Origin of the sequence: Xanthomonas arboricola pv. populi (assembly GCF_002939945.1) — a bacterium.
Classification (GTDB): Bacteria; Pseudomonadota; Gammaproteobacteria; order Xanthomonadales; family Xanthomonadaceae; genus Xanthomonas; species Xanthomonas arboricola_A.
Genome location: NZ_MDEB01000006.1, coordinates 171,544 through 284,968, shown reverse-complemented (window position 1 = coordinate 284,968; position 113,425 = coordinate 171,544). Strand labels below are relative to the sequence as shown.

The following is a 113,425-nucleotide window of genomic DNA, read 5'->3' as shown; positions in this document are numbered from 1 at the left end:
CAGGGTGCGCAGTTGCTGTGCTGGGTGCTGCTGCCCGACTGCTGGTGTGCGCTGCTGCAGGCACCGGGCAAGGCTGCACTGCTGCACATGGCTGCCGTTGCGCGGCAGGTCGCCGCCGGGGCGGTCAATCGCGCACGTGGCCGGGGCGGGACGGTGTGGCAGCCGCAGATGCAGGCGTCGGCGCTTGCGCCGCATGACGACCATCGACAGTTCGCGCGCGCGCTGGTGGCGTTGCCGTTACGCGCAGGGCTGGCCGCGCAGATCGGGGGATATCCGTACTGGGACGCGATCTGGCTGTTGCACGACAACGCCGGAGACGGCGCCGTGATTCCAGCGCCAGATGATCGCGCACGACAGGCAAGTCTGGGAGGCAGGTGACCGTGATCGCATGCGATCGTCCGGCTAGAGCAAGACGTACAGATGCGCGTCTTTGCCTGTCGGCTTTGACGGATATCTGTTCGGGCGAGGTCTGTTCGACCAAGGTCTGTCGTCGGTCGCCTATGCGTGTCACAGCGGCTGCGTACTACGGCAATCGCCTGCATCTGCCAGCGCCGAGCACGGTGTGATCGGCAACCGCGGTGTCACGACCTGCCCTGCCGTCATGCTGGCAGGGCAGGCGTCCCCGCATTTACCGGCCGCTCAAAATTCCAGCGGATGCTCCGGCAGCAGGGCCTGCAACTGGTTGCGGAACACCCCGCGGATCCGCTGCAATGCGGCTTCGGTGTCGGCCTCGAAGCGCAGCACCAGGACCGGGGTAGTGTTGGAGGCGCGCACCAGACCCCAGCCGTCGGCGAAGTCCGCACGCAGTCCGTCGATCGTCGACAGCCGCGCCGATTCGAACGGCGATTCCTCGCCGGCCTGCGCACGTTCGACAAAGCGCGCGACCAGTGCGTGCGCATCGCCGTCCACCGGCACCTTGATTTCCGGGGTGGACACACTTTCGGGCAAGGCATCCAACACCTCGGACGGGGTTTGCTCGCGCTGGGCCAGGATTTCCAGCAGGCGTGCGGCCGCATAGATGCCGTCGTCGAAGCCGTACCAGCGCTCCTTGAAGAAGAAGTGCCCGCTCATCTCGCCGGCCAGTTCGGCGTCGGTCTCGCGCATCTTGGCCTTGATCAGCGAGTGCCCGGTCTTCCACATCAACGGGCTGCCGCCATTGCGCAGCACGTAGTCGGACAGCTTGCCGGTGCACTTGACGTCGTAGATCACCAACGCGCCGGGATTGCGCTGCAGCACATCGGCGGCGAACAGCATCAGCAGACGGTCCGGGAACACCATGGCGCCTTGCTTGGTGACCACGCCCAGACGATCGGCATCGCCATCGAAGGCCACACCGATATCGGCATCGAAGCGCTGCACCATCTTCACCAGATCGTCGAGGTTGTGCGGCTCGCTCGGGTCGGGGTGATGGTTGGGGAAGGTGCCGTCGATCTCGCAGTACAGCGGGATGACCTCAGCGCCGATGGCTTCCAGCAGGCGCGGCGCGATATCGCCGGCCACGCCGTTGCCCGCATCCACCACGACCTTGATCGGGCGGTCCAGCTGCACGTCGTCGGCGATGCGCTGGATGTAGGCGTCGCTGATGTCGCGCTGTTCCACATCGCCAGGCGTTGCCGCGATGTGCAGGCGGCCTTCGTTGATGCGCTGGTGCAGTTCGACGATCGCCGCCCCGGACAGGGTTTCGCCACCGATCACGATCTTGAAACCGTTGTAGTCGGGCGGATTGTGGCTGCCGGTGACCGCCACGCAACTGCCGGCGCGCAGTTCGTAGGCGCCGAAGTACACCACCGGGGTGGGCGCCAGGCCGATGTCGATCACCTGGCAGCCGGCGCGGCGCAGGCCGTCGATCAGGCCGTTGGCCAGCTCCGGGCCCGACAGCCGCCCATCGCGGCCGACCACCACCTCGCGCAGGCCCTGCGCCTGCATCACGCTGCCGATGGCCTGGCCGATCAACGCGGCGACGCCGGGATTGAGGTCCTTGCCGACCACGCCACGGATGTCGTAGGCGCGGAACATCTCGGTGGCGACCTGCACGGCCGGCACCAGCGCCGGCGGCGCGGACGGCGCATCTGCGTCCAGCGCGCGCGCTTGGCTGGCGAGGCTGGCGTCGTGCTGCAGGCTCTGGCTGAAGGTGGGTTCGTCGGCGCTCGGCTCGCCGGCCACACGGCGACGCGGCAGGGCGACGCGGCCACGGCTGGCCAGCACCAGCAGCACGGCGATGACGAGCAGCAGCGCGGCCACGATCGCGCAGCCGACGGTGCCCAGACCCAGCGGGCCGTCATCGCGTTGCGGCACCGCAGCGGCCACGCGCAGGCCGCTGTTACCCAATGGCCTGGCCAGGGTCTCGGCGGCATCGGCCAGCGCCACATCGCCCTGCTGGGCGACGTTGTAGCTGCCCTGACGCAAGGCCAGATAGGCGCTGCCGGGCGCTGCGATCGCATCCAGCGGGCCGGTCAGACGCAACAACGGCAGGCGCGCGTACGCCACCGCCGGCTGCGCGCCCAGTCGCACCGCTGCCGCCACACCCAGACGGACCTGCTTGGCGTCGCGCACCACGTGCACCTGGGCACGCTCGGCCACTAATGCCGACTCGAGCAGGCTCATCCGCGCGTAACCGAAGTCCTTGGGATTGTCGTAGGCGGCGGTCAGGTCGCCAGGCAGGACCTGCACGTCCTCGGCGCCCTTGAAGCGCTCGCGGATGCTCGAGGCCGCCGCCAGCGCGTCGCCATTGGCCAACGCGGCGATGACCTGCGGCTGCTTGAGCACGGCGTCGAGCTGGCTGGCCTGCTGCGCCATGGCCTGGCTGACGTCATGCACGGCGCGGTCGCGCGCCTGTTCCAGGTCCTGCGCAATCGCATCCTGGCGCCATTGCGTGTAGCTGCTCCAGCCGAACCAGGCAGCCAGCAGCACTAACACCCCCCCCAACACCGGACCACTCGTACGCACGCTGGACATCGACTGCCTGCGCTCGTTCGCCTTGCTCATGTGACGTCCCCCGTCAGCGCACGCCGGTGTGGCCGAATCCACCCGCTCCCCGCGCGCTGTCGACGAAAGTATCCACCACTTGCAAGCCCACGCGCACGATCGGCAGGATCACCAGCTGTGCGATGCGGTCGCCCGGCTCGATGGTGAAGGCGGCGCGGCCGCGATTCCAGGTGCTGATCAGCAACGGCCCCTGGTAATCGGCGTCGATCAGCCCGGTGCCGTTGCCAAGCACGATGCCGTGGCGATGCCCCAGGCCCGAGCGCGGCAGGATCACCGCGCACAGCTGCGGGTCGGCCAGATGGATCGCGATGCCGCTGGGAATCAGCGCCGCATCGCCGGGTTCCAGCGTCATCGGCGCTTCCAGCGCGGCGCGCAGGTCCATGCCTGCGCTGGCGTCGGTGGCGTAGGCCGGCAGCGGCCACAGATCGCCGAAGCGCGGGTCGAGCAGCTTCACCTGCAAGGACTGGGTCGGGGTGCTCATGCCTGCAATCTCTCCGCGATCAGGGCCAACAGTTGGTCGGCCAATTCGGTCTTGCTGCTGCTGGGGAAGGCACGCTCGCCGCCCTGCCAGTAGGCGGTAGCGGCGTTGTTGTCGCTTTCGAAGCCGCCGCCTTCGATCCCCACCTGGTTGGCGATGATCAGGTCCAGCCGCTTGGCGGCCAGCTTGCCACGCGCGTAATGCTCCACGTCGTGCGTCTCGGCGGCAAAACCGACCACCAGCTTCAGCGCACCGGTCTGCGCGGCGACCTCGGCCAGGATGTCCGGGGTGCGCACCAGTTCCAGGGTCAGCGTCTCGCCGGTTTTCTTGATCTTCTGCGCAACCACCCGCTTGGGGGTGTAGTCGGCCACCGCGGCGGCGCCGATGTAGATGTCGGCCGGGAATGCGCCCAGCACCGCATCGCGCATCTGCGCAGCCGAGCGCACGTCGATCCGCCGCACGCCGGCCGGGGTGGCCTGGTGCACCGGGCCGCTGACCAATACCACGTCGGCGCCCTGGCTTGCGGCGGCGGCGGCCAGGGCATAGCCCATCTTGCCGCTGCTGCGGTTGCCGACGTAGCGCACCGGGTCCAGGTCCTCGAAGGTGGGGCCGGCGCTGATCACGATGCGCAGGCCGTCCAGTTGCGCGCTGCTGGGCACGAATGCCGGGGCGGCAGCGCCTTTGGAGCCGAGCGGCGCAGCGCGGCCGGCACCGCCGGCGAGGGCGGCAATGATCGCCGCCGGCTCGGCCAGCCGGCCGGGGCCGGACTCGCCTTCGGCCAGCGGGCCGTCATCGGGACCGACCACGCGTACGCCGCGTGCGGACAGGGTCGCCACATTCGCCTGCGTGGCCGGGTGCAGCCACATGCGGTGGTTCATCGCCGGGGCCACGGTCAGCGGCGCGGTGGTGGCCAGGCACAGCGTGCTGACCAGATCGTCGGCCAGGCCATGCGCCAGCCGCGCCAGCAGGTCGGCGGTGGCCGGGGCGACGACCACCTGATCGGCCCAGCGCGCCAGTTCGATATGTCCCATCGCCTGCTCGGCGGCGCTATCCCACAGCGTGGTGCGGGTGGGCTGCCCGGACAGGGCCTGGAAGCTGAGCGGGGTGACGAACTGCTGCGCGCCGCTGGTCATGGCGACCTGTACAAGTGCGCCGGCGTCGCGCAGGCGACGGACCAGTTCGAGCGATTTGTAAGCGGCAATGCCTCCGCCGACGCACAGCAGCAAGCGCTGTCCGTCCAGGGGGCGGGCCTGAGTGGAGCCGATCACGTCGGAGTCGTCCTACGGTTACAAGGACAACTAGATTAGCCGATGCCCTCGTCCGGCCTGATAGGCGTGAGCGATGAGCACCGGCAATCTCGCCATATGCACATTCACGACTGGCCCACTCACGAACGCCCGCGCGAGAAACTTCTGGCGCGCGGGGCGCCTGCCCTGTCCGATGCCGAGCTGCTGGCGATCTTTGTCGGCTCCGGCCTGCGCGGCCAGGACGCCGTCCAGACCGGGCGCGACCTGCTGCTTCGCCACGGCCCGCTGCGGGTGCTGCTGGACCTCACGGCGCCCGCGCTGGCGCGCCTGCCCGGCCTGGGTCCGGCCTCGGCCTGCAAGCTCAGTGCGGCGCTGGAACTGGCGCATCGCCACCTGCTGAGCGCACTGGAACGCGGCGATGCGCTAAGCGACCCGCCCAGCGTCGGTCGCTACTTTTCACAACGGCTGCGTCCGCGCCCCTACGAGGTGTTCGCGGTGCTGTACCTGGACACCCGCCATCACGCCATCGCCTTCGAGGAAGTGTTCACCGGCACCATCGACGGTGCCGACATCCATGCGCGCGAAGTAGTGCGGCGGGCGCTACTGCACAACGCCGCAGCGGTGATCGTCGGGCACAACCATCCGTCCGGCAACCCGGAACCGTCCGAGGCCGACCGCGCGGTCACCCGGCGTCTGCTGGATGCATTGGAGCTGGTGGATATCCGCCTGCTGGACCACTTCGTGATCGGCGACGGGCGACCGGTGTCGCTGGCCGAGCGCGGCTGGCTGGGATGAGCGCGCGGCGGCGACCTGAACCATCGGCCCGACCCCGGGGGGCGCGGTCGGGTAAAATCGCTGGTTTCGTTCCAAGCAGATCCCACGTGAAAGCCCAACTCCGCGCACTGATCGGCCAAGGCATCGAAGCCTTGCGCGCCAACGGCACCCTGCCTGCCGACACCCTGCCGCCGGATTTTGTGGTCGAGCGACCCAAGACGCGCGAGCACGGCGACTTCGCCACCAATGCCGCGATGCTGCTGGCCAAGCCTGCGCGCAGCAACCCGCGCGCGCTGGCCCAGGCGCTGGTCGCCGCATTGCCGGCCAGCGACGACGTGGCCAAGGTGGAGATCGCCGGCCCGGGCTTCATCAATTTCCACCTCGCCCCCACCGCCTACCAGCGCGAAGTGGCGCATGTGCTCAAGCAGGGCCACGACTACGGGCGCGGGCTGGCCGGCAACGGCCGCTCGGTGGGCGTGGAATACGTCTCGGCCAACCCGACCGGCCCGCTGCACGTCGGCCACGGCCGCGCCGCGGCGATCGGCGACAGCCTGGCGCGCGTGCTCGATGCCAACGGCTGGAACGTCAAGCGCGAGTTCTACTACAACGATGCCGGCGTGCAGATCGAGAACCTGGCCCTGTCGGTGCAGGCGCGCGCGCAAGGGCTCACCCCCGACAGCGACGGCTGGCCGGAGAACGGCTACCGCGGCGACTACATCGCCGATGTGGCCAACGCCTACCTGGCCGGCGACACTGTCGACCTGGAAGGCCATCTGGTCACCGGCGGCAAGGATCCTGCCGACTTCGACGCGATCCGCCGCTTCGCCGTGGCCTACCTGCGCAACGAGCAGAACCACGACCTGGCCGCGTTCCGCGTCGATTTCGATATCTATTTCCTCGAAAGCTCGCTGTACAAGGACGGCAAGGTCGAAGAGGCCGTGCAGAAGCTGATCGCCTCCGGCCATACCTACGAGGAAGGCGGCGCGTTGTGGTTGAAGTCCACCGACTTCGGCGACGACAAGGACCGGGTGATGCGCAAGTCCGACGGCACCTACACCTACTTCGTGCCGGACGTGGCCTACCACCTGACCAAGTGGCAGCGCGGCTACGAGCGTGCGATCACCGAGCTGGGGGCGGACCACCACGGCTCGCTGACGCGCGTGCGCGCCGGCCTGCAGGCGCTGGAACTGGGCATCCCGCAAGGCTGGCCAGAGTACGTGCTGCACCAGATGGTCACGGTGATGCGCGGCGGCGAGGAAGTGAAACTGTCCAAGCGTGCCGGCAGCTACGTCACCCTGCGCGACCTGATCGAAGAAACCAGCGCCGATGCGGTGCGCTGGTTCCTGATCGCGCGCAAGCCCGACTCGCAGCTCACCTTCGACATCGACCTGGCCCGTCAGCAGAGCAACGACAACCCGGTGTTCTATGTGCAGTACGCGCATGCGCGCGTGTGCAGCGTGCTGCGGCAGGCGCAGGAAAAAGGCTACAAGTACGAGCAGGCGCATGGATTGGCCGAGCTGGCGCGCCTGGACGACGAGCATTCGCTCAACGTCATGGTCGAGCTGTCGCGCTATGCGGAGGTGGTGGAAATCGCCGGCCAGACGCTGGAGCCGTACCAGATCGCGCAATACCTGCGTGAATTGGCGCACGCCTTCCACACGTGGTATCACAACACCAAACTGCTGGTGGACGATGCCGCAGAGCGCGACGCCAAGCTCACCCTCGCCGTCGCCACGCAACAGGTGCTCGCCAACGGCCTGGAACTGCTTGGCGTCAGCGCCCCAGAAAAGATGTAAGCCGGGCCGCATGGCCCGCAACGACGTGATTCGGAGAAGTGGTAGATGGCAGCACGACGCGGTAAGAGTCAGGCGCGACGCAACACCAGCAATGGCACCCCCGGTTGGGTGTGGTTGGTGGCGGGCGCTGCGATTGCGGCAGTGATCTTTCTGGCCGCGCCCAACCTGTTCAAGAAGGACGGCGACGGCTTCCTGCGTGTGGGCCCACGGGCGAACCCCGACGCGCAGCCCGAGCCGGTGGCCGATGCCGACGTGGATACGCCGGCCGAGCTTCCCAAGCCCAGTGCGCAAGCGCCCAAACCGCAAGCCAAGCCGGGCGATGCGCAAACCCAGTACGACTTCTATACCTTGCTGCCCGGCAAGGAAGTGCAGATGTCCGATGCCGAACTGGCAGCCAGTGCGCGCGCGGAAGAAGCCGCACGTGCGCGTGCGGCCCTGGAAGGCAAGCCGGTCGCGCCTGCACCCGGTGCGAGCGTGGCGGCAGCCACACCGGCCACCAGCGTGCCGGTGCCGTTGAACGAAACAGCTGCCAGCGCGCCGAAGCCATTGGCGGAGACCGCCCCGGCGCGTCCGGCCGCCACGCCGGCGCCGGCCAGCACTGCGGCGCTCACCACGCCAGCTGCAACTGCTGCGCCGAAGCCGGCTGCGGCAGCGGCAGCTACCACTCCGGTAGCCCCAGCTGCAGTGACAGACAACACCCGCTACATCCTGCAGGCCGGCTCGTTCGGCGCCTCCGGCGATGCCGAATCGACCAAGGCCAAGCTGGCGATGATGGGCCTGGCCGCACGCGTGGAATCTGCCGACATCAGCGGCAAAACCGTCTACCGCGTGCGCATGGGGCCGTACGGCAGCGCCAGCGAACTGGCCGAAGCCAAGCAGAAACTGACCGGCAGCGGCCTGCCCGCCATTGCGATCAAGGCGCAGTAGCCGCGTGCTGCAGCGCGCCGCCGCCCTGTGGTTGTGGTGGGGACTGATCGGCGCGGCGCACGCCACCGAGCAGATTCCCGACCGCATCCTGATCGACGGACAGGACGCGGCGCTGCTGGCAGAGCCGTTGTCGCCGGTGCTGGACAACCAGGCCATCTGGCAACGTTTCGTGACGCATGCGCGGCAGGCGCTGGGCAGTTGCAGTGCAAACTGGCGCGGCTATCGGGCCGATTGGCGCGTGGAGAAGGCACAAGTGCTGCTGGATCGCATCGTCATCGGCGCCTGCAACACCGCACCGCCGGCATTGCCCCTCGATGTGCTGTTTCCTGGACGGACCGCCCCGGTCGCCGCGGACTGGATCGATGGCGAGTTGGTGCTCGCTCTGCCAACCGCTGCGAGCGCCGGCGACACTGCACCCACCGCCGCAGAAGCACCGTATCTGCTCCTGCAGGTGCAACACGGCCGCGTGATGACGCGCGAGCCGCTCAGTGAGGCCAGGCTGCGCGCGCGCCGTGCCCAGGACAGCGCGCCCGGCCCCGCCACTGCACCCTGATCCCCTCGCCTGATCCCCCTCGTTCGCAGGAGTTATCCCCCATGTCCAAGACTGTTCTGATCACCGGTGCCACCTCCGGATTCGGCAGCGCCGCCGTGCGCCGTTTTGCCGCCGCCGGTTGGAAGATCATCGCCACCGGTCGGCGCGCCGAGCGCCTGGATGCCCTGGCTGCCGAGCTGCCCGCGGGCCAGGTGCATACCGCCGCGTTCGACATGCGCGATACGCAGGCCTTGTCGGCAGCGATCGACGCATTGCCGGCTGATTTCGCCGACATCGATGTGCTGGTCAACAACGCCGGGCTGGCGCTGGGCACCGCGCCCGCGCAGCAGGCCGACCTGACGCAGTGGCAGCAGATGATCGACACCAATGTCACCGCTCTGGTCACCCTCACCCATCGCCTGCTGCCGGCGTTGATCGCACGCCGTGGCGCCATCATCAACATCGCCTCGGTCGCGGCGACCTACCCCTACACCGGCGGCAACGTCTATGGCGGCACCAAGGCGTTCGTGCAGCAGTTTTCGCTGGGCCTGCGCGCGGACCTGCACGGCACCGGCGTGCGCGTGACCTCGATCGAACCGGGCATGGCCGAAACCGAATTCACCCTGGTGCGCACCGGCGGCAACCAGGCCGCCTCCGACACGCTGTACCGCGGCGCCACCCCGATGACCGCCGAGGACATCGCCGAGCAGATCTTCTACGTCGCCAGCCTGCCGGCGCATCTGAACATCAATCGGCTGGAAATCATGCCGGTCACGCAGTCGTTCGCCGGTTTCCAGGTGGCGCGCGACGCGCAGTGACGATGGCCTGCAGCGCCAGTGCATCTATCGCGCCGCGATCCGATGGTGTGTTGATTGGCGCGTGAGCAGATCGCGCCGCATCCAAGTTCGGTGCGGCGCTGGAACTGGCGCATCGCGAGAGAGGACGACAACGCCGCGCATTGCGCGGCGTTTTGCGATGCCCGGTCAGCCGCGATCGGCGGCAACCAACGTCCGCGCGCCTGGCCGCAGCATCTTGTCGCGCAGCTGCAGGAACGGGCGCTCCACCGCGTAGTGCAACAGCGCACCGCACAGCACTGCCATCAGGCCATACATCGCAAATGCCAGCACGCCACGCCCCTCCAGCGCCGGGCCGAGCCAGCCCTGGGTGAGATGGAACACGGCCTTGTGGGTCAGATACAGGCTGTAGGAGATGGCCGCCAGCCATGCCGCGCCCGGCACACGCAAACCGCCAAGCACACCGCTGCTGGCAGTGCCGGCGAGCACCAGCAAGGCCAGCCCCAGCGACAGCACCGGCCAGCCCACCGCATTGCCGAGCAGGCCGGTGCGCTCGCGGAACAGCCACAGTGCCAGCGCCAGAATCGCCACGCCTGCACACAGCGCGGCGTTGCCGCGCTGCTGCAGCCGTTGCCATAGCGTGGGGCGGAAGACCTTCAGCACCGCCAGGACGACACCGTCCAGCAGCCCGTCCAGACGGTTCCAGGTCGGGTAATAGATATCTTCGATGAACCAGTTGCGCTGCAGGCCGGCGCCGGCACTGTCCAGGGCGGTGTTGTGCCACCAGATGCCGGCACGCAGCGCGATGCCTGCAACCACCACCAGCACGCAGAGCGCGACAAAGCGCGTGGCCGAGGGCCGCCGCAGCAACAGCGTCGCCAGCAACGGAAACACCAGATAGAAATGTTCTTCCACGCACAGCGACCAGGCGTGCGAGAACGCGGCGTCACGGCCGTAGTCGACCAACAGGTTCAGGGTGAAGCTGACGAACATCCACCACGGCGCCAGCCCGGGCGACTCGCGAAAATCCGGCCACGCCATGTAGATCGCCAGCACCAGCAAAAACGCCGGCAGGATGCGAAACGCGCGACGCAGATAGAAATCCTTGAAGTCCACGCCTTGCCCGCGCGCCAGCGGCCTCAGCACCTGCGTACCGATCAGAAAACCGCTCAAGACGAAGAACAGGTCCACGCCCATCCAGCCGTAGCGCGACAACCACGCCCAGTCCGGCCCCAGACCACCGACCACGAAGGAATGGAACAGCATCACCCAGACGATGGCGATGCCACGCAGCAGATCGAGAGCGGGATAGCGCATGCGGGCGATGCAAGGCCGAGGGAGCCCGATTGTGCCGCATCCCGCCGATGCGGGCACCGGCGTTGGCCGCGCTCGCCGACGCGTGTCGGCAACGCAGACGTTTCTCCAAGTCACTCAGTCGTGCAGGCCTTCTCCTGTCGACCATGCATCGGCCGCAGCGATGCGCCCAGCACCTCAACCGTGCCGCACAGAGGCCTTCGGTCACGCACGCGACCGCATTGCCGCCGCCACTCCGATGTCGACGCCGTGGCTCCCCCACGGCGTCATCCATCACGCGACGGCTTGCTGCTCGATGCGCGCCGTCTGCGCCAGCTTCACCGCCGGTTCCAGCAATCCCCACGCTTCCAGCTGATCCACCGCCCGGCCGATTCCGTCTTCCTCGCGGATGCGCTGCCCCAGCGCGCGTGCCGCTGCGCGCATGCTCGGCGCGCCGGCTTGGCCGATGGCATCGGCCAAGGCCTGCGGCTGCAACCCGACCCGTGCGAGCGCCGGCGGGGCGACGCCGCGTTGGGCCAGGCAGTGCGCCCAAAACGGCTGGTCGTAGCCGAACGGCAGCACCACCGAGGGGATCCCCGCTGCCAGCGCCGCACCGGTGGTGCCGGCACCGCCGTGATGCACCGCCACCGACACCCGCGGGAACAGCCAATCGTGCGGTGCCTGCTCCAGCTGGAAGAAGCGCTCGGCATCGTCGGATACGTCTTCCCCGGCCGCCAGCCCGCCCCAGCCGCTGGCCAGCAGCGCACGTTGACCGGTCAGACGCACCGCCGCCTTGACCGTGGCGGTGAGCCGGGCCGCATCGGTGCTGATCATGCTGCCGAAGCCGATATACAGCGGCGGCGGACCGGCCTGGAGGAACGCCTGCAACGCAGCCGGCGGTTGCCACTGCGGTTGCGGCAACTGCCAGAAACCGCACACCTGCGCACTCTGCGGCCAGTCCGGCGGACGCGGGCACAGCTGCGCGCTATAGCCGTACAGCACACGCAGCGCGCTGCGATCCGGGCCGCTCCACGGATAGGCCGGTAACCCCAAGGCCGGGCGCACGATCTCGTTGAGGGCAGGACGCATCAGCTGCCAGCCGGCAAAGCGCAGAACATGATGCAGCGCCACGCTCACCAGCCCCGGCAGACGCACGCTGGGCATCACCATCAGTGGCAGATGGCGCGAGGCGGTCAGCGGCTGCAATTGCGCAAACACCACCGGCACGTCGTATGCCTGGCCCAGGCTATGGGCCAGAAAACTCGCGCTGCCGACGCCGAGAATCAGCCCGGCATCGGCACAGGCCGCGCGGCCCTGCACGGCCCAGTCGCGCGCCCAGTCCAGCAATTGCGCGCGCAAGGTGCCCCAGATGCCGCGCCAGCCACCGCGCATCTCGGCGATATCCGGATGGCCCTGCAGCAGTTTCTGGTGGTCGCCGCTGAGCGGGAAGAACTCCAGCCCATTGGCGCGGATCAGCGATTCGAAGTTGGCGCTGGTCAGCACCCGCACCGGGTAACCGCGCTGTTGCAGGCCACGGCCCAGCGCGATGATCGGGCGCACATCGCCATGCGTGCCCAGGGTGGCGATCACCACCGGGCGCTGGCGTGCCGCGCTGGAAGGGGACTCAGGCATATTCGGCCACCCCGTCGCTGGCGGTGGCGATGCTGCCGTCGCGTTGTGGGACGTTGGCAGTGGCCGCATGCAGCAATGCGCTGAGCGTGGCCGAATGCGTGGACGACAGCATCGAGTGGTGGTCGCTGTCCAGGGCATGCAGGTGCAGATTGCGCACGTAAGGGCGCCAGGCCTGCGGCCGGTAATCCACCCACACCGTATCGTCGCCGCCGGAGGTCATGCGCACGCTGGCTTCGACGAACAACACATCCTGGTCCAGCGGTTTGGGACGATGACGCCGCGCCAGATGCAGGTGGTGCTGGGTCATGCCGCCCATGTCGTCCAGCAACGTGGGGCGTTGTTCGAGCAGCTGGCGCACCGCGGGCAAGTCGTTCAACCCATAGTGATCGCACAGCAGGCTGGCCAGTTCGGCCACCGTGGTCGGCATCGACTGGCCGTGTGCAAGATGCACACCCAGCGCATGCACCGATGCACGCACAGTTTCCGATTCCGGCAGCGACGCGGCCTGCTCCAGGTGCGGGTAGCTGTCGAGCATCGCCAGCAATTCGACTTCTTCGCCCAGTGCATGCAGTTCGGCAGTGATGGCATGGGCGATCAAGCCGCCCAGCGACCAGCCAATCAATCGATACGGCCCCTGCGGCTGCACCGTGCGCAGCCGCGCCAGGTAATCGCGCGCGATCGCCTCGATGCTTTCCGGGCGATGCTGCGGGTCGCTCAAGCCTGGCGACTGCAAGGCATACACCGGCCAGTGCGGATCGAGCCGACCGAGCAAGGTGAGATACGACCAGCCCAGACCGACCACCGGGTGGATGCAGAACAGCGGGGTCGTGCCCGGCGTGCCCGCACGCAGCGGCAACAGCACGCCGAGTGGGTCGTTCGGGATCTGCGCGTTGCGCGTGATCACCTCGGCCAGGCCGGCGATGGTTGGCGCATGGAACAGGGTGCCCAGCGGCAGTTCGACACCGAACGTCTGCGGGAAGCGTGCGGCCATTTCCGCCGCGCGCAGCGAGTCGCCGCCGAGCTCGAAGAAGTTGTCTTCCACACCCACCACTTCGATGCCCAGCACGTCCTGCAGCATTGCTGCCAGCTGGCGTTCGAGCGCATCGCGCGGCGCCACGTGCGTGCGCTGCGGCAACGCGCCCGGCGAGGGCAAGGCGCGGCGATCCAGCTTGCCATTGGGTGTCAGCGGCAGCGCCTGCAACGGCACCCACAAGACGGGGATCATCGACGCCGGCAGGCGCTGCTGCAGATGCGCGCGTAAGACCTCGGCCGTTGGCGTCGCGCCATGCTTGCCCACCACATACGCCAGCAACTGCAGCGCGTCGTGGTCGCCATCGCTATGACCGACCACCACCGCCTGCGCCACCTGCGAATGCAGCAGCAAGGCGTTTTCGATTTCGGCCGGCTCCACGCGATGGCCGCGGATCTTCAGTTGCGCGTCGGTGCGGCCGATGAATTCCAGCATGCCGTCGCGGCGCTGACGCACGCGGTCGCCGGTGCGGTACATGTTGCTGCCGTCGTCGGCGAACGGGTCGCGTACAAACCGCTCGCTGGTCAGCTGGCGCTTGCCGCGATAGCCCTTGGCCACCCCCGCACCGCCGATGTACAACTCGCCGATCGCGCCGGTCGGCAGCGGTTGCCGCTGCGCATCGAGCACATAGACGCGCGTATTGAGCAGCGGCCTGCCGATCGGCGGGGCAGCAGCGTCGGTCAGCTGCAACGACATGATGGTCGACCAGATCGTGGTTTCGGTCGGCCCGTACAGCTGGGTCAGGCGCCCGACCCGGCTCAGCAACTGGGTCGCCAGTTCCGGCACCAGGGCTTCGCCACCGACCAGAGCGTGGAGACGGTCCAACGCCAGATCCTGATTGGCCAGCAGGATGCGCCATAGCGACGGGGTCGCCTGCACCACGCTGACCTGCTCCTGCGCGATCAGCCGCGACAGGCTGCGTGGATCATGGGTGATGCCGGCCGGTGCGATGACCACGCGCGCGCCCACCAGCAATGGCAGATACAGCTCCAGCCCGGCGATATCGAAGGTGATGGTGGTGACCGCCAGCACGCGGTCGCGCGGGCGCAATGCCAGTTCATGCTCCATCGCATGCAGGAAATTGAACAGGTTGCGATGGCTGATTTCCACGCCCTTGGGCGCGCCGGTCGAACCGGAGGTGTACAGCACGTAGGCGGTGCCGTCCGGCGTGGCCATCGGCGCGATCGCCGTCGGCAATACGGCCGGGCGCGGATCCAGCCAGACCATGCCACCGAGCAGATAGCGCTCGCACAACGCCGGCTCGCAGACCAGCGCGATGGCACCGGAATCGTTGAGCATCTGCCGGTTGCGCGCGGCCGGGCTTTCCGGGTCCAGCGGCAGATACGCCGCCCCGCTCCACATCACCGCCAGCAGGGCCACCAGCAATTGCTCGCTGCGCGGCAACGCGATGGCGACCACATCGCCGGGGCGGACGCCATCGGCCACCCATTGCGCGGCGATGCGCGAGGCCAGTTCGCACAGCGTGGCGTAATCCAGGGTGCGGTTGTCGTACTGCACCACCACCGCTGCCGGCATCAGCTCGGCACGCTGCAGCATGCCGTGCAGCAGCGTGGCCGGTTCCGGCAGCGCTGCGGCGGTGGCGTTCCAGGTCTGCAACAGGCGTCGGCGTTCCGCATCGCCGAGCACATCGATCCGGCCCAGCGCGCATTCCGGATCGGCCAACACCGCATCGGCCAGATGGGTCAGGCGGCGGCAGTGTTCGGCCAGCTCGTCGCTGTCGTACAACGCCGGATTGGCATCCAGATCGAAGCGCAACGCGGCTCCGTCGCCGCGCTCGTAGCAGAAGATGGTCAGATCGTCGGCCGGGCCGTTGGAGAGGTTATGCGGCATCGCATAGGCCTGGCCAAAACGCAGCACGTAATCGAAGGCTTCGATGTTCACTGCCAGGCGTGCGAACTTCTGATCGACCCCGAACATGCCAAGATCGCGGCGCACGTCCTCGAAGCGGTACTGCTGGTGGCGCAGGGCATGCCTGACCACCGAGGACACCTGCGCGAACAGGGCATGCACCGGCTGCTGCGGATCCATTTTCAGGCGTAGCGAAATCACATTGGCAACCAGGCCTGCGGTCTGCCGGTAACGCGCGTTGATGCGGCCGGTCACCGGCATGGCCAGCACCAGATCCTCGGCGCCGGTGCAGCGGTAGTAATACGCGGCGATCAGCGAAATCAGCATCTGCGGCAGGCTGGCGCCGTAGTCCTTGCCGAGCGCACGCAGACGTATCACCTGTTGCGGCGAGAACTGTCCGGTCCCACGCAACAATCCGGTCGACAGGTAATTGCCCGGACGCGCCAGGGTCGCCGGCGGCGGCAGATCGGCCAGCTGCTGCATCCAGTAGCTGCGGTCGCGCTGAAAACGATCGGACTGGCGATACTGCTGTTCGAGCTCGATCAGCGACAGCGCGCTGCCGTATTGCGCAGGCGCAGGCTCGCTGCTTTCCGCGTAGGCGTTATACAGCACCGCCATGCGCTGCATCATGATCGAGGCGCAATAGCCATCCATCACCAGATGGCTGACGCATTGCACCCACATGTGGTGATCTTCGCCAAGGCGGAATACCGCGCAATGCCATAACGGCCCGTTCTGCAGATCTTCCGGCTTGCGGATTTCTTCGTCCACCCAATGCTCGGCGGCATTACGCGGGGAAGGATCTTCGCTGACGTTGAAATACGGAATCGCGGCGGTGTATTCGGGCAGGACCACCTGATGCGGTACGCCGTCGTGCTCGACGATGCATAGCCGCAGTGTGTCGAATTCGCGCGTCAGCTGCATGCTGGCGCGGATCAGCACCTGTGGATCCAGCGGGCCGAATATTTCCAGGGCTTCGGACAACATCAAGGTGTTGTCGGTATGCAACTTGCTTGCGACCCAGAGGCCGCGTTGCGCTTTGGTCAGGGGAAACACGGGAGAGGCGTCAGCGTGCATGGCGTGCATCCTTCTTGTATGGCGCGCAGCCGACCGGTGCGCCATGTCCGCAACGCGGTCACTGGGACGCCGGATCAGCACCTGGCCTTGAAAACGTGAGGTAAGAGACACCGACGACCGCCAGCGCATGCCGGCGATACACGATGGAAACGCACAATGGAAACGCACCACGAAGCGACGTGCATCGTCCATACAAAGACATGCACTGACTTTTTCTAAAGCACTTGCTTCCCGACAAGTTAAACAAACACTAACAACTAGCCAATGCGATAAACCGTGCAAAAATCACGAAATCCACGTCGCCTGCAAAAATTTATTTCCGAAGTGTGATTTCAATTAGTTGTTCTGGGTGCATACGTCCGCAGATGGCGTTTTCACGCGCTGTGCTCCGGAACAGACTGGCGTGCATCCTGCAGCAACCTGCGAAGACTTTTTTACCCGGGATTTTGTCTATTCCGCGGCACATCCGGGACCACGTGCGCCAAGACCAGCGTATGCAGCGGTATTGACATTAGCGCGTTGCCGGGACGACCGCTGCGCAAAACACAGCGTTTTTTTTGAATGCCGCCTGCAACCGCACGGTCATGCGACGGTTATTGAACCGTCATTTCCGCGCGGCGTCGGTTATGCATGCAGCAGTGTTGGCGGTGATTGATTGGCCCTGGCTTGAGCGAGGGAGTTGGTTGTCGCACGCCGCCGCTGGGACAACAGGACAACACGTTACCGGCCTCGGCCAAGGCGCGCAGAAGCCATGGCGTCCGGCAATGGCGCCGGGTTCGACCCCTGAGGCACGCCGCATTACGGCCGCAGCGCTGCTGCGGGCGATCTCGTCAATGCATTGCGCGCGGATGTGAAACGGAACGGCGCGCCACGGCATCGGCCGCAGCGCGCATTGCATCAGCCCAACGGTTCGTCGGACAGATAGGTGTAACCGGTCAACCCCGCTTCCAGTGCATCGCTCAGTTCCTGTGCGCGCTCGGGCGACAGCTGCGCGGCGTTGATGCGCTCGGCGTAGGTCGCACGCAGCGTGTCCAGCTGATAGCCCACGTAGTCCAGCATCACATCGGTGGTGTCGCCGCGGCGCTGCTGCGCGATGCGATAGCCGTCGCCATCCACGGCCACTTCCACCGCATCGGTATCGCCGAACAGGTTATGGATATCGCCCAGGATTTCCTGGTAGGCACCGACCAGGAAAAAGCCGATGCGATAGCTCTCGCCTGGATTCAACGTGTGCAGCGGCATCGAGCTGTCCAGGCTTTCGTTCTCGACGTAGGTCTTGACCATGCCGTCGGAATCGCAGGTCATGTCGGCGATGATGCCGCGCCGCTGCGGCGCTTCGTTCAAGCGCTCGATCGGCACGATCGGGAACACCTGATCGATCGCCCACACATCCGGAATCGACTCGAACACGCTGAAGTTGACGAAGTACTTGTCGACCAGCCGCTCGTTGAGTTCGTCCAGCACCGGGCGATGGCTCTTCTCGTCGAAGCTCAGGCGTGCACGCACACCGTGCGCGATCGCATAGAACAGGTCGTCGATACGTGCGCGGTGGGTCAGGTCGATCTGGCCTAATGCGTACGCACTCAAGCCTTCGGCATGGAAGTGCTGCGCCTCCTGGAACAGTTCCACCGCCGGGCGCACATCGAGCTCGTCATGGATCTCGCGCAGGTGGCGGATCGCCGCCGGTTCGTCGTCGTGCGCATCCGGCACGCGGCCTTCCGGCGCCTGCTCCACTTCGGACACGTTGGCGATCAGCACCGCATGGTGCGCGGTCATCGCGCGGCCGCATTCGGTGACGATGCGCGGCGGGGTCAAGCCGTGCTCTTCGCAGGCGCTGGCCAGGGGCTGCACGATGTTGCTGGCATAGGAATGCAGGCCGTAATTGATCGAGCAGTAGCTACGCGAGCGCGTGCCTTCGTAATCGATGCCCAGCCCGCCGCCGACGTCCACATGGCTGATCTTCGCGCCCAGCCGCGACAGCTCCACGAAATAGCGCGTAGCCTCGCGCATGCCGTTGGCGATGTCGCGCACGTTGGAGATCTGCGAGCCCATATGGAAATGCAGCAACTGCAGGCTGTCCGCGTACTCGGTGTCGCGCAGCGTCTTCCACAGGTCCAGCACCTGACGCGGCGACAGCCCGAACTTGGCCTTGTCGCCACCGCTGTTCTGCCACTTGCCCGCGCCAAGCGAGGCCAGCCGCATGCGCACGCCCAGACCGGGCTTGACGTCCAGCGCGCGCGCCTCTTCCAGCACCAGCTTCAGCTCGGAGGGCTTTTCGATGACGATGAAGGTCTGCAGGCCGAGCTTGCGGCCGATCAGCGCCAGGCGGATGTATTCGCGGTCTTTATACCCGTTGCAGACGATCAGCCCGCCCGGACGCGACAGCGCCAGCACCGCCATCAGCTCCGGCTTGCTGCCCGCTTCCAGGCCGAAGCCGTCGCCGTGGTGGCTGGCCAGCGTGCCGGCCACGCCGCGATGCTGGTTGACCTTGATCGGGTACACCGCCGTGTAGCCGCCGGCGTAATCCCACTCGGACTGCGCCTGCGCGAACGCCGCCTGCAGCTTGCCCAGCCGCTGGCCCAGGATGTCCGGGAAGCGCACCAGCAGCGGCAGCTTGGCGCCAGCGGCGCGCGCGGCGTCCACCACCTCCGGCAACGACACCGACGGACCGTCGCTGGTCGGCGTGACCACCACATGTCCGGCGTCGTTCACGTCGAAATACCCGTCGGCCCAATGTGGGATCGAATAGGTCTTGCGGGCTTGGTCGAGGGACCAATCGCTCATTTCGCTGACTCGGCTGGGGCAAAAAGGGCGTGAAGTGTAACGCCTGGCACGCGCAGGGTCCGTTACAATCCGCGCCGACTTCACGCCCTGCTCCTGGTCGGAGCGGGGTTGGCGGGGGTTCGGGATGGCCGCCAGCAGCTTGCTTGCACGCGGCTGCGCCCGACCCTCATCCGGCGCTTTGCGCCACCTTCTCCCGGTGGGAGAAGGAACAGCCCCCATCCTTAGGACTTTGCATGAGCGCCAACGACAACTGGTACATCGAACACTTCCAGCCGACCGGCTCGGCGATCGGCTTCCGCATCAGCGGCAAGCTGGACGAGGTGCAGTCCCCGTTCCAGAAGATCGAGATCTACCAGACCACCGACTGGGGCAAGCTGATGCTGATCGACGGCGCGGTGATGCTGACCAGCCGCGACAACTTCTTCTATCACGAGATGATCAGCCACCCGGCGCTGTTCACCCACGCCGCGCCCAAGCGCGTGGTGATCATCGGCGGCGGCGACTGCGGCACCCTGCGCGAGGTGCTCAAGCACCCGGGCGTGGAAAGCGCCACCCAGTGCGACATCGACGAGCAGGTCACGCGCATGTCGGAGAAGTATTTCCCCGAGCTGTGCGACTCCAACCACGATGCGCGCGCCGAGCTGCTGTTCGACGACGGCGTGGCCTACATGGCCAACTGCCCGGCCGGCAGCGTGGACATCGTGATCGTCGACTCCACCGACCCGGTCGGCCCGGCCGAAGGACTGTTCAACAAGGCCTTCTACGAGAGCTGCTTCAAGGCATTGAAGGACGACGGCATCCTGGTGCAGCAGTCCGAGTCGCCGCTGGCGCTGCTGGCGCTGATCAAGGAAATGCGCACCGAAATGGGCAAGGCCGGCTTCCAGTCGTTCAAGACGCTGCCGTTCCCGCAGCCGTGCTACCCCACCGGCTGGTGGAGCGTGACCATGGCCAGCAAGCAGGCCAACGCCGATTTCGCGTTCCGCCACGACGCCGCGCAGGCCAAGGGCTTCGACACGCTGTACTACACCGCGCACCTGCATACCGGCGTGCTGGTCGCACCGCCATTCGTGGCCAAGGCGCTGGGCGAGTAAGCACGGCTGACGCACCGTAGCGCGTGCCGCCAGCAGGTGCGGGCGGCGCGCCTGGAACCACGGTACGCGTGGTTCCTGCCGATTCCGGGCAGTGGCCGCGCCCGTCTGGCAGTGAGCGCGGGTATCTTGAAAGCTGCTGTTGCTCGCAACTGCGCTGGGGGGAGATGCCGGCGCGCCCGTAACGCGTCCTACAACCGCGCCAGCACCTCTGCTTTCTTGGCGTCGAACTCTTCCTGGGTGACCAGTCCCGCATCCAGCAGTTGCCTGAGCTTGCTCAGCACCTGTATCGGATCGTCCGGGGCCGTTGCCGTGCTCGGCGGTGCAGAGGGCATGCCGCCCTGCGCGGTGGGTGCGTGCACCACCACGCCACCTGCCGATGCGCGCAACTTGTCGAACTCCAGCTGCTGGCGCTTCTCGTAGGCCGATTCCTCCACCTGCTGGGCATAGGCGTAGACCCGCCGTGCCTGCTTCTTGGGCAAGCTGTCGATGGACAGGTAACCGCCCTGCGTGGTGCGGCACATGATCGTCGCTCCCAGCATCTGCTCGCTCATATGCACGTCGAGCACCTCGCGCCAGGGGACGTCGCGAAACGTCATCCCGAACAGCGTAGGATGCACCACGATGAATCTGCGATTGGTCAGCACCACCGCGGCCGGCGACAGATTCATCACCATTTTCTTCTGCACCGCGATGTACTCGACCTGCTCGTCCCGCGTCAGCAACTCGTTCACCTTGGGCAGGATCTTGCCCACGGCCACCGGATCCTGCTCATCGGTCAGGAATTGCGTAAAGACCTCCATACCTTCCTCATCGTGATCACTTGCGCCGCAGCGTTGCCTTGTATGACACCACATCCGTGCCTTCGTGGTGCCGATCAGAGACCCGACGAAAGAGTACGCAGCGTCGGATCGCTGAGCGCTTCATACAGCCCCGACGGCAACAAGGGGGATGTCGCCATCCGCCTTGCTGTGTGCACACCGTTGGTCTTTTTATCGCCGACTCAAAAGCGGACTTCGGCGCCGAAGCTCAGCACCTCGGCACGATTGATGGTGATGTCTTCGTCGTCGTAGTAGTAGTCGTCGGCGTACAGGTAGTTCGTGTAGAGCGCGCTCAGACTGACATGCTTGCCGATATCCACACCGAGGCCCGCACCCAGATATGCACCGTAGACACGCTCGGTGTAGTCCTCGCCTTTTGCCTCGCCGCCCCAATACCCCATACGCACCAGAGCGAACACCGGGGTGTCGCCGAAATTGAAGCGCGCCGTTCCACCGATGCTGCCGAAGTCCACCGTCGGAATGACGACAAAGCCATCCGCATCCTTCGAACCGTCGACCTTGCCGGTGGCCACTTCAATGCCGATCAGCGTGACCGGACCAGCACGCCAGCGGTAACCGACGTTGAAGCCCACCATGTCCTGCTTGTTGCCCTCGAACACTTCGGCGTCACCGCCCTGCACACCCAAGAACATGCCGCTCTTGAGGCGCTGCTCTTCTTCGCGCGGCGCAGGCGCGACATAGGCAGGCACCGGTGTGGGCGCTGCCGCCGCTGCGGGCGTCTGCGCCGTCACCGTGGTGAATCCGCCGGTCTCGCCGGCTGCACTGTCTTGCACGGCTGTCGGCGCGACGGCAGTGCCGCCTTGCGACGGACTGGACGGTGGCGCTGCCGGCGCGGTGGTGCCCTGGGCACCAGTCTGCTGTCTTTGCTGTTGCCGATAGTTGTCCCAGCCGCGCGACAACGACTGCGCAGCCGCGTCGGAAACGCAGCCCAGCGCGGTGCAGGCCAACAGCCATGTTGCGGTCCTTTTCATCGCATCCCCCAATGAGTCGTACTCCATCGTCCCCGCATCCATGCGCACGCAGGCATGACCTGGCGGCGTCCGGAAGTGGCGCAGTTGCTGTCCAATTCGGGGGCTTTCCCAGCATCACCGGATCGTGCGCGTACTCGGCTTCAGGCATCGTCCGCGTGGACGTGCCGGTAGTGACGCGTGATGCAGCCCCCTGACCGCAGCCGGCACAGTGAATCGAGTCTCAGCAGCTGTCAAGAAGAGCCGTGATCGCTGACTCGGCGCGCTGGTCGGCCGACCAGCCTTCTGGTGAACGTTCCTGCCGATGGGTAAGGCACGCCATGCGCTCCATGCAGGCTCGCTGCAAGCAGCGCGTTCCGCAGGCCCAGGACGAAATTGGTCGCAGCTGACGCGGCAAGTTGTTGATTCTTCGAGCCGTTCCATCCCCGGAACATTTCATTTTTTAAACAAGTGTAATTTCAATACTCGCAAGTTCTAAAATTCACCGGATCGATCCCTCGCGATCATCGTGAACCTGCCAGACGCGTGATTCCTCCGCGCCGCCAAGGTCCGGAGACTTGCCATGCACTACCAGCCGCTGGACACCTCCAGCCTGCAAATCGTCACGCCCGTGCTGCTCAAGCAGGGCACCCGGCTGCTCGAGCCAAACGTCTATCGCACGCATCTGGATGGGCAACTGGCGGTGGTCAAGGACTACGGCCGCTACCGCCGTACGCTGCTGGCGCCGATCGCGCGGCTGATGGTGCGGCACGAGGCGAAGATGCTAGCCCGCCTGCACGGCTGGCGGCATGCGCCGGCCCTGCTCGGCACGCTGGGAGGGCTGGCGCTGGGCATGGAGTTCATTCCGGGCGACACCCTCAGCGCCAGTGCGGTGGTGGGCCAGGAAGTCTTTCAACAATTGCAGCAGGCACTGCGTCGCCTGCATGCCTTCGGCATCACCCATAATGATCTGCACGGCACCAATGTGGTGATCAGCGCCGGCGTGCCGGTGTTGATCGATTTCACCTCGGCCTGGCGCTTCCCGCGCTGGTTGCGGCGCGGCACGCTGGCACGTCAGCTGCAGCGCAGCGACGTGGCCAATTTCCAGAAGATGCGCCAGCGCCTGGCCGGGATCGCGCCGACCGCCGACGAGGCCGCACGCAGCGCCGAACCGCGCTGGGTAGGCACCATTCGCGGTGGCTGGAAGCGGCTCTATCGGCACCTGAAGCGCGATGCGCAGCCAGGCAGTATCGACTGAAGCGCGCTGACCGGCAAGCCGCAGACCCGCCGCCAGTGCGGCGCGCGCCGGGTGTGGTGCCCGGCCGATGCCGCGCAATCGCGTCATGCATCCAGCACCAGCGCCGGAGCAACAACGCGCATCGATCTGCATGCCGCGTGCTGATCCGGCGACGCGGGCCACGCTTACCGGGCTTGCAAGCCTGACCATCTCGATGACACGCCAACGGGACGCCGATCACCCTGGCGAGCAGTCGGCAGGTGGTGCGCAACGGCGCCGAGAAACCGCAATGAACAGGGGTACGCGCCGATGCCGCGCACCGGCGACTATGCCGTCGTCCGGTCGCCGCTCCAGGTCGTCACTGCGCGCTTGCCGCTTCGGCTGCCGACGGCACGCGGGAGACGATCAGGCGCGGCGCGTCAGCGACGAAGCGGTCCAGCACGCCATCGGCAATCTTGACCGGGCCACCGAAGCGCGTGGCGCCGGGAATCGACGGGATCGCGGCGGCTTCGCCGGCGATCCGCTTGGCATCGGCAAACGCAACTGCCGCCTGCGCGTCACCGCGATTGGCCGCATCCAACCCGGCCGCGGTCTGCTGCAGCGCGCGCCCCCAGCCTTCCATCGCCGCCAGCCATGGGCGCGACTGCTCCGCAAAGCCCTTGTCGGCCACGCCCGTACGGATGATCTGCGGCGCGGCCGCGAACGCCTCCGCCGTGCGCGCCAGCTCGGCAATGGCCTGGCTGCGCGCCGCCGCATCGCCGAGCGCAATCGCTTCGCGCACATGGTCGAGCACGGCCTTCAGGCGCGGCGCCTGTTCCTGCCACGGCTGGCTGCCGAAGGTCGGCGCCAGATGCTGGGTATCGAAGAAGGTCAGCAGCGCCGCGGTCACCTGCGCGTCGCCACCGGCCAGGTCGCGCGCGGCCGCGTGCCAGGTGCGCTCTGCGTCGTAGCCGGTGTCGTTCCATGCGAACGCGGTCAGCCCCATCACCGCGACCCGGCTGGGCACTTCCTGATTCATCGGGTTGGAGACGATGCCGGACAATTCCGCCGACAGGCCGGCCTCGCGCCGCGCATACGGCGCCATCAGCAGGCGCCCGGCCGAGGTTTCGAAATCGTTGACCGGGTAGTTGTCCCACAGCAGCGTCTTGCGGCCGAACGCCTTGGTCGCCGCGCGTGCATCGGGGATGGAAATGGCCGGCGGCACCACGTCGGTGCCGGTCCACTGCACCACGATCTTCGGGTCCAGATGCTTGCGCAGCGCTTCCTTGTACGGACTTTCCTTGGCGTCGTAATACTCGGTCGGCACCATGATCAGTTCCGACGCTGCATCGTGGCGGGCGACCAGATCGGCCTGCACCAGGTTGAGCAGATGCGACTGTGCGATACCGGCCGCTTGCGCGCCAGATTCGCCGAAAGTGGTCTTGTCGCGCTCGCAATTCCACTTGGTGTATTCGATATCGTCCAGCGCCACATAGAAGCTGCGCACGCCCAGCGCGCGGAAGGCATCGAACTTGCGCAGCAGCGCCTTGGCATCGGCCGGATCGGAAAAGCACACCGTCGGCCCCGGCGAGATCGCATAGACGAAGTCGACGTGATTGCGCCTGGCGGTGGCCGCCAGCTTGCCGAGCGCCTTCAGCGTCGCCGCCGGATACGCGTCGCGCCAGCGGTCGCGCGCGTACGGGTCGTCCTTGGGGCTGTAGATGAAGGTATTGGCCTTGCTGCGGGCGAGAAACGCGATGTGCCTGCTGCGGTCGGCCATCGACCATGGCGCGCCGTAGAAGCCTTCGATGGTGCCGCGGATCGGCATCGCCGGATGGTCCTGGATCGCCAGGGCCGGAATGGCCGGGCGCTCGACCAGCTGGCGCAGCGTCTGCGCCGCGTGGAACAGGCCATCGTTGTCGTGGCCGGCCAGCGTGATCAGGCTGCCGGTGCCCAGCGCCACGCTGGCAAGCGTATAGCCCTCCGTGTGGGTGTCCTGCACCGCCTTGCTGCGGGTCAGCGCATCGCGCACCACTGCCGCCTCGCCGGTGCCGATCACGATATGCGGGCGGTCGAGCGTGGCCGGCAGACGCGCTGCGGTGGCGATCTTGGTGACGCCGGCCGTACCGAGGATGCCGCGTACCAACGCGACGGACTCCGGATCTGCGCCCGGCGCCACCACCAGCACCACCGACCGACCCAGCGTGACCGTGCCGCCCTCCAGCGCGATCGAAACCGGCGTGGGGAAGATCGCCGGCTGGCTGACAGGCTGTGCCAACGCGGGGACCGCGGCAGCCGCCAGGCCTGCTGCCAGCCAGACCGAGAGCGGGCGCAAGCCCGACTTCCTATCGCGTCGCTTCATCCCCGAACTCCGGTATTGAAATGGTATTAGGCCCTAGAGTAGGCAAGTCATCGCGTGGCGACAAGCGGGGCCGGTCTCGGGACAGTCCGAAAGGGGTAAACTGGCTGCAGTCAAGAGGCTGATACCGATACTGGCCGCGGATGCCGGATCCAATCTGCGGTATTGAAATGGTATGAGCCCGCTGCGTGCATGGCACCGCTCGGGTCATGTAGCGGACCAGCTACTCGGGTGAGCTTGAGCCGGCTCACCGTTTCGCAGACGCGTCGGCCGTCGTCAGCCAGATGCCGCTCGCGTCGGCCGCAATCGCTGACCGCTGACGCCTTACAGCGCGTCGCTGTCCAGCTCGCCGGTGCGGATCCGCACCACGCTGCCCAGGTCGTAGACGAACACCTTGCCGTCGCCGATCTTGCCGGTCCCGGCCGCGGTGACGATGGCCTCGACCACACGTTCGGCCTGGTCGTCGGTCACCGCCACTTCGATCTTCACCTTGGGCAGGAAATCGACCACGTATTCGGCACCGCGATACAGCTCGGTGTGCCCCTTCTGGCGCCCGAAGCCCTTGACCTCGGTCACCGTGATGCCAGCCACCCCGCAGCCGGCGAGCGCTTCGCGCACATCGTCGAGCTTGAACGGTTTGACGATGGCCATGATCATTTTCATCGGTGCAGATCCAGCGGCATGACGGGGGGCGCAGCATACCGTGGACGGCCGTAACACTCACCCCGTGGCATGCGGCCGTCACCGCGGCCGACAGCCGAATGGGACTATCCTTACCGCCTGCCGACTGCCTTGCCGATGTCCCGCGTGTCCCGGCCTGCACTAGGCTTCCTACGGACCTGCGGAGAACACCCATGATCGATTTCAACCAGCTCGACGACCTCGCCCGCCGCCTCAGCGACCTGGTGCCGCCGGGCCTGCGCCAATCGCGCGAAGAACTGCAGAGCACCTTCAAGGGCGCGCTGCAGGCCGGCCTAGGCAAGCTGGACCTGGTCACCCGCGAAGAGTTCGACGTGCAGCGCGCAGTGCTGCTGCGCACGCGCGAAAAAGTCGACGCGCTGGAACAGGCCGTGGCCGCGCTGGAAGCCCGCGCGCCCGCAGCACCACCTGCCACTCCCTGATCGGGGCCTTCCACCATGAGTCTGGCACTGGTGCACAGTCGTGCCCGCGTGGGGGTGCATGCGCCCGAGGTTCGGGTGGAAGTACATCTCTCCGGCGGGCTTCCCTCCACCCAGATCGTGGGCCTGCCCGAGGCCGCGGTGCGCGAATCGCGCGAACGCGTCCGTGCGGCGCTGCTGTGCGCACAATTCGAATTTCCCGCCCGGCGCATCACCATCAACCTGGCCCCGGCCGACTTGCCGAAGGAAGGCGGCCGCTTCGACCTGCCGATCGCCCTCGGCATCCTGGCCGCCAGCGGGCAGATCGATCGGCACACCCTGGCCGACTACGAATTTCTCGGCGAGCTGGCGCTGACCGGCGAGTTGCGTGGCGTCGATGGCGTGCTGCCGGCCGCCCTGGCTGCCGCGCAGGCCGGGCGACGGCTGATCGTGCCGCTGGCCAACGGCGCCGAAGCGGCCATCGCCGGGCACGTCGAAGCCTTCACCGCGCGCACGCTGCTGGAAGTATGCGCCGCGCTCAACGGCAGCCAACGAGCGCCTGCTGCCGAAGTGGCGATCCCGGCGCTCGGCGCGCGTGCCTTGCCCGACATGGCCGATGTACGCGGCCAGCCGCACGCGCGTCGCGCGCTGGAGATCGCCGCCGCCGGTGGTCACCATTTGTTGTTGGTCGGCAGTCCTGGCTGCGGCAAGACCTTGCTCGCCTCGCGCCTGCCCGGCCTGCTGCCGGAATCCAGCGAAACCGAGGCACTGGAAACTGCTGCCATTACCTCGGTCAGCGGCCGCGGGCTGGATCTTGCGCGCTGGCGGCAGCGACCCTATCGAGCCCCGCATCACACCGCCAGCGCGGTCGCATTGGTCGGCGGTGGCACCCATCCGCGCCCCGGCGAGATCTCGCTGGCCCACCACGGCGTGCTGTTTCTGGACGAATTGCCCGAGTGGCAGCGGCAGACGCTGGAAGTGTTGCGCGAGCCCCTGGAATCCGGTCTGGTGACGATCTCGCGCGCAGCGCGCAGCGTGGATTTCCCGGCACGGTTCCAGCTGGTTGCTGCAATGAACCCGTGCCCATGCGGATGGGCCGGCGATGGCAGCGGGCGTTGCCGCTGCAGCAGCGACAGCATCCGCCGCTATCGCAGCCGCATCTCCGGCCCGTTGCTGGACCGGATCGATCTGCATGTCGAAGTGCCGCGACTGCCACCACAGGCCTTGCGCTGCGGCAACGTCGGCGAAGACAGCGCCAGCGTGCGTGCACGCGTGGTCGCCGCACGCGAACGGCAACTCGCGCGCGCCGGCGCACCCAACGCACAACTGGATCAGGCACAGACCGATCATCACTGCCGCCTGCATGGCGACGATCAGGTGCTGCTGGAACGCGCCATCGAACACCTGCAGCTCTCCGCACGCTCGATGCATCGCATCCTGCGCGTGGCCCGCACCATCGCCGATCTCGACGACACTGCAGCCATTGCCACCCGGCATCTGACCGAGGCCATCGGCTACCGCAAACTGGATCGTGCGGTGGACACGGCGAGCGCGGCGTAGTGCACCGACCGAGCGCTTCGAGGCGACCGCACGCCCGCCGCACCACCATTCCACGCTGTTCGTTAGGACGCTAAGCAATCCAGCAGCACAGTACGGTCGACCGCTTCATCGCACCGTCGCTTGCTGCCTGTGTGGCTGCAGTGAGCGTGCGCGCGCCTTTCTCTGGCGGCACGGCATTCGCCCCGTACGTCCACCCGCTCTCTCCAGCGTCGCAACATCCATTTCATGGCGATGCACGTACAACGTCCGCCACACCACTGCGCAGAGGCCGTCATGAGCCGACTTCCCGACCTAGTCACCGTCCCGTCCCTGGATCTGAATCGCTATCTGGGCACCTGGTACGAAATCGCACGGCTGCCGATTCGCTTCGAGGACGCCGATTGCACCGATGTGTCGGCCCATTATTCGCTACAGGACGACGGCACGGTGCGGGTGCAGAACCGCTGCCTGACCGCCGAAGGCGAGTTGGAAGAAGCAATCGGCGAGGCGCGCGCCATCGACGACAGCAACGCGCGACTGGACGTCACCTTCCTGCCCGAAGGCCTGCGCTGGATTCCGTTCACCAAAGGCGATTACTGGGTGATGCGCATCGATGCGGATTACACCGCCGCGCTGGTCGGCGGTCCCGACCGCAAGTACCTGTGGCTGCTGGCAAGGCTGCCGCAGCTGGACGAAAACATCACCCAGGCCTATCTGGCGCATGCACGCGAGCAGGGCTTCGATCTGGCCCCGCTGATCCACACCCCGCACACCGGGCGACTGACCGAGCAGCCACTTCCCTGACTGCTGCGCACAGCTGACATAGCAGTCAGCCCCAACGCGAGGACACGCGCCCTTGACCAGCGAATGTCATGTGTCTTTGGGGGATTTTGGTTGCGTGGATAGATCAACAATAGAGCTAGAGCAACTCTAGAGCGGCTCATCTACGGCTTGGCTGCAGGGCACTTGCCCGCCCACCATCGCGGGACACGCCGTGAATCCGTCCCTGGAGGCTCTTATGCGGCATCCATGCCGCATAAGGTCTCGCGACGGTAGGCGAGCAATGACCAGTCAAGATGGTCAGTGCGCATGGGGCAAGCAAGGCAAGACATGGGTTGTTCGGATTGCTGCGTGCCACCGGCTTCCCATCGCAAGCCGCGCAGCAGACGAGCTTTCAAGAAAGCAGCCGAACAACTGTCTGTTGCGGCGCCCTTATCGCTTGCGGGACCCTGGCAGCATGAATGCCGCCAAGGAGCCTCCAGGGACGGATTCACGGCGTGTCCCGCGAGCGGTGAGGGCATCGCGCCCTCGACCTGCCAACCCTCGCCTATCTGGTATTGGACGTTTGGCGACCGGAATTGCAGCCCGACTCAACCGTTGAGCGTGCCCAGATCCTTGGCTGCAGCCTGCGCGCCTTCCAGGCTGTCGAAGGCAACGCCGGTGTCGCCGACCACGTACTTGGTCAGCTCGCCATCGCGGGTGGTTTCCTGCATCTTGAAGATCGGCACTGCATCGGTGCCGCCGACACGTTCTTTCTGCGTTGTCATGGTGATTCCTCCAGGAGAGTGCATTGCACGGGGCCGGATGGCGCCGCGGCTCCCGCTTGGGAGCACAGGCAACCCGACCCTAGCGCGCCGCCTGCTGCAGGCGCGTGAATCCATTGACGAGGCCGATTGCCATGCCGCCCGACATCGGCATCTGCACAAAATCGCATCTGCTTCGCCCAGCAGACGCGCGCAACCCACGCGTCTGTCGTACATTCGCGACGTGCAGCCTCATCATTCCACCGCCACTGTCTCCACCGTCTTCGCGCGATACGTCCGTGCGCGGCGCAAATACGCCGCACCGTTTGTGGGGCAATGCATGCCAGCACCACTCCGCACGGGCTGTTGTGCGTGAACACGCCTCCACGCAGATGTGGGTGGTGAGGTGAAGCGTCAACGCATCATCAGTGTGACCGTGTTGCTGGTGCTGCTGTGCGCAACGCTTCCGGTCAGCCTGTCCTACTACCTGGCATGGCGACTGGCGCTGACCCGCGAAGAAAGCAAACTCGCTCAGCTCGCGGCATTGTCGATCCGGCGCACCGACACCGCCTTCGACGAGGCGCATGGCGCGCTTTTGAGCATGGGCGCGTCGCAGCTGCAGCCCTGCTCCCAATCGCATCTGGCGCAGATGCGCGCACTGGTGCTGGCCAGTCACTACATCGTGGAACTGGGGTATATCCAGCAGGGCCGGTTGCGCTGCACCTCGTGGGGGCCATCGCCGGAGGTCGTTGCGCACACCGCTGCCGACTTCGTGGTCAAGCGCGGCATCGCGGTCACCACGCGGCTGCGTCCGCTGGCCAATCCGCAACACCCGCTGATGGCCTTGCAGCTGCGGGACTACAACGTCCTGATCAATCCGGACACGCTGACCGACATCAATCTGCCGCCCGGCCTGCAGTTGGCGATCGGCACGCCGGACAGACGGATACTGAGCAGTACCGGCACCGCCGCCGAGCAGTTGCTGATCGCACCGCCCACCGATGCATCCGGCACCGGCGCAGATGCCCAGGTGTTGTCCGGCCGCGACCGCCGTGGCGACTGGGCCGCGATCGTCACCGAGCCGGTGGCCTATCTGCGCGGGCCGCTGGCGGCCGCACGGCTGCAGGTAGTACCGGTCGGCATTGCGCTGGCATTGCTGTTGGTCGGCTTGGTGATCTGGGTATCGCGGCGGCGGTTGTCGCCCCTGGCACGGCTGGAAATCGCCGTCCAGCGCAACGAGTTCGTCGTGTATTACCAGCCGATCATCGCGCTCGACACCGGCGCCTGCGTCGGTGCCGAGGCGCTGGTGCGCTGGCAGCAACCCGATGGCGTGCTGATCCCGCCCGATGCCTTCATCCCGCTGGCCGAAGAAAGCGGCTTGATCCTGCCGATCACCGATCTGGTGGTGGCTGAAGTCATCCGCGACCTCGGCCCCACCCTGGCGACCGACCCCTCCCTGCACGTGGCCATCAATGTCTCCGCAGAAGACATCAAGAGCGGCCGTGTGGAGACCGTGCTGGCCCAGGCGCTGCATGGCACCAGCGTGGACAGCGGGCAGTTGTGGGTGGAAGCGACCGAACGCAGCCTGATGGACATCGAAGCGGCACGCACCACCATCACCCACCTGCGCGGTGCCGGCCATACGGTGTCGATCGACGACTTCGGCACCGGCTATTCGAGCCTGCAGTACCTGCAAGGGTTGCCGCTGGATGCGCTGAAGATCGACAAGTCCTTCGTCGACACCATCGGCACCCACTCGGCCACCAGCGCGGTGACCTCGCACATCATCGACATGGCCAAGACGCTGCAGCTGCGCACCATCGCCGAAGGCGTGGAACGGCAGGAGCAGCTGGACTATCTGCGCGCGCACGGCGTGGACCTGGCGCAGGGCTGGCTGTTCTCGCGCGCGCTGCCGGCCACCGGCTTCATCGCCTACCACGCGCTGATGCGCGGCGCCGCGCACTGACCAGCGCCGCTACGGCGTCAAGCACTGACGTGAGCCGGCACGACGAGTCGTCGACCAACCAGACACGCCGATCCAGGCACGGCAGTAAGCGATGCACACACACGGCCTGCTCGAATCGCAGCGAAGGTCTTCACCGCTGCCGAAAGCAACAAGGAGGTTGCACAGCCACGAGGCGCAACCTCGTGTGGCGGCCAGGCCGGATTGGCTGGGCCAATAAAAAGGGCCGCCAATGGCGGCCCTTTCGATCAGGCGCGTTGCAAGGCGCCTTCGCGTTGGCGACGTACCGGCTTGGGCCGGCTCGGGAACGCGTGCCGCACGATCCGCCACATTACCTGGCCGAACTGACGCGGCAGCGAGCCGGTGTTGTAGTGCTGGCCGTAGCGCGCACAGATCTTCCTCACTTCCACCGCAATCTGCGCGTAACGATTGGCCGGCAGGTCCGGGTAGAAGTGATGCTCGATCTGGTGGCTCAGATTGCCCGACAGCACGTTCATCAGCTTGCCGCCGGTGAGGTTCGAGGAACCCCGCAGCTGACGCAGATACCAGTGACCGCGCGACTCGTTGCGGATCGACTCCTTCGGGAACACTTCCGCATCGGCGGTGAAGTGGCCGCAGAAGATGATCACGAAGGTCCAGATGCTGCGCAGCACGTTGGCGGCGAGATTGCCCAGCAGCACGGTCAGGAAGAACGGGCCGGCCAGCAGCGGGAACACGACGTAGTCCTTGAGCATCTGGCGGCCCATCTTGCGGCCGACCGGCAGGAACGAGGCGCGCAACTCGGCCGCCTTCATCTTGCCGGCGAACCAGCGGCCCAGGCGCAGGTCCTGGATCGCCACGCCCCATTCGAACAGCAGCGCAAAAAACACCGCCACGAACGGCTGCAGCAGATAGAACGGGCGCCAGCGCTGCTCGGGGAAGATGCGCAGCAGGCCGTAGCCGATGTCGTCGTCCATGCCGCGCACATTGGTGTAGGTGTGGTGCTTGAAGTTGTGCGTCTTGCGCCAGTTGTCGCCGGTGGCGACGATGTCCCACTCGTAGGTGTTGCCGTTGAGCTGCGGGTCGCCCATCCAGTCGTACTGGCCGTGCATGACGTTGTGGCCCAGCTCCATGTTCTCCAGGATCTTGGACAGGGTCAGCAGCACCACGCCGGCGATCCACGCCGGAATCAGCACGCTGTGCACGAACGCGCCCAGGAACAGCAACGCGCGACCAGCCACGCCGGTCCAGCGCACTGCCGCCACGATGCGGCGGATGTAACGCGCATCGGCGGCGCCGACCTGGCTCTGCACGCGGGCGCGGATGGCATCGAGCTCGTCGCCGAAGGACTGCAGTTCGGCAGCGGACAGGGCGCGGTTGTGGACTCGGCTCATGAAGATTCCTTACAGATCCAGGATCAGGTCAGTGCTCGGGGCACTGATGCACAGGCGGACCTGTGCGGTGGGTTCGTTGCTGCGCTCGCCGGTCAACAGGTGACGCGTGGTGCCGGCCTGGCGCGCGCAGGCGCAGCTGTTGCAGATGCCCATGCGGCAGCCGTGCTTCGGCCGCAGGCCTTGCGCTTCCAGCCCTTCCAGCAGCGACTGGCCGCGCGGCAGGGTCAGCGTACGGCCGCTGCGTGACAGCTGGACCTGCACGTCACCGGCTTCGCCGTCTTCCAGCGTCGGCACGCTGAAGGCTTCGGCCTGGAACGCGGCCACGCGGCCCTGCAGGCGCGCGCGCGCCGCCTGCACGAAACCGCCTGGGCCGCAGACCATCACATGACGCCGGTCCAGATCGGCGATCTGCTCCAGCGGATAGGTAGCGATACGCGCAGCCGGCATTTCGCCTTCGCGAGTGGTCAGCAGCCGTACGCGCAGATGCGGATGTGCGGCGGCCATCGCCTCGAATTCGTCGACGAAGCAAGCTTCGTCACGCTGGCGCACCCAGTACAGCAGGTCCACCTCCATCGGCATGCCGGCCTGCACGGCGGCCTGCAGTAGCGCGCGCATCGGGGTGATGCCCGAGCCGGCAGCCAGCAGCAACAGCGGCGTCGGGGTGGTCGGCAGCAGCATGTCGCCGAAGGCCGGATCCAGGGACACCACCGTACCGATCGGCGCATTGCCGGCCAGGTAGCGGCTAACCAGCCCGCCCTCGATCGCCTTGACGGTGATCGCCAGGCGGCCATCGGCCAGCACGGTCGGGCTGTAGCTGCGCAGCAGGCGGCGGCCGTCGATCTCCACGCCCAGGCTCACGTGCTGGCCGGCCTGCATGCCCCGCCAGTGACCGTTGGGCCGCAGCAGCAGGGTCACCGCATCGCGGCTGGCCGCCGTGCGCGCGACCAGGCGGGCCATCGGCCGTTCCAGCGTCCACAGGGGGTTGAGCCGGGTCGCCCAGAAGTCGAACAACTGCGGCGACACCAGCCGGCGCGCCAGACGCGTCGGCAAAGGGGACTTGGACTTGGGATCGGATGCCAGGTTCATGAAGTGCACTATACGCATGCATGCACAGCCGTGTATACAGTTGTATATCGATCAGAGGAGCTATGATTCAGGCCCACGCCCGGCTACCGCCTCATGACCTCCATCGCCCTGCCTTCCCACGACGCGCCGCCGTCACGCAAGCCGGCGATTTCACGCGAGGACCTGATCGCTGCGGCGCTGTCGCTGATCGGACCGCACCGCAGCCTGTCCACCTTGAGCCTGCGTGAAGTGGCACGCGAAGCCGGCATCGCGCCGAACAGCTTCTATCGCCAGTTCCGCGACATGGACGAGCTGGCGGTGGCCTTGATCGATCTGGCCGGGCGTTCGTTGCGCACCATCATCGGCCAGGCCCGCCAGCGCGCCACCTCCACCGACCGCAGCGTCATCCGCGTGTCGGTCGAAGCCTTCATGGAACAGTTGCGTGCCGACGACAAGTTGCTGCACGTGCTGCTGCGCGAAGGTGCGGTGGGCTCGGATGCGTTCAAGCAGGCAGTGGAGCGCGAACTCAGCTATTTCGAAGACGAGCTGCGGGTGGACCTGATCCGCCTGGCCGCCGCCGACAACGCCAAGCTGCATGCACCGGCGCTGGTCTCCAAGGCGATCACGCGGCTGGTGTTCGCGATGGGCGCAGTGGCGATGGACTCGCCGCCGGAAAAAGACCCCGAGCTGATCGAGCAGATCTCGCAGATGCTGCGCATGATATTGACCGGCGCACGCACGCTCGGCACGCACGGCGGGTGAGCGTGGTTTGACGCTGGAAAGCGACCGGTCTGTCTCGCGTTGACCGGTGACGCATGATCGCTTCGAGCGATACGCCCGGCTGGTTGCGTACGCGCCAAATCGCACGCATGCGCTGTCAGTGCGTCAATGACCTGCGCGCATTATGGTGGTGCAGTCCACGTGCATAGCCACGCCAAGTGCGTGCAAGCGCCTGTGCATGGATATCGGCACATGCCGCGTTTTGCGCAGACAACCGAACATGGCGATCGCTGAAACATCTGCAGTGCCTGCTTGCCTGCAAAGGCATCCAAACACCTGCAGGGCGATACGGTCGTACGTCTACCGACCAACCTCATCCATGGCGGCGAATGCACAGTTCAGTCTTGTCGCGGCGGTGCTCACATCCAAGCACATGCGTTTCACTCCTGTGTGGCCAAGGTGGCGCCACGTTCGCGATCTGCTCGACAGACGCACCTATAGGCACCCCGGAGACGACATGAGCAACCACGACACCCCTCTCGACAAGCAGGAACGCAAGGCCGAAGCGCAGGATCTGAACCGCGATCCGATCTCTGGTGCACCCGGTTCGCATCCGGTGGGCGTGGGTGTGGGCGGCATCGCAGGCGGCGCTGCCGCCGGCGCGCTGGCCGGCACGGTGTTCGGTCCGCTCGGCACCTTGATCGGCGCCGCAGTGGGCGTAGTGGCCGGCGCTGCGGCCGGCAAGGGCGTCGCCGAGCGACTGGACCCGACGGTGGAAACCGAATACTGGCGTCAGGAACATCAGAACCGTCCTTACTACAAGGAAGGGACCGACTACGATCGCGATTACGCCACCGTCTACGGCTTTGGCCTGCAGGCGCGCGAAACGCGCCCGACCAGCACCTGGGAAGAAACCGAAGCCACCCTGGCCGGCGAATGGCCGCGCAATCGCGGCGAGTCGCGGCTGGAATGGGAAGAGGCGCGACTCGCCGCGCGCGATGCCTGGGAGCGCGCCGATCGCACGCACAGCGTCTATCGCGAGGGCGATACGCATTACGAAGGCCGCTTCGACAGCGCGAGCTATCGCGATGCCGAGTATTCCTACGACGACTATCGCCCTGCCTATCGTTATGGCATGCAGGCGCGTCAACAACACGCCGGCCGCCAGTGGGACGACCATCTGGAACGCGACCTGGGCGATGGCTGGGACCGTGCCAGGTCCAACTCGCGCCTGAGCTGGGAAAAGGCCAAGCATGCGGTGCGCGAAGCCTTCGATTCAGAGCATCACGATGAAGCGGCACGTCGCAACCCGACCGACCCGCGCGTCTAACGGGTTAAGGCTTGGCGCCAAGCCACACTGAAGTTTGGAAAAAAGAACGGGCCCGTCGGGCCCGTTCTTTTTTTCGAAAACATCACCAGGCACGATGCGCCTCATCGAGCGCACCGCTCAACTCGAGCTCTTCTCCACTGCACGGATGTCGCCGCGGAATTCGTGCGCACCTTGCCCTGATGAGGACACCGCATCGCTCTGCTGCTTGAGCATCTGCTTGCGTGCGGCCACCACTTCCTTGGCCAGGGCGATGCGCCGACCGACCACCATTTCGGTCAGCCAGTCGATCAGGGTGCGCGTGTATTCCTGCTGGTGTTCCTTGACGCTCAATGCGTGATCGGCACCGGCAATCACGCGTGCGCTCAGCGAGCGCGCATTGACGAAGGCATCGGCGTAATTGCGCAACACCGGATGCGGCACGATCACATCGTGTTGCGCCTCCACCAACAGCACATCGCCCTTGTAATCGGCGCAGGCCGCCAAGGCGATATTGTCGTCGGGGGTCAGTACGCGTTGCCGGTAGTCCATCAACTCCGGATCGGCGTTGAGACTGACCTTGGGGCGATCCCAGTGCTCGTCCTTGTAGAGCGCGGGCGAGCGTAACGCCAGCCATTCCACCGGGCGTTCGCGCGTCAGCAATGCGGACAGGTAGCCGCCGTAGCTGAGCCCGACCACGGCGATCGACTGCGGATCGACATACGGCAGGCCGGCAAGCTGATCGTAGGCGGCCTTGATGTCGTCCAGGTTCTGCGCGCGTGTCACGCTCTGGCGCATCGACGCATAGCCTTCGTGACCGCGCAGATCGAAGGTCATGCAGATACAGCCCAGGCCGACCGCTTCGCGCGCACGCACCAGGCTGTGGTGCTGACTACCGCCCCAGCCGTGTACGAACAACACTGCGGGAATGCCGGTGGGCGTCAGCAGGGTGCCGCTGAGTTCGTCCTGGTCGACCGGGATCTGGATGCTGGAAAGTTTGGCTTCCATTATGTGGTGGATACCCTCCTGTATTTGAAGCGCGGACCCGGCCCGGCGCGCTCGGCGCGGTAGTAGATCTGCGCATCTGCGGGCGGTTCGCCCTGATAGATCTCATGCGTGGAGGCGCGTACCCACTGCAGGCCGGCATCATCCTGAAAACTGGAGATTGCAGCGAGCTCGGCCGGTGTGGCGCCACCGACGCGCCAGGATTGCTCCAGCACACCGCAGACCGGACCGGCCTGCCCATCGTCGCCGCTGACCACGTCGTAGTTGCGCCGCGTGATGTGCAACCCAGGATAGGCGGCGGTGATGAATCGATCGTATCTGCAGGCCTGCTCGACCACACGCTGTTGCAGGGACGGTAGCGCGGTCATGGCCAGCGCCTCGAGCGTTCCACGATACACGTGCAGCGATGAGCCGCCGTAGACCTCTTCATCCTGCGCATTGCGCACGCTGCATTGCGTCCCGTAATAGGCGATCTGGACACCGGCAACGCAGAGCTCGCCCACGCTGTGCGTCACGGGCTGCAGGATATTGCGCTCCAGCACCGCGCCATGCGTGCCCAGATAGTCCTCCGGCAGGCTGTCGAGCACCTGCGCAAGTTGCGCTGCACCGGCAATACGCCATTGGCCGTTGCCACCCACGCCGGTCGGCAACTTGAGCCGCACCCCGCCATGCGGTAGCAGGATCTCCAGGGCACGCAGGGCATCAATGCGCGAAAACACCGTATAGCCTGCCAAGGTGGCCGGAATCAGTGCGGTGGCCAGCGCCTGGTTCCATCCAGCGATGCTCGCTGCGTGGTCGGCGATCAACGGATGGCCGATCACCTTGGTCGCCAGGAAGGCATGCGGCACGATGCCGCCCAGCAAGTCCGCGGCGTCATCGATACCGAGCCCATGCGCCTGTTCCGACGTCAAGGTCTCATCGGGCACATGGAACACGATCTCCGGAACAGCATGCTTAGAGTCACCGGCGTGCGCTGCACCGCGCACGCCCAGCAGCCGTGCAATTTCGCCGCAGACCCAGGCGTGCGTGGCACGCTCATGACCGCATTCGGGCACCGGGCGGGTGACATGCCCCACGACCCGGCAGTACTGCTTGTGCGCCATCACGTCTCCCCTCGCAGCGTCGAGCCGCGTGCCGTTGCTGGCTTGTTCAAACAGTTGAGACGCGTGCAGGCGTTGATGCAGCGCTACGCTGGTGCCGGAAAAACCGGCTTACTTCAGCGTCAGATAGAACGCAGACACAATCACAAGGACGACGATCAAGCTGATGGCGACACGTCCCCCGCGTAGTTCTACCAATGCATGCCACCACACGCGTGCTTCCGGGGGACCGCTGGCGGGTTGCGGCTTACGACTGCTCTTGCTGTCCTGCATCCTGAGTACTCTCATCTCCCTAATGTCATCCGACATCATAAGCATCAGACGTTACACAAGTGTGGAACGATTCAGAATCTTCCGTAAATTGCGGCACTGCGTGGGTGTTTTTCTCGAGCATCAGCGCAGCATTAGCCGACGCGCGGTGGCAACCGACATACTTTCACCGCCAACGTTTCGGGCAATGCAATCGATTGCTGACTATTGTGTGTCGTAACGGCATGGCTTGATCGCAACTACACGCTGCGCGCGGCACGGTCTGCATACGCAGCGTGTAGAGGCGCGAATGGGAGCTGACCAGTTAAGCACGCACTGCTGCTATGCGTTGAATAGTCGGGCTCGATGATCATTCGTTGACACAGCCACAGTTACCCTGCATGTCAAGTTTGTTTAACCCGGACCACGCGAAGTCATGAGCAGAGACCCATCCGTCATCGATGTACAAGCCGAAATCGCGCATTGGCAGGCGCGGCACGCGCAGGGCAACCTGGGTGCAGGCAAGTTCAGCGAACTGTCCCCGGTGGTGAAAATGGCCTGCGATATCTATCTGCAGGCGCCGCGTTCGAGCGATCAGGAACGTCTGCGTCTGTTTCGCGACCGCCTGGAGCATCACTTCATTTCATCCAGCACCCAGTCCAATTACGAACAGTTGGCCACCGATTGCTGGCAGCGGCTGGGCACACGCAATAGTTGAGCAACACGTGTTGAGCAAGGCCGTTACTCATTGGAGAGCATCATGAAAACCCCGTATCAAGTGCAGCAGGAGCTGGAGCGATTGGAGCGGCTGGTTCCGCACATCGTCAGCGACCAGGGCGACCGCGCGGAGGACATCCTAGGCTTCCATGTCGCCAGCTTGCTGGGCAGTGCCCCGGCCAGCGAACACGCGCTGATTCGCGAGCGCACCGCACGCATGGCGCGCGTGTGCCGCACCGCACAGGACACCGTGCGCACGCCGGCCAGATCGCTGGGCCTTGGCGCAGTCGCCCAGCCGCAGCTGGCCTGATCGGCAGACGCCGATCCACGCATCACCGGAGCCGCGTAGCGGCTCCTTTGCATTCCACTGTCGGCTGTGTTGGCCGCATCCTTTTAGGACCTCCATGAAATCCCTTCTTGTCGCGACATCGCTCCTTGCCGTGCTTTCCCTTACCGCCTGCGATCGCCCCGGCGGCGATGCATCGCGGACTGCGCCGGCAGTATCGCCCGAGCCGACTGCCGCACCGGTCAGCGGCACCGGCGCTGCCGAACTTGCCAAGGGAGATGCAGCCGTGCTCGGCGTGCTGGCGGCGCTGGATGAAAACGAAATCGCGCTGGCCAAGCAGGCCATCGCCCAGGATCTGGGCGGCGCGACCGATACATTCGCCAAGCAGCTGCTGCACGACCACGAAGCCAACCTGGAAAAGAGCAAGGCGCTGGGTGCCACCGACAGCCCCCGCGCCGACGCGATGCGCGCCAAGGGCAAGGCGGCAGTGGACGCACTGGAAAAGACAGCAACCCTGCCCGATGGCAAGGACGCGTACCGCAATGCCTTCCTGCGCACGATGGTCAGCGACCACGGCGACACCATCAAGATCATCGATGCCGAACTGCTGCCCGCCGCCGAAAGCGCGCCGGTCAAGCAGCATCTGGAAGAGAGCCGGCGCGTGGTGTCGGCGCACTTCGAGCGTGCCCACGCGGTGTCCTCCTCGCGCTGAGCCTGGCGCACCGCCTGCAAGCATCCACCGCGCCGGCCTGTCCGGCGCGTTTGCGTTTGGGCCTTGCCGATCGAGCGCGCTGTCCACCTGGCCGCCGTCCTGGCGCCACGCGGCAACCGCAGCGCATGCTGCAGCGACTTCACCCTGCAGCAGGCGGCGCTGGCCTATCGTGCCGCATCGATCCGGCGCAGGAATGTCCCATGCAGTTGCTCGTCACCGGCGGCACCGGCTTCATCGGCCAGGCCTTGTGTACGGCACTTCTACAGGCCGGGCACCAGGTCAGCGTGTTGACCCGCGACCTGCGCCGCGCCGGGCGTAGCCTGCCTGGCATTACCGCGGTGGACACGCTGGACGGCGTGCGGGCCGATGCGGTCATCAACCTGGCGGGCGAGCCGCTGGCTGCCGGCCGCTGGACCGAGGCACGCAAGCAGCGTTTCCGGGCATCGCGCCTGGGCATCACCCGCCAGCTGCATGCCTGGATCGCGCAGCAGCCGGCCGAACAGCGCCCGTCGGTGCTGATTTCGGGCTCGGCGGTGGGCTATTACGGCGAGCGTGGCGACAGCGTCCTGACCGAGGCGGACCATGCCGGCGACGATTTCTCCGCGCAGCTGTGCCGCGACTGGGAAGCCGAAGCGGCCAGGGTCGCCGCGCTCGGCCCGCGCGTGAGCTGGGTGCGCACCGGCATCGTGCTCGATCGCGACGGCGGCGCCCTGGCCCGCATGCTGCCGGCGTTCCGCTTCGGTGGCGGCGGCCCGTTCGGCGATGGCCGGCACTGGATGAGCTGGATCCACCGGGCCGACATGGTGGCCTTGCTGCTGTGGTTGCTGGAACACGGCCAGGCCGGCGCCTACAACGCCACCGCGCCAACCCCGGTCACCAATGCCGAGTTCGCGCGCACCTTGGCCCACGTGCTGCATCGCCCTGCGCTGCTGGCGCTGCCGGCCGGCCTGCTGCGACTGGGCTTTGGCGAGATGGCCGAGCTGCTGCTGATCAGCCAGCGCGTGCTGCCACAACGCGCCCTGGATGCCGGCTTCCACTTCCAGTATCCGCGCCTGGAAGCGGCGTTACGCGCCATCCTGCAGCGCTAGCGCCTGCGCTGTCCTGGGTAGGCCTTGCGCGGTGGGCGGGTCCGTCGGCCGCGCTGCGACGGCCCATCGGGCCATGCACTAATATTTGCCTAACGACCATCTCCGACAGTGCTGCGGATCTCGGACTGGCCCTGGGGCCCGGCGGAACACCTATGCACCTGCTCCTTGTCGAAGACGACACCATGCTGGCCAACGCGATCTGCGATGGCGTGCGCCAACAGTCCTGGACCATCGACCATGTCGGCAGCGCCAACGCCGCCAAGACCGTGCTGGTAGACCACCGCTACACCGCGGTGCTTCTGGATATCGGCCTGCCGGGCGAGTCCGGGCTGACGGTGATCCGCTTCATGCGTGGCCATTACGACGCCACGCCGGTGATCGCACTGACCGCGCGCGGCCAGCTCACCGACCGCATCCGCGGCCTGGATGCCGGCGCCGACGACTACCTCGTCAAGCCGTTCCAGTTCGACGAGCTGATGGCGCGGCTGCGCGCGATCACCCGGCGCAGCCAGGGCCGCGTGGTGCCGTTGCTCAACCAGGGCGATGTCTGCGTGGACCCGAGCAGCCGCAAGGTCACCAAGGACGGCAAGTGGGTGGCACTGAGCGCGCACGAATACCGGCTGCTGCTGGCGCTGATGGAACGCGCCGGCCGTGTGGTCACCAAGGATCAGCTGGAAGAGGGCGTCTACGGCGGCCCGTCCGAAGGCGGCAGCAACATGATTGCGGTGTACGTGCACCAGCTGCGCCGCAAGCTGGGCGATGCGCTGATCTCCACCGTGTATGGTCAGGGCTACATGGTCGGCAAGGCGCCCGAATGAAATCGCTGCAGGCGCGCATGCTGGCGGCGCTGGCCGCAATCGTGTTGTTGAGCTGGTCCACCTCCCTGTGGATCCTGATCGCCCTGGTCACCCAGGGTCACCACAGCGTGTTCGAGCAGGAGCTCAACATGTTCGGCGACCAGTTGATCAGCGCCCTGCCCGACGCGCTGGAGCACCGCTTCGATACGCAACCGGAGCCGCCGGCTGCGGTCGACGCGCATACCCCGATCGGCAATGCGTCCTCGCGGATGAGTTTCAAGCAGACCTTGATTGCGATGGTGCTCAACACCTTGCAACTGGGCGTGCTGGGCGTGCTGGTGTGGTGGGCGGTACGCACCTCGCTCGCACCGCTACGCGCCATTTCCAGCGCCATCGCGCAACGCACCGGGCTGGAGACCGAACCGGTGCCGCTGGAGCAGGCGCCGGACGAGATTCGCCCGCTGATCGGCTCCTTCAATTCCCTGCTGGCCCGCGTGGAAAAGACCGTGCAGGCCGAACGCGATTTCGTGGCCGACGCCGCGCATGAACTGCGCACGCCACTGTCCGCGCTGCATGCCTATGCCGAGGTCGCGCTGCGTGCGCCCACGCTGGAGGCCAAGGACGCGGCGTTGCAACAGCTGCTGGAAACCGCACGCCGCAGCAATCGCTTGGCCGAGCAATTGCTGGATCTGGCGCGGCTGGATGCAGGCATCAGTTCGGCGGCGTACCGGCAGGTGGACATGGGCGAGCTGATCTCGCATGTGCTGGACGAATTCAGCGTGCAGGCCGACGCCCGCCACATCAATCTGCAGGTGGAGGCATCACCGTGCCTGCTGCGTTGCGATGTGGATGCGGTGGGCATCCTGATCCGCAATCTGGTCGACAACGCCATCCGCTATGGCCGCCTCCACGGCACGGTGGACGTGAGTTGCGGCTATTGCCTGCGCACCGATCTGCTGCATCCGTTCGTGCAGGTCAGCGATGACGGCCCGGGCGTGCCGGAGAGTGCCCACGGGTCCATCTTCGAACGCTTCTATCGGGTTGCCGGCAGCCAGGTGCAAGGCAGCGGGATCGGGCTGTCGCTGGTGGCCGGTATCGCGCGCCTGCACGAAGCCACCATCGAAACCTGCGAAGGCAACCAGGGCCGCGGCCTGTGCGTGCGGGTGGTGTTCGCCGGCGAGGCGTCCGCCGCGCTGGCTGAACGCGGCCGGCGCGCAGCAATCGTCCATCGCCCAAGCCAATAAGTTTCCAACACCCGCTGCCTACAGTGCACTCACCGCACGCATCCAGGATGCATGGTGATGTTCAACTCGATCCGTTCCACTCCACTCGCCCCCGCCGCCGTCGCGCTGCTGATAGCGCGCACGGCCGCCAACGACAGCGTCATCCCTGCCGCTGTCGCCAACGCACCACTGCTGGAATTCCGCTGCGGCCGTACCGGCACGCGCAATCGCGACATCTGGAGCGAGCTGCCGGATATCCGTAGCGCACGCGAGGCACGCCGGCTGCAGCGCTGGGCCAAGAGCGGTGTGTTTTTCACTGCCACCGCCGTGGTGTTTGCGCTGGCAGTGGCCAGTTATCTGATGCATTGAGCGCGCCGCCTCGGCCGCGCGTGATTGCCCCTCTCTGCTTCCTTCTCCAGGTATTTGCCCATGTCGCCCCCTTCCCTTGTCCGTTGCGGCGCGCTGCTGATTGTCAGCGTGACGCTGATCGGTTGTGCCAGTACGCGCCCGATGCCCTATAGCCAGTTGCCGTCTTCAAGCTATCTGCGCCCGCACGATGGCAGCCGTGGTGACCGCATGCCGTACGCCTATCAGAGCGAGCTGGATTGGACGCGCTACCGCGCCGCATTGGTCGAGCCGGTCAGCATCTATCGCGGCCCGGACGCGCAATTCGAAGACGTGCCCGAACAGGACAAACGCATGCTTGCCGATTACATGCAGCAGGAATTCGGCAATGCGATCGGGCAGCGTTGGCAACGCGCGGCGGTGGCCGATCGCGACACCTTGCGAGTGCGCATCAGCCTGACCGGCGCCAAGCCCAGCAAGCGGGTACTAGGCACCTTCATGAAGGTGGATCTGGGCGGCGGTTCCTATAACGCGGTGCAGGCCGCACGCGGCAAGGAGGGCGCGTTCTCCGGCTCGGTCAGCTACGCGGTGGAAATCTTCGACGCGCAGAGCAACCGCCTGCTCGCCGCCTATGTCGAAAAACAGTACCCGAGCGCGATGAACATCAAGGCCAGCCTGGGCGCCTACGAGGCAGCCAAGGCGGGTATTCGCAAGGGCGCCGAGCAGTTGGTCAAGGGCATGCAGTAGCTCGGAATCGGGAATCGGGATTTGGGATTTGGAATCGGTAATTGAGTGTTGAGTATTGGGAAGCAGCGGCTTTCAGATTCCTTCTCCCACCGGGAGAAGGTGCCCCGCAGGGGCGGATGAGGGTACGGGCGACGCCTTGCGAAGTCGGAACGACAAGAAAGCGATCGCCTCAGTAACGCTCAACCCACGAAAAAGGCCGGCGCTGCACGAACAGCGCCGGCCTTTGTCAGTTTGCACTGCCAACGCGTCGTCAGCGTGCAATGCCCTCTTGGCGCTGCAGCGTCAGCGCGTGACGCGCTTGGCCACTTTCTTGCCGACCGCCTTGCGGGCGGCGGTGGTCTTGGCCACTGCGCGCGTGGCCGGGGTCTTGGTGACCTTGGCGGCCTTCTTCAAGGTGGTCTTGGTCACCGCCTTCTTGATCGGCGCCTTTTTTACTGCCGCCTGCTTGGTGGCGGTCTGCTTGGCCACTGGCGCTTTCTTGGCCGTGGTCTTGGCAATGGTTTTGGCGACCGGCTTCTTGACCGCAGCCGACTTGGCGACGGCCTTCTTCGCTGCCGCACGCGCACCCACCGTGGCCACCGCGCTCTTGCGCGCTGCGCTCTTGGCAGCGGTCCTGGCACTCAGCGTTGCCGCTTCGGCCTTGGCATTGGCCTTGGCGGTTTCCAGCTTCTGCCTGGCGCTGGCCTTGGTGTTGGCCAGTTTCTTCTTGGCGGCAGCGGTGGTGCTGCTCAGCTTCTGCTTGGCTGCATCGGTGGTGGCGGTGAGCTTTTGCTTGGCGGCGTCCCTGGTGGCGCTCAACTTGTCCTTGGCGGCCGCTTTGCTCGACACCAGCGAGCGTTTGGTCTTGGCCACCCTGCGCTTGACCGCGGTGGCGGCATCGCCGGCTTTGTCGACGACGCGCTGTTCGACCTTGACCACGGCCTTGCGGGCCTTGGCGACGCGGGTCTTGACCTCTGCCACCGCCGTGCCGGCCGCGTCCTGCACGCTGGCCACCGCGTCGCTGGTGGTGCTGGCGATGCTCTCGCCCAGTTCGGTGGCCGTGCTCTTGACGCTATCGACAGCCTCGGACAGGGTTGCCGTCACACCATTGCCGTTGTTCATAGACCCTCCTTAAGGGCGTCAGTGCTGAAAACGCGGGCGATGCGCAGCGGCATGCGTATGCTGAACAGGCATCGGGTCAAGCGGACGCTACGCCGGGCCCAAGCGGCTGTCAACGCAGCATCGGCAAGGGATCGGCGACGCTTTCACCAGGCGTTAAATTGCCCGCTGGCACTCTCGTTCAGCTTGATTTACGCAGTCAGACGCCCTATTCCTCTTCCACCGCGTAACCCGGACTCGTTGCATGCGCCCGCTGCCTACCTTGCTGACCCTTTCCCTGGCCGCTGCCTTCGGCGGATTTGCCGCCACCGGCATCAATGCCTGGATGGACAACCGCGCCGAGGCCACCCCGGCCGGTGCCGCCACCTTTACCTTGCCCGCAGCCGCCGCATTGCCGGCTGCCGTCGCCGGGCAACCGGTGCCGTCGCTGGCGCCGATGCTGCAACAGGCGATGCCGGCCGTGGTGAGCGTCAACACCAAGCAGGTGGTGCGCGTGCGCAACCCGTTCTTCAACGACCCGATCCTGCGTCGGCTGTTCCCGGAGATTCCGCAGGACCGCATCAACGAGTCGCTCGGCTCGGGCGTGATCATCGATGCGCAGAAGGGCTACGTGCTGACCAATCACCACGTCATCGAAAATGCCGACGACGTGCAGGTCACGCTCGGCGACGGGCGCACGGTCAAGGCCGATTTCATCGGCTCCGACGCCGATACCGATATCGCGCTGATCCGCATCAAGGCCGACAAGCTCACCGACATCAAGCTGGCCGACAGCAACGCGCTGCGCGTGGGCGACTTCGTGGTGGCGATCGGCAACCCGTTCGGCTTCACCCAGACGGTCACCTCCGGCATCGTCTCGGCGGTGGGCCGCAGCGGCATTCGCGGGTTGGGCTATCAGAACTTCATCCAGACCGATGCCTCGATCAATCCGGGCAATTCCGGCGGCGCGCTGGTCAACCTGCAGGGTCAGCTGGTGGGCATCAACACCGCCAGCTTCAACCCACAAGGCAGCATGGCCGGCAATATCGGCCTGGGCCTGGCCATTCCCTCCAACCTTGCGCGCAATGTGGTGGAGCAACTGGTGACCAAGGGCGTGGTGGTGCGCGGCACACTCGGGCTGGAAACCCAGAACCTCACCCAGCAGATGCTGCAGGGCCTGGGGGTGGATTCGTTGCGCGGCGCCCTGGTGACGCGCGTGTTGCCAGGCTCCGCGGCGGCGGCCGCAGGCGTGCAGCCGGGCGATGTGGTGGTGGCGGCCAACGACCAACGCGTGGACAGCGCAGAGGCGCTGCACAACTACGAAGGTCTGCAGGCGGTCGGCAGCGCGGTGAGGCTGGAGATTCGTCGCGACGGCAAACCGCTCACGCTCACCGCCACACTGAAAGAGCAGGATCGCGCGGTCACCGGCGACATGCTCGACCCACGCCTGGGTGGCGCCACCTTCGTGGACCTGCCCGAATCGCTGCGCCAATCCGGCATCACCGGCGTCATGGTCAGCGAGGTCAAACGCGGTGGTCGTGCAGCGGCCAATGGTCTGGTCAGCGGCGATGTGATCGTGGCCAGCAGCGTGGGCGAGTTTGCCGATCTGGCCAGCTGGCGCGCCAACTTCCAGCGCAAGCAGCAGCAACTGGTGATACGCATCCTGCGTGGCAACGCGCAGTACGACGCGCTGATGCGTTGACGTGGCGTGCACTGCCATCGGCGTGCACTAACACCTCCTACACCGCAGCGATGCTATTGCTGCACCACGCCCGCATGCTGTTCGCGGCTGCCATCAATGACCGAAGGAGATATCGCATGAGCCCCACCAATACCGACCAGCTGAAAGAAAATCTGAGCGAAGCCGGCACCCACCTGAAGTCTGCCGCCAGCGCCGCAGGCGAAGCCGTCAAGGGCGCCACCAGCGCTGCAGGCGATGAGCTCAAGCTCGGTCGCGCCAACGTCAAGGCAGAGCTCTCCGATACCGCACTGGCCGGCATGGCTGCTGCCGAGTTCGGTGGCGCCGCTGCCAAAGAGCAGCTCGATGTGCTGGTCAGCAAGGGCAACGACCTGCTGGAAAGCGCCACCGATCTGATTCGCGAGCGGCCGCTGGCCGCGTTCGGTGTGGCGTTTGCGACCGGCTGGATCATTGCCAAGCTGGCACGCAGCAACGACAACTAAGTCGTGAGCGATCAGGCCTCTACAGCTGCCGCCTCCGACGCGCCCAACGCGCGTCCGGAAACGCCAGGACTGGACGAAAGCGTACGTGCGGTCGGCGCAGCCGGCCGTGCGACGCTGGGCTCGGCCAAGGACACCAGCCGCGCCTTGCGCCGGCTGGTGTCGGCCGACTTGCAACTTGCACGCAGTGCCTTCGGGCGCGGGCTGGCCTGGGCATGCGTTGCCGTGGTCTTCGGTGCGTCGTCGTGGTTGTTGCTGGCAGGTGCGATCATCGCGCTGCTGCAACGCGCCGGCCTGTCGTGGTTCCAGGCGATGTTTTTTACCGCGTTGGCCAGCTTGTTGGTCACCGGCATCGCGGCGTGGCGGGTGTTCTTCTACTTCGACCACACCGGTTTGAATGCAACACGTCGTCAGCTGGTCAAGCTCGGCATCTTCGATGACAGCAGCGACGACGACCATGCCAACGCATCGGCTGCCAATGGAGCACGCACATGAAGTTTGGCACCTTGCGTCAGCGCGTCGAACGCGCGGAATTCCTGGTGGAGGGGCGGGCACAGGAAACGCGCCTGCATTGGGGAGAATTGCGTGACACCTGGCGTGCCGGGTGGTCGCCGTTGCGGATCGTGGTGGTCGGTTTCGGCCTGGGCTTTGTCACCGGCCGTAACGAACCGCAGGCGGCATTGGGAAGCATCGCCAGCAAGCTGGGCGGCATCCCGAAGATTCTGCAGATGATCAGCACGATCTCTGCACTGTTTACCGCCCATCGCGCGCAGGAAGCCTCCGAGCAGGCCGAACGTGCCGCAGACAGTGCCGAAGAGGTCGCTGCCGATCCACCGGTAACGGTGGTGCAGGCGCCGGTCGATCGCGCCGCGTAATACGTAATAACCGCGTTCCCGAGCCATCGCTCGGGGTCGCGCTGCGGGTGTTTGCCGCCTGATGCGCGGCAGAGTCCGCCACTGCTGCTGTCGAGGGCTGACGTTGCGCGCACACCCTCTGTGCGCTGCGTTGACGCATTCGGCTGATAATGGCGCACCGCTGGCAGCACGCCAGTCTGCTGCCAGGGCGCGCATGACTCTTCCCGTCGATTCAATGGATGCTGCCGTTGCGGCAGATTCGCTCCCGCCTCCACCGGCACCGCGCCCACGCGCACCGGTCTCGTTGGTGGTGCTGGCCACGCTTGCGGTTGGTTATACGCTGTGGGCTGCACAGACGATCATTCTGCCGGTGATGCTGGCGGCATTTTTTGCCTTGATCGGCAATCCCATCCTGCGCGGTCTGCGCAAGCTGTATATCCCCCGCTTCCTCGGTGCCTTGATGGTCTTGTGCCTGGGCCTGGCCGGTGCCGTGACACTGGCCGCGCAGCTGGCCGGGCCGGCGGCCGAGTGGGTGCAGCAGGCGCCCCGGCAGATGCGTCAGATCGCGCGCGACGTGCGCGATTTCACCAAGCCGGTGATGCAGGCCAACCAGGCCGCGGAAAACTTTGCACGCGCTGCCGGCGGCGAAGGCCAGCGCGGCGTGCAGATCGTGCGCACGCAGATGGACGATCCCTACAAGGCGCTGGTGCGCACGCCGAAACTGGCCGCATCGGTGCTGGCGGTGGTGCTGCTGACCTTCTTCTTCATGGTCTACGGCGAAAGCCTGCAACGGCATGCGATCGCCTTGCTGCCCAATCGACAGCAGCAACGCTTCACCACCGAAATCATGATGGATATCGAGCGCGAGGTCTCGCGCTACGTGCTCACCATCAGTGTGATCAATACGCTGGTCGGGCTGGTCTTCGCCGGCATTCTCTATGTGCTCAAGATTCCGCTGCCCGAAGCGCTGCTGTGGGGCACCGTGGTGGCGCTGCTCAACTTCGCGCCGTATGTGGGCCCATTGATCGGCGTGATGCTGATGCTGCTGATGGGCTTTGTGGAATTCCGCACCACCTTGTCGGCGATGCTGCCGGCGATCCTGTACCTGGCGCTGCACACCATCGAAGGCCAGGTAGTCACCCCGATCGTGCTCGGCCGCCGCATGGCGATCTCGCCGCTGATGCTGATCCTGGCGCTGATGCTGTTCGGCTGGCTATGGGGCATGGTCGGTTTGCTGCTGGCGGTACCGCTGCTGGTCTGCATCAAGATGGTGCTGAGCCGGGTGGAGGGAATGCAGCGTTGGGCCAGGCTGCTGGAGTAGCCGGGAATCGGGAGCCGGGAATCGGGAATCGCAAGAGCAGTGGCTGCGCTCTACTCATTCTCGATTCCCGGCTCCCCATTCCCGGCATTACAATCTGGCGATGAGTTTCCCAATCAGCGCCATCACTCTCGACCTCGACGACACGTTGTGGCCCTTTGCGCCAATCGGGGCGCGGATCGATCAGGTGTTGTACGACTGGATGCGCGAGCACAGTCCGGTCACCGCCGGGCGGTTTCCGGTGGAGGCGATGCGCGAACTGCGCGAGCGCAGCTTTGCCGACAACCCGCACCTGCACCACGATCTCAGCGCGCTGCGGCGGTTGACGCTGGAAATGGCGCTGCGCGAGAGCGGCGGCGATCTGGCCTTGCTGGAGCCTGCGTATGAAGTCTTCTACGCCGCGCGCAACCAGGTGGAGTGCTATCCGGATGCGCTGGACGCGCTGGCGCGTATTGCCGCGCATGTGCCGGTGGCGGCGCTCAGCAACGGCAATGCCGATCTGCAGCGCATCGGGCTGATGCATCACTTCGCGTTTCAGCTGGGCTCGCGCGAGCACGGCAGCGCCAAGCCGGATCCGAGCATCTTCCTGGCCGCATGCGCGCGGCTGGAGGTGCCGCCGGCGCAGGTGCTGCATGTGGGCGACCACGTGCGCATGGACGTGCTGGGCGCGCTGGATGCCGGGCTGCGCGCCTGCTGGATCAATCGCGACCGAGCGCAGTGGTCGCACCCGACCCAGCAACCGGATCTGGAGTTCGATTCCATGACCGGACTGGCCGATTGGCTGGACGCGCAGCAACCGCACCCTGACGCCGCACGCGCCGGCATCCGCCTTCCCGCCTGAGCCACTTTTTGCTCGGCGCATGGCGCCGCCTCCGAGGATTTCCATGTCGCAGCTCACCGGTTTCATCGATCCCAACGCCGCAGCTCTGCCGCTGCATGTGCTCGACCGCGAAGGCTTTGCACGTTGGTGCGCCGAGCAGCCCACGCGCGTACTGTCGTGGGCACAGGCGCAACGGTTCGATGCCGCGCCGGGCAGCGTGCTGTTGTTGCCGGGTGAACAGGGGCTGGCCGGCGCAGTGCTGGGCATCGGCGACCGCGCCGATGCCTACGCCTACGCGCATGCACCGATGGCACTGCCGCCGGCCAGCCGCTGGACGCTGGCCAGCACGCTGAGCGAGAGCGAACAGGCGCTGCTGCACCTGGGCTGGGGCCTGGGTGCGTATCGCTTCTCGCGCTACCGCAAGGTGCCGCGCGCACCGGCCGAACTGGCCGCCACACCAGCGCCGCACACGCGCGCATTGATCGAGGCCTGCATCCGCGTGCGCGACTGGGTCAACACCCCGACCGAGGACATGGGCCCGCAGCATCTGGAAGAGGCCACGCGCGCACTGGCGCAACCGCATGGCGCGCAAGTCGACGCCATCGTCGGCGAGCAATTGCTGGCGCAGAACTTCCCCACTATCCACGCGGTCGGGCGCGCCTCGCATCGGGCGCCGCGGCTGATCCAGCTGCAATGGGGCGATGCGACGCACCCGCATCTGGTGCTGGTCGGCAAGGGCGTGTGTTTCGACACCGGCGGGCTGGATCTGAAGCCGGCCGATGGCATGCGCAACATGAAAAAGGATATGGGCGGCGCGGCGCATGCGTTGGCGCTGGCCGGCCTGGTGATGGCGCAGCAGCTGCCGGTGCGACTGACCCTGCTGATTGCTGCGGTGGAAAACGCCGTTGGCCCGGAGGCGTTCCGCCCGGGCGAAGTCATCACCACCCGCGCCGGCGTCACGGTGGAAGTGGACAACACCGATGCCGAAGGCCGCCTGGTGCTGTGCGATGCGCTGAGCTACGCCACCGAGCAGCGCCCCGATCTGATCCTGGATTTCGCAACGCTCACCGGTGCCGCACGCATCGCATTGGGGCCAGACCTGCCCGCGCTGTTCGCCAACGACGATGCGCTGGCGCAGGCCTGGCTGCGTGCCGGCGAGCAGACCCGCGACCCGGTCTGGCGCATGCCGCTATGGCGCCCGTATCTGCGTTACCTCAACAGCCATGTCGCCGACATGGCCAACGCCGGCTCGCGCATGGCCGGCGCGGTGACCGCCGCACTGTATCTGGAGCGCTTTGTCGCACCGGGCCAGCTGTGGGCGCATCTGGACGTGTACGCCTGGAACGACAGCGACCGCCCCGGCCGCCCGGCCGGCGGCGAAGCGCTGGCGCTGCGCTCGGCCTTTGCGATGCTTCAACAGCGCTACGGCGGCTGAGGGCGGCTGACAGAATGGCGTCGGTCAACCTCGCCTTCGTTGACGCGTGAGGTGACGTCGGCAATGGCAGCGACGCTGACCGGACCGAATTGAGTTGATCAGGCCCTATCGCCTCCGACGTCAGCACCGCAGGCACTGCTTGCAACCGGGCACACCGACCATCCCGACGGGTCCTTGCCCGCCCACCGTCGCGGGACCTTACGCGGCATGGATCCCGCGTAAGAGCTTACAAGGACGTACTTGCAGCGTGTCCCGCGATGGTGGGCGGGCAAGGACCCTGCAGCAAACCCGCAGATCATCCGCTCTACAACCGACGCATCCACTCCGTTCGATTACCTCTAAAGGCGACCGAGCGCTCAAGCTTCAGCGTTGTTTGAATATCCCCAAGCCGAGCGGGTCGAGGACGTAATGCCCTCAGCACGCTGCGCCATTGCCCGTCATCTGGATCACTCATCGACCGCTTTGGTCGCGGCATCACACACTAGACGCACTGGAGCGTGGACTATGCGCCCACGGGTCGTGCCTGTGCCGCAGGTTGGGCGAGGTTGGCGATCACTGCGCCGCACGTCTCACCGCATCGACTCTTTGCCGCATTGCCACCGGAGCCAGCCATGAACTTGCCACCTCCCTCTCCATCGCCGCAGCGCGCACGTGTTGTGGCGCCGTTGCTCGGTATCGCCGCGATTGCCGGCGGCATCGCGGTTGCGTTCGCCTGGACCGCCGGCTGGATCGGTGGCGACCGGCTCACCGCCGCGCGCATGACCGACACCATCGAAGCCAGCGGGCCGCCGCATCCGGGCTTTCGCCGCGCACATACCAAGGGCGTGTGTGTGAGCGGGGAGTTCAAGTCCAGCGGCAAGGCCACCTGGCTGTCGTCGGCACGCATCTTCAGCCAGGCCAGCACGCCGGTGCTCGGGCGCATGTCGATCGGCGGCGGCGACCCGCATGGCGCCGACGGCGCGGCGCGGGTGCGCAGCATGGCGCTGCTGTTGCGCAGCGACGACGGGCAGGAATGGCGCACCGCGATGAACAGCTTTCCGTTCTTCGTGGTGGCCACGCCGGCCGGTTTCCAGGCATTGAACGTGGCCTCCAGGCCGGACCCGGCCACCGGCAAGCCCGATCCGGCCAAGCTGGCCGCGTTCGGCAAGCAATATCCGGAAGCGGCCAAGTTCCAGCAGTGGGCCAAGACCGCGCCGTGGTCCAACAGCTGGGCCAACACGCAATACAACGGCGTGAATGCGTTCCGCGCGATTGCGGCCGACGGACGCGAGCGTTACATCCGCTGGTCGATGCGCCCGCATACGCCGTTCAAGGAACTCAGCGCCGAGCAGCGCGCGCAGGCCGATGGCGATTTTCTCGCCACCGACCTGGAGACGCGTCTGGCGCAGGGACCGTTGCGCTGGGATCTGGTGCTGACCGTAGCCGAGCCTGGCGATACGGTGGACGATCCCTCGCAGCCGTGGCCGGAAAGCCGCAAGCAGCTCGTGGCCGGCACGGTGTCGATCGATCATGCCGAGCCGCAGGCCACCGGCCCGTGCCGCGACCTGAATTACGACCCGCTGATCCTGCCCAAGGGCATCGCCGGATCCAACGACCCGATCCTGGCGGCGCGCTCGTCGGTGTATTCGCAATCGTTCAACCGGCGCGAGCATGAGATCGCCAATGGCACAGGCAGCGCCGCCACCGGCCAGGGAGCACACCGATGAGCAGCCACACCCACTTCAATCTACCCGCACGCGTGCTGCATTGGTTGATGGCCGCGATGATCCTGACCATGCTGTTCGTCGGCGTGGGCATGGTGGCTTCGGTGACGCAGCGTCCGTGGTTGATCGATCTGCATCGCCCCTTGGGCATTGCGATCCTGATTCTTGCGGTGCTGCGCCTGATCAACCGCCTGCGCAACCGCCCGCCGCCGTTGCCGGCCGACCTGCCGGCCTGGCAGAAGGTTGCCGCGGTTGCCTCGCACTGGTTGTTATATGCATTGATGCTGGGCATGCCGTTGATCGGCTGGGCGATGCTGTCGGCCGGCGCTTATCCGATCGTGCTGTGGCCGGGTGCGCAGTTGCCGCCGATCGCGCCGCACGATCCGGCGCTGTACGCCTGGTTGCGCAGCGCACATGGATGGTTGGCGTATCTGTTGTTCGCCACCGTGCTGGGGCATCTGAGCGCGGCGCTGTTCCATGCCTGGGTGCGCCGGGATGGCGTGTTTTCCAGCATGGCGCGTGGGGAGCCGTCTGCGCGTTGATGGATGGGATGGGTGGGTGTTGGAAGAGGTCTTGGATGAAGTGATTTCACTGCGCGGACGTACCCTCACCCCAACCCCTCTCCCGGTGGGAGAGGGGCTTGGTCTTCCCTTCTCCCGCCGGGAGAAGGTGCCCCGCAGGGGCGGATGAGGGTGCGGGCGAAGCATCGGGTTAATCGCCATCTAGAGTGGCTTTGCCTCGTACCCTCACCCCAACCCCTCTCCCATCGGGAGAGGTGCTAGGACCTAGCGCTGGCGTTTTGTTTTGGCTGCTGGCGCAGGCGCTTCGATGCCCTTGCCGGTCGCGGCCCAGTAGATCCCGCCATACAGATGCTCCAGATAACGTGGGTCGTTGTAGGCCTCGGCCAGATGACCCAGCGCGGTCGCAAACACGCGGCCGCCTTCGAAGTGGTGGTACCAGGCCACCGGGTGCTGCGTGCCCATGCCCTTGGCGACCTGACCGGGCCAGATCAAGGTGGGGTCGTAACTGGTTTCGTCCACCGTCAGCAGCGTGACCAGGTCATCGCTGTACGGCGGATCGTATTCGTACCATTCGTCGGTCCACACCCAGCGCCTGGGCAGGCCGGCAGTGGCCGGGAACTTGGCGTCCACCACGTCGACCATCGCGGTCTGCATGTACGGATGGGTGCGGAACGAGCGGCCGATCAGATGGTCGTACCACTCCCAGTCGCCACGCTTGATCGCAAACGCCTTGTGCACCGCCACCACGCCGCCACCGTTGCGCACGTATTTCTGAAAGTTCGCACGTTGCGCCGGATCCAGATCGGTGGCCGGCGTGTTGAGCAGCACGATCGCCGCGTATTGCGACAGATCGCCATCGAAGGCCTTGGCATTCCACGCCCAGACCAGCTCGACGTAATGCTTGCGCGCCATCGCTTCGAATTGCGGCTTGGCGACCGGGATATAGTCGTGGTGATACTGGTTGGGAATTGCCGCCACCAGGATCTTGAACTGCTCGGCGGACGCATTGAATGCGCATACCAGCAGCAGACCCAACAGCCACAGAGGTTTCATGCCGTTCGCTCGCAGGGATCGTATTGGCCCGGCAGTGTACCCGCGCCTGCACGGCATGCTTTTCGCTTTATCTGGAATAGCTGTCCGCTACGGCGTGCACATCCGATGCGCGGCAATGCGCAGCCCATGCCGTCCGGGATTGCGCTCGCTGACAGTGCAACGCGCCTGCGTCACCGCATCACAGCCAGCCTTTCTGCCGCGCCAGCCGATACGCTTCGATGCGATTGGCCACACCCAGCTTGCCGATGCATTCGGACAGGTAATTGCGCACCGTGCCATGCGACAACTGCAACTGCTGCGCGATCTCGCTGGCCGAGCGCCCTTCGCCGGCCAGCCGCAACACCGTGCGCTCGCGATCGCTCAAGGGATCGGCTTCCACCCAGGCATCCAGGGCCAGCTGCGGGTCGATCACCCGGCCGCCGCGCTGCACCTGACGCAGTGCGCTGACCAGTTGTTCGGCCGGCGCGTCCTTGAGCAGATAGGCAGCCACACCGGCATCCAGCGCGCGGCGCAGAAATCCCGGGCGGGCGAAGGTGGTGACGATCATCACCCGCACCGGCAGCGCCTGGCGCTGGATACGCTGGGCCAGTTCCAGGCCGGTCAGGCCGGGCATTTCGATATCGGTGATCAGTACGTCAGGCCGCAGGCGTTGCAGGTCGCGCCACGCAGTTTCGCCATCGCCTGCGCTGCCGACCACCTCGATATCGTCTTCCAGCCCAAGCAAGGCGACCAATGCGCCACGCAGCAGCGCCTGGTCTTCGGCCAACAACACCCGGATCATCGCGCACTCGTATGCAGACAACGGTGGCGCACGATAGCAGCGCTTGCGCCTGCCGTGCATGGGTCGATATGCAGTTGGCGTCCGTGCGATCAGCGCGACGGTGGCAGCAGCGGGACCGGCACCGGCGGCTGCGCCGGCGCCGGTGTGGGCTGCGGCAACGGCATGCTGGCGCGCAGGCGCGTGCCGCGCGGCAGCGCTTCCACCTCCAGCGCACCGCCCAGGCCGTGCAGGCGCGTGCGCATGCCGTCCAGGCCATTGCCGGGCACGATCACCCCGCCGCGCCCGTCGTCGGTGATGTCCAGCACCGCCTGTTCGCCGTGCGCGCGCAAACTCACGCGCACACGTTTGGCCTGTGCATGCCGTTGCACATTGGTGGCCGCTTCGCGCACCACCAGCGCCAGTGCGGTTTCGTGTTCAGGCGGCAATGCCAGCGTCTGCAGGTCGTGCTCCAGCACGATGCCGTCCATGTCCAGCAACACCCGCGCCGACGCCAGCTCGGCCACCAGGCCGGCCGCGCGAATACCGGTGACCGCGCGCCGCACCTGCGCCAGGGCATCGCGCGAAATCTGCGCCACCGCATCGATTTCGCTGCGCGCGCCCTGCGGGTCGCGCGCGATCAGACGCGCGGCCAGATCGGATTTGAGTGCCACCAGCGACAAGGTGTGGCCGAGCAGATCGTGCAGGTCGCGGCCGATCCGTTCGCGCTCGGCGGTGGCGGCCAGCCGGCGCACTTCGTCCTGCGACAGGCGCAGCAACGCGTCCTTGCGTTCGTTGATGCTGTACACCGCACCGACCCCGGCCATGCCCAGCACCGACACCGGCAACCACACCAGCGATTGCAGGCGCATTCCCAGCCAGTGCGCCCAGCCCAGGTAGAGCACGTTCATCGCCACCAGCATCGCGAAGTGCCGCCACACGGCATGCCGTGTGGACGGGCGCAGGCTCAGGCAGGCGAAGACGAAATAGCTGATGCCCGCCGGATACACCGGCAGCAACGCGGCACTGAGTACACCCATCGCCCAGGCATAGCGATACAGGGTGCCGCGCGGGGCCAGCAGCATGCGTGCGTACAACAGCAGAAATACCGGATACGACAGCAAGGTACACAGCAGCCAGGTGCTGTCGTAGCCACGTGGCGAAAACACGGGCACCACGAACACCCAGCTCGACCACAGCAGATGCACGCCATCCATCCATGGCGACTGGCCCTGCGCCAGCCGTGCAGCAACCTGCGACGTGGCGGCGGGGCGAAGCCAGGCGGGCAGCCACAAGCGCATCGGGATGGGTCCGTGTGAGTGATCGGATTCTGCCACTGCCGGGCCCGGCTGGGCGCCCGATGCTGCAGCTCGCGGCGAACCAGCGTTCTCAAGCATCTGCGCTGCGCCTGCTCGCGTTGGCTGGACGCAACACTGACCCGGGCAATCGCACAGGCCAACGACAGCAATGAACACGGCGCATGGCGGTTCCCGCAGCATGAGGATGCTGCAGCCTCGCCCATCCTGGAGAGCCGAGCCAGTTGCCGCTGTCATGCACGCCAGGTGACAACTGTCACTGGTGGAAGCTGCCGCTGCGGTCGCATGCTGCGCAGCACCTTGCAACAGCGTTGGTCGCGCTACCGTTCATCGCCGCAACCGCTTTGGTGACTTCCGGCAGCTTGCGGCACCGCCCGCGGCCCGTCACATTTCGCGCAGCATCCCGTCCTGGTCATCGATGAATACTTCTGCCGATCTGCTCAAGCAACTGCGCATCGACCGCCAGCGTCCTGCCGCCCCCGAACCTGCACGGCGCGGCGGCTGGATCGTCGCCGCCGTTGTCATCGTCGTGCTGTTGGCGGCCGCGGCGTGGTGGTTCACCCGCCGCCCGGTGGCGAATGTGCAGACCGCAGCAGTAGTGGCGATCAGCGCCGGCAGCAGCAGTGCCTCGGTGCTGGATGCGTCGGGCTATGTGGTGGCGCGGCGCATGGCCACGGTGTCGGCGCAGGTCACCGGCAAGGTGCGCGAGGTGATGATCGAAGAAGGCATGCGCGTCGAACAAGGCCAGGTAATGGCCACGCTCGACCCGCTGGATGCCGATGCGCAGCGCACGCTGTCGGCATCGCAGCTGTCTGCCGCACGCAGCCAGGTCGACAACATGCAGGCGCAACTGGCGGTAGCCAATGCCGATGCCACGCGGCTGCAATCGCTGGTCGGCGCGCAACTGGTCTCGCGCTCGCAGTACGAGCAGGCCACCGCACAACGCGATGCCTTGCGCGCACAGCTGCAGAATGCGCAACGCAACGTGCGCGTGGCATCGGACCAGCTGGCGATCTCGGCGATCCGCTCGGACTTCAACGTGGTGCGTGCGCCGTTTGCCGGCGTGGTCACCGCCAAGGCCGCGCAGCCCGGCGAAATCGTCTCGCCGCTGTCGGCCGGCGGCGGCTTCACCCGCACCGGCATCGGCACCATCGTGGATATGGAATCGCTGGAAATCGAAGTGGAAGTGGGCGAGTCCTACATCGGCCGCGTGCAGCCGAAGATGCCGGTGGAAGCGGTGCTCAACGCGTACCCGGAATGGAAGATTCCCGGTGAGGTGATCGCCATCATTCCCACCGCCGATCGCGGCAAGGCCACGGTGAAGGTGCGCGTGGCGTTCAAGCTCAAGGACCCGCGCATCGTGCCGGAGATGGGCGTGCGGGTGAGCTTTCTGGAACAGGCCAACGCGCAGGAAGCCAGCAAGCCGCAGGGCGTGCGCGTGCCGGGTGCGGCGCTGGTCGAACGCGACACGCGCACGGTCGCGTTCGTGGTTGGCGAGCGCAACACTGTCAGCATGAAGACGGTCACTCCCGGGATGGTGATGGGCGAGGACCGTCAGGTGTTGTCGGGTTTGAGTGCGGGCGACAGCGTGGTGCTGGATCCGCCGCAAGGCCTGAAGGATGGCGACACGGTGGCCGAAGCGGAAGCGGACGCTGCCGAATAACCAGAGGGGCAACCGCGGTCAACGCATGGGCAGCGCCGCCGCTGCGGGGAGCGCAGCGCCCACATGAGCCGTCAGTGGCTTACACGATCGTTGTGCCTGGATGGCGTTGTGATCGCACACAGCGATGTAACCATGAAGCAACGATCGCGCGTCGGTCGTGATCCGTATTCAACATCGTCATCGGCCGTTGCAGAACCAGCCACGCTTCGCTCGCCGCCGCCGTGCGTCGTCAGCCCTGTCGCCCGGTATTTGCACCTGTCGTCATCAAGCCTCGCATCGTCTTGCCGCGTCACCGTCATCGCATCGCCGTGTTGCCGCCTCATGCCATCGCAGTCGCCATGCCGCACCGCTCTCACCTCTTTCCATTGCACCGCCAGGAGTCGCCATGACCGCTCTCGTCAGCTTGCGCAACATCACCAAGACCTACCAACGCGGCCCCGAGCAGGTGCAGGTGCTGCACGGCATCGATCTGGATATCGCCAGCGGCGACTTCGTCGCGTTGATGGGTCCGTCCGGTTCGGGCAAGACCACCTTGCTCAATCTGATCGGCGGCCTGGACAGTCCCAGTGGTGGCGAGATCGAGATCCAGGGTGAGCGTATCGACCGCATGAGCGGCGGCCAGCTCGCGACCTGGCGCAGCCACCACGTCGGCTTCGTGTTCCAGTTCTACAACCTGATGCCGATGCTCACCGCGCAAAAGAATGTGGAGCTGCCGTTGCTGCTCACCGCGCTCAAGGCCGCGCAGCGCAAACGCAATGCGGAAATCGCCCTGACCCTGGTCGGCCTGCAGGAACGCCGTCACCACAAGCCCAGCGAACTGTCCGGCGGCCAGCAGCAGCGCGTGGCGATTGCGCGCGCGATCGTGTCCGACCCCACCTTCCTGATCTGCGACGAACCCACCGGCGATCTGGACCGCCACAACGCCGAGGAGATCCTGCGCCTGCTGCAGGAACTCAATCGCGGACACGGCAAGACCATCGTGATGGTCACCCACGACCCCAAGGCCGCCGAGTACGCCACCCATACCATCCATCTGGACAAGGGCGAGCTGGCCGACGCGCCGGTCGCGCTCTAAAGGAGTGCTGCCATGAAGTATCTCTCGCTGGTGTGGGCGCAGTTGTTCCGCAGCAAGACGCGCACCTTGTTGACGTTGCTGTCGGTGGTGGCGGCATTCCTGCTGTTCGGCATGCTCGATTCGGTGCGCGTGGCCTTCACCTCCGGCGGCAGTGTCAGCGGCGTGAACCGTCTGGTGGTGGCCTCGCGCCTGTCGATCACCCAGTCGCTGCCGATCAGCCTGGAGCCGCAGATCCGCAGCGTGCCGGGCGTGCGCGATGTGACCTCGGCGATGTGGTTCGGCGGCATCTACCGCGACCCGAAGAACTTCTTCCCGAACTTTTCGGTGGCGCCCAATTTCTTCGACGTCTACAGCGAATACGCGCTGCCCAGGGAGCAGTTGAAGGCATTCCAGACCACGCGCACCGGCGCCATCGTCGGCGAGACCCTGGCCAAGGACAATGGCTGGAAGATCGGCGACACCATCCCGCTACAGGCCACCATCTTTCCGCGTGGCGGCAGCAACGACTGGCCGCTGCAGTTGGTCGGCATCTTCCGCATGAAAGACCGCGCGGTGGCGGCCAATCAGGAACGCCAGTTGATGATGAACTGGAAATACTTCGACGAGTCCAACGACTACATCAAGAGCAAGGTCAGCTGGTACACGGTGACGCTGGCTAACGCCGACCAGGCCTCGCGCGTGGCGCAGGCCATCGATGCCTTGTCGGCCAACTCCGATCACGAAACCAAGTCACAGACCGAATCGGCGTTCCAGCAGGCCTTCCTCAAACAGTTCGCCGATATCGGGCTGATCGTCACCTCGATCATGGCGGCGGTGTTCTTCACCTTGCTGCTGCTGACCGGCAACACCATGGCGCAGGCAGTGCGCGAGCGCATACCGGAGTTGGCCACGCTCAAGACGCTGGGCTTTCAGGACCGCACCGTGCTGAGTCTGGTGATGGTCGAATCGGTGTTGTTGATCGGGCTGGGCGGGCTGATCGGCATGGGCCTGGCGGCGCTGGTGATCCCACTGGTGGCCGCACGCAGCGGTGGGGTGATGCCGGTGCAGAGCGTACCGCTGCAGACCTGGTTGGTCGGGCTGGGCCTGATGGCCGGCATCGGCATCGTGGTGGGTGTGCTGCCGGCGCGACGCGCGCAGCGCTTGAAGATCGTCGATGCCCTCGCCGGCCGCTGACAGGAGCACGCAGATGCAAACCAAATGGAAGAACCGTCTCGTCAATCTGCTGTCGGTCGTGGTGCTGGCCGTCGGGTTGGGTGTGTGGATCGCGCTGCCGTGGATCGGCGTGCTGGTCATCGCAGCGTTGCTGGCGGTATGGCTGCTGGTCACACGCAGCGGCCGGCTGTCACTGGCCACCACACGTATCGGCATCGCCACGCTGCCGCAACGCTGGGGTGCCAGCTCGGTGATCGTGGTCGGCATCGCCGGGGTGGTCGGCGTGCTGGTGGCGATGCTGGCGATGGGCCAGGGCTTCCAGGCCACGCTCAACAGCACCGGCGACGACACCACCGCGATTGTGTTGCGCGGCGGCTCGCAGGCCGAGACCAACTCGGTGATCACCCGCGAGCTGGTGCCGCTGATCAACAGCCTGCCCGGCATCGCCGCCGATGCCAGGGGCCGCCCGCTGCTGTCGCCGGAGCTCTCGCAAGTGGTCAACATCGCCTCCAAGTCCGATGGCACCGACGTCAACGCGCAGGTGCGTGGCGTGGGCGAGCAGGCCTGGGCGGTGCACGCCAAGGTCAGGCTGGTGCAGGGCCGGCGCTTCACCACCGGCCTGCGCGAGATCGTGGTCGGCAAGGGCGCGTTGAATCAGTTCCGTGGCTTGGAGCTGGGCAGGACGCTCACCCTGGGCAGCCAGCAATGGACCGTGGTCGGCGTGTTCGCCTCCGGCGATGCGCACGATTCGGAGCTGTGGACCGATGCGCAGACCCTGGCCACCACCTACAACCGCAGCGCCTATCAGTCGATCAGCGTACGCACCACCGGCAAGGCCGGCTTCGGCCAGTTCAAGACCGCCATGGCCGCCGACCCGCGACTCAAACTGGATGTGGAAACCACCCGTGCCTACTACGGCAAACAGGGTGGCGGCTTGAACAGGTTGATCAGCGTGCTGGGCACGGTGATCGGCGCAATCATGGCGGTGGGCGCGGTGTTCGGCGCGCTCAACACCATGTATGCGGCAGTGGCCACGCGGGCGCGCGAGATCGCCACGATGCGCGCAATCGGTTTTCGCGGCACGCCGGTGATCATGGCGCTGATGCTGGAAACCATGCTGCTGGCACTGCTGGGCGGCCTGCTCGGTGGCCTGATCGCCTGGGCCCTCTTCAATGGCTACAGCGTGTCCACGCTGGGCAGCAGCTTCAGCCAGATCGTGTTCCAGTTCAAGGTCTCGCCGGAGCTGCTGTGGAGCGGGCTGAAATGGGCGCTGGGCATCGGCCTGGTCGGCGGGCTGTTTCCGGCCTTGCGCGCGGCGCGGTTGCCGATCACGACGGCGTTGCGTGAGGTGTAAGGCGGGTTGTTGGCCCGCCGGGAATGGGGAATCGGGATTGGGGAATGGTGGCAGCCAAGGCAGAGGGAGTGCGGGTGCTGCGGCTGAACGTATTGCGGGCTGTCATCGTTTTGTCACTGCAGTGCGGTAGATGCGCGGGCCGGGCAGGCCGTAGCCTGCCCGGCCGTTGCATCCATCGATCTTCGCCATGACGCGCCTGATTCTGCTGGCCTGTGCCTGCCTGTGGCTGGCCGGCTGTTCTTCGTCCTCCACCTCGCTCAGCGAGCGCCTGGTTGCACCCGGTGGCACCTCGCCGTTGCTGGATGAAGAGCGTATTGCCGCCACCATCGCCACGGTGCCCAACCGCAGCGGGCATGTGGTCACGCGCGATCAGGTGCCGATCTTCTGGCGCGCGATCGACCCCGGCCAGTACGCCATGCAGTACCGCTATCTCGGCCAGCGCCACGATCCGGCGCATGCGCTGGATGTGGATTTCAGTTTCAAGGTGCCCACCTCGGCCCCAGCGACGCCGCGCGGCACCGTGGTGCTGCTGCATGGCTGGATGATGGATGGCGATTCGCTGCTGCCGTGGTCGCTGGAGCTGGCGCAGGCCGGCTACCGGGTGATTACCATCGACCTGCGCAACCACGGCCATTCCGGCGGTGGTCCCTCCGGTTACGGCACGCGCGAATCCGACGACGTGATCGATGTGCTCGATGCGCTGCAACCACGCGGCGAGATCCGTGGCCCGCTGTACCTGTTCGGCATTTCCTACGGCGCCGCCACCGCGCTGTTCACCGCCGACAAGCTTGGGCCGCGCGTGACCGGCGTGGTGGCGATGGAATCCTTCGCCAACGCCGGGCGCGGCATTCGCGACATGGTGCCGCACCTGCTCGCCAGCCAACCGAACGGCTGGCGTGGGCAGGCGGTGGCCGCGTATGCGCGCTGGCGCTATGCCGACCAGGATCTCGACGCGGTGATCGCCGCCGCCGACCGCCAGCTGCAGCTGGATCTGGACCACGTCGATGTCGCGCACGCCCTGGCCGACACCCGCAGCTGCGTGCTGCTGGTGCATGGCGATGCCGATCAGCACATCCCGGTGGCGCATGGACGTGCGCTGGCGCTGGCCAGCCCGCGCGCGCACTACGTCGAGCTGCCCGGCGAAACCCATCTGAGCCTGCCGCTGCGACTGGATCTGCTGGGCGGGCCGATCGAGCAGTGGCTGGCGCAGACGCAACAGGATCCAAGCCACTGCCCCGCCCCGCAGGCACTGCCGACCTCCACGCTCGCGGTGGCGGCACCGGCATCGGCGCCGCGCGGCTGAGAGCGGCCGACAAACGTCGCGCGCGGTCCTCAGGTGGAAGCGGACTGCACGCTCCGACCGACGTGTACGAATGACATGCCGATGTCGAGCAGCGACTGCGCCTGCACGGCGCTGAGCGCCGTGCTCGTTGGTCGCCCTGCATCCAGACGGAAAGCTGCGCAACGACAGCCTGCCGAATCGCGCAACCGCACTGCTGCCCACCACGCAACGCAGTCGCTGCGCGATCACCCGGAGCGCGCACGACCGATGCTTAGGGAACCACCACAGCCGGCCGCCGCGACCGCCACACGCTATCGCCGACGAACAGCAGCAGCCCGACCCAGATCGCGGCAAATCCAATCGCGCGCGCCTGATCGAACGGCTCGTGGAAGAACCACACGCCCAGCAGCAACTGCAGGCTCGGCGCGATGTACTGCAGGATGCCCACCAGCGACAGCGGAATCCGCCGCACGCCATACGCAAACCCGATCAGCGGCACTGCGGTCAACACGCCGCCGAAGATCAGCAACAGATCGGTGCGCAGGTCCCAGCCGCTCAGGAAGGCGCCGCCATGGCCCTGCTCGCCCCAGCCCGCCAGCAGCAGTGCCGGCACGCACAGATACACGCTTTCCACGCCCAGCCCGGCCACCGGATCCACTGCCACCAGCTTGCGCAGCAGGCCGTAGGCACCGAACGAGAGCGCCAGCCCCAGCGCGATCCACGGCGGTGCACCGGCATCCAGGGTCAGCCACAGCACGCCCACCGCCGCGCATACCACCGCCACCCATTGAATGCGCTGCAGGCGTTCCTTCAGCACCAGCACACCCAGCAACACGCTCAGCAGCGGATTGATGAAGTAACCCAGGCTGGCTTCGATCACATGACCGGCGTTGATCGCCCAGATGTACAGGCCCCAGTTGAACGCGATCGCCACGCTGCTGCCGGCCAGCATCCATAACGCGCGCGGCTGCGCGGCGATGGCGCGCCACCAGCGCAGGCCCGAGGTGGCCAGCAACCACACCACCACCAGCAACGCGCTCCAGACGATGCGGTGCGCGATGATCTGCAGCGACGGCACCGCCTTGAGCAGATGCCAGTACAGCGGCACCAGGCCCCAGATCACAAAGGTCGATGCGGTGATCAGCAGTCCACGACGTGCCTCGATCGGCGAAACCGCCGTCATCGCCGCGCCTTGGCCAGGGTCACCACCAGCACGCCGGACAGGATCACCGCCATCGCGCCGATGTCGTGCGCGCTGAAACGCTCATGCCCCAGCCAGGCGCCCAGCGCCACCGCAATCACCGGGTTGACGTAGGCGTAGCTGCCGGCCAACGCCGGGCGCACGTGATGCAGCAGCCACACGTAGGCGGTAAACGCCACGATCGAGCCGAATACGCACAGGTAGGCCACGGCCAGCAGCCCCTGCGATGTCGGCAGGCTCTGGGGCCGCTCGCCGATCAGCAGGCCGGTGCCGACCAGCAACACGCCGCCGCATAGCATCTGCCCGGCGGCGGTCATGAACGGCGAAGGCAGGTCGCGTCCGCGCGACCACACCGAGCCGAATGCCCAGCCGATCGGCGCGATCAGCAACAACACCAGCCCACCCGGCGTGGCGGTCAGGCTGCTGCCGGCATTGAGCCAGACCACGCCCAGAAAACCGATCACGATGCCCAGCCATTCGCCACGGCTGGCGTGCTGCCCGCGCAAGGCACCGAACAAGGCCATCCACAGCGGCACCGACGCCACCGACGTGGCGGCCAGGCCGGACGACACGCTGCGCTCGGCCAGCACCACCATGCCGTTGCCCAGCAGCAACAAGGCCGCGCCCATCACCGCCACGTTCTTCCACTGCGCGCGCGTCGGCGCAACCACACCGCGCCAGCGCAGCACCGCATACAGCACCGTGCCGGCCACGATAAAGCGCGCCCCGGACACCATGGTCAGCGGTAGCGCACCGCCTTCCAACGCAAAGCGGATCGCCAGATAGGTCGAGCCCCACACCACATAGACCAGCAACAAAGCGACAACGACCAGGCCGCTGCGCGCGGGCGCAGCAGCATCGTGTGAAGAGGACATCGGAGATTGCCAAGTGCAGCGGAAGCTTCAATTCTAGATCACCTGCCCACGCCAACGGCGTACGCCCTCAACCGCCTGCCGCGTTATGGTGCGCATGGATCCTCGGCCCGGAGTGCCTATGCAGCGTCGCGTCACCTGGTTGACCTTGGCCGCCCTGACCGTGCTATCGGCCAGTGCGTCGGCGCGCGTCCCCGAACCCTGGGAACCCAGCGGACGCAAACTTCTCGAGGCCGGGCTGGACGGTTCGTTGGCGCCGGAGATCGCGCCCGAACAAGCCGAACTCAAGGTCATGCTCTCGGCAAACCGCGCCGGCGCTTACCTGCTCGGTGTCGCCAGCAGCAGCTACCGCACGCACTGGTGCATGCCGGCCGGCAAACGCGGCACGCCGGATCTGCCGGCGATCATCAGCGATATCGGCGCGCTACCCGATGCGCGCCTGGACGAAGCCGCACCCGCGTTGATCGTACAGGCGCTGGCCAAGCGCTATCCGTGCCGCAAATAGCCGCGCGGCCGCCGGAAGCCAGTTGGACGAACCGCCACGCAACGGCCGGATGCAGTGAACGCGCGCATCGCCGGTCGCTCGACGCCCGCGCTTGAAACGCCAGACGTCCGCTCACCGCTGACCCTACTTGCGTGCGGCATCGCTGCTGGCGCGGATCGCCTTGAACTCCGAGCCGTCCTGCCAGCTCGGCCACTGCCGGCCGTTGGCCAGCGCCACGCCCACGTCGTAGACCAGGGTGGTGTCGGCCGCGTGGCCGCTGGCGTCCCATTGCGGGGTCCAGCGGTCGCAGGGCTGGTGATAGCACTCGGCAAAATACTTGTCGCGCAGCGCCTTGCCGGCCGCCACGCCGCCTTCGAGCATGTCCAGACCGGGGCCTGCGGTGATCGCCGGCACGCCCATGCGTGCAAAGGCGAAATGGTCGGCGCGGTAGAAAAAGCCCGCTTCCAGATTCGGGTCCGGCGAATAGCTGCGACCGCGCGCCTTGGCGGCCGTTTCCAGATCGCCTTCCAGCGACACCCGTCCGCGTCCCCACGAGGCGATATCGCGCGTGGGGCCATCGGGGCTGAACATCTCCATGTTGAGCACCGCCACGGTCTTGTCCAATGGCGCCAGCGGATGGGCGGCGTAATAATTGGCGCCGAGCAGGCCCTTCTCTTCCGCCGTCAACGCGATGAAATACAGCGTGCGCTGCGGCTTGGGGCCGGCGGCGAACACGCGTGCCAGCTCCAGCACGCTGGCCACGCCGGTGGCGTTGTCCACCGCGCCACGCCGTACCGTGTCGCCGTCGGCATCGGCCTTGCCCACGCCGAACGCATCCCAGTGCGCGGAGAAGATCACCGTCTCGTCCGGATGTCGGCTGCCGGTGAGCTTGGCCACCACGTTGTGCGTGACCACGCGCTCGCGCTTGAGCTTGAAGTCTACCGACAGCGTCGCATCGCCCAACGCCATCGGTGCGAAATCGCGCTGCTGCGCGCGCTGCTTGGCCTGCGCAAAATCCAGCCCGGCGCGCTGGAACAGCGACACCGCCAATGCCTGCTGCACCCAGCCACGCACCGGTACGTGCTGCGCCTTCGCATCGGCATCGCTGCGTTCGATATCGAACAACGGCGACAGGCCCGAACTCTGCACCGTCGCCCAGCCGTACGCGGCCGGCGCGGTCTCGTGCACGATCAACACGCCGGCGGCCCCGCGACGCGCAGCCTCTTCGTACTTGTAGGTCCAGCGACCGTAATAGGTCACCGCCTTGCCATCGAATGCGCCAGGCTGGCTGGATTCAAAGTCGGCATCGTTGATCAGCACCACCGCGATCTTGCCGCGCAGGTCCACGCCCTTGTAGTCGTCCCACTGCCGCTCCGGCGCGCTGATGCCGTAGCCCACGAACACCAGCGGTGCATTCTTCAAGCTCACCGCGTCCTGCGGACGCAGGCTCTGCAGGGTCACATCGCTGCCATTGACCAGCGCCTGGGTCTTGCCGCCGACACGCAGGCTGGCGCGCACCGGGCCATCGACCTGGGCGCGTACCAACGGCACTGCCTGGGTCCAACCGCCCTGCTCGCCACCCGGCTGCAGGCCGCCAGCCTTGAACTGCTCGACCAGGTAATCGACCGTGCGCTGCTCGCCGGCACTGGCCGGCGCCCGGCCCTCGAACTCGTCCGATGCCAGCAGGCGCACATGCCGCGACAGCGCTTCGGCATCGATGCCGCCGCCGGGCAGATCGTTGGCGGCCTGCGCCACGCCTCCCACGAACAGGCAGGCGGACAACAACAGGATGCGCATCGGATTCACGGCATGGCCTTGCAACAGATAGATGACACACAGTTTACAAGCGCGCCCCCGCCACGGGACAACAGACACGCTTTCAATACGCAACCTGCAAACGTCTCGTCTGCCACCGCAGGCCGAGCAACACGCTTTCAAGAAAGCAGCCGACCAACTTCCTGGTGCGGTGTCCTCGCCGCTTGCGGGGCCGTGTGGCGGCATGGATGCCGCCACCGAGCCCCAGGGACGGGTTCACGGCGTGTCCCGCAAGCGGTGAGGGCACCCCGCGCTCGACTGACGCGGCTTTTGACTGTCGCCGAACGACGATACGACTCGCTGCAGCGTTCGAGCGAGTGGGGGCGCACCCGCTCCAGTAGCGCTAATTCGTACGCGTCGCGCGATCCAGCCAGCACGCCAGGCCCTGCGCGTTGAGTTCGATATCGGTGCCCAGCAACTGCGCCACGCGCGCATCGTCCAGCCGGCAGCCGTGCAGGCGGGCGCGCTGCAGATACAGCTCGCTCAACGCCGCCACCATGCAGCGATGGCGGTCCGCACGCTGCGCGCAGTCCAGCGCGATGGCTGTCATCGCATGGATCTGCTCGACCAGCGCCTGCGCCAGTGGCGCCGGCGATTCGACCCGGCCGTAATGGGTGAGATACATCGCCCGCGGCGCAGTCTCCATCAGCCGCGCGATCGAGTGCAGCATCGCCTCCGGCTCGAATTGCACCGGCGAGGAGGTCGGCAGGATGAAGGCGCCTTGCGCGCTATCGAGCTGGCGATACGACAGGCCGAAGGTGTCGCCGGTGAACCAGCTGCGGCTGCGCGCATCCCACACGCACAGATGATGCCGTGCGTGGCCCGGCGTCTCGATGGTGCGCAGCGCGCGCTCGCCCAGCATCACGGTCTGTCCGTCGGCCGCTTCCACCACGCGCTCGGCCGGCACCGGCACGATCGCGCCGTAACTGCGCGCCATTTCCGCCTCGCCATACACCGCCGTGGCACCGGCGATCAGTCGGGCGGGGTCGATCATGTGCGGCGCGCCGCGCGGATGCACCAGCACCCGCGCATTGGGCAGGTGCTGCAGCAAGGCCCCCGCGCCACCGGCGTGATCCAGATGCACGTGGGTCAGGATCAGCCAGTCTACCTGCGCCGACGTCAACCCGGCCGATCGCAACGCGGCCAGCATCTGCGGCACCGACAACGAAGTACCACAATCGACGAAGGCGCCGCGTTGCGCCTCGACGATCAGGTACGCCGCATCGAACTGCACACCGCCAAAGCCGGTGTCGATGGTCTGGATGCTGGAATCGGCGGTCGCTGTCATTGCTCCCCCACGGCTATGCGAGAGGCCACAGTCTAGCCACCGGCTTCACGGGTGTCGTTACGCCTCGCGCAACACGCGCATCGCCGCCAGGATCACGTCCGCATCCGCCTGCGCATGCACGCCCGGCAATTGCAGGTCGCTGCCCTGCTCGGCCTGCTTCAGCCGGGCAATCAGCTGACCCGCATCGCGTGGCGAGGCGAAACCATCGCTCTGCAGCAGCAACGCACCGGCACCATCGTTGAACTTGAAATAGAACTGCCCATCGCTCTCGCGGTATTGCTTGAACACCGGCGGCGCACTCTTCTCGCCCACCGGCGTCGCAGCCGCATCGCCTTGGCTGGACAGATCGCGCAGGCCCACCGCAGCACGCAGCTCGGCCAGAAACGGCGTGGCGTAGCGCGCGCGCAGACGTGCGCCACCGGCGCGCAGAATCTCCTCGATCTTGGCCGGCTCGGCCATCAGCGCTTCATAACGCGTGCGCAGCGGTGCGATCTCCTGATCGATCCGCTCGAACAGCTGCTGCTTGGCATCGCCCCAGCCGATGCCATCGGCAAAGGCCTGCGCAAAGGCCGCCGTTTCCTGCGGCGTGGCGAAGGCCTGATACAGCTGGAACAACGCCGACCCCTGGGTGTCCTTGGCCTGGCCCGGCGCGCGCGAATCGGTGAGGATGGAGAACACCAGCTTGCGCAATTCCTCGCGCGGGGCGAACAGCGGAATCGTGTTGCCGTAGCTCTTGCTCATCTTGCGGCCGTCCAGACCCGGCAACGTCGAGACCTGCTCGTCGATCACCGCCTCGGGCAGGGCGAAAAAGTCGCGGCCATACACGTGATTGAAGCGCTGGGCGAAATCGCGCGCCATCTCGATATGCTGGATCTGGTCGCGTCCCACCGGCACCTTGTGCGCGTTGAAGATCAGGATGTCTGCGGCCATCAACACCGGATACATGAACAAGCCGGCGGTCACGCCCGCATCGTCGTCTTCGCCGTCGGCGCGATTCTTGTCCACCGCCGCCTTGTAGGCATGCGCGCGGTTGAGGATGCCCTTGCCGGCCACGCAGGTCAGCAGCCACAGCAACTCGGTGGTCTCCGGCACATCGGACTGGCGATAGAACCACACCGTTTCCGGGTCCAGGCCGCAGGCCAGCCAGCTGGCCGCGATCTCCAGCGTGGAGCGTTGCGTCCGCACCGGGTCCTGCGCCTTGATCAGGCTATGCAGGTCGGCCAGGAAATAGAAGCTTTCCGCATCGGCAGCCGCACTGGCCTGGATGGCCGGGCGGATCGCACCGACGTAATTGCCCAGATGCGGGGTGCCGGAGGTGGTGATGCCGGTAAGGACGCGAGTGGTCATCTGCGTAAGGCCAGGGAGTCAGCACGCAAGTTTAGCGGTTCCGTGCCCCTGGCATGAACGCGACCGCGTTTGATGGCTGCTGCTTGCCGGCAGCGGCGGCGGACGCGCAACGGGCCGCATCGAGCGGCCCGTCGTGTGCAGTTCGCGCTCACCACGACGGGTGGGCGCGATTGCGCGGCAGCGTCAGGTGTCGTCGCGCAACGACTTTTCGAAGGCACGCACTTCGGTCTGGGCGCGGTCGCGATCCCAGCCGTAACGTTCCTGGAGCTTGCCCTGCAGATATTCGGCATTGCCTTCGGCAACCTTGAAATCGTCGTCGGTGAGGTCGCCCCACTTGGCCTGCGCCTTGCCCTTGAGCTGGGTCCACTTGCCGGAAATGATGTCAGTGTTCATTGCGTCGACTCCGCTGATGCGGCCGCGATTGACCGTCTGCGCAGGTTGCCCATGGCGCCGTTCGCTGTAGATCAAAAGCCGTCAAACCCGCACTCACCGCACTGAACGGTTGCTACGCTTACGGCGCACTTCTGTCGCATTGGCGGTGCCTTCGCAGTGCCCAGCACCTTATTGCGCAGCCCTACTTGCGCAAAAACGTCGGGCAAAAAAAAAACGGGCCTTGCGGCCCGTTTTTCTGCATGCAGCGCTAGATTACTTGCGCGCAGCGTCTTCCACCTTCTCGCCAGCGCCCTGCACGTCCTTGCCGGCACCTGCGACGGTGTTGCAACCCGACAGCATACCGACCGACAACACCGACAGTACCAGCAGCACAATTGCACGCTTCATAACAGACTCCTTCGTGGGTAAAGCGGCGGCTTGCCGCAGATCAATCAAATCAAACAACTAGGATGAAACAAAACGCAAGGATCAGCACTTACCGTCGCTGCAATTGTCGGCCTTCTTTTCGACCTTCTCGCCTGCACCCTGCATGTCCTTGCCGGCGCCAGCCATGGTATTGCAGCCAGTCATCACGCCCGCCGAAAACAGGCCCAGTACCATCAGTGTCAACAATCGCTTCATCGGTCTTCCTCAGTTCTGCGTTCGGTGCACACGCACCGTGTCTGGCGCCAAATCTGACTGCGCGGCCGTGGATTTGATGTGAACGTGGCGTGCTGCGTTCAGCCATCGATCAATCTCGCATCAGTGTCGACTTGCCGAACAGGCTCTCGACCAGATCCACCGCCAGCTCCGCCGTGGCGTTGCGGTTGTCCAGCACCGGATTGAGCTCGACGATGTCCAGCGACCCCATGCGCCCGGTATCGGCGATCATCTCCATCACCAGCTGCGCCTCGCGGTAATTGGGCCCACCGGGCACGGTGGTACCCACGCCCGGTGCGATGCTGGGGTCGAGGAAATCCACATCGAAGCTCACATGCAGATGGGTGTCCTCGCTCATGCCCTGCAAGGCGGTCTCCATGGTGCGCTTCATGCCGGCCTCGTCGATGTAACGCATGTCGTAGACATCGATGCGGTGCTGCTTGATCAGGCGCTTTTCCTCCGGGTCCACCGAGCGGATGCCGATTTGCCGCACCTGCTCGGGCAGCAGCGCCGGCGCACTGCCGCCCAGATGCGTCAACGCCTGCGGGCCCAGCCCGCACAGGCAGGCCACCGGCATGCCGTGCACGTTGCCCGACGGCGTCACCTCGCTGGTATTGAAGTCCGAGTGTGCATCCAGCCACAGCACCCGTAGCGGGCGTTGCTGCTCGCGGCAGTATTTGGCCACTGCGGTGATCGAGCCGATGCCCAGGCAATGGTCGCCACCGAGCATGATCGGCATGCGGCCGGCGCGCAGCTGCGCATAGCTGGCCTCCATCAGCGCCTGGTTCCAGGCCACCACCTCGTCCAGATGCCGGTAGCCGGCCTGCGGGGCCTGCCAGGGATTGCGCGGGCCATCCAGATTGCCCAGATCGCGCACCTCCACGCCGCGGCCGATCAAGGCCTCCTGCAACCCGGCGATGCGCAGCGCCTCCGGTCCCATCCGCGCACCACGGTGGCCGGCACCGATATCGGTGGGAACGCCAATCAGGGAAACCGGCACGTACTGCGTCGCCATGCATTGCTCCAGCATCGAGAAAGCGCTGGAGTCTAATCGCCGGCTCGCGCACTGACGCGCGGCAGCGCAGCACGGCGCAGGCCGTGCGCCACCCATCGCGCAATCGCATCTGCCACTGCTGCAATCGAAAGTGCGGCCGGTACTGCATGGCGGGCACTCGTCGGACCGGTGCGGACGGCAGGCGCGGCAAGTCTGGCGGTGGGCATCACCATGACCGACAACATGCAGGACTTTTTGCTGCCGCCGTTCCGCGATGCCCTGGTCGCCGAAGACTTCCTCATCCCGGTCATGCGCGTGGATGCGCGCTCGGCCACCCAGATCACGTTCCTGGTGAAGTCGCTGCTGTCCTATCGTTACATCTCGGCAACCAACTGATCGGCCACGCGCATGGCGCATGCCGATGTGGCCGGCGCACAAGACAAAACAAGGAATCCGGTCACGACGGTGCCTGATAGGGCGTCACGCGGGGGATGCCGCCTCTAGGGTGGCGGCGACGCGTCCATCTTCCTTGATGCCAGACACGCGACGCGAACGTCGTACATTCGAGCGCCTTGCCTGACTTGTTCAGTATGGCGCGCGACCGGAAGCCTGGACATCGGGACGTTCCCGACATCGCGCAGGACATACCGGTCATACGGCATAAGCAATAGCGCCGGCGGCAGGCAGCCAGCCGCGCCTGCAACCAGCGGCCGTGATGCGGTTGTTGTGCGCGCCCGGCGATGTCTTTGACAGGCCGGTCGTCAAGCGGTCTCGCCCATGCATCACCGATGGCAGCGCGCCGCCATCGGTGATGCGCAGCGGAGACCCGATGCGGCGGGATCGGCAGCTGCAGGGCGACTTCCATGCCGATGCCACGTACTGATCCAGCACCACGATCGGATAAAGTAGCGCGATGACAATCGAACTGAAGCCCGGCGGTCTGCTGATCGCGATCGAAGGCATCGACGGCGCCGGCAAGACCACCCTGGCCCGCAGCCTGGCCACCACGCTGGAAGCGGCCGGCGCGCGCGTCGTGCTCAGCAAGGAGCCAACCAATGGCCCCTGGGGCACCCAGCTGCGCCAGTCCGCCGCCACCGGCCGCCTCCGCGCGGACGAAGAAGCCGAGCTGCTGATCCGCGACCGCCACGAGCACGTGGACACCCTGATCGCACCGGCGCTGGCGCGCGGCGACATCGTGATCCTGGACCGCTATTTCCCCTCGATGGTCGCCTACCAGGGCGCCGCAGGCCTGCCGCTGGACGATCTACTGGAACGCAACGCCTTCGCGCCGCGCCCGGACGTGCTGCTGCTGCTCGACCTGCCCCCGCCCACCGGCCTGGCGCGTATCCGCGCCCGCGGCGATGCGCCCAATCACTTCGAGACCCAGGACAACCTGGAACGCTGCCGCAGCATCTTTGCCCAGCTGCAGCTGCCGGGGAAGCACGTCGTGGACGCCAGCGCCGATGCGGACAGCGTGCTCCGCCAGGCCCACGCCATCGTCGTTGCAGCACTGGCCGAGCGCCTGCGCGACGACGCCACCCACGCCGACGCCGACAAGGCCGCACTGGAACTGCTATCGGCCGGTCGCCCGGCCTGATCTGCTGTACGTCGACGTCCCTCCGCCCTTAGTAGCGGCCGGATTTAGAGTCCGGGGGGTAATGATATCGGTGTTGGCCAAATGTTGGGCATAAGCAGCCGGTGTCATGCCGCCGATCGCTTTTTTGGGTCGCTTCTCGTTGTATTCGCGTCGCCAGCGTTCGATCTCGGTGCGTGCATGCAGCAGCGTGGGGAACCAGTGTTCGTTGAGGCATTCGTCGCGTAGCCGGCCGTTGAACGATTCGACGTAGGCGTTCTGGTTTGGCTTGCCGGGCTGGATGAGACGTAGCTGCACACCACGGGCATGCGCCCAGGCGACCATCAGCCTTGCCGCAAAACTCCTTGCCGTTGTGCCCCAAGGGCAGGCTTCGCGCTCGGTTCGGATCACCTGCGGCAAACCGCGACTGTGCGCGAGCCGATCCAGCACGCGCGTCACCCCCTGCCAGGAGATCGCGCGCTCCAAGTCGATGGCGACCGCTTCGTGCGTGGCGTCGTCCACGATGACCAGACACTTGATCACCCGACCGTCCGCGGTGCGGTCGAACACGAAGTCAATCGACCACACCTGGTTGGCCTGCGCCGGCCGCAACAGCGGCTGACACTCGCCCACCGACACCTTTTTGCGCTTGCGGCGCCGGACCTGCAACTGCTGCTCGCGGTACAGCCGCTCCAACCGCTTGTAGTTCACGAGGCGTCCTTCCTGTCGCAGTTTGAGATAGATCATGCCCACGCCATAACGGCGATGGCGATGGCGATGCGCCAACGCAACAATGCGCTCGCGCAGCTCAACGTTGCGATCTTCGCGCGGGCAATAGCGCAGCGCGCTGGCACTCATCCCGATCGCCGCCAAGGCCCGGCGCTCGCTGGCACCGCACCCAATCCACTCGCGCATCAGCGCACGACGCGCCGGTGCGCTCACCACTTTTTTCGCAGCGCATCCTTGATCAGGTCGTTTTTCGAACAGCTGCTTGGCCAGCAACTTCTTCAGCCGCGCGTTCTCGGACTCCAGCTCCTTGAGCCGCTTGGCATCGGGCACGCTCATCCCGCCGAATTTGCTGCGCCATAGGTAGTACGAGGCCTCACTGAAGCCATGGCGCCGACATAGGTCTTTGATCGCCACGCCGCTTTCGGCCTCACGCAGAAAGCCGATGACCTGCTCGTCAGTAAAACGTTTCTTCACGTCCAATCTCCTTCGGGTAGGGAATTGGACTCCAAACTGGGACGCCACTCAAAATTGGGGGATGTCCGACCGACGATAGATTCGCCTTGATCGTTGTCTGTAGTCAGACAGACCCGCAAGTCGGCGTAGGAATAGCCCTAACCATTATAAAAGTGTGACCTGAAGCGAATTCCAACAAATTTTAATGGAGATATTGCACGCTCCTACCAACATGGAGAGTGCAAGTGCTAAAGCAGTTCCTAGGCTTGGCTTTAGTTGTGGGCGGTTTGTATTCAATGCCACCAAACGCTAATGCCGCCAATATTCGATGCGACACCTGTGCGTCAGATCTTGAGTTCCGAGAACAAGCTCTTGTCCAGGGACAAGGTACACACAACGTCTATAACCTTTTCGACAACACAATTCAGACGTGGCAGGTTCCCAAGCAGGACACTGGGACTGATCCTTGGCGCGTTGACCCAAAAAAGCCACTCGCGACGCGTACCGCAGCACAGCCTCCGGTGCGAGTTGCGACGAGCCCGCAAGCGGTAACTGAACTCGACCGGGCACACCGCGTCTTCGTGTCTGGCGGTTATACGCTCAAGCCAATCATCAATGTGCCAGTTGGAATCGTGAATGTTCCATCCGCACAGTCCAAAACTGCTATCGATGTTCTGGGCGACTTCAACTTGCGTTCAATGCTCGCGTCTGCCGTAGCGAGCAATGGCGTCTATAGCACGGTAGTCGGAACTAACCTAGCCACCGCCTTGGCCGACTTGCTCGCAGTCGCTGCTTCACCGCTGGGGCTTAAGCAGCAAGCGGGTGTGACCTTTCGTCTTGTCATGGCCGACGGCAGCACAATTGATTTTAAAATCTCCCTGGATGCAACAAACGGCGAATACATCAACGGCAGTGCCAGAACTCCTGGTGGCCAGCTAATTCCTGACAACATCAATCAGGTTCAAGGTGAGTGGACCAGTGCAGGTGGAGATAATTTAGAAGGCATGGCTGGCTACATGGGCGCGTTGGGCGCAAGCATGAACAACATCGGTGCCGGGGGAGTTACTCGCATAGCTTGCGTCAGCGCAGGTGAGGCGCGCGTCTGCACGGTCTATAGGCAATAGGAAGTAGAGCGCGGTAAGTCTCTAACCTCTACCACCCACAGCACCGGGCAGTCAGCACAGCACTGACTGCTCGGTGTCATTGCGCAGACTGCACTTGCAATGGCTCTCCGAGCAGTCCGCCAGGCGTCAACGCGTCGCCTGCAGCAGCCTTGCTAAGAACCTTCTCAGACAGATCGAGGTAGGCCCCGGCCCAAGCACTGCCCTCGCCTATTCGAGTAGCTGCGGCTGGCCATGGCCGCATCGCATGGGGAATTTTTGGGGAGTGAGTAGTGACAAACCGTTGCGATACCGGGCGCCCACGTTTTTCACCAGCCCTGTAAAACCTTTGCTGCATGGACGTTTCCGGGCGATTCGGACTTTGCGGGGATTGTGAAAAGACCTCCATGGTGCCGGCACCCGGATTCGAACTGGGGACCTACCGCTTACAAGGCGGTTGCTCTACCAACTGAGCTATGCCGGCAAAGGCAGGCGCGTTGCACGCCGGTGCGCATTCTAGCGCAGCGCGGCGCAATCTAGCGACCGCTGACGCGTTGCACCTGCGGTGTCCTGCAATGCACCGATCGCGGCCGTGCTGCGCACATCGATCCACCAGCGCGATTGCCCGGTGCCGCTGGGCAGCAACTGCGCCGGAAACCCCGCGCCGACCAGGCTGGCCTGACGTCGCTCGGCACGCTCGCGACTCTGGTACTGCCCCAGCGCGATGGTGTTGTCCTCGCCCTGGGCGATCAGGTAATAGTCGCCCATGCCGGCGGCGGCAATGCGCTTGACCACCGCCTGCGCCGCTGCATGATCGCCGACGTTGGGCAGCATCACCCGGAACGTACTGACCCCGGCGTCCTTGTCCTCGCGCACGCTGGTGCGCGTGGCCTGACCACGCAGGCGCGCCAGCGCCGCATCGGCATCGGCGCGTGCAGGATACGGCCCCAGGCTGGCGCAGCGCTCCGGTGCAGCGGCGGGAGCGGGCACCGCTGGCGATGGCTTGATCGCCGCTGCCGCTGCAACGTCGGCCAGTGCCGGAGCAACCTTGGCCGGCGATGGAACCTGTGCCGATGATTGCGACGTGGCGGCCCCCTTCGTGGCGGCCGCAGCAGTCGAAGAAGACGCTGCCGCTGGTGTCGTCGATGTCTCAGGCGCGACCGGGGCCTCCGATGGTGCGGTCGGCGCGGCACCCGGAGCGGCCGCGGCCGTGCCTGCCTCGCCTGACACCGCGGGCGCCGCTGCTTCCGCAGTGCTCGGCAGCACTTCCAGCCGCGCCACACCGGCCGGCTGCGGCGGTGCAGCCACCGCTGCCGGTGCCGGCTGCAACGCCCACCACAACGCCACACCGGCATTGAGGACGATCAGGACAACGATGAGTGCGCGTACATACATGCAATGGATTCTAAAAGGGGTCAGTCACAACGGGCGAGCGTTCGTCGACTCCGTGCCAACGCCAGGCAGTGGGCGCAGTGTACGAGCGCTGCCGACCGATTCCGTCTCCCTGCCGCGCCCGCCGCGTGGCCATGCGATCGCGTGGCTCGCCGTTCAAGGCGCCAACGCAGACCTCGCCCAGGTCGCCAGCCCATCCAGCACCAGCGCGGCGCGGAAGCTGGCATCGGGCAACAACGGCAGCAGCGGCGGCGCGCCGCCCCCGTGCACCAGCAGCCGCACCGGCATGCCCAGACTGCGCTGCGCGTGCTGCAGGCTGCGCTCGATCAGCGCCACCGCGGCGCCATCGCAACCGGAGGCCAGCGCGTCGTCGGTGTCGTCGGCCAGCTCGACATAGGTCCCGCCACTGGCCGGCAACTGCACCGCGCGCGCATGCAGCGCTTCGCGCATGGTGGTCGGCGAGGCGGCGATCCGTCCGCCGTGGTGCCGCCCATCGGCGCCCAGCACATCGATGGTCAATGCGGTACCCACGCCGGCCACCAGCACCGGTGCGTCGCCGCGTGCGCCCAGCAGCGCCAGGAAGCGATCCACCCCGAAGCGGCTCGGGTCTGCGTAGGCGATGCGGATGCCGGCGCATTCGGCCGTGGTCCGTACGATGCGCACCTGTTCGAAGCGCTCGCGCAGGCAGCCGAGCATGCGCTGCGTCAACGCCGGCGCAGCCACGCTGGCCACGTGCGCGATGCGCCCGGTGGGCAACGCCGACAATGCGGCCGCATCCATCGCCTCGGCGCCGTGCGGCCAGGCCTGCACGTCGCCGGCGCGGTCGCCATGCAGCGGCGCGTACTTGAACCGGGAATTCCCCAGGTCGAACAACCACTCGCTCATGCAGGTCTCACGCTCACTTCTCCGGAGTGGAACAGCCGCACCGTCTCGCCCAGTTGCACCCGCAACGCACCGTCGGCCGCCAGGCCAAGCGCAACGCCACGATGCCGGGTGCCGGCCTCTTCAACCTGCACCGCGCGGCCGCTCAACACGTCCAAGGCCGCATAGCGGCTCAAGAACGGGGCCAGGCCCTGGGCCTCGAACAGCGCCAGCGCCGGCAGCAGCGCGGACAACACCGCAGCCACCACGGTATCGCGCGACACCGTGTGGCCGGCCAGCGTATCCAGATCCACCCACGGTTGGTCGATCGCAGCAGCGGCCGCAGCCGGCATATGCACGTTCAAACCCAGCCCGATCACCGCACGCGCATTGCCGGCCATTTCGCCGCCGCCTTCGATCAGCAGGCCGCCCAGCTTGCGCTCGCGCGCCAGCAGGTCGTTGGGCCACTTCAGTCCGACATCGGCAAAGCCGCAATCACGCAAGGCCTCGGCCACCGCCACACCCACGGCCAGGCTCAGCCCGGCCAACTGGCCCAGCCCGCCGCTGAAACGGCGCGAGGCCGACAGATAGATGTGCGCCCCCAGTGGCGAGGTCCATTGACGCCCACGCCGGCCGCGCCCGCCGGTCTGCCGCTCGGCCAGCAGTACCGCCACGCCCTGCTCCGGCGCCGGGCGCGCCAGCAAGCTGGTATTGGTGGATTCCAGCGTCCAGGCGACCTCCAGGGCAGCCAGGCCTGCCAGCGCATCGGCCGACATCGCCGCACGAATGCGCGCGTCGTCCAGCAGGTCCAGCGGCGCTGCCAGGCGGTAGCCGTCCCCGGCCCGCCCTTCGATCTCGACCCCGGCCGCGCGCAGATTCTGGATGCGCTTCCACACCGCCGCACGGGTCAGCCCGGCATCGCGCGCCAGCGCATCGCCGGATAGCCGGCCACTCGCAAGTTTGGCCAGCAAGGCGCGGTCATCCACGGCAAGGTCCCCAAATCGATCCGTGAAAGTATGCGCCAAGCGCCCGCACCCGCCCAGCCTGGCTTGCGTGAGGGAGTGAAAAGCACGTTATGATCGGCGACTCACGCCGCTTGCCCTGGATGTGGACGATGCGCCGAATCACGGTTTGCCTGCTCCTGTTGTTGGCTCCGCTTGCCGCGCTGGCATCGGACCAGCTGGCCGATGGCGATCATGAGAGCTGCGTCAGCAGCAACTCGGCGGCACGCGGCAGAACCCCCAACGGCGATTCGGCAGCCCCGGCACGCGCTCCCGCACACAAGCCGGCACCGGCCACAGGCGGCGGTGGCAGCGAGGGCGACGGACTGTTCCCACGCATGCGCACGATGCCGCGCTGGCATAGCTTCCTGCCGGGCATGTTCCGCTGATCCAGTGGTTGTTGCGCCGGCTGCGCCGGCCGCCGCTCGACATTCCCGATGCGTTATGGCTGCCGGTTTTCCGCCGCTGCGGCTGGATCGCTGCGCTCGACCCGCCCCGCCAGCAACGTCTGCGTGCCTTGACCGCGCAGTTCCTGCAGCAAAAAACCATTTCTCCGGTCGACGGGCTGCAGCTGCAACCGCACGATTGCGTCCTGCTGGCTGCCACCTGCTGCCTGCCGCTGCTGAACATCGGCGCGACCGGCTGGCGTGGCTGGTCGCAGCTGATCGTCTACCCGGATGCGTTCCGCGTGCAGCGCACGCACATGGATGCGGCCGGGGTGATGCACGCCTGGGACGACGCCCTGATCGGCGAGGCCTGGGAGCAAGGCCCGCTGATCGTCAGCTGGGCCGACGTGCAGGCCGACCTGGACGACCCGCAGGCCGGCTTCAACGTGATCGTGCATGAGATGGCGCACAAGCTCGATGCACTGGATGGCGTGCTCGACGGCACCCCGCCGCTGCCGCGCGATGCGCAGCGCGCCTGGGCACGCGATTTTCAGCGCGCATTCGATGCGTTCTGCCAACGCGTCGATGCCGGCGAAGACACCGAGATCGACCCGTATGCCGCCGAGGCACCGGAGGAATTCTTCGCGGTCGTGAGCGAGTACCACTTCTCCGCACCGCAGCTGCTGGCGCGCGTCATGCCGGATGTCGCTGCGCAGCTGACGCGTTTTTATGGCCCTTCGCCGTTTGCGTCTTCAGCACAGCGTTGACGGTGTGGTGACATGCCTGCATGAGTTGCGAGTGTCGTCATGCAACGCTGACGCGTGCGTCGACCGCATGCGTTCCAACCGACTGACCGCAACAATGCGCGATGCCACGCACGACGGCACGCGAGACGGACCAGGATCGCCAGCGCATTGCCACGCACTCAGACCAGCCCGAGATCGCGCGGCCTGGCCCCGGGAAACACACGTTCCAGCTGCGCAGGCGACAATCCCCACAACCGACTCAGTACACCGCCGAACAGGCTGCGGTAATTGGTGAGCACCGGATAATCGCGGTTCTGCAGCAGCTGCGCCTGCGCAACGGCGACCTGCTCGCCCGCGATCCGGCCGCCGCGCACGCTGCCGCCCAGCACCCAGTAGGTGGTGCCGTGCCCGTGATCGGTGCCCTTGCTGCCATTCTCGCGGAAGGTGCGGCCGAACTCGGACAGCACCACCACCACGGTGTCCTTCCATGCCGGCCCCAGGGCGTCGGCGTACGCCGCCAGTCCTTCGCCCAGGTTACGCAGATTGTTCGCCAGGCCACCTTCGACACTGCCCTGATTGGCGTGCGTGTCCCAGCCGCCGACATCGACAAATCCCAACCGATAACGCTCGCGCATCAGGCTCGCCATGCGCCGGGTTTCGTCGGCGAAGGTGCGCGCACTGGCGGCGCCGCGACCGGCCTGCTCCATCTCTTCGCGTAGCTGCGTGGTGACCTGCTGACGCAGTGCCAGCCCCTCGCGCGCGGCCGCCGCCAGCGGCGTTGCCTCGTACATCTGCGACAGGATCTGCGCCTGACGCGCATCCAGACCGCCCTTGCCGATGCCCCGCAACGACACATTGGGCAAGTCGCCGCCGCCCTGAAAGGTCAGCGGCAAGGAATCGGTGAAGGCAATCGCCGGCACCCCGCTGAGCACACCCGACAGGCGCGCCATGAAGCCGGAACGATAATCGCGGCGCTGCCGGCCGGCCTGCCCGGATTCGATATCGTCCTGGGTTTCGAAGTGACTGCGCGACAGATCGTCGGTACCGGCAAACGGTACGAACGCCAGCTGCCGGCGTTGCCATAGCGGCAGCAGCGCATCGCGCATTACCGGGTTGAGGCCCCATTGCGTATCCAACGCAACGGCACTGTTCGGATTGGCCGCATCCGGCCGTGCAATCGCCAGAGTCGGACGCGCCTGATAATAAAAATCGCTGGCATGCGGCACCAGCAGATTGTTGCTGTCGTAGCCGCCACGCAGAAACACCACCAGCATGCGCGCACTGTCGCGCGGAGCGGCAAACAAGCGACCGCTCCAGGGCAGACTTGCGGCCGCTGCAGAGGCAAGCAGAAATTGACGGCGTTGCATGGCGCACTCCCGTGGCGATGATCGCTGGTCGATTGTCGAAACAGCGGGTGTTGAATCGGCAGCCGTCGAATCGGCGACCCTCGAATCAGCGATAGTTGAAGTCCGGCGATGACAGCAGGAATCCATTCCATTCCGCAGGCGAACGCGCCTGCCCTAGAGCATCACGCGTGCCATTGGAAAGCGACGGCGCAACCCAGCGATACGATAGGCGCGTGTCGATCTGCGTCAGCGCCGGAAGTGGTGTGTCGTTATCGCCATCGAAGCGGAACAATTGCTTGGGTCCGCCACCCAGCGCACGCGCCACCTCGAAGCGGCGCGCCAGTTGCCCGGAGCTGGTCCATGCCTGCGATTGCAGCGACCACCCATCGGGGGTGATGCGCCCGAACAGCGGCTCGCCGAGTTGCTGCAGCCAGCTCGCCATCGGCGCGGCATTGACCACCGGCTGGCCTTCGTAGGCCAGCCGCATCGCCGACACCACGAACCGGTTCGGATCCTTGAACTTGCGCGGTTGCGCCTGCGTAAATTCCGCTGAGTCCAGCATGGCCCGCATGACCATGGCGATATCGCCATCGCTGCGTTGAAACGTGTTCGCCATGCGCTCGACCAGCGCGGCCGGCGGCTTATCGCTGACAAAGTACTCGGCCAGGCGCTGCGACACGAACCGCGCGCACGCCGGTTGCCGCACCAACAGCTGCACCGCACGCTCGATCTCATCCAGGCCGCCCGCGGCGATGCGCTGGTCCAGCAAGGTCTTGTCGCCGGGTTGATGGCGCGCAGGATCGAATTCGAACAGCCCCCTGCGCACCACCGGCGGCTGCCCCGGCGCAGCAATCGGCAAGGGCGGAGCGCCCCCGGCCTTGACCGGCACCAGGCCGGCACCGGTGAGTATCAGCGCCAGTTGCTGCACATCCTGCTGGCTGTAACCGCCGTGCACGCCCAGCGTATGCAACTCCATCAATTCGCGCGCGTAATTTTCGTTGACCTTGCCTTTGGCGTTCTTGGCGTTGTCCAGATATTCCAGCATCGCCGGGCTTTCCAGCGTCGCCAGCACCAGGTCGGCGAACTTGCCGGTGGCATGCGGGCGGATCGCGTTTTCCATGTAATCGGCCGCCATCCATTTCACCCGCCCCTTGTCGGCGTACACACTGAAATGATTGAGCCAGAACCACACCAGCTGCTCATGCACCTGCTCCGGCGCATACACCGCACGCAGCAGCTGCGCCTGACGCGCCTGGGTCAGCATCTGCCCGCCACGCGCCTGCCACGCTTTGCGCAATGCCGTCTTTTCTTCGCCATCGGGCATGCCTTGCAGGCGAATCTTGTCGGCCTCGTACTGCGTCAGCAAAGTCAGCAACGGCGTGTGCAATGCATCGAATTGCCGCAATTGTGCACGGATCGGCGCTGGCAATGCCGCATCGTCGCCGGCTTGCAGCAGCAACCTGCCGTAGCGCTTGGGACCGAGCCGCTGCAGCTGCGCTGCGCTGTCGGCGCCCACGCCGTAGGTCGCGCGCTGCAGCCAGCGCGTCTGTGCCGGCGTCAGTGCTGAATTGGCAGCACTGCACGACATGGCGAAGGCACAGCACGCCAGCAGCCACATCAGCTGCCATCGGTGATGGCGGGGCGTAGCCACTGGATGTGCGCTCAGCCAACGTGTCTGTGCATTGCGCTCGAACATGCAGCTCTCCATCGCAACGGCCTGCAAGCGACCCAGTATGGTCAAGCCAACGCGCGGGGCGTTAAACGGTTGTCGGAGTGCACTGCGACGTTGACCACGGGTTCATTCGGCGACGCATGCCGGTCACAGTCCCGGCGGCAGGGTCACATCGAAGCGGGCGCCGCCCAGTTCCTGCGAACGCACCACCTGCAGCTCGCCGCGGTAGGCCTTGATCAGATCCTGCACAATCGACATACCGATGCCGTGGCCTTGCACGCGCTCGTCGCCACGCACGCCACGCTGCAGGATCTTGGCGACATCTTCCGGCGCGATGCCGGGGCCGTCGTCTTCCACCGACAGGATCAATCCGGCGCGACGGCTGCCGGTGGTGGGACCGGGCTGTGCGGTCAGCAGCACGCGGCTGCGCGCCCACTTGAAGCCGTTTTCAAGCAGATTGCCCAGCAGTTCCTGCAGATCGCCCGGCTCACCATGAAAACGCGCGTCGGGCGAAATATCGAACTCGCACAACACGCCCTTGACCGAATAGACCTTCTCCAGTCCGCGTACGATCTCTTCGGCGGTCGACTCGATCGGCAGCGGTGCGGCAAACAGCTTGTGCCCGCTGGAGGCAGCGCGCGCGAGCTGGTAGGACACCAGATCATTCATGCGGCGCAACTGCACATCCATTTCCTCGTGCAGATCGCGCTCGGACTGACCGCTATCGAGCTGGGTGCGCAACACCGCGATCGGCGTCTTGAGGCTATGTGCCAGGTCGGCCAGCGTATTGCGCTGGCGGTCCAGATTGTCGCGCTCGCTCTCGATGAAGGCATTGATGCTTTCGGTCAGCGGCTCCAGTTCGCGCGGATGCTGCTCGCTCATGCGCTGGATCTCGCCGCGCTGCACCTTGGATAGCTCATTGATCACCCGCCGCAGCGGACGCAGGCTCCACTGCAGGATGAAGGCCTGCAGCACCAGCAGTACCACACCGGCACTGCCGAGATAGAACCACACCGCACTACGAAACACGCGCAGCTGCGCGCCCATCGAGCGCGCATCTTCCATCACATAGATGGTGTACGGAATCTCGCCGCCGTGTTCGCGCTCGACGTAACTCACGCCCAGGCCGTAGCGGTACAACTGGCCCACGCTGCCGTCGATCTGGGTCATCTCCAGCGGGCCGATGAATTCTTCCTGGCGGGGCTCGAGCATGCGCCCGTGCGGAATGTTCGGGCCTTCGGCCGACATCGAGGTCCAGCTTTCGTCCGGGCGCACGACTTCCACGTACAGCCCGCCGCCGGGCACATCGAAGCGTGGGTCCGGTGGCTGTCCGCCGATATACAGCGAGCCGTCGCGGACGAAATCGATATTGGCGGCGTACGCAGAGGCGTAGTTCTTCAACCGCTCTCGCAGATTCTTTTCGGCAGTGTCGGCAAACGCCACGTCCAGCGCATAGCCCGCAAGCGCAAGGAAGGCCACCAGACTGAGGCTGGCAGCCAACAGCTGACGGGCCTGCAGGGAGCGCGGCCGCCAGCGTCTATACCACTTGGAGCGACCCGCCACCTGATCTTCCTGTTTGCCGAGGCGCGGATTCAGCCTTCGGTACGCGGAATGGCGAAACGATAGCCACGACCGCGGACGGTCTCGATCGGCTTGAGCTCGCCGTCGGGATCGAGCTTCTTGCGCAGGCGGCCGATGAACACTTCCAGCACGTTCGAATCGCGATCGAAATCCTGCTGATAGATGTGCTCGGTCAGATCGGCCTTGGAGACCAGTTCGCCGGCATGCATCATCAGGTATTCGAGCACCTTGTACTCGTAACTGGTCAGATCCACGTTGGCGCCATTGACGCTGACCGTCTGCGCTGCCAGATCCAGAGCGACCGGGCCACATTCCAGCGTCGGCTTGCTCCAGCCCGCCGCGCGCCGCAGCAGCGCATTGACGCGCGCCAGCAGCTCTTCGACATGAAACGGCTTGACCAGGTAATCGTCGGCACCCTGCTTGAGGCCTTCGACCTTGTCCTGCCAGCTCGAACGCGCGGTCAGGATCAGCACCGGGAATTTCTTGCCCTCGTCGCGCAACGCCTTGATCAGCTCCATGCCAGACATCTTGGGCAGGCCAAGGTCGATGATGCCGACATCGAACGGGACTTCGCGGCCCATGTACAGACCTTCTTCGCCGTCTTGTGCAGCGTCGACAGCAAAGCCTTCGCGCTTCAGGCGCGCGGCAAGGGTCTCGCGCAGCGGAGCTTCGTCTTCGACCAAAAGGATACGCATGCACTCTCCCTAGTTACGTTGTCGGCCAATGGCCGGGGAATTTATAAGACTGAACGCAGAACTATCTACGTCTAGTGGTTATCGTCGCGTGGTGGCGCTTCTGGCGGAGCCTGGCTACGCGGCGGCGCGGCCTGCATCTGCTCGGACTCGTACACGGTGTGCACGCGGCCATCCTTCATGTACTTGACCCGGTTGAGATTGCCCCCGTCAAACGGCACGCGTTCGGCGCTGAGAATCTGTCCACCGGTAGACCGCTGAACCTGCCGGATGGTGTCAGAGAGCGTGCGCCCGTTGCCGCGCGCGGACGGCGGCAACGCCTCGCGTCCCGCATGCGACATCGGGTATTCCTGACACCACGCCGACGGCGCTGCCATGGCTACCCCGAGGGCAACCAGAACGACATAGCGAGCGCGGCAGAACGGCTGGGTCACAATCAATCCTAGCGGGTTGTTCAGGAACATTCAAAATTCGTGAAACCGGCCAACCGATCACAGCTGGTCGAGCCCGAGAATAGACCCAAATTCTTGATTTTGCGGGGTGAATCCCATCTGAACTTTTTAGCTTTGTGTTAACGCTGTTCAGTGAAATGAACCCCAGGACTGCGTGGAAAAGCCACTCAACGCTGGATTTCGCAGTCGCGCCTGGCAGGCGGCACCGCTGTCAGGTGCAGGCATCGGATATGGCGGTTCAGGTAAAGCAAGCCGAAGGCCAGTTCAGGCCACCACGCGCCAGGCCTGGGTGTCGGTGCGCTGCAAGGCCTGCTCGACCAGATCCCAACCGGCACCGGGCCGGTGTGCGCCTTCGCTCAACACCTGCCGGAACGCGCGGCCGCCCGGCTGCCCATGGAACAACCCCAACACGTGCCGGGTCATGTGCTTCAGCGCCAGGCCGCGTGCCAGTTGGGACTCGACGTAGGGCCGCAAGGCACGCAGCAATTGGTCGCGCGGCCGCTCCGCACGCTGATTCAGGGCCGCATCCAGGCGATGCAGCACGTAGGGGTCGTGGTAAGCGGCGCGGCCGAGCATGACGCCGTCGGCCTGTTGCAGATGCTCCATTGCGGTCTCCACCGCCGCAATTCCGCCATTGAGTACCACCGGCAACGCGGGGCGCTCCTGCTTGAGGCGATACGCCCAGTCGTAACGCAGCGGCGGTACTTCGCGGTTTTCCTTGGGGGACAAGCCTTTGAGCCATGCGTTGCGGGCATGCACCACCACCATGGCCGCGCCGGCCGCGACCACCTGGTCGACGAAGCTGGCGAACACGGCGTAGTCGTCATCGTCATCCACGCCGAGGCGGCATTTGACCGTGATCGGCAACGTGGTCGCCGCAGACATCGCGGCGACACACTCGGCGACCAGCGCCGGCTCGCGCATCAGACAGGCACCGAAGCGCCCGGCCTGCACCCGATCGGACGGGCAACCGCAATTGAGGTTGATCTCGTCATAACCCCACTCGTGCGCGATCGCTGCGGCCTGCGCAAGCAGCGCCGGCTCGCTGCCGCCCAGTTGCAGCGCCAGCGGGTGTTCGACCGCATCGAAGCCGATCAGCCGCGCGCGATCGCCATGGATCACCGCATTGGCGTGCACCATCTCGGTATATAGCCGCGCCGAGGGTGCCAGCAGGCGATGGAAGACCCGGCAATGGCGGTCGGTCCAGTCCATCATCGGGGCGACGGACAGGCGCAGGGAGGCGGCGTAGCGATCGGCGGAGGCGGTCATCGACATGTGGCCGCAGCGGGCAGCCATCGGAATGCGGAGCAGGATCAACAGCTTACACGGGCGTGGATGAATCTGCCGCAGCGCGGCATGGCGCCCTGCGGCGTTAACCTGCCTGAGCCCGCGGCAGGATCGCCTATTCGCTGCGCCAGGCGATCGGCCCGTATCAACCGTCCCAATTCGGGCATGACGCGCATTTATGGATTGCACTGGTGGCGCGCTTGGTCGGCCACCATCACGGCTATTTCTGCCGTCGGAAGGGGCGAACAACATCGCGCTGACGCTGTTTTCGCTGCCCTCGCTCGCCGGGTACGCGCTTCACCGGGCGGCATCGCTGCAGGATGCGCAGTGTCTTGCGGCGTTCGCCTATGCCGAGCGAATGCGGTCCATCATCGGTGGCGAGCGGAGCGTGTTTTGTCCAGTGCTGGCGTAGCGCACTGCGCCTGGACGGGATCTGCGGTTACGGGTTACGCAGGCCCACGCGCTCTTCGGCGCTCAGCGGCTTGCCGAGGGCGTGATACGAGGCGGCCAAGGTGATCAGGGCGGTGCCCAGCACGGTGTAGAAGCTCCACGACGTGGCCAGCACGTGTACCTGACCGAACACCAGGGCGACCACGGCAGTGGCGGTGCACAGCACCATGGCCAGCAGGGACATCAGGAAAGGGATGGAGGGATCGAGCTTCATGGTCCGGGGGTTCCAGTGTGCGATAGCGGAAGCATCGGCGTTCGCAGCGCTTTCTTGAACTGTTTTTTGCGGTTTTCCCGAACAGATTTTAAGCAAGTCACCGCGCGCTCAGACTTCTGTCAAACCCTTGGCGCACAAGCATTTCAACGTCAGGAGACTCCTGACGCGGTGGCACAAAAATCACCACTTCCGCCAGAGATCCAACGCGCCTGCGGCAGAAAACCGGCGGCGCGGTGGCTGCACTTTTTCGGTGGGCGGCGGAGGCGGATCGGGCTTGTCGGCAGGCGACCGATCGATCCAGGAACAACCATGTAGGGTGCGCAACGGTTGGTCCCCAAGCCGCGTCGGCGGTCATAGCGGAGCTGGTGGTCGCCAGTACCTGTCAGTCGCGTAAGCGCGCACGCGATGCTTGCTGCGAGCCAGGCCGCCGAAGCTCGGGGTACAGGAGTTCGGGACTCAGGCGATGGCGATCCTCGATTTACCTAACGGCCACTGTCACGGACCTGGCCCCGCAATCGCGCACAGCGCGTTGAGGACGGCCGAGCGCGAGGCGCGCAGACAGTCTGCAGGCGGCTGGCGGCTGGGCACGGCGCGCACCTGCCGGGCAAGCACCGCCAATGGCTCGCACCGGCGGCAGGTCTGGCGCTGGCCGAAGAGCGCCTACGCGAGGTGGGTGCTGACGCCCGGCGCGCCAGGGATGACTGGTGCGTGCGCTCAGCGCGCCGGAGCAGTCGCGAACTCGCCGCGTTGCAACTTGGTCACATCGTTGCCCTGCCCGTCCTTGAGGCTGAGGTCCGCGCCCTTGGCGGCCAGATCCTTGAGCACGTCGCTGCGCTGGAACAGCGCTGCGTACATCGCGGCGGTCTGACCGGCGTTGTTGCGCTGGTCAGGCGCGCAGTCGGCCTGCATCAGGCGCTTGGCGATGCCCAGCTCGCCCTTGAAGATTGCGCCCATCAGCGCGGTATTGCCGCGCTTGTCCTGCGTGCAGGGGTCGGCACCGGCGCTGAGCAACTGCTCCACTGCGGGGCGCTGGCCGTGATAGGCCGCCAGGATCAGCGCGGTGTAGCCCTTCTCGTCGCGGGTATTGAGGTCGTAGTGCGAGCGGATGAACTCGGCCAGCATGTCCTGCCGCCCCTCGCGTGCCGCGTCGAAGAAGTACTCGCGCAACTGCAGCTTGATCTGCGCCGGGTCGGCCGCGGCAGTCGTGGCGCTGGTGGACATCGGCGCGGGCGAGGCAGCGTTGGCAGCTGCAGACAAGGTGCCAAGCATCAGAAACAGCAGGGTGCGCATATGGCTCTCCCGATAGCGAAAACGGCACCGCGGCACAGGCCGCGATGCCGTGGGTGGATCAGTCCTGCAGGCTGGAGGCCAGCTGCTTGACGCGGGCCAGGTCGCCCTTGGCGACACGGGTCACGCCGGTGCCGTATTCGGGGTCGGCCTTGTACAGGAACGACAGCAGGATGTGCTTGCTCTCGGTATCGGTGGTGGCCAGCGACTCGCCGAAACTCTGCACCAGATCGGCGCGATCCTTCTTGCTGTAGGACCGATACAACTCACCGGCCTGCTTGAAGTTCTGCTCGCGGGCGATCTTGGCCTGCTGGGTGGTCCCCGACAGCGGCAACGCGCTATAACGCGCGGCCGTGTCCTGCGGACGCGGCTCCAGGCGGCTCGGCTCGTAATTCACGCCGCTGGTGGTGTGGCCGTTGTTGCCTTCGCCATCCTGGTTGCCATTGTTGACGGCCACACGCGGACGGTTGACCGGCAGGTTCAGGCCGTTGGCACCGATGCGATACAGCTGGGTGTCGGCGTAGGAGAAGATGCGCCCCTGCAGCAGGCGGTCTTCCGACGGCTCGATGCCCGGCACCAGGTTGGCCGGCGCCATCGCGACCTGCTCGGTTTCCTGGAAGAAGTTATCGACGTTCTTGTTCAACACCATCTGGCCGACCTTCTGCTCCGGCACGTCCGGCCAGATCTTGGTGGCATCCAGCGGATCGAAATCGAACTTGGCCAGGTCTTCCGGCTTGAGCACCTGCACGTACAGGTCCCACTTCGGGTAGTCGCCCTTCTTGATCGCACCGACCAGATCGTTGGTCAGGTGGCTGTAGTCCTTGGCCTGGACGGCAGCGACCTGCTTGGGATCGAGGTTCTTGATGCCCTGCAGCGTCTTCCAGTGGAACTTGACGTAATGCACTTCGCCCTGGGCATTGACCAGCTTGTAGGCATGCACACCATTGCCGTCCATGAAGCGGTAGCCGGCCGGCGTGCCTTCATTGGAGTACAACAGCGTCAGCGTGCGGGTGCTTTCGGGCACGTGCGAGAAAAAATCGAAGCGGCGCGAATCGTCGTCCAGGTTTGTGCGCGGGTCCGGCTTGAACGCATGGACCATGTCGGGGAACTTGATCGCATCGCGGATGAAGAAGGTGGGGAAGTTGTTGCCGACCAGATCCCAGTTGCCGTCGCTGGTGTAGAACTTGGTGGCGAAGCCGTGCGGGTCGCGCAACGTTTCCGGCGAGTGGTTGCCGTGCACCACCGAGGAAAAGCGCACGAATACCGGAGTCTTTTCGCCGGCACTGAACACCTTGGCCTTGGTCAGGCTGGACAGATCGGCGGTGGCGGTGAACTCGCCTTTGACGCCGGTGCCGCGCGCATGCACCACGCGCTCGGGGATGCGCTCGCGATCGAAGCGCTGCAGCTTCTGGATCAGTTGCACGTCTTGCAGCAGGGCCGGGCCGGTGGCGCCGGCAGTCTGAGAATTCTGGTTGTCGCCGACCTTGGCGCCGTTGTCGCGGGTCAGGACGGATTGGGCGAAGACCGGCGGGGCGATCAGCGTCGGGGCTAGCAGGGCTAGCACCATGAGGGATCCAGGGCGCATGGCGTCAGCTCGTTTGAGGGAGCTGAATCATGGCCAGCGAACCGAAGCGTGAGAAGTCGTTAGTTATGATCGCTGCGATAGGCGAACATGATGATGACCGTAGAGCGTGATATGCGTCGCGTTACAAAGTGGCGGCACGTTGAAGATCGCGCCGCTCGCGACATGCAGGTGCTGAAAAGCCTGAATTACAGACAAGAACGCATGGTGTCGACGACTGCGCAAATACTGCAGTGCAAAAGACTTGCAGACCCAGGAATGAGCAAAAACACCCGGTGAGACGTATGCACCTGAGACCGGAAGCCGTCGCCTAGCGGAACCAAGGCCTGGCACCTGCACAGGCGATGCCATGCGCTGGCGACATCCGTACCGTGCGCGCCCAGGTCACCCACGTCCGATGCCGAGATCGAAGCGAAGCACGACATACCCAGCATCAGAACGACCAGCCAACATGCCAGGCGCTACCCGAACCGAGGCAGCATGCATCGATTTGCTTTCAAGCTGGTCGGCCTGGAAAAGTCCAGCCCGGCCACTCAGAAAGAATGTCTCCGATCCAAGCACGCACTCGCAGCCACCCATGCGTTGACCAGCAGCCCCCGCAGCACACTTGGAGGTCGCTCATGGTTCAAAGACCACCGGAACCTCCCTGTTCGTCAGGCAAACCGACCTCTGCCCTCCTCTGCGCCAGCCGCGCAGGATCTTCCAGATCGAACAGGCTGCCATCCGCCTTGCGCTGGGTGCCATAACGCTGCGGTTTGCCCGACATGATCAGATTGCGATCCACGAACAATGCCAGGTCCGCGGCGCTATAAGACCCGCGCGCCGCTGCAACCTCGATGTTCTTCAGGAAGTCATCGCGAAACTTGCGGTCAGTGGAGTGTTGCGCGACCAGAAAACCGGCGTGCGCACCGTCTTCGCCGACAGATGCGACATCGGGGAAGCCGAATTTCTCGATCAATGCAGAGAGCGCCACCTGATTTTCCCGTTGCGACGCGACCAGACGCATTGCCATTTCCTTCGCTGCGCCTTGATTGGCCTGCAGTTGTTGCGCCGTGAAGGCACCGCGGATCTGCTCGCGGATCTGCTGATCGGCATCGGCCAATGCCAGCAATTGTTCACGGTAGGCGACATTCATAGGTTGATGGTCCGGCTGCGGATTCTGTCCCGCTCCGGCAACAGCATGTCCGCTTGTCGCCAGCTGCCACAACAGCACTCCTAGCATCATCGCTTTCATGAACACGCAACTCCCGATTCCGGAACGCTCTCGACCCCCACCTCGCCCTGACCAGCCATGGATTTTTTTTCCTGGCGTAAAAATTCCTGATACCTGCTGGTTTGCCCGTAAACGAGGAACGAACAAAACTTACCCGCGATGTCCACCCCGGGCGACTTGTCGTCCAGATAGAGAAACTGTCCACCCGGATTGAGCTCCAGAAATACCGGCTCACCTCCAGCAATGGGGACGACAAAATCCGCGCAGAAGAAATCGATACCCAATGCCGATCGAAGCAGATCCAGCTTCGCCTGCAAACCGGGATACAACGATACCCACTCGTAGTGGATGGTTGTCTTATGCCTGATAGCGCGATAGTCGATCTCACCCACCAGGGAATGACGCATCTGCATGCAGAAGTACTCGCCTCCCATGCAGACCACCCGTAGGTCGCCTTGATGATTGACAACCTGCTGATATGTTGTCGGACATGCGCGCAGATCCGCATCCGCCAGCTGCTCTTGCGGAGAAATGCGTGTCGCGTAGGAGACGCTGTAGTTCTCACCATCCGCCCATGCGCCGACATTGAACGGCTTGACGACGACACCGTCGGCATGTTTTCGACGAAAGGCATGAATATCGTCGGGACGGTGGCTGATTAAGGTCTCCGGCACCAACAGACCGCTGGCCACTGCCGCGGCGAGTTGCAGCGGCTTCTGATCGGCGGCGAGTGCAACCAGCGGCGCATTGACCCAGCGCTTCACGCCATGCCGCGCGGCGAGCAGGGCCACTGCCCCCAGATCGAACAGCAATCCCTCGGTCCTGATGAATTTTATGTCCTGATCGTGGACATGCGCAGGCGCCGACTTATTGAACAACAAACGGCGGCTCCAGGCCGCATCGTAGACAATCGGAACGCCATCTCGAACAACGCTCACGCCTTGCGGCCCATACAGCAGAGACCTGTCGAGACCACACGGCCACTGCCCCGTATCCAACAGGCTCACAGCGTGTCCCGATGCGGCGATCATCGCAGCAATCGTGGACGCATGCGTGTCGCTGCGCGGAGCGACGATCAACACATTTCTGATATTTTCGTCCATAGACGCAACACATTCCAAGGCGCGACAGGAGCATGGCGACATCTGCATGTCGCCATGCCGGGGGACACTTAGCTGACGATGACGATCGTTTCGGTGTCGACGGCCTCGACAATGATGATGATCAACGTATCGCCCGCACCACCGCAGGACACAGCACTGACTTCTTCCTGAGTCATCTCACGTGCGAAGCGTTGAGCGACGGGACGTGAGTTTTCCATGAGTTCAAAGTTTTCCATTACTTACTCCTTGGCTGCTTCAGGGTAGTTCGCCGGCGAGATTGCCGGCGCGCTTCTCGACGCCATCACTGGCCTCAAGTCTCTCGGCGCCATGACTGGCCGCCTGCTTGTCACGCGATTCGGCGACAAGCGATATCCTGCGGTCGGCAGATGCGATCGTTTCCTGCCGGTGCGCGATGATGATCCGGGTCATTTTCATCGCCCTGATATGCGCGTTGACCACTTGATCTCTATTGGAATCCAGATGACTGGTGGCCTCGTCCAGTACAAGGATCTTCGGCTGCCGATACAGAGCACGCGCCAGGATGACGCGCTGACGTTGACCACCCGACAGGATCGAACCCATGTCGCCGACAAGAGATTCGTACCCCATTGGCATCCTGGCGATATCGTCATGAATTGCCGCCAGCTGCGCGGCGCTGGCGATCCGCTCAATACTCGAATCCGGATCAAAGAATGCAATGTTGTCGGCCAGCGATCCGGCAAACAGCTGGTCATCCTGCATGACTGCCGACACCATGGCCCTGTAGTTTTCCAATCCGAATTTGCGGATATCGACCCCACCGACCTCAATGGTGCCCTCGGTCGGCTCGATCAGGCCCAGCAACAACTTGGCGAATGTGGACTTGCCACAGCCGCTGGGGCCCACGATGGCAACTGACTCACCCGCTTCGATACGCAGATCGAGATTGCGTATGACCCATGGATCGTCGTCCGAATAGCGGAAACTCAGTCCCTTGACCCGAATCTCGGGAGCGGGCTCCGGGCCGCTATAGCTGGAGATTTCATCCAGCTCCGGCGCAGTCGTGGCGATATCGGCGATCCGCTCGGCATGCAGACGCAGCATCTTGAGCTCGATGAACTTATCGACCAAGCCTGAAGCCCTGCTGGTGAAAAGATCCGCGTATGCCAGGAAGGCAACAAGCATGCCTGCCGACAATGTTCCATTCAATGCCAAGTAACCGCCGATGGCGATGAGAAACACTCTCTGCGTTCCGAACAGCCCCTGATTGAGCGCATTGAATGCAAGACCAAAACGTTGTGTCTGCATTTCCAGACGCACGCTCTGTGCTGTGGCACTGAACAATCTTCCCTGGCGCAGCCCCTGCTTATTGGCCAGCTTGATCGCCTGAATGCCCCGCACCGACTCCATCAGCTCGCTCTGCTGACGTGCCGCGTATGCCAACTGATCGCGGCTGATCACGAACTGCAGTCGGTAGAACGCCAGACGCAAGCCCAGATACAGAGCGAAAGCAGCCAGCACCAGGCCTGTGAGTGGCGGGCTATAGGCCATCAGAATCACCACAGCCAGGCATCCCGTCAGCCCATTGAGCATCGCCTCCACAAAACTGCCGGTCAATGTCGTCTGAATCGATTTCAATGAAGAAAAGCGCGACAACACATCGCCCATATGCCGCTTCTCGAAGTACTCGAGTGGAAGCCGCATCAGATGGCCAAACAGGTTGGTGATCCATTGCGTATTCAATGATGCGCCGAGCCAACTGACGATCCAGCTCCGCGCGACTGTCAAGATGGTCTGGAAAACGACAGTGAGCAAGAAGGCAATGGTCAGTATCTTGAGCAGCTGCATATCCGCTGAGACCAGCACATGGTCGATAACCCACTGCATCTGGAAAGGCAAAAGCAGCGCAAGCACCTCGATCGCCAATGCCAGGCCGAAGATCTGCAGCAATCCGCGCCTGAGGCCAAAAATACGCCCGGTCAGGGACCGCAAGGACACCCGTGGCGCCTCAACGGAAGGCCGGAAGTCTGCGCCGGGGTGCAATTCCAGCAAGACGCCAGTGAAATGTTTTCCGACCTCGGACATCGGTAACCGCAGCGTCCCTCGCGCAGGGTCGTGGAGTAGCGCAATACCTCGCGCGACGCGCTCAAGGACGACGAAGTGCGACATATCCCAATGCAGGATGCATGGTTGTTTCAGGTCTTGCAGATAGTCAGGCTCGGCTCGCATTGCCCGGACATCCAGGCCCATGGCGCGACCGATCTGTACCAGCCGCTCAAGCCGCACGCCTCTTAGCGAGATATTGAACCGCCGCCGGACCTGAGCGAGATCGATTCTGTCGCCGTGATATCCGGCGACCATGACCAGGCAGGCAAGACCGCATTCGGCCGCCTCTGTCTGCATCACCGGGACGATCTGCGCGCGGTTCGACAATAACTGGTGGACGGATGCGGTGTCGATCATGCGCGTTTCTTGGCCGAGTCATCCAAGAAACGCGCCGTCATTTCGTAGACGGGTTCAAACATCCATTCGATCAGTTTGCGCTTCTCCAGAAGTATGTCGGCATCCAGTACCATGCCCGGACGCAGCAGCTCTTTCCTTCCGTTGGCTACAATATGCTGCGTTCCCAGTTCAACGACGACACGATAGCGAGCCTCCTCTATCTGTTGCCCCAGCAGCGATGACAACTCTTTTGAAGTGACCGCGCTACGCGAGACCTCCACCACACGGCCTGCGTAGCGGCCGAACTTCTGATACGGAAATGCCTGATAACGAAGAAGAACGCGATCGCCACGCGTCACGAATCCAACCGCCTTGGAAGGCACCCAGAGCTCGGCGCGCAAGGTGATGTTCTTGGGCAACAGGGTGACGAGGGGCTGTTGCGCGCTGACCGGCTGTCCGGCGTGGACGAACAGGTTTCCAATGACTCCGTCTGCGGGAGCGCGCAAGACGACGGAACGGCGCGCCTCACTTTCAGAAAGAGATTGAGCGACGTCGGCAATTTGCCTGGCAATTTCGTTGCGCTTTCCTTCCAAGGCCGCAGGATTTTGTTCCAGCTCCGATTGCAGTTGAGAATGCTCCACGCGCAGATCCAGCGCATGCTTTTGCAGCTCTTTGAGTTGACCTTGGTTCTGGATTGCAATGTCCTGCTGCTGCAGTAATTGAACCTTGGTCAATATTCCCTTTTCTGCAGCGCTCACCCATTGTTCGTAGAGACGAAGCGCACTGTCTGCGCGCTGGCGCTGCAGCCGGATTTGTTCGGCGGTGTTGTCCATCTGCGCCTGCAGCAAGGCGACTCTTCGACGCAGATCGCGCTGTTGGGCAGCGTACAGCTGATTTTGTGCCTGCATATCTGCATTCAGACGGCTGCGCTTTATCTCAAGCTGCGAGATGACCAATGCCTGTGTGTCCCCGAGCGATGTGCTGTCTTGTTCTCCGGAAATTTCCAGAACAGGGTCACCAGCCCGCACCGTGGCTCCCTCGACCACGAACGCCTTGGAAACCATGCCGGCGCTGAGCGGCGTCAGTGTCAACACACCACGGTCCGGTACCAATGCGCCATTGACGGCTTCGTGCCGGGTGAAACTCCCGAAGCACAGCAACGCAAGCATGGCGACAACAAGAAAAACCGCAGTGACAAAACATGGCCAACCGAACTTCGGCGCCTCAAGGCGCACCGGCGCAAGCCAGGCTTCTCGGCGTGCGCGCAACACTTCTTCCCTGAAGAAACTGCCCGGCATATGCACTTCCTGTTTCGCTAAGGGACGCGCCTACTTCCTTCAGGCCCAGTTAATCCACAGAAACGGTCCCTGTCAAGTGCAATGCATCGCATGACGTCATGTCGCTGTTAGAAAGCTCACGAAAGCAGAAAAGTGACTGACTTGAACTAACCGATCACCCGCTTGAACGGCGGCAGCGCGTCGATGATGCGTTTGCCATAGCGGCGCGTCAGCAGGCGCGAGTCGAGAATGATCACGCGGCCGTGGTCGCTGGAACTGCGGATCAAGCGGCCCGCAAACTGCGTGAGCGTGCGCAGCGCGTGCGGGATGGCGATCAGGTTGAAGGCGTTGTGGCCGCGGCTTTCCAGCCATTCGCTCAGGGTCGAGGTTTGCGGGTCGGTCGGCACCGCGAACGGTACCTGGGTGATGACCACGGTGGTGCAGGCATCGCCGGGCAGATCCAGGCCTTCGCCGAAGGAGTTCAAACCGAACAGGACCGAGCCCTCGCCGGCGGCAATGCGGCGCATGTGTTCGGTGATCAATTGCGACTTGTTGCCCTCGCCTTGCACCAGCACGCGGTTGCGCTGTGCCAGCGGCATCAGGTCGGCGACCTTTTCCATCTTCCAGCGCGAGGTGAACAGCACGATGCTGCCCTTGGCGGTCCAATCGAGTTCGCGCACCAGATAACGCGCGACTTCCTTCGGGTGGCCTTCGCGGTCGTCGGGGGTGACCGGAAAATTGGGCACGATCAATTCGGCCTGGTTGGGCAGGTCGAACGGCGAGGCAAGCGAGGCCATCTCGGCGTGATCGGGCAGGCCGTTGTCGATGGCAAACGACTGGAAATCGCCGCCGCCGGTGAGCGTGGCCGAGGTCATCACCACCGAATCCACCTCGTTCCAGATCATCGTGCGCAGCACCTGCGCGGCTGACACCGGCGAGCAATGGCAGATCAGATCGCCATCGCGCGACAGGGTGATCCAGCGCGCCATCGGCGGCTGGCCTTCCTTGTCTTCGCGCCGCCAGCCGCTCCACAGATTGTGTTGCTGCTCGGCCATCTCCAGGGCCAGGCCGAGGCTGCGCTGCAGGCGTTCGCGCGCCGCGTCGTCCTGCTTGCCTTTGGCGATCGCACCATGTGCGGCATGCACCCAGTTGAACAGCGCGCGGGTTTCTTCGCCGAGTTCTTCGATCGCCGGGCCCCATTGCGGCGGCAGCTTGCCGTTGGCCGCACGCCATAGAGGATCGCGCTCGCCGGGCTCGGGTTTCCACACGCGCTCGACCTCGGCGTGGAAGGCCTTGAGCAGCTTGGACACGCGCGCGGCCACCTCGATCGCCTCGTTGGGCAACAGGTTGCCGAGCTTGTCCTTGTCCACGGCGCGGTAGGCGGCGGCGATGAGGATCTGCAACCGGCCGGTGCGTTTGGCCATCTCGTCCAATGGCAGGTTCGCGGCTCCCTGGTCGATCGCCACGCCGGCGATGTGGTGGCCTTCGTCGAGCACCAGCAGCATGTCGGCGGGCGGGGCGATCAATGGCTGGCCATTCTCGGCATCGCCCAGCGACAGCGACGACAGCAGCAGTGCATGGTTGGTGACCACGATCTGCGCTTCGCGCACATCGGTACGCGCCTTCAGCACCGGGCATTGCGCGGCATAGCTGCAGCGGCGACCGGCACAGCCGGAGGCCGGCGTGGTGATGCGCAGCCGCAGCGGTACCGAGACCTGTTCGGGCGCATCGTCCAGATCGCCGTTCCAGCTGCGCTCGGCGTAGGCCTTGGCCAGGCGCTTGGCCAGATCCGCGTCGGCCGGGCTGAGCGGGCGGTCGTAGAGCACCTGCTCGTCGTCGAACATGCCTTCCTGGCTGGTTTCGCCCTGCAGCTCGGCGGCGTTGCGCGTGCATAGGTAGCGGGTGCGGCCCTTGGCCAGCGCGACCGTGGCTTCCAGGCCGGTGGCCTTGAGGAAGGCCGGGATGTCGCGCTCCACCAGCTGCGATTGCAACGCCACGGTGCCGGTGCTGATGACCAGCTTTTTCTTGGTGGCCAGCGCGATCGGCACGCCGGCGGTGAGATAGCCCAGGCTCTTGCCGACGCCGGTAGGCGCCTCGGCAATACCGATGCCACCGGAGGTGGCCAGCGCGCGCGAGACCAGGCCGATCATCTGGCTCTGCGCCCGCCGTGTGGCAAAGCCGGGCGTGTTGGCCTGCAGCTTGGCGTAAGCCTCGCGGATGCCGGCCTTGATCGGGTCGGTCAGAACACGCTGGGTGGGAACGGGCGCCGATGGCGCGGCCGGTGGGGCAACTTCATTCATCGGGCTATTTTCGCACGGACCGGCGCAGCGCCTGCGACCGGCACGGCGCTCGGCTGAACGTGTTTGTTGCGCGGGGCGGCCGCGCCGCCAACCTGGTCCCAGGTGCGCACGCTGCACGGCCAGCCACCTGCTTCGGATCCGATCATCGCCGGCAGGCACTGGCCGCATGCTCGGACCTGGAGGGTCGCGCAATGGATGCCGACCGAAGCAACCTCCACTGCCTGCAACGAGCAGGCAGCATCGCTTCACGTTGTCAGCGGCCTTGCGCCCGCCGCGGCCATGCATGGCGCGCCCATACCAGTCCGATGACCGCCATTGCGATGCCCATCAGCAACATGCCGGCGCCCACGCCAGTGGGCCCGAAGCGTTCGTACAGCAGGCCGCCGCGTTTGACCGCAGCCAGCGCCTGCGGATGCAGCAGCGTCCACCCGCCCTGCCCGGCACTGACCAGCCCGACCACCACCAGCGCGATGGCTTTGAGCGGAATCATGGGCGCGGGCCGGCGGCGGGTGGCACCCGTTGCAGGCTGCCTGCCAGCGTCCACACCAGCATGCCGATGCCCACGCCTTGCACCGCCATCAGCACGAAGTGGGCGATGCTGACCACCATGCTGATCTGACGCACATTGCCCTGCTGCAGCAACAGCATCGGAATCGCCTGGAAGGCGACCTCGGCAAACAGGCAGCCCAGCAGCAGCCAGAGCGCGGCCAGCCCGGCACGCCGCAACGGGCTTTGCGAGGCACGCCACAGCAGAACCAGCCCGAGCAGCAACGCGACCAGCATCGGCACGCGCGACAGCAGGCTGGTGACCAGGGTCAGCAGGATATCGGTGGCGGTGACGCTGCCCACCTCAGTCGGCACTGACCAGGAGGGCCTCGCGCGCGCGCAGCGCGGCGTAGACCGGGTCGGTGTCCGGCCGCACGCCATGCCACAGCGAGAAACTCTCAGCGGCCTGCTCCACCAGCATGCCCAGGCCATCGACGGCGTAGCGGCACTGCGCCGCACGTGCCCAGGCCAGGAACGCGATGGCGGTGGCGCCGTAATTGAGATCGACTGCCGCGGTGAGACTGTTGACCAGGCCCAGCGGCATGGCGAACGCGCCGGCATCGCGATCGCGCCCGGCCGCGGTGGCGTTGACGATGAGTTCGAAGTCGCCCAGGTCGCGCAGGTCTTCGATATAGCGCGAGACCACCCGTCCCGGTTCGCCGAGCGCATCGCACAAGGCATCGGCGCGCTCGGGCGAGCGGTTCACCACCACCATTTCGGTGATGCCCGCTTCCAGCAGCGCCGGCGCCACGCCGCGCGCGGCACCGCCGGCGCCCAGCAGCAGCACACGGCGACCGCGCAGATCCAGCCCGTGGCGGTCGGTAAGATCGCGCACCAAGCCGGCGCCATCGGTGTTGTCGCCCTGCCACTGGCCATCGTTGCGCACCAGCGTATTGACCGCACCGGCCAGACGCGCGCGATCGCTCAGGCTGGCCGACAACGCACAGGCGGCCTCCTTCAACGGCAGGGTCACGTTTGCGCCCTTGCCGCCTTCGTCGGCGAAGCGCTCCAGCGCGGCAGTGAACTCCTCCGGGGGTGCGTCGATGGCGGTGTAGTCCAGCGCGATGCCGGTCTGCTTCCCGAAGTCGGCATGGATGGCCGGCGACAGCGAATGGGCGACGGGGTGACCGAACACGGCATAACGGGATACGGGCATGAAACGCTCTCTGGTTGACTAGACTGTGCGGACTTGAGGCAGGAACACCGCATGCAACTTCGATGGACGCTGCTCGCGCTGGCGGCAAGTTTACTCTGCGTCCCGGCCGCGTCGGGGCTGGCCGAATTCGGCATCGAAGGCATGGGTGTGGTCTCCACGCCGGCCAACGAGGCGCGCGCCACGCTGAGCCCGGACGGGCAACGCATCGTCTGGGCCAGCGACCGCGCCGGCGGTGCCGGCGGCTGGGATCTGTGGCAGGCCCGGCTGAGCAGCGGGCGTTGGCAGAACGCAGAAGTACTGCCGATCAACACCGCGCAGGACGAGACTTCCCCACTGTTCAGTGCCGATGGCCGCTGGCTGCTGTTTGCCTCCACCCGCCCTGGCGGTGCCGGGGGCGCCGACCTGTATCGCGCGCCGGTGGACGCGCAGGGCCGGATAGGTGCGGTGCAATCGCTGGGCGCGGCGGTCAACAGCCGCGGCGACGAGCGCTCCCCGACACTGTCGCTGGACGGCACGCGCCTGTTGTTCGCCAGCAACGGCCACGGCGGCGCCGGCGGCATGGACCTGTTCGTGGCGCGCTGGGATGGGCAGGCCTTCATCGGGCCGGTCGCGCTGAGCGATATCAACAGCGCTGCCGACGAGCTAGATGCGGCCTGGCTTGGCGATGGACGGGGGCTGGTATGGGCACGCGGCCAGCAGGATGGTCCCAGCCAGTTGGTGCTGGCGACCTGCAGCAACGGCCATTACACCGTGGGCCAGGTATTGCCGCTGTCGTTCAATGGGCCGCAGGAACGCACCTTCGGTGCGGTAGTGGATGCGGCCAAGCCAGGCGAGTTGCTGGTGACCGGCAGCGCGCGCGCACCACGTGCGGGGCAGTTGGACATCTATCGGATGAAGGCGCCGGCGGTGGATGGAGATACGAGCTGCCGTTGAGGATGGGTGGGTGCGCAGACCCGGGCCAGGAGCTGCAGAGAATACGACTTCACGCCGAGCTGTTGCAGAGCGGATGATCTGGGTCACGCTGCAGGGCGCTGATCTGCGGTGTGACTGTAGGGCTGATGATCTGAGGCTTGGTCGCAGGGTCCTTGCCCGCCCACCATCGCAGGACACGCCGCGAATCCGTCCATGGAGGCTCTTATGCGGCATCCCTGCCGCATAAGGTCCCGCGACTGTGGGCGGACAAGAACCCGTCGGGATGGTCGGTGTGCATGGATGCAAGCAATGCATGAAGTGCGTTGTTTGGATAACGACGATCATCTTCCCAATGCTGAGCCGCTCCAACGCTGCGATGCAGTGGTCATGACCGCACTCAATACACATCGCGCCGATAACGTCCCGCTGCGGTCAGCGACTCCAGCCGCGTGTCGCCCAGCAGCTCGCGCAGCGTGGCATCAACCTCACGCGCCATGCTGTCCAGGCTGCCGCAGACATGGATCACCGCACCGCGATCGATCCAGTGGCGCAAGGTGTCGCCGGCTTCGCGCAAGCGATGCTGCACGTAGCGTTTGTGCGCCTGATCGCGCGAGAACACCCGATCGAGCTGCTGCAGGTGACCACGCGCATACCAGGCCTGCAGTTCGTCGGCAAACAGACCATCGTGCGCGGCCTGCCGTTCGCCGAACAGCAGCCAATGCCCGTGCACGCCGGCCAGCTCGGCCTCGCGCAGCAGGGCGCGCAAGCCGGCGATACCGGTGCCGTTGCCGATCAACACCATCGGCGCCTGTTCGACGCGATGGAAGCCGGGATTGGTGCGCAACCGCGCGCGTATCTGCACACCGACGGGTGCGTGGCAGATCAGCCAGCCCGAGCCCAGGCCGGGGCTGCCGTCGGCACCTGTGGTCAGGCGCACCACTGCGGTCGCAACGCCATCGGCCGGCACGCTGGCCAAGGAGTAGTCGCGGGTCGGCAGCCAGGCGCACGCATCCAGCCAGGTCTGTGGATCCGGATGCGGGGTTGGCGGGCGCGTGGGCGGTTCCGGCAACACGCGCTCGGCAGCGGCCTGCTGCAGCGGCAGCAATTGCGCATCGACATGCACCAGCGCGTCGGGCGGCAGTCCCCACGCAGCCAGGCACGCGCGGACGTGCGTGTAGACGTGCGCGGGCTGCACTTCGAGAATGTCGCCGGCCTGCCACTGCGCGCCGGACGGTGGCCGCAGATCGATCTGCCAGATCGGTGCTCCCTCGCTGCCCGGGTTGAGATGCGTGCGCGCCGACAACGTCCAGTGCAGCAGCGTCGGGCGTGCCAGCGACACAGCGGCCACCGGCGCACCGGCAATCTGCGCCAATTGCGCATGCCATTGCGCCAGGGCCTGCGGATCGGTGTTGTCCATCTCCACTGCCGGAAACAGCGGCTGCGCGCCCTGCGCCTGCAGCCACTGTTCGATGCGTCGCGAAAACCCGCAGAACTGCACGTACTGGCGGTCGCCCAGGGCCAGCACGGCATAGGTCAGCTGTGGCAGCGTCATGCGCTGACGCAACAGTTCGCGCTCGAAGCCGCGCGCGGTATCCGGCGGCTCGCCATCGCCAAAGGTGCTGACCACGAACAAGGCATGCCGGGTGCCCTGCAGATGCTGTGCGGTGAGCTGTGCCAGCGAGCGCACCTGCACCGGCAGACCGGCCGCCTGCAGATGCCCGGCCGCCTGCCAGGCCAGCCGTTCGGCAAACCCGCTCTGGCTGGCGAACCCGATCAACCACGGCTCGGCCTGCGAGGCCGCCGGTACACCGTGCAGGACATCGCGCGCTGCGCGCAGCGCGCGTTTCTTGCGGCGGCGATCCAGATACAGCATCCAGCCGGTCACGAAGAACACCGACATGCCGACACTGGCCAGCATCACCACGATGCGGCCCGGTAGCCCGAAGAAACTGCCCGAGTGCAGCGGAAACATGCTGACCAGCAACTGCTGGCCACGCGGCAGCAGTGCATAGTCCTGGCGACGCAGCAGCGCACCGCTGCCCGGCTCGATTTCCAGATTGTCGTAGGCGCGATCGTGGTCGGGATGGTCGGGCAGGAACCGCACGCTCAGCGGTTGCCCCGCACGCGGCGGGATGCGCAGGTCCAGTGCCGTGGCGTGCGTGGCTGGGACGGCATCCAGGGTGCGCTGCACGGCCACGAAATCCACCGTGGCCGGGCGGTGATCGCGCCCGTCGCCGCGCATCGCCGGCTCGGTGCCGAGCAAGGCCACCATGCCATCGCGATACCAGCTGTAGGACCAGGTCAGCCCGGTCAGCGCCACCAGCAGATACACCAGCAGGCACCAGGTGCCGAACACCGCGTGCAGGCTCCACAGAAAGCTGCGCCCCTGCCGTCGCCATTCCACCGCCCACCAGGTGCGCAGACTCCACCAGCGTCGCGGCCAACGCAGATACAGGCCGGAGGCGCAGAAGAACAATAAGATCAGGGTGCTTGCACCGGTCACCGCCTGGCCGCGCTTGCCCGCGGTCAGATGGCGATGCAGATCCTCGATGAAGGCAAACGCGCCGCTCAGTCGCGGAGCGGCGACCTTGTCGCCGGTATACGGATCGAAATACACCCGGCCGCCCCCCTTGCCGGCCAGGCGTGCGGTGGACGGACGCTTGCCGGTCGGGTCGATCAGCATGCGGGTGACCGCCTGCTGCTGATCCAGATCGAGCCGGCGCAGCAGCACATCCACCGGCAATGGCCGCTCGCCTGCCGCATGCCGCTGTGCCAATTGCGCGATGGCCGGATTGGCCAGCCGCACGATCTCGTTTTCGAAGGACATCAACGCACCGGTCAGCCCCATCACCGACAGCACCAGCCCGGCCGTGATGCCGAGCAGCCAGTGCAATTGGAACAGGACGGTCTTGAGCACGCGCGAACAGCCTGAAACAGTGGGGTCCGCTATTGTAGATGAGAATCGTTATCGCAGTTTGCGTGCGGATTTTCGAGGCTCACGCCTACGCCATCACCGACAAGACCGGGCGGGTCAGCGCGCAGGTCGGCAATCTGCAGGGCGTGGTGGATGCGGACATGCGGCACGCCGCCTGACGCAATGCGATGACGTCGCGATCGGTTATCGCCAGATCATTGCCGCACCGCCGGTATCTGCTGATCCGCAGAAATCAGCCTGGCCAAAGCTGTCTGCGTTGCAACCTCCTCGCTCATCAGGCGATTGCCGCGCTCTGCACCAAGCGCGGGCCGCGAAAGAACGCGGCCCGTGGGGGGTCATTGCGTTTCCATCGCATCAAGCCAAGCCTGCGAGCGCCGATTCTCCGCCTGCCAGGCGTCACACCACCGCATCCCTGAACTCAGCCTTCCCGCAACCAACGCGCCACCTGCGGTGCGAAATAGGTCAGCACGCCGTCGGCGCCGGCGCGCTTGAACGCCATCATCGCTTCCAGCACGCAACGACGCTCGTCCAGCCAGCCATTGGCGGCGGCGGCCTTGAGCATCGCGTACTCGCCGCTGACCTGATAGGCGAAGGTCGGCACGCGGAATTCCTGCTTCACGCGCCGCACCACATCCAGATACGGCATGCCCGGCTTGACCATCACCATGTCCGCGCCCTCTTCCAGGTCCAGCGCGATCTCGCGCATGGCCTCGTCGCTATTGGCCGGGTCCATCTGATAGGTGGTCTTGTCGGCCTTGCCGAGATTGCCGGCACTGCCAACCGCATCGCGGAACGGGCCGTAGAACGCCGAGGCGTACTTGGCCGAATAGGCCATGATGCGCACATTGAGATGGTCCTGCGCATCCAGCGCGCGGCGGATCGCACCGATGCGGCCATCCATCATGTCCGACGGCGAGATGATGTCCACACCAGCTTCTGCATGCGACAGCGACTGCCTGACCAGCGCCTCGACGGTGATCTCGTTGAGCACATAGCCCTTGGCATCGATGATGCCGTCCTGGCCGTGCGTGGTGTACGGGTCCAGCGCCACGTCGGTCATGATGCCGAGTTCGGGAAACCGCGCTTTCAGCGCACGTACCGCACGCTGCGCCAGGCCGTCCGGATTCCAGGCCTCGGCCGCGTCCAGGCTCTTGCCGGCCGGGTCGATCACCGGGAACAGGTCGATCACCGGAATGCCCAGCTCCAGGGCCGCTTCGGCTTCGCGCAACAATTCGTCCAGCGACAGGCGCTCGACGCCGGGCATGGAGGCGATCGGTGCGCGGCCGGACAACTCATGCACGAACACCGGCCAGATCAGGTCGTCGGTGGTCAGCGTGTTTTCGCGCATCAAACGGCGCGAAAACGCATCGTGGCGCATGCGGCGGGGACGGTAGTGGGGATGGGCCATCGTGGGCTCCTGTCAGCAGCCGGCAAGTTTACGCCCGCGACCCGCTGCCGAACGCGCTGCGACGCTGTGTCGCAGTACTGCAACGGGCCGGATCACGCTGCGATCAATGCAAGCGTGATCCGCTTGGACCACGCGGTCAGCTCACCCCACAGGGAACGCGCCCGGCTGGCGGCGGTGCCACGCGTCGATCTTCTCCATCGCCAGCCGGTGCACAGCCCTTCAGAGCTCGCGCGACCTGCCTGGAAGGCGACGCCGCGTGCTAGATCACCCCGCCGCCCAGGCTCAGACGGACCACCCCGACCACGATCACCAGGCCGTTGAGCAGCAGACCGGTCTTGGCACGCCCGCGATTGCCGGCCGAAGTGAACAGCAGCGCGATCGCCGCGATCAGCGCGCCGACCGCCGCAAACGGGATCAGGAACCAGTTGCCCCAGCCCAGCAACGGGATGAAGGCCAGCACCATCCACAGCAGCGCCACAATGCCCCACAGCAGGCTGATCAATCCCACGTGCCACCTCGTCATTCAAAGAAGCCCCGAGCTTAGCGCCGCGCCCGCCAAGACGCTGTGGGCAAATGGTCACCCTGACCAATGGCGGCTTGGCGGTAGCCTCACGTGGGCATGGCTAGGGTGCAGCAAAGTCCGGAGCGATTCAGTCCGGGCGCCGGATCATCGCTGTCATTACCCACAGGGGTCCCACCATGTACATGCAATCGCTGATCAGGAATGTCGCCATCGCGGCGGCCACCGCTGCCTTGCTGGCCGGTTGCGCCAGCAGTTCCAAGGTGATGCTGGGCCAGGCGCGCGCGCCGATCGACCCGGCGCAGGTGCAGGTGTATTCCAATGCCCCGGTCGGCTCGGTGGAGATCGCCCAGCTCGAATCCACCAGCGCTGCCGGTTTCGGCACCCAGGGCCAGACCGATGCGGCCGTGCAACGCCTCAAGCGCGAAGCCGCCAAGCTCGGCGCCAACGGCGTGGTCATCGTCGGCGTGGGCTCGGAACGCTCCGGCGGCGGCCTGTCGGTGGGCGGCGGCAGCTACGGCGGCCGGGTCGGCGGTGGCCTGGGCATCGGCATCCCGACCACCCAGAAGCGTGCAGCCGGCATGGCGATCTGGGTGCCGGCCGAGGCGGGTGATGCAGCTCGCTCACCGCCTAGCCAGTAAACCGCTTGACTCGGATTCTGATGTCTTCGCCCAGCAAGACTCCCAGTAACGAAAATGTTGGGCGTTTTTGTGGGCGGTCCTGGCAAAAAGCGCCCCGAGCCGGCTTGTAGTGAAACCCCAAATCGGATGCAGTATCCTTTGGTGGCAACCAGGTTGGGACCGCCTGAGCCTTGCGTGCCAGGTTCCCTGTCTACTGCGCTTTGGTCACTTGATCTTGGCAAAGTGCTGCTGTTGGCCTCAGTCATCTAAGGAATAGTCATGAAAAGCTGGATATGGATGTTGATGTTGGCGATGTGCTTTGTCGGAGAAGCCGCGGCGCAGAAGAAGGGAGTCACGCTTGTTTGTCGCTCTGACGATCCGTTCGTCTTCTGTACGCAAGGCTGTAAAGACGAAGACAAAAATTGGATACCGGTAGATCCAATTAGCGCGACCTGGGTTGCCGTACCTGGATATTGCCTGTTCCCCAGTCCGTCACCTTGCTGTGCCGGCGCAGTGTGCCTCCAGGCCTGGACGCCGACTGCCATTACTGCGCTTGCGCAATATGAGAGCATTTGCCCGGAAGCAAAGAAGCAGGGAAAGTGGACAGGTCAGAAGCGACCCGAGAATGTTCCATTCGCTCATTGAGCGCATACGCTCAATGAGGCTTCCTGCAACAGGCCGCCGTACAGATCATTAATCATGCGGCGGCTTATCAGTGCGACCTTCTCGCCAGCGCGCAGGTCGCGCTCTTTTCTATTTCGAATGAAGCTGTATCGTCTTAATTGGCTGCAACTCCGAATAGCGTTATTCATGAAATCGGCGCGACCTTCAGGGCCGCGCCTTAGTTTCAGCATTTGAACTGCCCAGAAGAACCAGTTCGGCCAAACCCTGCTGAATTTACTTCCGCTGCGCCGGGATGAACTGCGTCTCCACTGCCTTGGCCAGCTGGTCCGGCGGCAGCAGGCCCTGGTCGAGCAGGAAGTTGTTGAAGGCCAGGCGGTCGAACTTCTCGCCTAGAACCAGCTCGGTGCGCATGCGCAGTTCCAGGATGCGGGTGTAGCCGTAGAAGTAGCTGCCGGCCTGGCCGGGGGCGCGGACGGTATAGCGGTCCAGTTCCTGGCGGGTCATCGCCGGCGAGAGGCCGACGTCGTCTTCGAGCACCTGGCGTGCGCGTTCGCGGTCGATCAGGCCTAGGTTGAGCATCGGGTCGAGCATGGCGCGCGCGGCACGCAGCAGGCGGAACTGCAGGGCGATCAGCTGGCCGTCGAGCGGTTCGTACGGGACCATTTCGGCTTCGGCATACAGCGCCCAGCCTTCGACGTTGACCGAGTTGAACGCGAACAGGCTGCGCGCCAGCGACACGCCGCGTTCGACCATGGCGGTGAACTGCAGCTCGTGGCCGGGACGGCCTTCGTGCGCGCTGAGCGTCCAAGCGGCCGAGCCGAAGTTGAAGTCGTCGTACTGTTCCTTCTTGGCGCCATCGGCGGTCGGGTTGCCCAGCGGCAGCACGAACTGGCCCTGCTGGCCGGTATTGCCGATCAGCGGGGCCGGCAGGAAGTGCGGCGCCGGTTGCGCAGCGCTCTCGGCGGCACTGCCCAGGCGCATCTGCATCGGGCGGTTGGGCACATCGACGATGCGCTGCTGACGGATGATCGGGTCGATCTGGTCGATCACGCCGCGGTAGTGGGTTTCCAGCTGGTCGTCGGCGATCTTGTTGCCCTTGAGCGCGCGGATCACCTGCACATAATCGCTGCCCTGTACGCCCTTGGCCTTGGCCACCAGCGGCGCCAGCTGACGCATCGCCGAGCGGGTTTCCATGAATTCCAGCTGCGCGCGCTGGATCAGCTGCTGCGGGGCGATGTCGATGCCGACCTGCTTGAGCTGGAAGGCATACAGCGGCTCGGGCAGGCGGGTGTCCTTGCGCGCCTTCGGCAGTACCGTGGCGCGGGTCCAGTTGGCGTAGTCCTTCAACTGGGCGGACATCGCCTTGAGCGCTTCGTCGGCCCCGGCGATCTTGTACTTGGCGAACAACTCGCCGATGCCGGCGACGTAGGTATCCACGTTCGCCAGGGCCTGCTCCACTTCGCGCTCGGTGGGCTGCAGCAGGGCTTTATTGCCAAGCCGTTCTTCGTAGCGCTGGCGGGCCAGCGTGGTGGTCGGCGTGCTGCCCGGTACCAGGCCGACGTAACGCTTGAGGCGATCCAGCGCCTTGGCGCGGCGCTCGGGCACAGTCTGGTCGGACAGCAATCCATTGAGGCCGCTGAAGACCAGCTGCGGCGCGTCGTTCCACGGCAGCAGATAGCGCTCGTTGAGTTCGCTGCCTGCGATGTTCTGCTCGGCCGCAGCGATCATGATCTGCAGGTCCTGGCGCACGTTGACGTCGCGCTCGGTGGCCAGCTTGGCCTGCAACGCAGCGCGCGCCTTGCTCATCGCGTCGCGGTAGCGCGCAGCGTTGTTTGGCGCAAGGTCGATGACCTGGTCGTCGTAGCCGGGCACGCCGAAGAAGCTGGCGTATTCGGGCTGGAACGGCGCCTGCGCGTTCAGCAGGATCTGTGCGTCGCCATTGCTGGTCTGCACCCAGGCCGGCGTGGCAGCCTGGGCCTGCGCGGCGTTACCTGTCTGTGCCTGCAATGGCAGCGAAGCACCGAGCGCCAGCGCAACGGCGAGAACGAGTGGTTTCATGGGGTGGATCCGCAAGTTGAGTAGCGCGACCCTACCCATCCGCAGTGGCTGCGGCAATGCGTCTTAGGTCATGGTCCGCAAGGTGGCGGCGGCGCTTGCGGGTCCGTTACCAGGCTCCAGCCGTTGGGCGATCGCAGCGTGCGAGGCGATGCAGCGGGAATGGGTAGCGGCGATCACATGGCAACGTCCTTGTAGGCCAGCGGTTGGTACACGACTGCAGACGTGAGCGGTGAGCAACGCCACAGCGCGCCCAGCGCCACCGGATGTCGCCGAACTCGGCATCGGCGGTCCTTTTACCACTGCAGTTCGTGCGTCCCTCTGGCACCCGGTTGTCGACCGCTCAGGGCATCAGGCAGCGCTGGATGAATGCCTCTGCGGTCTTGTAGCGATGCAAGGCGGTGCTGCCGGACAAGCCGTGCTTGGCACCGGGATAGGTCATCAATTCGAAAGCGGTGCCGCGCGTCTGCAACGCGCTCATCAGCGCGGTGGAGTTGGTGAACAGCACGTTGTCGTCAGCCATGCCGTGGATCAGCAGCAGCTTGGCGCGCAGGCCATCCAGATGGGTGGCGATGCGTGCGTCGCGGTAGCCGTCGGCATTGCCGGCCGGCAGGTCCATGTAACGCTCGGTGTAATGAGTGTCGTACAGCCCCCAATCGGTGACCGGTGCGCCGGCCACGCCGCAGGCATAGGCCTCGCTGTGCCTGGCCAGCAGCATCAACGTCATGTAGCCGCCGTTGGACCAGCCCTGCACGCCGATGCGCGTGGGATCGACCCAGCGCTGCGCCTTGAGCCAGGCCACACCCTGCAGTTGGTCGTCCACTTCGACAGTGCCCTGCCTGCCGTACAGCGCACCGCCGAAGGCGCGGCCGCGCCGCGGCGTGCCGCGGTTGTCCAGCGAGAACACCACATAGCCGCGCTGGGCAAGGTACTGATCGAACAGCGCATCGCCACGGCTTGGCCAGGCGTCGAGCACGGTCTGCGCGGCGGGGCCGCCATACACGTACACCATCACCGGATAGCGCTTGGCCGGGTCGAAGTTGTGCGGCTTGATCAGGCGATACTGCAGCGGCGTGGTGCCATCGGCAGCGGTGAGCGTGCCGAATTCCACCGGGCGCTGCGCGTCACGGTATCTGGCGTAAGGGTGTTGCGGATCGGCCAGATCGTTCTTCAGCAGCGTGGCGATTTTTTCGCCATTGGCGCGAAACAGCTCGATCTGCGGCGGCGTGGCGGTATTGGACCAGGTATCGACATACACGCTGGCGTTGTTGGCGAAGCTGGCGGCGTGCGTGCCGTGGGTTGTCGAACGTCTTTCGATCGCACCGCCGGCCAGCGGCACGGCGTAGATATGGGCCTGGGTCGGCGATTCCTTGCTGGCGGAAAAATACACCGTGCCGGCGTGCTCATCGACGGCGAGCAACGCATCGACCACCCAGGCGTCGGAGGTCAGCGGCGTGAGCGTGCGGCCGTCTTCGGATGCCACATACAGATGTTCGTAGCCGCTGCGCTCGGAGTTCCAGATAAAGCGGCCGTCCTTGAGAAAACGTAGATCGTTGTGGAGCGGCACCCAGGTCGGCGAGGTCTCGGTGATCAGCACGCGTTGCCTGCCGCTGGCCAGCGTGGTTTCGATCAACTCGAGGGTTTTCTGGTCGCGCGACTGGCGCTGGAAGGTCAGCCGCTGCGTATCGCGCCAATCCACGCGCGCCAGGTAGATGTCCGGGTTCTTGCCCAGGTCGATCCACTGTGGCTTGGCTGCAGCATGCGGTGCGATCACACCCAGTTGTACGGCCACATTGGGCTGGCCGGCCTGCGGATAGCGCTGGCTGATGACTTCGGTGTGGTCGGCATAGACCTCCGGGCGCTTTTGCACCGGCACGCCGGATTCGTCGATACGCGCGAAGGCGATCGCCGAATCGTCCGGCGCCCACCAGTAGCCGGTGTGGCGATCCATTTCCTCGTCGGCGACGAACTCGGCCACACCGTTGCCGATGGTCTCGCTGCCGTCGCCGGTGAGCTGCAACTGCTTGCCGCTGGCCAGATCGATCACCCACAGGTTGCGCTGCCGCACGAAGCTGACGAAGCCGCCCCTGGGCGAGAGCTTGGCGTCGGTGGCGAAGCCTTCGCCGTGAGTGAGCTTGCGCACTGCCGCCGCGCCGGTCTTGCGCAGGTCGTACAGATACAGCTCGCCGCCTAGCGGGAACAGCAACGCGTGCGCGTCCGGCGCCCATTGGTAATCGACGATGCCGGCAAAGGCGGCGATGCGTTGGCGCTCGCGGCGGGCCTTTTCCACATCGCTGAGCGTTTCGGTGCCGGGCAGGACGAGCTTGGAATCGACCAGCAGGCGGGTCTGGCCGCTGGCGATGTCGTACTCCCACAGATCCAGTTGATTGCGGTCGCTGTCCTTGCCGCGCAGGA

The 113,425-nt window shown here is 65.6% G+C and carries 100 protein-coding genes, 1 tRNA gene and 1 pseudogene (2 of these 102 running past the window's edge); 45 read left to right on the top strand and 57 right to left on the bottom strand.

Features of this window, described 5'->3' with window-relative positions; genetic code table 11:
* Window positions 1-378, top strand: partial view of a hypothetical protein gene (locus tag XaplCFBP3123_RS16595; protein WP_104535012.1) — the 3' portion only. Its footprint begins 156 nt before the window's first position; 378 of the gene's 534 nt are visible here — the last part of the coding sequence; its start codon lies off the left edge, out of view; the stop codon is at window positions 376-378.
* A gap of 261 nt (window positions 379-639) precedes the next feature.
* Here the strand turns inward: XaplCFBP3123_RS16595 and XaplCFBP3123_RS21535 are convergent, their stop codons facing one another.
* From XaplCFBP3123_RS21535 to coaBC, 3 genes are read right to left on the bottom strand one after another with little or no spacing between them, the layout of a single operon-like run.
* The gene (locus XaplCFBP3123_RS21535; RefSeq protein ID WP_104535011.1) at window positions 640-2,985 is read right to left on the bottom strand and encodes a phosphomannomutase/phosphoglucomutase; all 2,346 of its coding nucleotides are present in this window, start codon (window positions 2,983-2,985) and stop codon (window positions 640-642) included.
* Between the two features lie 13 nt (window positions 2,986-2,998).
* Window positions 2,999-3,466, bottom strand: a complete 468-nt coding sequence (dut, locus tag XaplCFBP3123_RS16585) for a dUTP diphosphatase (RefSeq protein WP_104535010.1) — start codon at window positions 3,464-3,466, stop codon at window positions 2,999-3,001.
* Window positions 3,463-4,731, bottom strand: a complete 1,269-nt coding sequence (gene coaBC, locus XaplCFBP3123_RS16580; RefSeq protein ID WP_104535009.1) for a bifunctional phosphopantothenoylcysteine decarboxylase/phosphopantothenate--cysteine ligase CoaBC — start codon at window positions 4,729-4,731, stop codon at window positions 3,463-3,465. The genes dut and coaBC overlap by 4 nt, the downstream gene beginning before the upstream one ends.
* Before the next feature lie 96 nt (window positions 4,732-4,827).
* On the opposite strand from coaBC, the gene radC reads away from it, so the two are divergent.
* From radC to XaplCFBP3123_RS16555, 5 genes are all read left to right on the top strand, one after another.
* Window positions 4,828-5,505, top strand: coding sequence for a RadC family protein (gene radC / locus XaplCFBP3123_RS16575; RefSeq protein ID WP_104535008.1), 678 nt, complete (start codon window positions 4,828-4,830; stop codon window positions 5,503-5,505).
* 86 nt (window positions 5,506-5,591) lie between these two features.
* Entirely contained in the window at window positions 5,592-7,280 is a 1,689-nt protein-coding gene (gene argS / locus XaplCFBP3123_RS16570) for an arginine--tRNA ligase (RefSeq protein ID WP_104535007.1), read from the top strand.
* Between the two features lie 45 nt (window positions 7,281-7,325).
* On the top strand, window positions 7,326-8,207 hold the full coding sequence (locus tag XaplCFBP3123_RS16565) for an SPOR domain-containing protein (RefSeq protein WP_104535006.1): 882 nt from the start codon (window positions 7,326-7,328) through the stop codon (window positions 8,205-8,207).
* Between the two features lie 4 nt (window positions 8,208-8,211).
* Window positions 8,212-8,760 carry a hypothetical protein gene (locus XaplCFBP3123_RS16560; protein ID WP_104535005.1) on the top strand — a complete coding sequence of 183 codons (549 nt, stop codon included), beginning with the start codon at window positions 8,212-8,214 and terminating at the stop codon, window positions 8,758-8,760.
* Window positions 8,761-8,801: 41 nt separating this feature from the next.
* On the top strand, window positions 8,802-9,557 hold the full coding sequence (locus XaplCFBP3123_RS16555; RefSeq protein WP_104535004.1) for an SDR family NAD(P)-dependent oxidoreductase: 756 nt from the start codon (window positions 8,802-8,804) through the stop codon (window positions 9,555-9,557).
* A gap of 165 nt (window positions 9,558-9,722) precedes the next feature.
* On the opposite strand, the gene XaplCFBP3123_RS16550 is transcribed toward XaplCFBP3123_RS16555, so the two are convergent.
* The 4 genes from XaplCFBP3123_RS16550 to speA form a co-directional block, all read right to left on the bottom strand.
* Window positions 9,723-10,850: an acyltransferase family protein gene (locus XaplCFBP3123_RS16550; RefSeq protein ID WP_104535003.1), complete on the bottom strand. Its 1,128-nt coding sequence runs from the start codon at window positions 10,848-10,850 to the stop codon at window positions 9,723-9,725.
* 270 nt (window positions 10,851-11,120) lie between these two features.
* Window positions 11,121-12,458 carry a glycosyltransferase gene (locus tag XaplCFBP3123_RS16545; RefSeq protein WP_104535002.1) on the bottom strand — a complete coding sequence of 446 codons (1,338 nt, stop codon included), beginning with the start codon at window positions 12,456-12,458 and terminating at the stop codon, window positions 11,121-11,123.
* A complete protein-coding gene (locus XaplCFBP3123_RS16540; RefSeq protein WP_104535048.1) occupies window positions 12,451-16,434 on the bottom strand; it encodes a non-ribosomal peptide synthetase in 3,984 nt (1,327 codons plus the stop codon). The genes XaplCFBP3123_RS16545 and XaplCFBP3123_RS16540 overlap by 8 nt, the downstream gene beginning before the upstream one ends.
* Window positions 16,435-17,331: 897 nt before the next feature.
* Complete coding sequence (gene speA, locus XaplCFBP3123_RS16535) at window positions 17,332-19,218, bottom strand: arginine decarboxylase (RefSeq protein WP_104535001.1); 1,887 nt, start codon at window positions 19,216-19,218, stop codon at window positions 17,332-17,334.
* A gap of 233 nt (window positions 19,219-19,451) precedes the next feature.
* Between speA and speE the strand changes: the two genes are divergently transcribed.
* Window positions 19,452-20,309, top strand: coding sequence for a polyamine aminopropyltransferase (gene speE, locus XaplCFBP3123_RS16530; protein WP_104535000.1), 858 nt, complete (start codon window positions 19,452-19,454; stop codon window positions 20,307-20,309).
* A gap of 188 nt (window positions 20,310-20,497) precedes the next feature.
* Here the strand turns inward: speE and XaplCFBP3123_RS16525 are convergent, their stop codons facing one another.
* Together XaplCFBP3123_RS16525 and XaplCFBP3123_RS16520 are read right to left on the bottom strand one after the other, a co-directional pair.
* The gene (locus XaplCFBP3123_RS16525; RefSeq protein WP_104534999.1) at window positions 20,498-21,109 is read right to left on the bottom strand and encodes a PH domain-containing protein; all 612 of its coding nucleotides are present in this window, start codon (window positions 21,107-21,109) and stop codon (window positions 20,498-20,500) included.
* Window positions 21,110-21,309: 200 nt separating this feature from the next.
* The gene (locus XaplCFBP3123_RS16520; protein WP_104534998.1) at window positions 21,310-22,119 is read right to left on the bottom strand and encodes an outer membrane beta-barrel protein; all 810 of its coding nucleotides are present in this window, start codon (window positions 22,117-22,119) and stop codon (window positions 21,310-21,312) included.
* A 559-nt stretch (window positions 22,120-22,678) separates the two neighbouring features.
* Here XaplCFBP3123_RS16520 and XaplCFBP3123_RS16515 point away from each other — a divergent pair.
* A complete protein-coding gene (locus XaplCFBP3123_RS16515; protein ID WP_172453321.1) occupies window positions 22,679-23,353 on the top strand; it encodes an RIO1 family regulatory kinase/ATPase in 675 nt (224 codons plus the stop codon).
* Window positions 23,354-23,690: 337 nt separating this feature from the next.
* On the opposite strand, the gene XaplCFBP3123_RS16510 is transcribed toward XaplCFBP3123_RS16515, so the two are convergent.
* Both XaplCFBP3123_RS16510 and XaplCFBP3123_RS16505 read right to left on the bottom strand, forming a co-directional pair.
* Window positions 23,691-25,673 carry a beta-N-acetylhexosaminidase family protein gene (locus XaplCFBP3123_RS16510; RefSeq protein ID WP_104534997.1) on the bottom strand — a complete coding sequence of 661 codons (1,983 nt, stop codon included), beginning with the start codon at window positions 25,671-25,673 and terminating at the stop codon, window positions 23,691-23,693.
* 321 nt (window positions 25,674-25,994) lie between these two features.
* On the bottom strand, window positions 25,995-26,333 hold the full coding sequence (locus tag XaplCFBP3123_RS16505) for a P-II family nitrogen regulator (protein ID WP_016904463.1): 339 nt from the start codon (window positions 26,331-26,333) through the stop codon (window positions 25,995-25,997).
* 191 nt (window positions 26,334-26,524) lie between these two features.
* Here XaplCFBP3123_RS16505 and ubiK point away from each other — a divergent pair, with 191 nt between their 5' ends.
* The 3 genes from ubiK (at window position 26,525) to XaplCFBP3123_RS16490 (ending at window position 29,110) form a co-directional block, all read left to right on the top strand.
* Window positions 26,525-26,791, top strand: coding sequence for a ubiquinone biosynthesis accessory factor UbiK (ubiK, locus tag XaplCFBP3123_RS16500; RefSeq protein WP_104534996.1), 267 nt, complete (start codon window positions 26,525-26,527; stop codon window positions 26,789-26,791).
* A gap of 15 nt (window positions 26,792-26,806) precedes the next feature.
* Complete coding sequence (locus XaplCFBP3123_RS16495; RefSeq protein ID WP_104534995.1) at window positions 26,807-28,327, top strand: YifB family Mg chelatase-like AAA ATPase; 1,521 nt, start codon at window positions 26,807-26,809, stop codon at window positions 28,325-28,327.
* A 273-nt stretch (window positions 28,328-28,600) separates the two neighbouring features.
* On the top strand, window positions 28,601-29,110 hold the full coding sequence (locus tag XaplCFBP3123_RS16490; protein WP_172453320.1) for a lipocalin family protein: 510 nt from the start codon (window positions 28,601-28,603) through the stop codon (window positions 29,108-29,110).
* Between the two features lie 566 nt (window positions 29,111-29,676).
* Here XaplCFBP3123_RS16490 and XaplCFBP3123_RS16480 read toward each other — a convergent pair.
* Window positions 29,677-29,853 (bottom strand): hypothetical protein, encoded by a 177-nt coding sequence (locus XaplCFBP3123_RS16480; RefSeq protein WP_010374782.1) that lies wholly within the window; start codon window positions 29,851-29,853, stop codon window positions 29,677-29,679.
* Window positions 29,854-30,235: 382 nt separating this feature from the next.
* Here XaplCFBP3123_RS16480 and XaplCFBP3123_RS16475 point away from each other — a divergent pair, with 382 nt between their 5' ends.
* Window positions 30,236-31,795, top strand: a complete 1,560-nt coding sequence (locus XaplCFBP3123_RS16475) for an EAL domain-containing protein (protein WP_104534993.1) — start codon at window positions 30,236-30,238, stop codon at window positions 31,793-31,795.
* Between the two features lie 245 nt (window positions 31,796-32,040).
* On the opposite strand, the gene XaplCFBP3123_RS16470 is transcribed toward XaplCFBP3123_RS16475, so the two are convergent.
* A complete protein-coding gene (locus tag XaplCFBP3123_RS16470) occupies window positions 32,041-33,165 on the bottom strand; it encodes a fatty acid desaturase family protein (RefSeq protein ID WP_104534992.1) in 1,125 nt (374 codons plus the stop codon).
* A gap of 9 nt (window positions 33,166-33,174) precedes the next feature.
* On the bottom strand, window positions 33,175-34,251 hold the full coding sequence (locus XaplCFBP3123_RS16465) for a ferredoxin reductase (RefSeq protein WP_104534991.1): 1,077 nt from the start codon (window positions 34,249-34,251) through the stop codon (window positions 33,175-33,177).
* A gap of 93 nt (window positions 34,252-34,344) precedes the next feature.
* Here XaplCFBP3123_RS16465 and fabR point away from each other — a divergent pair, with 93 nt between their 5' ends.
* Both fabR and XaplCFBP3123_RS16455 read left to right on the top strand, forming a co-directional pair.
* Window positions 34,345-34,992 carry an HTH-type transcriptional repressor FabR gene (gene fabR, locus XaplCFBP3123_RS16460; protein ID WP_010374793.1) on the top strand — a complete coding sequence of 216 codons (648 nt, stop codon included), beginning with the start codon at window positions 34,345-34,347 and terminating at the stop codon, window positions 34,990-34,992.
* A 475-nt stretch (window positions 34,993-35,467) separates the two neighbouring features.
* Complete coding sequence (locus XaplCFBP3123_RS16455) at window positions 35,468-36,280, top strand: hypothetical protein (RefSeq protein WP_104534990.1); 813 nt, start codon at window positions 35,468-35,470, stop codon at window positions 36,278-36,280.
* Between the two features lie 117 nt (window positions 36,281-36,397).
* Here the strand turns inward: XaplCFBP3123_RS16455 and XaplCFBP3123_RS16450 are convergent, their stop codons facing one another.
* Window positions 36,398-37,264, bottom strand: a complete 867-nt coding sequence (locus XaplCFBP3123_RS16450) for an alpha/beta hydrolase family protein (protein ID WP_104534989.1) — start codon at window positions 37,262-37,264, stop codon at window positions 36,398-36,400.
* Window positions 37,264-38,364 carry a DUF3182 family protein gene (locus XaplCFBP3123_RS16445; RefSeq protein WP_104534988.1) on the bottom strand — a complete coding sequence of 367 codons (1,101 nt, stop codon included), beginning with the start codon at window positions 38,362-38,364 and terminating at the stop codon, window positions 37,264-37,266. Before XaplCFBP3123_RS16445 ends, XaplCFBP3123_RS16450 begins: the two co-directional genes overlap by 1 nt.
* 682 nt (window positions 38,365-39,046) lie before the next feature.
* Here XaplCFBP3123_RS16445 and XaplCFBP3123_RS16435 point away from each other — a divergent pair.
* The 8 genes from XaplCFBP3123_RS16435 (at window position 39,047) to XaplCFBP3123_RS16400 (ending at window position 44,525) form a co-directional block, all read left to right on the top strand.
* Window positions 39,047-39,328 (top strand): hypothetical protein, encoded by a 282-nt coding sequence (locus tag XaplCFBP3123_RS16435; RefSeq protein WP_016902660.1) that lies wholly within the window; start codon window positions 39,047-39,049, stop codon window positions 39,326-39,328.
* Between the two features lie 42 nt (window positions 39,329-39,370).
* Window positions 39,371-39,637 carry a hypothetical protein gene (locus tag XaplCFBP3123_RS16430; protein WP_164739212.1) on the top strand — a complete coding sequence of 89 codons (267 nt, stop codon included), beginning with the start codon at window positions 39,371-39,373 and terminating at the stop codon, window positions 39,635-39,637.
* A 94-nt stretch (window positions 39,638-39,731) separates the two neighbouring features.
* The gene (locus XaplCFBP3123_RS16425; protein ID WP_104534985.1) at window positions 39,732-40,325 is read left to right on the top strand and encodes a DUF4142 domain-containing protein; all 594 of its coding nucleotides are present in this window, start codon (window positions 39,732-39,734) and stop codon (window positions 40,323-40,325) included.
* Window positions 40,326-40,525: 200 nt separating this feature from the next.
* On the top strand, window positions 40,526-41,413 hold the full coding sequence (locus XaplCFBP3123_RS16420; RefSeq protein WP_104534984.1) for a TIGR01777 family oxidoreductase: 888 nt from the start codon (window positions 40,526-40,528) through the stop codon (window positions 41,411-41,413).
* A gap of 152 nt (window positions 41,414-41,565) precedes the next feature.
* Window positions 41,566-42,231: a response regulator transcription factor gene (locus XaplCFBP3123_RS16415; RefSeq protein ID WP_104534983.1), complete on the top strand. Its 666-nt coding sequence runs from the start codon at window positions 41,566-41,568 to the stop codon at window positions 42,229-42,231.
* The gene (locus XaplCFBP3123_RS16410) at window positions 42,228-43,454 is read left to right on the top strand and encodes a sensor histidine kinase (RefSeq protein ID WP_104534982.1); all 1,227 of its coding nucleotides are present in this window, start codon (window positions 42,228-42,230) and stop codon (window positions 43,452-43,454) included. The genes XaplCFBP3123_RS16415 and XaplCFBP3123_RS16410 overlap by 4 nt, the downstream gene beginning before the upstream one ends.
* Before the next feature lie 57 nt (window positions 43,455-43,511).
* The gene (locus tag XaplCFBP3123_RS16405; protein WP_104535046.1) at window positions 43,512-43,802 is read left to right on the top strand and encodes a hypothetical protein; all 291 of its coding nucleotides are present in this window, start codon (window positions 43,512-43,514) and stop codon (window positions 43,800-43,802) included.
* Between the two features lie 60 nt (window positions 43,803-43,862).
* A complete protein-coding gene (locus XaplCFBP3123_RS16400) occupies window positions 43,863-44,525 on the top strand; it encodes a DUF3313 domain-containing protein (protein WP_104534981.1) in 663 nt (220 codons plus the stop codon).
* Window positions 44,526-44,807: 282 nt separating this feature from the next.
* Here the strand turns inward: XaplCFBP3123_RS16400 and XaplCFBP3123_RS16395 are convergent, their stop codons facing one another.
* Window positions 44,808-45,626, bottom strand: a complete 819-nt coding sequence (locus XaplCFBP3123_RS16395) for a histidine biosynthesis protein HisIE (protein WP_104534980.1) — start codon at window positions 45,624-45,626, stop codon at window positions 44,808-44,810.
* A gap of 241 nt (window positions 45,627-45,867) precedes the next feature.
* On the opposite strand from XaplCFBP3123_RS16395, the gene XaplCFBP3123_RS16390 reads away from it, so the two are divergent.
* The 9 genes from XaplCFBP3123_RS16390 (at window position 45,868) to XaplCFBP3123_RS16345 (ending at window position 54,452) form a co-directional block, all read left to right on the top strand.
* A complete protein-coding gene (locus XaplCFBP3123_RS16390; RefSeq protein ID WP_104534979.1) occupies window positions 45,868-47,304 on the top strand; it encodes a Do family serine endopeptidase in 1,437 nt (478 codons plus the stop codon).
* A gap of 116 nt (window positions 47,305-47,420) precedes the next feature.
* On the top strand, window positions 47,421-47,783 hold the full coding sequence (locus XaplCFBP3123_RS16385; RefSeq protein ID WP_102251076.1) for a hypothetical protein: 363 nt from the start codon (window positions 47,421-47,423) through the stop codon (window positions 47,781-47,783).
* Between the two features lie 3 nt (window positions 47,784-47,786).
* On the top strand, window positions 47,787-48,275 hold the full coding sequence (locus tag XaplCFBP3123_RS16380; RefSeq protein ID WP_104534978.1) for a hypothetical protein: 489 nt from the start codon (window positions 47,787-47,789) through the stop codon (window positions 48,273-48,275).
* Window positions 48,272-48,655, top strand: a complete 384-nt coding sequence (locus tag XaplCFBP3123_RS16375; protein ID WP_104534977.1) for a hypothetical protein — start codon at window positions 48,272-48,274, stop codon at window positions 48,653-48,655. Before XaplCFBP3123_RS16380 ends, XaplCFBP3123_RS16375 begins: the two co-directional genes overlap by 4 nt.
* Before the next feature lie 193 nt (window positions 48,656-48,848).
* Window positions 48,849-49,955 (top strand): AI-2E family transporter, encoded by a 1,107-nt coding sequence (locus tag XaplCFBP3123_RS16370; protein ID WP_104534976.1) that lies wholly within the window; start codon window positions 48,849-48,851, stop codon window positions 49,953-49,955.
* A 100-nt stretch (window positions 49,956-50,055) separates the two neighbouring features.
* On the top strand, window positions 50,056-50,793 hold the full coding sequence (locus XaplCFBP3123_RS16365; protein ID WP_104534975.1) for an HAD family hydrolase: 738 nt from the start codon (window positions 50,056-50,058) through the stop codon (window positions 50,791-50,793).
* Window positions 50,794-50,836: 43 nt separating this feature from the next.
* Window positions 50,837-52,207: a leucyl aminopeptidase family protein gene (locus XaplCFBP3123_RS16360; protein ID WP_104534974.1), complete on the top strand. Its 1,371-nt coding sequence runs from the start codon at window positions 50,837-50,839 to the stop codon at window positions 52,205-52,207.
* Window positions 52,208-52,818: 611 nt separating this feature from the next.
* Window positions 52,819-53,913 carry a catalase family peroxidase gene (locus XaplCFBP3123_RS16350; protein WP_104534973.1) on the top strand — a complete coding sequence of 365 codons (1,095 nt, stop codon included), beginning with the start codon at window positions 52,819-52,821 and terminating at the stop codon, window positions 53,911-53,913.
* Window positions 53,910-54,452 (top strand): cytochrome b, encoded by a 543-nt coding sequence (locus tag XaplCFBP3123_RS16345; RefSeq protein WP_104534972.1) that lies wholly within the window; start codon window positions 53,910-53,912, stop codon window positions 54,450-54,452. Before XaplCFBP3123_RS16350 ends, XaplCFBP3123_RS16345 begins: the two co-directional genes overlap by 4 nt.
* 243 nt (window positions 54,453-54,695) lie before the next feature.
* Here XaplCFBP3123_RS16345 and XaplCFBP3123_RS16340 read toward each other — a convergent pair whose 3' ends face one another.
* From XaplCFBP3123_RS16340 to XaplCFBP3123_RS16330, 3 genes are all read right to left on the bottom strand, one after another.
* A complete protein-coding gene (locus XaplCFBP3123_RS16340; RefSeq protein WP_104534971.1) occupies window positions 54,696-55,484 on the bottom strand; it encodes a ThuA domain-containing protein in 789 nt (262 codons plus the stop codon).
* A 178-nt stretch (window positions 55,485-55,662) separates the two neighbouring features.
* Entirely contained in the window at window positions 55,663-56,265 is a 603-nt protein-coding gene (locus tag XaplCFBP3123_RS16335) for a response regulator transcription factor (RefSeq protein WP_104535045.1), read from the bottom strand.
* A gap of 89 nt (window positions 56,266-56,354) precedes the next feature.
* On the bottom strand, window positions 56,355-57,542 hold the full coding sequence (locus tag XaplCFBP3123_RS16330; protein ID WP_104534970.1) for a sensor histidine kinase: 1,188 nt from the start codon (window positions 57,540-57,542) through the stop codon (window positions 56,355-56,357).
* A 433-nt stretch (window positions 57,543-57,975) separates the two neighbouring features.
* Here XaplCFBP3123_RS16330 and XaplCFBP3123_RS16325 point away from each other — a divergent pair, with 433 nt between their 5' ends.
* From XaplCFBP3123_RS16325 to XaplCFBP3123_RS16305, 5 genes are all read left to right on the top strand, one after another.
* A complete protein-coding gene (locus XaplCFBP3123_RS16325; protein WP_172453319.1) occupies window positions 57,976-59,220 on the top strand; it encodes an efflux RND transporter periplasmic adaptor subunit in 1,245 nt (414 codons plus the stop codon).
* A 385-nt stretch (window positions 59,221-59,605) separates the two neighbouring features.
* On the top strand, window positions 59,606-60,295 hold the full coding sequence (locus XaplCFBP3123_RS16320; protein ID WP_104534969.1) for an ABC transporter ATP-binding protein: 690 nt from the start codon (window positions 59,606-59,608) through the stop codon (window positions 60,293-60,295).
* A gap of 12 nt (window positions 60,296-60,307) precedes the next feature.
* Complete coding sequence (locus XaplCFBP3123_RS16315; RefSeq protein WP_104534968.1) at window positions 60,308-61,468, top strand: ABC transporter permease; 1,161 nt, start codon at window positions 60,308-60,310, stop codon at window positions 61,466-61,468.
* A gap of 13 nt (window positions 61,469-61,481) precedes the next feature.
* Window positions 61,482-62,801, top strand: coding sequence for an ABC transporter permease (locus tag XaplCFBP3123_RS16310; protein ID WP_104534967.1), 1,320 nt, complete (start codon window positions 61,482-61,484; stop codon window positions 62,799-62,801).
* Window positions 62,802-62,988: 187 nt separating this feature from the next.
* A complete protein-coding gene (locus XaplCFBP3123_RS16305; RefSeq protein ID WP_104534966.1) occupies window positions 62,989-64,104 on the top strand; it encodes an alpha/beta fold hydrolase in 1,116 nt (371 codons plus the stop codon).
* 250 nt (window positions 64,105-64,354) lie between these two features.
* Here the strand turns inward: XaplCFBP3123_RS16305 and rarD are convergent, their stop codons facing one another.
* Together rarD and yedA are read right to left on the bottom strand one after the other, a co-directional pair.
* The gene (gene rarD / locus XaplCFBP3123_RS16300) at window positions 64,355-65,266 is read right to left on the bottom strand and encodes an EamA family transporter RarD (RefSeq protein ID WP_104534965.1); all 912 of its coding nucleotides are present in this window, start codon (window positions 65,264-65,266) and stop codon (window positions 64,355-64,357) included.
* Window positions 65,263-66,159, bottom strand: a complete 897-nt coding sequence (gene yedA, locus XaplCFBP3123_RS16295) for a drug/metabolite exporter YedA (protein ID WP_104534964.1) — start codon at window positions 66,157-66,159, stop codon at window positions 65,263-65,265. Before yedA ends, rarD begins: the two co-directional genes overlap by 4 nt.
* 85 nt (window positions 66,160-66,244) lie before the next feature.
* Between yedA and XaplCFBP3123_RS16290 the strand changes: the two genes are divergently transcribed.
* The gene (locus XaplCFBP3123_RS16290; RefSeq protein WP_104534963.1) at window positions 66,245-66,661 is read left to right on the top strand and encodes a Rap1a/Tai family immunity protein; all 417 of its coding nucleotides are present in this window, start codon (window positions 66,245-66,247) and stop codon (window positions 66,659-66,661) included.
* A gap of 123 nt (window positions 66,662-66,784) precedes the next feature.
* On the opposite strand, the gene XaplCFBP3123_RS16285 is transcribed toward XaplCFBP3123_RS16290, so the two are convergent.
* From XaplCFBP3123_RS16285 to rocF, 7 genes are all read right to left on the bottom strand, one after another.
* A complete protein-coding gene (locus XaplCFBP3123_RS16285) occupies window positions 66,785-68,437 on the bottom strand; it encodes a M28 family metallopeptidase (RefSeq protein WP_429001636.1) in 1,653 nt (550 codons plus the stop codon).
* 361 nt (window positions 68,438-68,798) lie between these two features.
* The gene (locus XaplCFBP3123_RS16280; protein WP_104534962.1) at window positions 68,799-69,743 is read right to left on the bottom strand and encodes an MBL fold metallo-hydrolase; all 945 of its coding nucleotides are present in this window, start codon (window positions 69,741-69,743) and stop codon (window positions 68,799-68,801) included.
* Window positions 69,744-69,800: 57 nt separating this feature from the next.
* The gene (locus XaplCFBP3123_RS16275) at window positions 69,801-71,090 is read right to left on the bottom strand and encodes a tryptophan--tRNA ligase (RefSeq protein ID WP_104534961.1); all 1,290 of its coding nucleotides are present in this window, start codon (window positions 71,088-71,090) and stop codon (window positions 69,801-69,803) included.
* Between the two features lie 183 nt (window positions 71,091-71,273).
* Window positions 71,274-71,483, bottom strand: a complete 210-nt coding sequence (locus XaplCFBP3123_RS16270; RefSeq protein ID WP_016904514.1) for a CsbD family protein — start codon at window positions 71,481-71,483, stop codon at window positions 71,274-71,276.
* A 252-nt stretch (window positions 71,484-71,735) separates the two neighbouring features.
* Window positions 71,736-71,870, bottom strand: coding sequence for an entericidin A/B family lipoprotein (locus XaplCFBP3123_RS16265; protein WP_016904515.1), 135 nt, complete (start codon window positions 71,868-71,870; stop codon window positions 71,736-71,738).
* Window positions 71,871-71,951: 81 nt separating this feature from the next.
* Window positions 71,952-72,104, bottom strand: a complete 153-nt coding sequence (locus XaplCFBP3123_RS16260; RefSeq protein WP_006451340.1) for an entericidin A/B family lipoprotein — start codon at window positions 72,102-72,104, stop codon at window positions 71,952-71,954.
* Between the two features lie 109 nt (window positions 72,105-72,213).
* The gene (rocF, locus tag XaplCFBP3123_RS16255; protein ID WP_104535042.1) at window positions 72,214-73,137 is read right to left on the bottom strand and encodes an arginase; all 924 of its coding nucleotides are present in this window, start codon (window positions 73,135-73,137) and stop codon (window positions 72,214-72,216) included.
* 177 nt (window positions 73,138-73,314) lie between these two features.
* On the opposite strand from rocF, the pseudogene XaplCFBP3123_RS16250 reads away from it, so the two are divergent.
* Window positions 73,315-73,512: pseudogene (locus XaplCFBP3123_RS16250) on the top strand (GTP-binding protein); the annotation flags it as partial.
* 517 nt (window positions 73,513-74,029) lie between these two features.
* On the top strand, window positions 74,030-74,713 hold the full coding sequence (gene tmk / locus XaplCFBP3123_RS16245) for a dTMP kinase (protein WP_104534960.1): 684 nt from the start codon (window positions 74,030-74,032) through the stop codon (window positions 74,711-74,713).
* Here tmk and XaplCFBP3123_RS16240 read toward each other — a convergent pair.
* Window positions 74,690-75,892, bottom strand: a complete 1,203-nt coding sequence (locus XaplCFBP3123_RS16240; RefSeq protein WP_429001634.1) for an IS3 family transposase — start codon at window positions 75,890-75,892, stop codon at window positions 74,690-74,692. The two genes, tmk and XaplCFBP3123_RS16240, sit on opposite strands and share 24 nt — an antisense overlap.
* Before the next feature lie 224 nt (window positions 75,893-76,116).
* Here XaplCFBP3123_RS16240 and XaplCFBP3123_RS21280 point away from each other — a divergent pair, with 224 nt between their 5' ends.
* A complete protein-coding gene (locus XaplCFBP3123_RS21280; protein WP_146091366.1) occupies window positions 76,117-76,995 on the top strand; it encodes a hypothetical protein in 879 nt (292 codons plus the stop codon).
* Window positions 76,996-77,379: 384 nt separating this feature from the next.
* Here XaplCFBP3123_RS21280 and XaplCFBP3123_RS16235 read toward each other — a convergent pair.
* The 4 genes from XaplCFBP3123_RS16235 to birA form a co-directional block, all read right to left on the bottom strand.
* Window positions 77,380-77,455: transfer RNA gene (locus tag XaplCFBP3123_RS16235), tRNA-Thr, on the bottom strand.
* Window positions 77,456-77,487: 32 nt separating this feature from the next.
* Complete coding sequence (locus XaplCFBP3123_RS16230; RefSeq protein ID WP_104534959.1) at window positions 77,488-78,366, bottom strand: SPOR domain-containing protein; 879 nt, start codon at window positions 78,364-78,366, stop codon at window positions 77,488-77,490.
* Window positions 78,367-78,519: 153 nt separating this feature from the next.
* Window positions 78,520-79,248: a type III pantothenate kinase gene (locus XaplCFBP3123_RS16225; RefSeq protein WP_104534958.1), complete on the bottom strand. Its 729-nt coding sequence runs from the start codon at window positions 79,246-79,248 to the stop codon at window positions 78,520-78,522.
* The gene (gene birA, locus XaplCFBP3123_RS16220; RefSeq protein ID WP_343125494.1) at window positions 79,245-80,249 is read right to left on the bottom strand and encodes a bifunctional biotin--[acetyl-CoA-carboxylase] ligase/biotin operon repressor BirA; all 1,005 of its coding nucleotides are present in this window, start codon (window positions 80,247-80,249) and stop codon (window positions 79,245-79,247) included. The genes XaplCFBP3123_RS16225 and birA overlap by 4 nt, the downstream gene beginning before the upstream one ends.
* Before the next feature lie 50 nt (window positions 80,250-80,299).
* On the opposite strand from birA, the gene XaplCFBP3123_RS16215 reads away from it, so the two are divergent.
* Both XaplCFBP3123_RS16215 and XaplCFBP3123_RS16210 read left to right on the top strand, forming a co-directional pair.
* Entirely contained in the window at window positions 80,300-80,614 is a 315-nt protein-coding gene (locus XaplCFBP3123_RS16215) for a hypothetical protein (RefSeq protein ID WP_104534956.1), read from the top strand.
* An 8-nt stretch (window positions 80,615-80,622) separates the two neighbouring features.
* Window positions 80,623-81,378, top strand: coding sequence for a zinc-dependent peptidase (locus XaplCFBP3123_RS16210; RefSeq protein WP_104534955.1), 756 nt, complete (start codon window positions 80,623-80,625; stop codon window positions 81,376-81,378).
* Between the two features lie 158 nt (window positions 81,379-81,536).
* Here XaplCFBP3123_RS16210 and XaplCFBP3123_RS16205 read toward each other — a convergent pair whose 3' ends face one another.
* From XaplCFBP3123_RS16205 to aroE, 18 genes are all read right to left on the bottom strand, one after another.
* The gene (locus XaplCFBP3123_RS16205; RefSeq protein WP_104534954.1) at window positions 81,537-82,724 is read right to left on the bottom strand and encodes a DUF1501 domain-containing protein; all 1,188 of its coding nucleotides are present in this window, start codon (window positions 82,722-82,724) and stop codon (window positions 81,537-81,539) included.
* 85 nt (window positions 82,725-82,809) lie between these two features.
* Window positions 82,810-84,399: a DUF1800 domain-containing protein gene (locus XaplCFBP3123_RS16200; protein ID WP_172453318.1), complete on the bottom strand. Its 1,590-nt coding sequence runs from the start codon at window positions 84,397-84,399 to the stop codon at window positions 82,810-82,812.
* A gap of 123 nt (window positions 84,400-84,522) precedes the next feature.
* A complete protein-coding gene (locus XaplCFBP3123_RS16195; protein WP_172453329.1) occupies window positions 84,523-85,893 on the bottom strand; it encodes an ATP-binding protein in 1,371 nt (456 codons plus the stop codon).
* Window positions 85,894-85,967: 74 nt separating this feature from the next.
* On the bottom strand, window positions 85,968-86,651 hold the full coding sequence (locus tag XaplCFBP3123_RS16190) for a response regulator transcription factor (RefSeq protein WP_002808458.1): 684 nt from the start codon (window positions 86,649-86,651) through the stop codon (window positions 85,968-85,970).
* 71 nt (window positions 86,652-86,722) lie between these two features.
* Complete coding sequence (locus tag XaplCFBP3123_RS16185; RefSeq protein ID WP_172453328.1) at window positions 86,723-87,088, bottom strand: hypothetical protein; 366 nt, start codon at window positions 87,086-87,088, stop codon at window positions 86,723-86,725.
* Between the two features lie 276 nt (window positions 87,089-87,364).
* Window positions 87,365-88,369, bottom strand: coding sequence for a tRNA dihydrouridine(20/20a) synthase DusA (gene dusA, locus XaplCFBP3123_RS16180; RefSeq protein WP_104535040.1), 1,005 nt, complete (start codon window positions 88,367-88,369; stop codon window positions 87,365-87,367).
* Window positions 88,370-88,826: 457 nt separating this feature from the next.
* Entirely contained in the window at window positions 88,827-89,051 is a 225-nt protein-coding gene (locus XaplCFBP3123_RS16170) for a hypothetical protein (RefSeq protein WP_172453317.1), read from the bottom strand.
* A gap of 714 nt (window positions 89,052-89,765) precedes the next feature.
* A complete protein-coding gene (locus XaplCFBP3123_RS16160; protein ID WP_104534951.1) occupies window positions 89,766-90,341 on the bottom strand; it encodes an ankyrin repeat domain-containing protein in 576 nt (191 codons plus the stop codon).
* A gap of 58 nt (window positions 90,342-90,399) precedes the next feature.
* Entirely contained in the window at window positions 90,400-91,905 is a 1,506-nt protein-coding gene (gene katB / locus XaplCFBP3123_RS16155) for a catalase KatB (RefSeq protein WP_172453316.1), read from the bottom strand.
* Window positions 91,906-92,545: 640 nt separating this feature from the next.
* Entirely contained in the window at window positions 92,546-93,154 is a 609-nt protein-coding gene (locus XaplCFBP3123_RS16150) for a DUF6624 domain-containing protein (RefSeq protein WP_104534949.1), read from the bottom strand.
* A complete protein-coding gene (locus XaplCFBP3123_RS16145; protein ID WP_343125493.1) occupies window positions 93,151-94,284 on the bottom strand; it encodes an ATP-grasp domain-containing protein in 1,134 nt (377 codons plus the stop codon). Before XaplCFBP3123_RS16145 ends, XaplCFBP3123_RS16150 begins: the two co-directional genes overlap by 4 nt.
* 20 nt (window positions 94,285-94,304) lie before the next feature.
* Window positions 94,305-94,472 (bottom strand): hypothetical protein, encoded by a 168-nt coding sequence (locus XaplCFBP3123_RS21530; protein ID WP_172453315.1) that lies wholly within the window; start codon window positions 94,470-94,472, stop codon window positions 94,305-94,307.
* Window positions 94,473-94,491: 19 nt separating this feature from the next.
* On the bottom strand, window positions 94,492-96,678 hold the full coding sequence (locus XaplCFBP3123_RS16140; RefSeq protein ID WP_104534948.1) for a peptidase domain-containing ABC transporter: 2,187 nt from the start codon (window positions 96,676-96,678) through the stop codon (window positions 94,492-94,494).
* A complete protein-coding gene (locus tag XaplCFBP3123_RS16135) occupies window positions 96,675-97,955 on the bottom strand; it encodes an HlyD family efflux transporter periplasmic adaptor subunit (RefSeq protein WP_104534947.1) in 1,281 nt (426 codons plus the stop codon). The genes XaplCFBP3123_RS16140 and XaplCFBP3123_RS16135 overlap by 4 nt, the downstream gene beginning before the upstream one ends.
* Before the next feature lie 146 nt (window positions 97,956-98,101).
* The gene (dinG, locus tag XaplCFBP3123_RS16130; RefSeq protein WP_104534946.1) at window positions 98,102-100,234 is read right to left on the bottom strand and encodes an ATP-dependent DNA helicase DinG; all 2,133 of its coding nucleotides are present in this window, start codon (window positions 100,232-100,234) and stop codon (window positions 98,102-98,104) included.
* A 253-nt stretch (window positions 100,235-100,487) separates the two neighbouring features.
* Window positions 100,488-100,724 carry a hypothetical protein gene (locus tag XaplCFBP3123_RS16125; protein WP_104534945.1) on the bottom strand — a complete coding sequence of 79 codons (237 nt, stop codon included), beginning with the start codon at window positions 100,722-100,724 and terminating at the stop codon, window positions 100,488-100,490.
* On the bottom strand, window positions 100,721-101,095 hold the full coding sequence (locus XaplCFBP3123_RS16120; protein WP_172453314.1) for a hypothetical protein: 375 nt from the start codon (window positions 101,093-101,095) through the stop codon (window positions 100,721-100,723). The genes XaplCFBP3123_RS16125 and XaplCFBP3123_RS16120 overlap by 4 nt, the downstream gene beginning before the upstream one ends.
* On the bottom strand, window positions 101,085-101,936 hold the full coding sequence (aroE, locus tag XaplCFBP3123_RS16115; RefSeq protein ID WP_104534943.1) for a shikimate dehydrogenase: 852 nt from the start codon (window positions 101,934-101,936) through the stop codon (window positions 101,085-101,087). The genes XaplCFBP3123_RS16120 and aroE overlap by 11 nt, the downstream gene beginning before the upstream one ends.
* A 51-nt stretch (window positions 101,937-101,987) precedes the next feature.
* Between aroE and XaplCFBP3123_RS16110 the strand changes: the two genes are divergently transcribed.
* Entirely contained in the window at window positions 101,988-102,869 is an 882-nt protein-coding gene (locus XaplCFBP3123_RS16110) for a TolB family protein (protein ID WP_104534942.1), read from the top strand.
* A gap of 376 nt (window positions 102,870-103,245) precedes the next feature.
* Here XaplCFBP3123_RS16110 and XaplCFBP3123_RS16105 read toward each other — a convergent pair whose 3' ends face one another.
* The 3 genes from XaplCFBP3123_RS16105 to XaplCFBP3123_RS16095 form a co-directional block, all read right to left on the bottom strand.
* Window positions 103,246-105,765, bottom strand: coding sequence for a PepSY domain-containing protein (locus XaplCFBP3123_RS16105; RefSeq protein ID WP_104534941.1), 2,520 nt, complete (start codon window positions 105,763-105,765; stop codon window positions 103,246-103,248).
* 436 nt (window positions 105,766-106,201) lie between these two features.
* Complete coding sequence (hemB, locus tag XaplCFBP3123_RS16100) at window positions 106,202-107,191, bottom strand: porphobilinogen synthase (protein ID WP_104534940.1); 990 nt, start codon at window positions 107,189-107,191, stop codon at window positions 106,202-106,204.
* A gap of 259 nt (window positions 107,192-107,450) precedes the next feature.
* Window positions 107,451-107,693: a hypothetical protein gene (locus XaplCFBP3123_RS16095; RefSeq protein WP_172453327.1), complete on the bottom strand. Its 243-nt coding sequence runs from the start codon at window positions 107,691-107,693 to the stop codon at window positions 107,451-107,453.
* Between the two features lie 197 nt (window positions 107,694-107,890).
* Here XaplCFBP3123_RS16095 and XaplCFBP3123_RS16090 point away from each other — a divergent pair, with 197 nt between their 5' ends.
* Both XaplCFBP3123_RS16090 and XaplCFBP3123_RS16085 read left to right on the top strand, forming a co-directional pair.
* On the top strand, window positions 107,891-108,352 hold the full coding sequence (locus tag XaplCFBP3123_RS16090; RefSeq protein ID WP_104534939.1) for a hypothetical protein: 462 nt from the start codon (window positions 107,891-107,893) through the stop codon (window positions 108,350-108,352).
* 258 nt (window positions 108,353-108,610) lie between these two features.
* Complete coding sequence (locus XaplCFBP3123_RS16085) at window positions 108,611-108,976, top strand: hypothetical protein (protein ID WP_104534938.1); 366 nt, start codon at window positions 108,611-108,613, stop codon at window positions 108,974-108,976.
* A gap of 252 nt (window positions 108,977-109,228) precedes the next feature.
* Here XaplCFBP3123_RS16085 and XaplCFBP3123_RS16080 read toward each other — a convergent pair whose 3' ends face one another.
* Together XaplCFBP3123_RS16080 and XaplCFBP3123_RS16075 are read right to left on the bottom strand one after the other, a co-directional pair.
* Window positions 109,229-111,013: a DUF885 domain-containing protein gene (locus XaplCFBP3123_RS16080; protein ID WP_104534937.1), complete on the bottom strand. Its 1,785-nt coding sequence runs from the start codon at window positions 111,011-111,013 to the stop codon at window positions 109,229-109,231.
* A 340-nt stretch (window positions 111,014-111,353) separates the two neighbouring features.
* Window positions 111,354-113,425 carry the 3' portion of a S9 family peptidase gene (locus XaplCFBP3123_RS16075; RefSeq protein WP_172453313.1) on the bottom strand. It continues 157 nt past the right edge of the window, so the window shows 2,072 of its 2,229 coding nt (coding positions 158-2,229); the start codon falls outside the window, past its right edge; the stop codon is at window positions 111,354-111,356.

What these genes read in the sequence shown, in the direction of transcription:
- XaplCFBP3123_RS21535 (WP_104535011.1), bottom strand. Translation starts at nt 2,985, where the DNA reads ATGAGCAAGGCGAACGAGCGCAGGCAGTCGATGTCCAGCGTGCGTACG.
- dut (WP_104535010.1), bottom strand. Translation starts at nt 3,466, where the DNA reads ATGAGCACCCCGACCCAGTCCTTGCAGGTGAAGCTGCTCGACCCGCGC.
- radC (WP_104535008.1), top strand. Translation starts at nt 4,828, where the DNA reads ATGCACATTCACGACTGGCCCACTCACGAACGCCCGCGCGAGAAACTT.
- XaplCFBP3123_RS16565 (WP_104535006.1), top strand. Translation starts at nt 7,326, where the DNA reads ATGGCAGCACGACGCGGTAAGAGTCAGGCGCGACGCAACACCAGCAAT.
- XaplCFBP3123_RS16555 (WP_104535004.1), top strand. Translation starts at nt 8,802, where the DNA reads ATGTCCAAGACTGTTCTGATCACCGGTGCCACCTCCGGATTCGGCAGC.
- XaplCFBP3123_RS16550 (WP_104535003.1), bottom strand. Translation starts at nt 10,850, where the DNA reads ATGCGCTATCCCGCTCTCGATCTGCTGCGTGGCATCGCCATCGTCTGG.
- XaplCFBP3123_RS16545 (WP_104535002.1), bottom strand. Translation starts at nt 12,458, where the DNA reads ATGCCTGAGTCCCCTTCCAGCGCGGCACGCCAGCGCCCGGTGGTGATC.
- XaplCFBP3123_RS16540 (WP_104535048.1), bottom strand. Translation starts at nt 16,434, where the DNA reads ATGCACGCTGACGCCTCTCCCGTGTTTCCCCTGACCAAAGCGCAACGC.
- speA (WP_104535001.1), bottom strand. Translation starts at nt 19,218, where the DNA reads ATGAGCGATTGGTCCCTCGACCAAGCCCGCAAGACCTATTCGATCCCA.
- speE (WP_104535000.1), top strand. Translation starts at nt 19,452, where the DNA reads ATGAGCGCCAACGACAACTGGTACATCGAACACTTCCAGCCGACCGGC.
- XaplCFBP3123_RS16525 (WP_104534999.1), bottom strand. Translation starts at nt 21,109, where the DNA reads ATGGAGGTCTTTACGCAATTCCTGACCGATGAGCAGGATCCGGTGGCC.
- XaplCFBP3123_RS16520 (WP_104534998.1), bottom strand. Translation starts at nt 22,119, where the DNA reads ATGAAAAGGACCGCAACATGGCTGTTGGCCTGCACCGCGCTGGGCTGC.
- XaplCFBP3123_RS16515 (WP_172453321.1), top strand. Translation starts at nt 22,679, where the DNA reads ATGCACTACCAGCCGCTGGACACCTCCAGCCTGCAAATCGTCACGCCC.
- XaplCFBP3123_RS16510 (WP_104534997.1), bottom strand. Translation starts at nt 25,673, where the DNA reads ATGAAGCGACGCGATAGGAAGTCGGGCTTGCGCCCGCTCTCGGTCTGG.
- XaplCFBP3123_RS16505 (WP_016904463.1), bottom strand. Translation starts at nt 26,333, where the DNA reads ATGAAAATGATCATGGCCATCGTCAAACCGTTCAAGCTCGACGATGTG.
- ubiK (WP_104534996.1), top strand. Translation starts at nt 26,525, where the DNA reads ATGATCGATTTCAACCAGCTCGACGACCTCGCCCGCCGCCTCAGCGAC.
- XaplCFBP3123_RS16495 (WP_104534995.1), top strand. Translation starts at nt 26,807, where the DNA reads ATGAGTCTGGCACTGGTGCACAGTCGTGCCCGCGTGGGGGTGCATGCG.
- XaplCFBP3123_RS16490 (WP_172453320.1), top strand. Translation starts at nt 28,601, where the DNA reads ATGAGCCGACTTCCCGACCTAGTCACCGTCCCGTCCCTGGATCTGAAT.
- XaplCFBP3123_RS16480 (WP_010374782.1), bottom strand. Translation starts at nt 29,853, where the DNA reads ATGACAACGCAGAAAGAACGTGTCGGCGGCACCGATGCAGTGCCGATC.
- XaplCFBP3123_RS16470 (WP_104534992.1), bottom strand. Translation starts at nt 33,165, where the DNA reads ATGAGCCGAGTCCACAACCGCGCCCTGTCCGCTGCCGAACTGCAGTCC.
- XaplCFBP3123_RS16465 (WP_104534991.1), bottom strand. Translation starts at nt 34,251, where the DNA reads ATGAACCTGGCATCCGATCCCAAGTCCAAGTCCCCTTTGCCGACGCGT.
- fabR (WP_010374793.1), top strand. Translation starts at nt 34,345, where the DNA reads ATGACCTCCATCGCCCTGCCTTCCCACGACGCGCCGCCGTCACGCAAG.
- XaplCFBP3123_RS16455 (WP_104534990.1), top strand. Translation starts at nt 35,468, where the DNA reads ATGAGCAACCACGACACCCCTCTCGACAAGCAGGAACGCAAGGCCGAA.
- XaplCFBP3123_RS16450 (WP_104534989.1), bottom strand. Translation starts at nt 37,264, where the DNA reads ATGGAAGCCAAACTTTCCAGCATCCAGATCCCGGTCGACCAGGACGAA.
- XaplCFBP3123_RS16445 (WP_104534988.1), bottom strand. Translation starts at nt 38,364, where the DNA reads ATGGCGCACAAGCAGTACTGCCGGGTCGTGGGGCATGTCACCCGCCCG.
- XaplCFBP3123_RS16435 (WP_016902660.1), top strand. Translation starts at nt 39,047, where the DNA reads ATGAGCAGAGACCCATCCGTCATCGATGTACAAGCCGAAATCGCGCAT.
- XaplCFBP3123_RS16430 (WP_164739212.1), top strand. Translation starts at nt 39,371, where the DNA reads ATGAAAACCCCGTATCAAGTGCAGCAGGAGCTGGAGCGATTGGAGCGG.
- XaplCFBP3123_RS16425 (WP_104534985.1), top strand. Translation starts at nt 39,732, where the DNA reads ATGAAATCCCTTCTTGTCGCGACATCGCTCCTTGCCGTGCTTTCCCTT.
- XaplCFBP3123_RS16420 (WP_104534984.1), top strand. Translation starts at nt 40,526, where the DNA reads ATGCAGTTGCTCGTCACCGGCGGCACCGGCTTCATCGGCCAGGCCTTG.
- XaplCFBP3123_RS16415 (WP_104534983.1), top strand. Translation starts at nt 41,566, where the DNA reads ATGCACCTGCTCCTTGTCGAAGACGACACCATGCTGGCCAACGCGATC.
- XaplCFBP3123_RS16410 (WP_104534982.1), top strand. Translation starts at nt 42,228, where the DNA reads ATGAAATCGCTGCAGGCGCGCATGCTGGCGGCGCTGGCCGCAATCGTG.
- XaplCFBP3123_RS16405 (WP_104535046.1), top strand. Translation starts at nt 43,512, where the DNA reads ATGTTCAACTCGATCCGTTCCACTCCACTCGCCCCCGCCGCCGTCGCG.
- XaplCFBP3123_RS16400 (WP_104534981.1), top strand. Translation starts at nt 43,863, where the DNA reads ATGTCGCCCCCTTCCCTTGTCCGTTGCGGCGCGCTGCTGATTGTCAGC.
- XaplCFBP3123_RS16395 (WP_104534980.1), bottom strand. Translation starts at nt 45,626, where the DNA reads ATGAACAACGGCAATGGTGTGACGGCAACCCTGTCCGAGGCTGTCGAT.
- XaplCFBP3123_RS16390 (WP_104534979.1), top strand. Translation starts at nt 45,868, where the DNA reads ATGCGCCCGCTGCCTACCTTGCTGACCCTTTCCCTGGCCGCTGCCTTC.
- XaplCFBP3123_RS16385 (WP_102251076.1), top strand. Translation starts at nt 47,421, where the DNA reads ATGAGCCCCACCAATACCGACCAGCTGAAAGAAAATCTGAGCGAAGCC.
- XaplCFBP3123_RS16375 (WP_104534977.1), top strand. Translation starts at nt 48,272, where the DNA reads ATGAAGTTTGGCACCTTGCGTCAGCGCGTCGAACGCGCGGAATTCCTG.
- XaplCFBP3123_RS16370 (WP_104534976.1), top strand. Translation starts at nt 48,849, where the DNA reads ATGACTCTTCCCGTCGATTCAATGGATGCTGCCGTTGCGGCAGATTCG.
- XaplCFBP3123_RS16365 (WP_104534975.1), top strand. Translation starts at nt 50,056, where the DNA reads ATGAGTTTCCCAATCAGCGCCATCACTCTCGACCTCGACGACACGTTG.
- XaplCFBP3123_RS16360 (WP_104534974.1), top strand. Translation starts at nt 50,837, where the DNA reads ATGTCGCAGCTCACCGGTTTCATCGATCCCAACGCCGCAGCTCTGCCG.
- XaplCFBP3123_RS16350 (WP_104534973.1), top strand. Translation starts at nt 52,819, where the DNA reads ATGAACTTGCCACCTCCCTCTCCATCGCCGCAGCGCGCACGTGTTGTG.
- XaplCFBP3123_RS16345 (WP_104534972.1), top strand. Translation starts at nt 53,910, where the DNA reads ATGAGCAGCCACACCCACTTCAATCTACCCGCACGCGTGCTGCATTGG.
- XaplCFBP3123_RS16340 (WP_104534971.1), bottom strand. Translation starts at nt 55,484, where the DNA reads ATGAAACCTCTGTGGCTGTTGGGTCTGCTGCTGGTATGCGCATTCAAT.
- XaplCFBP3123_RS16335 (WP_104535045.1), bottom strand. Translation starts at nt 56,265, where the DNA reads ATGATCCGGGTGTTGTTGGCCGAAGACCAGGCGCTGCTGCGTGGCGCA.
- XaplCFBP3123_RS16330 (WP_104534970.1), bottom strand. Translation starts at nt 57,542, where the DNA reads ATGCGCTTGTGGCTGCCCGCCTGGCTTCGCCCCGCCGCCACGTCGCAG.
- XaplCFBP3123_RS16325 (WP_172453319.1), top strand. Translation starts at nt 57,976, where the DNA reads ATGAATACTTCTGCCGATCTGCTCAAGCAACTGCGCATCGACCGCCAG.
- XaplCFBP3123_RS16320 (WP_104534969.1), top strand. Translation starts at nt 59,606, where the DNA reads ATGACCGCTCTCGTCAGCTTGCGCAACATCACCAAGACCTACCAACGC.
- XaplCFBP3123_RS16315 (WP_104534968.1), top strand. Translation starts at nt 60,308, where the DNA reads ATGAAGTATCTCTCGCTGGTGTGGGCGCAGTTGTTCCGCAGCAAGACG.
- XaplCFBP3123_RS16310 (WP_104534967.1), top strand. Translation starts at nt 61,482, where the DNA reads ATGCAAACCAAATGGAAGAACCGTCTCGTCAATCTGCTGTCGGTCGTG.
- XaplCFBP3123_RS16305 (WP_104534966.1), top strand. Translation starts at nt 62,989, where the DNA reads ATGACGCGCCTGATTCTGCTGGCCTGTGCCTGCCTGTGGCTGGCCGGC.
- rarD (WP_104534965.1), bottom strand. Translation starts at nt 65,266, where the DNA reads ATGACGGCGGTTTCGCCGATCGAGGCACGTCGTGGACTGCTGATCACC.
- yedA (WP_104534964.1), bottom strand. Translation starts at nt 66,159, where the DNA reads ATGTCCTCTTCACACGATGCTGCTGCGCCCGCGCGCAGCGGCCTGGTC.
- XaplCFBP3123_RS16290 (WP_104534963.1), top strand. Translation starts at nt 66,245, where the DNA reads ATGGTGCGCATGGATCCTCGGCCCGGAGTGCCTATGCAGCGTCGCGTC.
- XaplCFBP3123_RS16285 (WP_429001636.1), bottom strand. Translation starts at nt 68,437, where the DNA reads ATGCGCATCCTGTTGTTGTCCGCCTGCCTGTTCGTGGGAGGCGTGGCG.
- XaplCFBP3123_RS16280 (WP_104534962.1), bottom strand. Translation starts at nt 69,743, where the DNA reads ATGACAGCGACCGCCGATTCCAGCATCCAGACCATCGACACCGGCTTT.
- XaplCFBP3123_RS16275 (WP_104534961.1), bottom strand. Translation starts at nt 71,090, where the DNA reads ATGACCACTCGCGTCCTTACCGGCATCACCACCTCCGGCACCCCGCAT.
- XaplCFBP3123_RS16270 (WP_016904514.1), bottom strand. Translation starts at nt 71,483, where the DNA reads ATGAACACTGACATCATTTCCGGCAAGTGGACCCAGCTCAAGGGCAAG.
- XaplCFBP3123_RS16265 (WP_016904515.1), bottom strand. Translation starts at nt 71,870, where the DNA reads ATGAAGCGTGCAATTGTGCTGCTGGTACTGTCGGTGTTGTCGGTCGGT.
- XaplCFBP3123_RS16260 (WP_006451340.1), bottom strand. Translation starts at nt 72,104, where the DNA reads ATGAAGCGATTGTTGACACTGATGGTACTGGGCCTGTTTTCGGCGGGC.
- rocF (WP_104535042.1), bottom strand. Translation starts at nt 73,137, where the DNA reads ATGGCGACGCAGTACGTGCCGGTTTCCCTGATTGGCGTTCCCACCGAT.
- tmk (WP_104534960.1), top strand. Translation starts at nt 74,030, where the DNA reads ATGACAATCGAACTGAAGCCCGGCGGTCTGCTGATCGCGATCGAAGGC.
- XaplCFBP3123_RS16230 (WP_104534959.1), bottom strand. Translation starts at nt 78,366, where the DNA reads ATGTATGTACGCGCACTCATCGTTGTCCTGATCGTCCTCAATGCCGGT.
- XaplCFBP3123_RS16225 (WP_104534958.1), bottom strand. Translation starts at nt 79,248, where the DNA reads ATGAGCGAGTGGTTGTTCGACCTGGGGAATTCCCGGTTCAAGTACGCG.
- XaplCFBP3123_RS16215 (WP_104534956.1), top strand. Translation starts at nt 80,300, where the DNA reads ATGATCGGCGACTCACGCCGCTTGCCCTGGATGTGGACGATGCGCCGA.
- XaplCFBP3123_RS16205 (WP_104534954.1), bottom strand. Translation starts at nt 82,724, where the DNA reads ATGCAACGCCGTCAATTTCTGCTTGCCTCTGCAGCGGCCGCAAGTCTG.
- XaplCFBP3123_RS16200 (WP_172453318.1), bottom strand. Translation starts at nt 84,399, where the DNA reads ATGTTCGAGCGCAATGCACAGACACGTTGGCTGAGCGCACATCCAGTG.
- XaplCFBP3123_RS16190 (WP_002808458.1), bottom strand. Translation starts at nt 86,651, where the DNA reads ATGCGTATCCTTTTGGTCGAAGACGAAGCTCCGCTGCGCGAGACCCTT.
- dusA (WP_104535040.1), bottom strand. Translation starts at nt 88,369, where the DNA reads ATGACCGCCTCCGCCGATCGCTACGCCGCCTCCCTGCGCCTGTCCGTC.
- XaplCFBP3123_RS16170 (WP_172453317.1), bottom strand. Translation starts at nt 89,051, where the DNA reads ATGAAGCTCGATCCCTCCATCCCTTTCCTGATGTCCCTGCTGGCCATG.
- XaplCFBP3123_RS16160 (WP_104534951.1), bottom strand. Translation starts at nt 90,341, where the DNA reads ATGCGCACCCTGCTGTTTCTGATGCTTGGCACCTTGTCTGCAGCTGCC.
- katB (WP_172453316.1), bottom strand. Translation starts at nt 91,905, where the DNA reads ATGGTGCTAGCCCTGCTAGCCCCGACGCTGATCGCCCCGCCGGTCTTC.
- XaplCFBP3123_RS16150 (WP_104534949.1), bottom strand. Translation starts at nt 93,154, where the DNA reads ATGAAAGCGATGATGCTAGGAGTGCTGTTGTGGCAGCTGGCGACAAGC.
- XaplCFBP3123_RS16145 (WP_343125493.1), bottom strand. Translation starts at nt 94,284, where the DNA reads ATGCAGATGTCGCCATGCTCCTGTCGCGCCTTGGAATGTGTTGCGTCT.
- XaplCFBP3123_RS21530 (WP_172453315.1), bottom strand. Translation starts at nt 94,472, where the DNA reads ATGGAAAACTTTGAACTCATGGAAAACTCACGTCCCGTCGCTCAACGC.
- XaplCFBP3123_RS16140 (WP_104534948.1), bottom strand. Translation starts at nt 96,678, where the DNA reads ATGATCGACACCGCATCCGTCCACCAGTTATTGTCGAACCGCGCGCAG.
- XaplCFBP3123_RS16135 (WP_104534947.1), bottom strand. Translation starts at nt 97,955, where the DNA reads ATGCCGGGCAGTTTCTTCAGGGAAGAAGTGTTGCGCGCACGCCGAGAA.
- dinG (WP_104534946.1), bottom strand. Translation starts at nt 100,234, where the DNA reads ATGAATGAAGTTGCCCCACCGGCCGCGCCATCGGCGCCCGTTCCCACC.
- XaplCFBP3123_RS16125 (WP_104534945.1), bottom strand. Translation starts at nt 100,724, where the DNA reads ATGATTCCGCTCAAAGCCATCGCGCTGGTGGTGGTCGGGCTGGTCAGT.
- aroE (WP_104534943.1), bottom strand. Translation starts at nt 101,936, where the DNA reads ATGCCCGTATCCCGTTATGCCGTGTTCGGTCACCCCGTCGCCCATTCG.
- XaplCFBP3123_RS16110 (WP_104534942.1), top strand. Translation starts at nt 101,988, where the DNA reads ATGCAACTTCGATGGACGCTGCTCGCGCTGGCGGCAAGTTTACTCTGC.
- hemB (WP_104534940.1), bottom strand. Translation starts at nt 107,191, where the DNA reads ATGGCCCATCCCCACTACCGTCCCCGCCGCATGCGCCACGATGCGTTT.
- XaplCFBP3123_RS16090 (WP_104534939.1), top strand. Translation starts at nt 107,891, where the DNA reads ATGTACATGCAATCGCTGATCAGGAATGTCGCCATCGCGGCGGCCACC.
- XaplCFBP3123_RS16085 (WP_104534938.1), top strand. Translation starts at nt 108,611, where the DNA reads ATGAAAAGCTGGATATGGATGTTGATGTTGGCGATGTGCTTTGTCGGA.
- XaplCFBP3123_RS16080 (WP_104534937.1), bottom strand. Translation starts at nt 111,013, where the DNA reads ATGAAACCACTCGTTCTCGCCGTTGCGCTGGCGCTCGGTGCTTCGCTG.